Origin of the sequence: Bradyrhizobium sp. PMVTL-01 (genome assembly GCF_051861855.1) — a bacterium.
Taxonomy (GTDB): Bacteria; Pseudomonadota; Alphaproteobacteria; order Rhizobiales; family Xanthobacteraceae; genus Bradyrhizobium.
In genome coordinates, this window is sequence record NZ_CP193982.1 from 3,059,274 (window position 1) to 3,167,991 (window position 108,718).

The 108,718-nt window shown below is 64.9% G+C and carries 108 protein-coding genes and 1 pseudogene (2 of these 109 only partly in view); 51 read left to right on the forward strand and 58 right to left on the reverse strand.

The window, feature by feature from the left end:
- Positions 1-416: the start of an MraY family glycosyltransferase gene (locus tag ACRQ5Q_RS13970; protein WP_439369340.1), read on the reverse strand. The gene continues 595 nt to the left of window position 1, outside the view; the window shows 416 of its 1,011 coding nt (coding positions 1-416); its start codon is at positions 414-416; the stop codon falls past the left edge of the window.
- Complete coding sequence (locus tag ACRQ5Q_RS13975) at positions 413-1,372, reverse strand: lysylphosphatidylglycerol synthase transmembrane domain-containing protein (RefSeq protein ID WP_439369338.1); 960 nt, start codon at positions 1,370-1,372, stop codon at positions 413-415. Before ACRQ5Q_RS13975 ends, ACRQ5Q_RS13970 begins: the two co-directional genes overlap by 4 nt.
- 230 nt (positions 1,373-1,602) lie before the next feature.
- Here ACRQ5Q_RS13975 and ACRQ5Q_RS13980 point away from each other — a divergent pair, with 230 nt between their 5' ends.
- The 9 genes from ACRQ5Q_RS13980 to ACRQ5Q_RS14020 all read left to right on the forward strand — a co-directional run bounded on the left by ACRQ5Q_RS13980 (position 1,603) and on the right by ACRQ5Q_RS14020 (position 13,264).
- On the forward strand, positions 1,603-2,592 hold the full coding sequence (locus ACRQ5Q_RS13980; protein ID WP_439398383.1) for an SDR family NAD(P)-dependent oxidoreductase: 990 nt from the start codon (positions 1,603-1,605) through the stop codon (positions 2,590-2,592).
- Between the two features lie 7 nt (positions 2,593-2,599).
- Complete coding sequence (locus ACRQ5Q_RS13985; RefSeq protein ID WP_439369336.1) at positions 2,600-4,012, forward strand: mannose-1-phosphate guanylyltransferase/mannose-6-phosphate isomerase; 1,413 nt, start codon at positions 2,600-2,602, stop codon at positions 4,010-4,012.
- 183 nt (positions 4,013-4,195) lie between these two features.
- Positions 4,196-5,200: a Gfo/Idh/MocA family oxidoreductase gene (locus ACRQ5Q_RS13990; RefSeq protein ID WP_439369335.1), complete on the forward strand. Its 1,005-nt coding sequence runs from the start codon at positions 4,196-4,198 to the stop codon at positions 5,198-5,200.
- Between the two features lie 9 nt (positions 5,201-5,209).
- Positions 5,210-6,385: a DegT/DnrJ/EryC1/StrS family aminotransferase gene (locus tag ACRQ5Q_RS13995; protein ID WP_439398385.1), complete on the forward strand. Its 1,176-nt coding sequence runs from the start codon at positions 5,210-5,212 to the stop codon at positions 6,383-6,385.
- 196 nt (positions 6,386-6,581) lie between these two features.
- Positions 6,582-8,108, forward strand: a complete 1,527-nt coding sequence (murJ, locus tag ACRQ5Q_RS14000; RefSeq protein WP_439398387.1) for a murein biosynthesis integral membrane protein MurJ — start codon at positions 6,582-6,584, stop codon at positions 8,106-8,108.
- Positions 8,109-8,371: 263 nt separating this feature from the next.
- A complete protein-coding gene (locus tag ACRQ5Q_RS14005; RefSeq protein WP_439398389.1) occupies positions 8,372-8,647 on the forward strand; it encodes a DUF1127 domain-containing protein in 276 nt (91 codons plus the stop codon).
- Between the two features lie 215 nt (positions 8,648-8,862).
- Positions 8,863-11,172, forward strand: coding sequence for a xanthine dehydrogenase family protein molybdopterin-binding subunit (locus tag ACRQ5Q_RS14010; RefSeq protein WP_439398391.1), 2,310 nt, complete (start codon positions 8,863-8,865; stop codon positions 11,170-11,172).
- A gap of 126 nt (positions 11,173-11,298) precedes the next feature.
- Complete coding sequence (locus tag ACRQ5Q_RS14015) at positions 11,299-11,748, forward strand: cytochrome c (protein WP_439369330.1); 450 nt, start codon at positions 11,299-11,301, stop codon at positions 11,746-11,748.
- A 232-nt stretch (positions 11,749-11,980) separates the two neighbouring features.
- Complete coding sequence (locus tag ACRQ5Q_RS14020) at positions 11,981-13,264, forward strand: cystathionine gamma-synthase family protein (RefSeq protein ID WP_439398393.1); 1,284 nt, start codon at positions 11,981-11,983, stop codon at positions 13,262-13,264.
- An 86-nt stretch (positions 13,265-13,350) separates the two neighbouring features.
- Here ACRQ5Q_RS14020 and ACRQ5Q_RS14025 read toward each other — a convergent pair whose 3' ends face one another.
- Positions 13,351-13,770, reverse strand: coding sequence for a CHRD domain-containing protein (locus ACRQ5Q_RS14025; protein WP_439369327.1), 420 nt, complete (start codon positions 13,768-13,770; stop codon positions 13,351-13,353).
- 152 nt (positions 13,771-13,922) lie between these two features.
- Between ACRQ5Q_RS14025 and ACRQ5Q_RS14030 the strand changes: the two genes are divergently transcribed.
- A complete protein-coding gene (locus ACRQ5Q_RS14030; RefSeq protein ID WP_439369325.1) occupies positions 13,923-14,846 on the forward strand; it encodes a c-type cytochrome in 924 nt (307 codons plus the stop codon).
- Between the two features lie 104 nt (positions 14,847-14,950).
- Here the strand turns inward: ACRQ5Q_RS14030 and ACRQ5Q_RS14035 are convergent, their stop codons facing one another.
- Positions 14,951-15,196 (reverse strand): Lrp/AsnC ligand binding domain-containing protein, encoded by a 246-nt coding sequence (locus tag ACRQ5Q_RS14035; protein WP_018642903.1) that lies wholly within the window; start codon positions 15,194-15,196, stop codon positions 14,951-14,953.
- 203 nt (positions 15,197-15,399) lie between these two features.
- Here ACRQ5Q_RS14035 and thiD point away from each other — a divergent pair, with 203 nt between their 5' ends.
- The 4 genes from thiD to ACRQ5Q_RS14055 all read left to right on the forward strand — a co-directional run bounded on the left by thiD (position 15,400) and on the right by ACRQ5Q_RS14055 (position 19,353).
- Entirely contained in the window at positions 15,400-16,200 is an 801-nt protein-coding gene (thiD, locus tag ACRQ5Q_RS14040; RefSeq protein WP_439398395.1) for a bifunctional hydroxymethylpyrimidine kinase/phosphomethylpyrimidine kinase, read from the forward strand.
- 221 nt (positions 16,201-16,421) lie between these two features.
- Positions 16,422-17,234, forward strand: coding sequence for a UDP-2,3-diacylglucosamine diphosphatase (locus ACRQ5Q_RS14045; protein WP_439398397.1), 813 nt, complete (start codon positions 16,422-16,424; stop codon positions 17,232-17,234).
- A gap of 13 nt (positions 17,235-17,247) precedes the next feature.
- A complete protein-coding gene (locus tag ACRQ5Q_RS14050) occupies positions 17,248-18,306 on the forward strand; it encodes a glycosyltransferase family 4 protein (RefSeq protein WP_439369320.1) in 1,059 nt (352 codons plus the stop codon).
- 63 nt (positions 18,307-18,369) lie between these two features.
- The gene (locus ACRQ5Q_RS14055; protein ID WP_183240052.1) at positions 18,370-19,353 is read left to right on the forward strand and encodes a threonine/serine dehydratase; all 984 of its coding nucleotides are present in this window, start codon (positions 18,370-18,372) and stop codon (positions 19,351-19,353) included.
- 240 nt (positions 19,354-19,593) lie between these two features.
- Here the strand turns inward: ACRQ5Q_RS14055 and ACRQ5Q_RS14060 are convergent, their stop codons facing one another.
- Positions 19,594-21,375 (reverse strand): caspase family protein, encoded by a 1,782-nt coding sequence (locus ACRQ5Q_RS14060; protein WP_439398398.1) that lies wholly within the window; start codon positions 21,373-21,375, stop codon positions 19,594-19,596.
- A gap of 185 nt (positions 21,376-21,560) precedes the next feature.
- Here ACRQ5Q_RS14060 and ACRQ5Q_RS14065 point away from each other — a divergent pair, with 185 nt between their 5' ends.
- Complete coding sequence (locus ACRQ5Q_RS14065) at positions 21,561-22,001, forward strand: RbsD/FucU family protein (RefSeq protein ID WP_439398400.1); 441 nt, start codon at positions 21,561-21,563, stop codon at positions 21,999-22,001.
- A gap of 43 nt (positions 22,002-22,044) precedes the next feature.
- Here the strand turns inward: ACRQ5Q_RS14065 and ACRQ5Q_RS14070 are convergent, their stop codons facing one another.
- On the reverse strand, positions 22,045-23,733 hold the full coding sequence (locus tag ACRQ5Q_RS14070; protein WP_439398402.1) for a Na/Pi cotransporter family protein: 1,689 nt from the start codon (positions 23,731-23,733) through the stop codon (positions 22,045-22,047).
- A gap of 540 nt (positions 23,734-24,273) precedes the next feature.
- Between ACRQ5Q_RS14070 and ACRQ5Q_RS14075 the strand changes: the two genes are divergently transcribed.
- On the forward strand, positions 24,274-24,633 hold the full coding sequence (locus tag ACRQ5Q_RS14075; protein WP_439369315.1) for a hypothetical protein: 360 nt from the start codon (positions 24,274-24,276) through the stop codon (positions 24,631-24,633).
- 184 nt (positions 24,634-24,817) lie between these two features.
- Here ACRQ5Q_RS14075 and ACRQ5Q_RS14080 read toward each other — a convergent pair whose 3' ends face one another.
- On the reverse strand, positions 24,818-26,233 hold the full coding sequence (locus ACRQ5Q_RS14080) for a hypothetical protein (protein ID WP_439398404.1): 1,416 nt from the start codon (positions 26,231-26,233) through the stop codon (positions 24,818-24,820).
- Positions 26,234-26,308: 75 nt separating this feature from the next.
- Here ACRQ5Q_RS14080 and ACRQ5Q_RS14085 point away from each other — a divergent pair, with 75 nt between their 5' ends.
- Positions 26,309-27,505: an MFS transporter gene (locus ACRQ5Q_RS14085; protein ID WP_439398406.1), complete on the forward strand. Its 1,197-nt coding sequence runs from the start codon at positions 26,309-26,311 to the stop codon at positions 27,503-27,505.
- On the opposite strand, the gene dgcA is transcribed toward ACRQ5Q_RS14085, so the two are convergent.
- On the reverse strand, positions 27,475-28,470 hold the full coding sequence (gene dgcA / locus ACRQ5Q_RS14090) for an N-acetyl-D-Glu racemase DgcA (RefSeq protein WP_439398408.1): 996 nt from the start codon (positions 28,468-28,470) through the stop codon (positions 27,475-27,477). The genes ACRQ5Q_RS14085 and dgcA overlap by 31 nt on opposite strands.
- Before the next feature lie 143 nt (positions 28,471-28,613).
- Between dgcA and ACRQ5Q_RS14095 the strand changes: the two genes are divergently transcribed.
- The 3 genes from ACRQ5Q_RS14095 to ACRQ5Q_RS14105 are packed head-to-tail and all read left to right on the forward strand — an operon-like array spanning position 28,614 to position 31,409.
- Entirely contained in the window at positions 28,614-29,747 is a 1,134-nt protein-coding gene (locus ACRQ5Q_RS14095; protein WP_439369311.1) for an MlaE family ABC transporter permease, read from the forward strand.
- Between the two features lie 2 nt (positions 29,748-29,749).
- Complete coding sequence (locus ACRQ5Q_RS14100) at positions 29,750-30,520, forward strand: ABC transporter ATP-binding protein (protein ID WP_439369310.1); 771 nt, start codon at positions 29,750-29,752, stop codon at positions 30,518-30,520.
- 16 nt (positions 30,521-30,536) lie between these two features.
- Complete coding sequence (locus ACRQ5Q_RS14105; RefSeq protein WP_439369309.1) at positions 30,537-31,409, forward strand: MlaD family protein; 873 nt, start codon at positions 30,537-30,539, stop codon at positions 31,407-31,409.
- A 348-nt stretch (positions 31,410-31,757) separates the two neighbouring features.
- Here ACRQ5Q_RS14105 and ACRQ5Q_RS14110 read toward each other — a convergent pair whose 3' ends face one another.
- Complete coding sequence (locus tag ACRQ5Q_RS14110; protein ID WP_439398409.1) at positions 31,758-37,541, reverse strand: negative regulator of septation ring formation; 5,784 nt, start codon at positions 37,539-37,541, stop codon at positions 31,758-31,760.
- A gap of 396 nt (positions 37,542-37,937) precedes the next feature.
- On the opposite strand from ACRQ5Q_RS14110, the gene ACRQ5Q_RS14115 reads away from it, so the two are divergent.
- Complete coding sequence (locus ACRQ5Q_RS14115) at positions 37,938-38,312, forward strand: Hpt domain-containing protein (RefSeq protein ID WP_439369307.1); 375 nt, start codon at positions 37,938-37,940, stop codon at positions 38,310-38,312.
- Positions 38,313-38,484: 172 nt separating this feature from the next.
- Positions 38,485-38,805: a 2Fe-2S iron-sulfur cluster-binding protein gene (locus tag ACRQ5Q_RS14120; RefSeq protein WP_018642875.1), complete on the forward strand. Its 321-nt coding sequence runs from the start codon at positions 38,485-38,487 to the stop codon at positions 38,803-38,805.
- Positions 38,806-38,818: 13 nt separating this feature from the next.
- Here the strand turns inward: ACRQ5Q_RS14120 and ACRQ5Q_RS14125 are convergent, their stop codons facing one another.
- Positions 38,819-39,289: an acyl-CoA thioesterase gene (locus ACRQ5Q_RS14125; RefSeq protein ID WP_439398411.1), complete on the reverse strand. Its 471-nt coding sequence runs from the start codon at positions 39,287-39,289 to the stop codon at positions 38,819-38,821.
- Between the two features lie 182 nt (positions 39,290-39,471).
- On the opposite strand from ACRQ5Q_RS14125, the gene ACRQ5Q_RS14130 reads away from it, so the two are divergent.
- The 3 genes from ACRQ5Q_RS14130 (at position 39,472) to ACRQ5Q_RS14140 (ending at position 42,067) form a co-directional block, all read left to right on the forward strand.
- Positions 39,472-40,500, forward strand: a complete 1,029-nt coding sequence (locus ACRQ5Q_RS14130) for an NAD(P)/FAD-dependent oxidoreductase (protein ID WP_439398413.1) — start codon at positions 39,472-39,474, stop codon at positions 40,498-40,500.
- A 170-nt stretch (positions 40,501-40,670) separates the two neighbouring features.
- Positions 40,671-41,270: a DUF2147 domain-containing protein gene (locus tag ACRQ5Q_RS14135; RefSeq protein ID WP_439398415.1), complete on the forward strand. Its 600-nt coding sequence runs from the start codon at positions 40,671-40,673 to the stop codon at positions 41,268-41,270.
- A 440-nt stretch (positions 41,271-41,710) separates the two neighbouring features.
- Positions 41,711-42,067: a hypothetical protein gene (locus tag ACRQ5Q_RS14140; protein WP_439369304.1), complete on the forward strand. Its 357-nt coding sequence runs from the start codon at positions 41,711-41,713 to the stop codon at positions 42,065-42,067.
- A 52-nt stretch (positions 42,068-42,119) separates the two neighbouring features.
- Here ACRQ5Q_RS14140 and ACRQ5Q_RS14145 read toward each other — a convergent pair whose 3' ends face one another.
- The 10 genes and pseudogenes from ACRQ5Q_RS14145 to ACRQ5Q_RS14190 form a co-directional block, all read right to left on the reverse strand.
- Positions 42,120-42,389 carry a hypothetical protein gene (locus ACRQ5Q_RS14145; RefSeq protein ID WP_439369302.1) on the reverse strand — a complete coding sequence of 90 codons (270 nt, stop codon included), beginning with the start codon at positions 42,387-42,389 and terminating at the stop codon, positions 42,120-42,122.
- Positions 42,390-42,531: 142 nt separating this feature from the next.
- Positions 42,532-42,702, reverse strand: a complete 171-nt coding sequence (locus ACRQ5Q_RS14150; RefSeq protein ID WP_439375646.1) for a hypothetical protein — start codon at positions 42,700-42,702, stop codon at positions 42,532-42,534.
- Between the two features lie 110 nt (positions 42,703-42,812).
- On the reverse strand, positions 42,813-44,354 hold the full coding sequence (garD, locus tag ACRQ5Q_RS14155; protein WP_439369301.1) for a galactarate dehydratase: 1,542 nt from the start codon (positions 44,352-44,354) through the stop codon (positions 42,813-42,815).
- 95 nt (positions 44,355-44,449) lie between these two features.
- The gene (locus ACRQ5Q_RS14160) at positions 44,450-45,898 is read right to left on the reverse strand and encodes an aldehyde dehydrogenase family protein (protein ID WP_439369300.1); all 1,449 of its coding nucleotides are present in this window, start codon (positions 45,896-45,898) and stop codon (positions 44,450-44,452) included.
- Positions 45,899-45,921: 23 nt separating this feature from the next.
- Positions 45,922-47,265: a glucarate dehydratase gene (gudD, locus tag ACRQ5Q_RS14165; RefSeq protein ID WP_439398417.1), complete on the reverse strand. Its 1,344-nt coding sequence runs from the start codon at positions 47,263-47,265 to the stop codon at positions 45,922-45,924.
- Positions 47,266-47,291: 26 nt separating this feature from the next.
- Complete coding sequence (gene kdgD / locus ACRQ5Q_RS14170; protein WP_439398419.1) at positions 47,292-48,236, reverse strand: 5-dehydro-4-deoxyglucarate dehydratase; 945 nt, start codon at positions 48,234-48,236, stop codon at positions 47,292-47,294.
- Between the two features lie 126 nt (positions 48,237-48,362).
- Entirely contained in the window at positions 48,363-49,268 is a 906-nt protein-coding gene (locus ACRQ5Q_RS14175; protein WP_439369295.1) for a LysR substrate-binding domain-containing protein, read from the reverse strand.
- Positions 49,269-49,390: 122 nt separating this feature from the next.
- Positions 49,391-49,561, reverse strand: a pseudogene (locus tag ACRQ5Q_RS14180) (MFS transporter); the annotation flags it as partial.
- A 289-nt stretch (positions 49,562-49,850) separates the two neighbouring features.
- On the reverse strand, positions 49,851-51,803 hold the full coding sequence (locus ACRQ5Q_RS14185) for a hypothetical protein (RefSeq protein ID WP_439369294.1): 1,953 nt from the start codon (positions 51,801-51,803) through the stop codon (positions 49,851-49,853).
- A gap of 86 nt (positions 51,804-51,889) precedes the next feature.
- Positions 51,890-52,972 carry a lysylphosphatidylglycerol synthase transmembrane domain-containing protein gene (locus tag ACRQ5Q_RS14190; RefSeq protein ID WP_439398421.1) on the reverse strand — a complete coding sequence of 361 codons (1,083 nt, stop codon included), beginning with the start codon at positions 52,970-52,972 and terminating at the stop codon, positions 51,890-51,892.
- 426 nt (positions 52,973-53,398) lie between these two features.
- On the opposite strand from ACRQ5Q_RS14190, the gene ACRQ5Q_RS14195 reads away from it, so the two are divergent.
- Positions 53,399-53,905 (forward strand): YciE/YciF ferroxidase family protein, encoded by a 507-nt coding sequence (locus tag ACRQ5Q_RS14195; protein WP_439369291.1) that lies wholly within the window; start codon positions 53,399-53,401, stop codon positions 53,903-53,905.
- A 254-nt stretch (positions 53,906-54,159) separates the two neighbouring features.
- Here ACRQ5Q_RS14195 and ACRQ5Q_RS14200 read toward each other — a convergent pair whose 3' ends face one another.
- Positions 54,160-54,594: a hypothetical protein gene (locus ACRQ5Q_RS14200; RefSeq protein WP_439398423.1), complete on the reverse strand. Its 435-nt coding sequence runs from the start codon at positions 54,592-54,594 to the stop codon at positions 54,160-54,162.
- A 64-nt stretch (positions 54,595-54,658) separates the two neighbouring features.
- On the opposite strand from ACRQ5Q_RS14200, the gene ACRQ5Q_RS14205 reads away from it, so the two are divergent.
- Positions 54,659-55,240: a hypothetical protein gene (locus tag ACRQ5Q_RS14205; protein WP_439369288.1), complete on the forward strand. Its 582-nt coding sequence runs from the start codon at positions 54,659-54,661 to the stop codon at positions 55,238-55,240.
- A gap of 13 nt (positions 55,241-55,253) precedes the next feature.
- On the opposite strand, the gene ACRQ5Q_RS14210 is transcribed toward ACRQ5Q_RS14205, so the two are convergent.
- Complete coding sequence (locus ACRQ5Q_RS14210; protein ID WP_439398425.1) at positions 55,254-56,597, reverse strand: PLP-dependent aminotransferase family protein; 1,344 nt, start codon at positions 56,595-56,597, stop codon at positions 55,254-55,256.
- Between the two features lie 186 nt (positions 56,598-56,783).
- Between ACRQ5Q_RS14210 and ACRQ5Q_RS14215 the strand changes: the two genes are divergently transcribed.
- Entirely contained in the window at positions 56,784-57,017 is a 234-nt protein-coding gene (locus ACRQ5Q_RS14215; protein ID WP_439398427.1) for a DUF1127 domain-containing protein, read from the forward strand.
- Positions 57,018-57,171: 154 nt separating this feature from the next.
- Here the strand turns inward: ACRQ5Q_RS14215 and ACRQ5Q_RS14220 are convergent, their stop codons facing one another.
- Complete coding sequence (locus tag ACRQ5Q_RS14220) at positions 57,172-57,597, reverse strand: universal stress protein (protein ID WP_018642845.1); 426 nt, start codon at positions 57,595-57,597, stop codon at positions 57,172-57,174.
- Between the two features lie 49 nt (positions 57,598-57,646).
- A complete protein-coding gene (locus tag ACRQ5Q_RS14225) occupies positions 57,647-58,183 on the reverse strand; it encodes a SixA phosphatase family protein (protein ID WP_439369285.1) in 537 nt (178 codons plus the stop codon).
- A 195-nt stretch (positions 58,184-58,378) separates the two neighbouring features.
- Between ACRQ5Q_RS14225 and ACRQ5Q_RS14230 the strand changes: the two genes are divergently transcribed.
- From ACRQ5Q_RS14230 to ACRQ5Q_RS14270, 9 genes are all read left to right on the forward strand, one after another.
- Positions 58,379-59,848 carry an NAD(P)/FAD-dependent oxidoreductase gene (locus ACRQ5Q_RS14230; RefSeq protein WP_439398429.1) on the forward strand — a complete coding sequence of 490 codons (1,470 nt, stop codon included), beginning with the start codon at positions 58,379-58,381 and terminating at the stop codon, positions 59,846-59,848.
- Between the two features lie 85 nt (positions 59,849-59,933).
- Entirely contained in the window at positions 59,934-60,446 is a 513-nt protein-coding gene (gene msrB / locus ACRQ5Q_RS14235) for a peptide-methionine (R)-S-oxide reductase MsrB (protein ID WP_439369283.1), read from the forward strand.
- Between the two features lie 239 nt (positions 60,447-60,685).
- On the forward strand, positions 60,686-62,953 hold the full coding sequence (locus ACRQ5Q_RS14240; RefSeq protein ID WP_439398430.1) for a flagellar hook-basal body complex protein: 2,268 nt from the start codon (positions 60,686-60,688) through the stop codon (positions 62,951-62,953).
- A gap of 34 nt (positions 62,954-62,987) precedes the next feature.
- Positions 62,988-64,871, forward strand: a complete 1,884-nt coding sequence (gene flgK / locus ACRQ5Q_RS14245; RefSeq protein ID WP_439398432.1) for a flagellar hook-associated protein FlgK — start codon at positions 62,988-62,990, stop codon at positions 64,869-64,871.
- Between the two features lie 20 nt (positions 64,872-64,891).
- Positions 64,892-66,775, forward strand: coding sequence for a flagellar protein (locus ACRQ5Q_RS14250; RefSeq protein ID WP_439398433.1), 1,884 nt, complete (start codon positions 64,892-64,894; stop codon positions 66,773-66,775).
- Between the two features lie 71 nt (positions 66,776-66,846).
- Complete coding sequence (locus tag ACRQ5Q_RS14255) at positions 66,847-67,629, forward strand: hypothetical protein (RefSeq protein WP_439369279.1); 783 nt, start codon at positions 66,847-66,849, stop codon at positions 67,627-67,629.
- A gap of 10 nt (positions 67,630-67,639) precedes the next feature.
- On the forward strand, positions 67,640-69,262 hold the full coding sequence (locus tag ACRQ5Q_RS14260; protein ID WP_439398435.1) for a hypothetical protein: 1,623 nt from the start codon (positions 67,640-67,642) through the stop codon (positions 69,260-69,262).
- 1 nt (position 69,263) lies between these two features.
- A complete protein-coding gene (locus tag ACRQ5Q_RS14265) occupies positions 69,264-70,517 on the forward strand; it encodes an ATP-grasp domain-containing protein (RefSeq protein ID WP_439398436.1) in 1,254 nt (417 codons plus the stop codon).
- Positions 70,514-72,010, forward strand: coding sequence for a pyridoxal phosphate-dependent decarboxylase family protein (locus ACRQ5Q_RS14270; protein WP_439398438.1), 1,497 nt, complete (start codon positions 70,514-70,516; stop codon positions 72,008-72,010). The genes ACRQ5Q_RS14265 and ACRQ5Q_RS14270 overlap by 4 nt, the downstream gene beginning before the upstream one ends.
- A gap of 71 nt (positions 72,011-72,081) precedes the next feature.
- On the opposite strand, the gene flbT is transcribed toward ACRQ5Q_RS14270, so the two are convergent.
- A complete protein-coding gene (gene flbT / locus ACRQ5Q_RS14275; protein ID WP_439369272.1) occupies positions 72,082-72,519 on the reverse strand; it encodes a flagellar biosynthesis repressor FlbT in 438 nt (145 codons plus the stop codon).
- A 322-nt stretch (positions 72,520-72,841) separates the two neighbouring features.
- Between flbT and ACRQ5Q_RS14280 the strand changes: the two genes are divergently transcribed.
- The 4 genes from ACRQ5Q_RS14280 to flaF all read left to right on the forward strand — a co-directional run bounded on the left by ACRQ5Q_RS14280 (position 72,842) and on the right by flaF (position 80,855).
- Positions 72,842-75,115, forward strand: a complete 2,274-nt coding sequence (locus tag ACRQ5Q_RS14280; protein WP_439369271.1) for a DUF1522 domain-containing protein — start codon at positions 72,842-72,844, stop codon at positions 75,113-75,115.
- 321 nt (positions 75,116-75,436) lie between these two features.
- Complete coding sequence (locus ACRQ5Q_RS14285; RefSeq protein ID WP_439398440.1) at positions 75,437-77,710, forward strand: DUF1522 domain-containing protein; 2,274 nt, start codon at positions 75,437-75,439, stop codon at positions 77,708-77,710.
- Positions 77,711-77,952: 242 nt separating this feature from the next.
- Positions 77,953-80,193 (forward strand): DUF1522 domain-containing protein, encoded by a 2,241-nt coding sequence (locus tag ACRQ5Q_RS14290; protein WP_439398442.1) that lies wholly within the window; start codon positions 77,953-77,955, stop codon positions 80,191-80,193.
- 293 nt (positions 80,194-80,486) lie between these two features.
- Entirely contained in the window at positions 80,487-80,855 is a 369-nt protein-coding gene (gene flaF, locus ACRQ5Q_RS14295; protein ID WP_018642830.1) for a flagellar biosynthesis regulator FlaF, read from the forward strand.
- Between the two features lie 133 nt (positions 80,856-80,988).
- On the opposite strand, the gene ACRQ5Q_RS14300 is transcribed toward flaF, so the two are convergent.
- From ACRQ5Q_RS14300 to ACRQ5Q_RS14315, 4 genes are all read right to left on the reverse strand, one after another.
- The gene (locus ACRQ5Q_RS14300; RefSeq protein ID WP_439369266.1) at positions 80,989-81,351 is read right to left on the reverse strand and encodes a hypothetical protein; all 363 of its coding nucleotides are present in this window, start codon (positions 81,349-81,351) and stop codon (positions 80,989-80,991) included.
- Between the two features lie 159 nt (positions 81,352-81,510).
- On the reverse strand, positions 81,511-82,008 hold the full coding sequence (locus ACRQ5Q_RS14305; RefSeq protein WP_439369265.1) for a hypothetical protein: 498 nt from the start codon (positions 82,006-82,008) through the stop codon (positions 81,511-81,513).
- A gap of 11 nt (positions 82,009-82,019) precedes the next feature.
- Positions 82,020-82,394 (reverse strand): flagellar assembly peptidoglycan hydrolase FlgJ, encoded by a 375-nt coding sequence (gene flgJ, locus ACRQ5Q_RS14310; protein WP_439369264.1) that lies wholly within the window; start codon positions 82,392-82,394, stop codon positions 82,020-82,022.
- Positions 82,394-83,518, reverse strand: a complete 1,125-nt coding sequence (locus ACRQ5Q_RS14315) for a flagellar basal body P-ring protein FlgI (protein WP_439369262.1) — start codon at positions 83,516-83,518, stop codon at positions 82,394-82,396. The genes flgJ and ACRQ5Q_RS14315 overlap by 1 nt, the downstream gene beginning before the upstream one ends.
- Before the next feature lie 280 nt (positions 83,519-83,798).
- On the opposite strand from ACRQ5Q_RS14315, the gene ACRQ5Q_RS14320 reads away from it, so the two are divergent.
- Positions 83,799-84,212, forward strand: a complete 414-nt coding sequence (locus ACRQ5Q_RS14320) for a flagellar assembly protein FliX (RefSeq protein ID WP_439398444.1) — start codon at positions 83,799-83,801, stop codon at positions 84,210-84,212.
- Positions 84,213-84,365: 153 nt separating this feature from the next.
- Here the strand turns inward: ACRQ5Q_RS14320 and ACRQ5Q_RS14325 are convergent, their stop codons facing one another.
- A complete protein-coding gene (locus tag ACRQ5Q_RS14325; protein ID WP_026311964.1) occupies positions 84,366-84,737 on the reverse strand; it encodes a winged helix-turn-helix transcriptional regulator in 372 nt (123 codons plus the stop codon).
- Positions 84,738-84,894: 157 nt separating this feature from the next.
- Here ACRQ5Q_RS14325 and ACRQ5Q_RS14330 point away from each other — a divergent pair, with 157 nt between their 5' ends.
- The 4 genes from ACRQ5Q_RS14330 to ACRQ5Q_RS14345 all read left to right on the forward strand — a co-directional run bounded on the left by ACRQ5Q_RS14330 (position 84,895) and on the right by ACRQ5Q_RS14345 (position 87,517).
- The gene (locus ACRQ5Q_RS14330; RefSeq protein ID WP_439398446.1) at positions 84,895-85,506 is read left to right on the forward strand and encodes an NAD(P)-dependent oxidoreductase; all 612 of its coding nucleotides are present in this window, start codon (positions 84,895-84,897) and stop codon (positions 85,504-85,506) included.
- Positions 85,507-85,722: 216 nt separating this feature from the next.
- Complete coding sequence (gene dksA / locus ACRQ5Q_RS14335) at positions 85,723-86,088, forward strand: RNA polymerase-binding protein DksA (protein ID WP_008554760.1); 366 nt, start codon at positions 85,723-85,725, stop codon at positions 86,086-86,088.
- Between the two features lie 387 nt (positions 86,089-86,475).
- Positions 86,476-86,655 carry a hypothetical protein gene (locus ACRQ5Q_RS14340; RefSeq protein WP_439369258.1) on the forward strand — a complete coding sequence of 60 codons (180 nt, stop codon included), beginning with the start codon at positions 86,476-86,478 and terminating at the stop codon, positions 86,653-86,655.
- Positions 86,656-86,737: 82 nt separating this feature from the next.
- Positions 86,738-87,517: a 2-keto-4-pentenoate hydratase gene (locus tag ACRQ5Q_RS14345; RefSeq protein WP_439369257.1), complete on the forward strand. Its 780-nt coding sequence runs from the start codon at positions 86,738-86,740 to the stop codon at positions 87,515-87,517.
- Positions 87,518-87,780: 263 nt separating this feature from the next.
- On the opposite strand, the gene flgH is transcribed toward ACRQ5Q_RS14345, so the two are convergent.
- The 4 genes from flgH to flgF are packed head-to-tail and all read right to left on the reverse strand — an operon-like array spanning position 87,781 to position 91,262.
- Positions 87,781-88,542, reverse strand: coding sequence for a flagellar basal body L-ring protein FlgH (gene flgH, locus ACRQ5Q_RS14350; protein ID WP_439369256.1), 762 nt, complete (start codon positions 88,540-88,542; stop codon positions 87,781-87,783).
- Positions 88,543-88,545: 3 nt separating this feature from the next.
- The gene (gene flgA, locus ACRQ5Q_RS14355; protein WP_439398448.1) at positions 88,546-89,685 is read right to left on the reverse strand and encodes a flagellar basal body P-ring formation chaperone FlgA; all 1,140 of its coding nucleotides are present in this window, start codon (positions 89,683-89,685) and stop codon (positions 88,546-88,548) included.
- 10 nt (positions 89,686-89,695) lie between these two features.
- Positions 89,696-90,484, reverse strand: a complete 789-nt coding sequence (flgG, locus tag ACRQ5Q_RS14360; RefSeq protein WP_439369253.1) for a flagellar basal-body rod protein FlgG — start codon at positions 90,482-90,484, stop codon at positions 89,696-89,698.
- Between the two features lie 16 nt (positions 90,485-90,500).
- Positions 90,501-91,262 carry a flagellar basal-body rod protein FlgF gene (flgF, locus tag ACRQ5Q_RS14365; protein WP_439369251.1) on the reverse strand — a complete coding sequence of 254 codons (762 nt, stop codon included), beginning with the start codon at positions 91,260-91,262 and terminating at the stop codon, positions 90,501-90,503.
- A gap of 385 nt (positions 91,263-91,647) precedes the next feature.
- Here flgF and fliL point away from each other — a divergent pair, with 385 nt between their 5' ends.
- From fliL to ACRQ5Q_RS14385, 4 genes are read left to right on the forward strand one after another with little or no spacing between them, the layout of a single operon-like run.
- Positions 91,648-92,148, forward strand: coding sequence for a flagellar basal body-associated protein FliL (gene fliL / locus ACRQ5Q_RS14370; RefSeq protein WP_211408776.1), 501 nt, complete (start codon positions 91,648-91,650; stop codon positions 92,146-92,148).
- 30 nt (positions 92,149-92,178) lie between these two features.
- Entirely contained in the window at positions 92,179-93,381 is a 1,203-nt protein-coding gene (gene fliM, locus ACRQ5Q_RS14375; protein ID WP_027560322.1) for a flagellar motor switch protein FliM, read from the forward strand.
- A complete protein-coding gene (locus tag ACRQ5Q_RS14380) occupies positions 93,378-93,824 on the forward strand; it encodes a DUF6468 domain-containing protein (RefSeq protein ID WP_439369250.1) in 447 nt (148 codons plus the stop codon). Before fliM ends, ACRQ5Q_RS14380 begins: the two co-directional genes overlap by 4 nt.
- Before the next feature lie 9 nt (positions 93,825-93,833).
- Positions 93,834-94,595: a MotE family protein gene (locus ACRQ5Q_RS14385; protein ID WP_439369248.1), complete on the forward strand. Its 762-nt coding sequence runs from the start codon at positions 93,834-93,836 to the stop codon at positions 94,593-94,595.
- 93 nt (positions 94,596-94,688) lie between these two features.
- Here the strand turns inward: ACRQ5Q_RS14385 and ACRQ5Q_RS14390 are convergent, their stop codons facing one another.
- The 23 genes from ACRQ5Q_RS14390 to ACRQ5Q_RS14500 form a co-directional block, all read right to left on the reverse strand.
- Positions 94,689-95,867, reverse strand: coding sequence for a tyrosine-type recombinase/integrase (locus tag ACRQ5Q_RS14390; protein ID WP_439398450.1), 1,179 nt, complete (start codon positions 95,865-95,867; stop codon positions 94,689-94,691).
- Between the two features lie 22 nt (positions 95,868-95,889).
- The gene (locus tag ACRQ5Q_RS14395; RefSeq protein WP_439398451.1) at positions 95,890-96,189 is read right to left on the reverse strand and encodes a hypothetical protein; all 300 of its coding nucleotides are present in this window, start codon (positions 96,187-96,189) and stop codon (positions 95,890-95,892) included.
- Positions 96,190-96,247: 58 nt separating this feature from the next.
- Positions 96,248-96,700, reverse strand: a complete 453-nt coding sequence (locus ACRQ5Q_RS14400) for a hypothetical protein (RefSeq protein WP_439398453.1) — start codon at positions 96,698-96,700, stop codon at positions 96,248-96,250.
- Positions 96,690-96,995, reverse strand: a complete 306-nt coding sequence (locus ACRQ5Q_RS14405) for a hypothetical protein (protein WP_439398455.1) — start codon at positions 96,993-96,995, stop codon at positions 96,690-96,692. Before ACRQ5Q_RS14405 ends, ACRQ5Q_RS14400 begins: the two co-directional genes overlap by 11 nt.
- Entirely contained in the window at positions 96,992-97,540 is a 549-nt protein-coding gene (locus ACRQ5Q_RS14410) for a twin-arginine translocation signal domain-containing protein (RefSeq protein WP_439398456.1), read from the reverse strand. Before ACRQ5Q_RS14410 ends, ACRQ5Q_RS14405 begins: the two co-directional genes overlap by 4 nt.
- On the reverse strand, positions 97,537-98,559 hold the full coding sequence (locus tag ACRQ5Q_RS14415; RefSeq protein WP_439398457.1) for a hypothetical protein: 1,023 nt from the start codon (positions 98,557-98,559) through the stop codon (positions 97,537-97,539). The genes ACRQ5Q_RS14410 and ACRQ5Q_RS14415 overlap by 4 nt, the downstream gene beginning before the upstream one ends.
- On the reverse strand, positions 98,556-99,074 hold the full coding sequence (locus tag ACRQ5Q_RS14420) for a DUF1643 domain-containing protein (protein WP_439398459.1): 519 nt from the start codon (positions 99,072-99,074) through the stop codon (positions 98,556-98,558). Before ACRQ5Q_RS14420 ends, ACRQ5Q_RS14415 begins: the two co-directional genes overlap by 4 nt.
- Before the next feature lie 4 nt (positions 99,075-99,078).
- Complete coding sequence (locus tag ACRQ5Q_RS14425; RefSeq protein WP_439398460.1) at positions 99,079-99,369, reverse strand: hypothetical protein; 291 nt, start codon at positions 99,367-99,369, stop codon at positions 99,079-99,081.
- Positions 99,370-99,608: 239 nt separating this feature from the next.
- Positions 99,609-99,785: a hypothetical protein gene (locus tag ACRQ5Q_RS14430; RefSeq protein ID WP_439398462.1), complete on the reverse strand. Its 177-nt coding sequence runs from the start codon at positions 99,783-99,785 to the stop codon at positions 99,609-99,611.
- A complete protein-coding gene (locus ACRQ5Q_RS14435; protein ID WP_439398463.1) occupies positions 99,782-100,483 on the reverse strand; it encodes a TerC family protein in 702 nt (233 codons plus the stop codon). The genes ACRQ5Q_RS14430 and ACRQ5Q_RS14435 overlap by 4 nt, the downstream gene beginning before the upstream one ends.
- A gap of 27 nt (positions 100,484-100,510) precedes the next feature.
- On the reverse strand, positions 100,511-100,966 hold the full coding sequence (locus ACRQ5Q_RS14440) for a tellurite resistance TerB family protein (RefSeq protein ID WP_439398465.1): 456 nt from the start codon (positions 100,964-100,966) through the stop codon (positions 100,511-100,513).
- A 137-nt stretch (positions 100,967-101,103) separates the two neighbouring features.
- Positions 101,104-101,496 (reverse strand): HNH endonuclease signature motif containing protein, encoded by a 393-nt coding sequence (locus ACRQ5Q_RS14445; RefSeq protein WP_439398467.1) that lies wholly within the window; start codon positions 101,494-101,496, stop codon positions 101,104-101,106.
- Positions 101,493-101,801: a hypothetical protein gene (locus ACRQ5Q_RS14450; protein WP_439398468.1), complete on the reverse strand. Its 309-nt coding sequence runs from the start codon at positions 101,799-101,801 to the stop codon at positions 101,493-101,495. The genes ACRQ5Q_RS14445 and ACRQ5Q_RS14450 overlap by 4 nt, the downstream gene beginning before the upstream one ends.
- Positions 101,798-102,178, reverse strand: a complete 381-nt coding sequence (locus ACRQ5Q_RS14455) for a recombination protein NinB (protein ID WP_439398470.1) — start codon at positions 102,176-102,178, stop codon at positions 101,798-101,800. The genes ACRQ5Q_RS14450 and ACRQ5Q_RS14455 overlap by 4 nt, the downstream gene beginning before the upstream one ends.
- Positions 102,175-102,483, reverse strand: coding sequence for a hypothetical protein (locus tag ACRQ5Q_RS14460; protein WP_439398472.1), 309 nt, complete (start codon positions 102,481-102,483; stop codon positions 102,175-102,177). The genes ACRQ5Q_RS14455 and ACRQ5Q_RS14460 overlap by 4 nt, the downstream gene beginning before the upstream one ends.
- A gap of 200 nt (positions 102,484-102,683) precedes the next feature.
- Complete coding sequence (locus ACRQ5Q_RS14465) at positions 102,684-102,875, reverse strand: hypothetical protein (RefSeq protein ID WP_439398474.1); 192 nt, start codon at positions 102,873-102,875, stop codon at positions 102,684-102,686.
- Positions 102,872-103,015: a hypothetical protein gene (locus ACRQ5Q_RS14470; RefSeq protein WP_439398476.1), complete on the reverse strand. Its 144-nt coding sequence runs from the start codon at positions 103,013-103,015 to the stop codon at positions 102,872-102,874. The genes ACRQ5Q_RS14465 and ACRQ5Q_RS14470 overlap by 4 nt, the downstream gene beginning before the upstream one ends.
- An 11-nt stretch (positions 103,016-103,026) precedes the next feature.
- Positions 103,027-103,371, reverse strand: a complete 345-nt coding sequence (locus tag ACRQ5Q_RS14475) for a hypothetical protein (RefSeq protein WP_439398478.1) — start codon at positions 103,369-103,371, stop codon at positions 103,027-103,029.
- Positions 103,368-103,817, reverse strand: coding sequence for a hypothetical protein (locus ACRQ5Q_RS14480; protein ID WP_439398480.1), 450 nt, complete (start codon positions 103,815-103,817; stop codon positions 103,368-103,370). Before ACRQ5Q_RS14480 ends, ACRQ5Q_RS14475 begins: the two co-directional genes overlap by 4 nt.
- Positions 103,814-104,329, reverse strand: coding sequence for a single-stranded DNA-binding protein (locus ACRQ5Q_RS14485; RefSeq protein ID WP_439398482.1), 516 nt, complete (start codon positions 104,327-104,329; stop codon positions 103,814-103,816). Before ACRQ5Q_RS14485 ends, ACRQ5Q_RS14480 begins: the two co-directional genes overlap by 4 nt.
- Positions 104,330-104,518: 189 nt before the next feature.
- Entirely contained in the window at positions 104,519-105,724 is a 1,206-nt protein-coding gene (locus tag ACRQ5Q_RS14490) for a hypothetical protein (protein ID WP_439398483.1), read from the reverse strand.
- 32 nt (positions 105,725-105,756) lie between these two features.
- Positions 105,757-106,779 (reverse strand): YqaJ viral recombinase family protein, encoded by a 1,023-nt coding sequence (locus tag ACRQ5Q_RS14495; protein ID WP_439398485.1) that lies wholly within the window; start codon positions 106,777-106,779, stop codon positions 105,757-105,759.
- Between the two features lie 396 nt (positions 106,780-107,175).
- Positions 107,176-107,790 carry a helix-turn-helix domain-containing protein gene (locus ACRQ5Q_RS14500; RefSeq protein ID WP_439398487.1) on the reverse strand — a complete coding sequence of 205 codons (615 nt, stop codon included), beginning with the start codon at positions 107,788-107,790 and terminating at the stop codon, positions 107,176-107,178.
- Positions 107,791-108,166: 376 nt separating this feature from the next.
- Here ACRQ5Q_RS14500 and ACRQ5Q_RS14505 point away from each other — a divergent pair, with 376 nt between their 5' ends.
- Complete coding sequence (locus ACRQ5Q_RS14505; RefSeq protein WP_439398489.1) at positions 108,167-108,430, forward strand: hypothetical protein; 264 nt, start codon at positions 108,167-108,169, stop codon at positions 108,428-108,430.
- A 20-nt stretch (positions 108,431-108,450) separates the two neighbouring features.
- On the opposite strand, the gene ACRQ5Q_RS14510 is transcribed toward ACRQ5Q_RS14505, so the two are convergent.
- A protein-coding gene (locus tag ACRQ5Q_RS14510; protein WP_439398490.1) for a hypothetical protein crosses the window boundary here: on the reverse strand, positions 108,451-108,718 show its 3' portion. 53 nt of this gene lie beyond the right edge of the window; 268 of the gene's 321 nt are visible here — the last part of the coding sequence; its start codon lies beyond the right edge, outside the window; the stop codon is at positions 108,451-108,453.

Here is a 108,718-nt window from a genome sequence, read left to right on the forward strand (position 1 = left end):
ATGAGGCCGCGCTCCAGCGCAAGAGGCATCGCCGGCACGATGCGCGCCGTTTCGGGCGCAGTGAACACGACGGCGCCGACGGCGGCGGCCTGCAGCACGAGCCGCACCAGCACGGGCAGTGACAGGATATCATCGGCGAACCCCACCAGTGCGATCACGATCGTCGCAATGACCAGCGCCGGCGGGATCGCGACGTTCGCCCAGGCAGCCCACACCGAGGTGACGAGAAGCGTCGCGCCGATCACCGCGATACCCGCACCCTGAGGCGTCGGGACGCGGTGCGAGGAGCGTGCATTCGGCCGCGCCAGCGCGTAGCGCTGGAGCAGGGGGCGGCTGGTCCAGGTGATGAGCGCCGATATCAGCGCGGCAATCGCCAGGGCAAGCAGCGCGGGCACGGCTTCGGTGGCAGGGCTCACTCCGGCACTCCGATCGGTGCCGAGCCTTGCGCGGCTTTCTCCGCGCTCAGGATCCAGACGAGGCCGCCGATCGCGCCGACCACGAAGTACACCGCGCCGAACAGCAGCGAGATGTTGACGCCCTCGTTGGCGGCAAGCCCGGCAAAGCCGAAGGCGAGGCCCATGGTGGCCTCGCGCACGCCCCAGCCCGCGATCGAGATCGGCATCATCGTGATCAGCATCACCGGGGGCACGAGCTGGAACACGTCGCCGAAGCCGACGGGAGCCGCAATCGACTGCACGACGCACCAGGCGATGACGACGGTGAGCACGTGTACGGCAAGCGACAGGATCGAGACGATCGGTCCGCGCGTACGGCTGAAGATCACGCGGTTCGCGATCACGGCGCAGGCGTGGATGTGATGCGTGGCCCACCAGGTTTTCAGCCAGCGCCATTTCAGCGCGCCGAACACCAGGAAGCCGAGGCCGCCGGCGAGCGCGGCGAGGTCGACCAGCAGCAGCGCCGAGCGCCCGTGCGGATCGGTGATGAGGGCGTAACTCCAGGGCAGGCTGGCGACGATGAGGATCGCGAGCGCAATCAGGCCGATGGCGCGATCGACGAAGATCGAGTAGGTGGCCGCGCGCCAGCCGGCGCCGGCGCGCGCGACCAGCCACAGCCGGACCGCATCGCCGCCGATCGCGGAGGGCAGGGTCTGGTTGAAGAACGAGCCGATCACGTTGTAGCGCATCGCGCGGGCGAGCTCGAGCGGCGCACCGCATGCGGCGCTGATCTCGCGCCAGCGCAGCGCGCCGACGAAGATCTGCAGGAACGTGATCGCGATCGCGAGGCCGATCCAGAACAGGCTGGTCACGGTGAAACGCGAAAACAGCTCGGACAGGTCGACCTTGCGCAGCGCCAGGTAGAGCAGCGCCGCGGAAATCAGGATCTTGGCCGCAGAAAGCAGGATTCGGCGCATCTCGCCCGCATGTACTGGGTTTGCGAAGACTGTGGCAACCCGACGCGAGGCGCCGAATTCGGGCGCTTTGGTATGGTTTTGGAGCCGATCTTGCAATAGCGCTGATAAGAGCAGTTATAACAGGCGGTCATGAACAGCCGCTATGACGGGCCGGACGGCACTTGCGAGCCCCGCGATACGGCAGCTAAAGAGGCGCAGAAAGGCCGGGGATCGGGTCCCTCGGGAACAGGATGACGGATCACGCGATTTTGGTCACGGGAGCCGCCGGATTCATCGGCTTTCACCTCGCCCGACAGCTTTTGGCCGAAGGCCGGCCGGTCGTGGGGCTCGACAATCTCAACAGCTATTACGACCCTGCGCTGAAACGGGCGCGGCTGGAACTGCTTGGCCGCGATTCCCGTTTCGCCTTCGTCGAGGCCGATCTCGCCGACCGCGCGGCCATCGCGGCGCTGTTTGCGCGCCACCGATTCACGCAGGTCGTGCACATGGCCGCCCAGGCCGGCGTGCGCTATTCGATCGACCAGCCGCAGGCTTACGCCGATTCCAATCTGATAGGCTTTCTCAACGTGCTGGAGGGCTGCCGCCACAACGGCTGCCGCCATCTCGTCTACGCCTCGTCATCCTCCGTCTACGGCGCCAACACGAAACTGCCATTTGCGGTCAAGGACCGCACCGACCATCCGGTGAGCTTCTACGCCGCGACCAAGAAGGCCAACGAGGTGATGGCGCAGTCCTACAGCCACCTCTACCGGCTGCCGGTCACCGCCTTGCGCTTCTTCACCATCTACGGTCCGTGGGGACGGCCGGATATGGCCATGTTCCTGTTTGTGAACGCCATCATGGAGGGCCGGCCGATCCGGCTCTTTAACCATGGCAGGATGCGCCGCGACTTCACCTATATTGACGACGTCAGCCGTGTCGTGTCCAAGCTGATCGATCGGGTGCCTGCGGATGATCCGGCTGCCGCAAATGCGCCGTCTAGGGTTTACAATGTCGGCAACCACCACCCCGAGGAGCTGATGCATGTGGTCGGACTCCTGGAGCAGGAGCTGGGTCGGACGGCGATCAAAGAATTGCTGCCGATGCAGCCGGGAGACGTCTTGGAAACGTTCGCGGATGTCGACGACCTGATGCGCGACACCGGCTTTGCGCCGTCAACGCCGATCGCGCAGGGGGTCCGTAATTTTGTCACCTGGTATCGGGACTACTTCAAGGTTTGAGATGACGATGGACAAACGCATTATCCCCCTGATCATGTGCGGCGGTGCCGGCACGCGGTTGTGGCCCGCCTCGCGCGAGGTGCGCCCGAAACAGTTCCTGCCGCTGTTCGGCGCCCGCTCGACCTTCCAGGACACGCTGCTGCGCGTCTCCGATGCATCGTTGTTCGATCGCCCGATCGTCATCACCAATGCGGCCTATCGCTTCATGGTGCTGGAGCAGCTCGCCGAGATCGGCATCGAGGCCGACGTGATCCTCGAGCCGATGCGGCGCGACTCCGGCCCCGCGATCGCCGCGGGCGCCGTCTTCGCGCAGAACCGCACCAGTGAAGCGATCGTGCTCGCGCTCGCCGCCGATCACGTCGTGCAGGACAATGCCGCTTTCGTCGCGGCGTGCCGCGAGGGCCTCACCGCCGCGAGCGTCGGGCGCATCGTCACCTTCGGTGTCAAGCCGGAGCGGCCGGCGACCGAATACGGCTATATCAGCCCGGGCGAGGTGATCTCCGGCCAGGTGCATGCGGTCGTCCGCTTCGTCGAGAAGCCTGATGCCGTGACGGCCGCCGACTACGTCAATTCGGGCTATCTCTGGAACAGCGGCAACTTCATGTTCCCGGCCAGCCTCCTGCTCGATGAATACCGCAAGGTCGATGCGGCCAGCGTCGAGGCGATCTCCAACGCGGTCAACAATGCCGGCCGCGATCTCGGCTTCGTGACGCTGGAGCCCGAGGCCTTCGGTGCGGCCAAGGCGATCTCGATCGACTACGCCGTGATGGAGAAGACCTCGCGCGCCGCCGTGGTGCCGGTGTCCTGCGGCTGGTCCGATGTCGGCTCCTGGCATGCGGTGTGGGAGCTGTCCGAGAAGGACGCGCAGGGCAACGCGGCGCATGGCACCGCGGTGTTCGAGGATTCCCGCAACTGCAACGTCACCTCCGATTCCGCGCTGGTCGCGCTCGAAGGCGTCGATGATCTCGTCGTGGTCGCGACTGCGGACGCGGTGCTGGTCTCGCGCCAGAAGGATGCCAACGGCCTGAAGCGTCTGGTGACCAAGCTCAAGACGGTCGCGCCGAAGGTCACCGAGGAGCATCTCAAGGTGCACCGTCCGTGGGGCAGCTATCAGTCCGTCGACAACGGCGCACGCCACCAGGTCAAGCGCATCGTGGTGAAGCCGGGCGGACGGCTGTCGCTGCAGAAGCACCACCATCGTGCCGAGCACTGGATCGTGGTCCGCGGCGCGGCCCGGGTCACCGTCAACGAGACCGTGAAGACCGTGCACGAGAACGAGTCGATCTACATCCCCATGGGCGCGGTCCATCGCCTTGAAAACCCCGGTAAAATCATGCTGGAGCTGATCGAGGTCCAGACCGGCTCCTATCTCGGGGAGGACGACATCATCCGGATTGAAGACGACTATCAAAGGTCGTAACCAGCAGGCTCCGAATCACGCGGCCCGGGCCGAAAGAGCGGTATCTTTCGCCGCTTAAGACCCGGGAAACGTGTAACTTTTTGAATCAAATCGTGTCCGGACCGTCAGGCCGGCATTCGCCACAAATATGGCGCCCGTGCTAGAAGCGGCGTGGGGATTTGCGTTGAATCGGGGTTTGCTCAGATGAGTTCCAAAGTGTCTGCACCGGCAAAGGCCGGCTTGCGCGTCGGCGTGATTGGCGCGGGCGTCATGGGCAGCAACCATGCGCGCGTGCTCAGCGGCCTGCCCGGCGTCAGCCTCGTTGGCGTGGTCGATCCGTCGCCAGCCCATCGCACGCGCGCGACGGAACTCGCCGATTGCGCGAGCTTCGAGACGCTCGACCAGCTCTTCGCCGCCGGGGTCGATGCCGTCACCATCGCGGCACCCACGCACCTGCATCACGAGGTCGCGCTCGCCTGCATCGCCAAGAACATCCATGTCTTGGTCGAGAAGCCGATCGCGTCCACGGTGGAAGAGGGGCGTGAGATCGTCGCCGCCGCGCAAAAGGCCGGCGTGACGCTGATGGTCGGCCATGTCGAGCGCTTCAATCCGGCGGTCGCCGCCGTCAAGCAGGCGATCGCGGGCGAAGACATTCTCTCCATCGCGATCACGCGCGTCGGTCCGTTCCCGCCGCGCATGTCCAACGTCGGCGTCGTCATCGACCTTGCCGTGCACGACATCGACCTGATCCGCTGGTTCACCGAATCCGACATCGTCGAGGTGCAGCCGCAATTGTCGAGCGCGGTCGCCGAGCGCGAGGACATCGCACTCCTGCAGTTCCGCACCGCCAATGGCGTGCTCGCCCACATCAACACCAACTGGCTGACGCCGTTCAAGGCGCGCAGCGTCACGGTCGCGACCCGCGGCAAATATGTGATGGGCGATCTGCTGACGCGCCAGGTCACCGAATGCTTCGGCTTCAAGCCGGACGGCAGCTATTCGATGCGGCATCTGCCAGTCGGACATGACGAGCCGCTCCGCGCCGAGCTGATCGCGTTCCTCAAAGCGGTGCGCAACGGCGAGACGCCGGCGGTCACGGGCGATGAGGGCGTTGCCAGCCTCGAGATCGCGACGCAGTGCCTGGAGACGCCCTCGCGTCCCGCCGCGACGGCGCCCGCCCGCAAGGAGCCGCGCCTCGTCGCCGGCTGATCCCTTTCCATGTCGACTACTCAAGAAGGCGTCATGAACCAGCACTTACGTTCCGAACCCATCCCTTTCATCGACGTCGCCTCGCAGCGCCGCCGGCTAGGCGCCTCGCTCGATGCGGCCGTCAAGCGCGTGATGGACCATTGCCAGTTCGTCAACGGGCCCGAGGTTTTCGAGCTCGAGAAGCAGCTCGCGGCCTACTCAGGCGCCAAGCACGTGATCGGCTGCGCCAGCGGCACCGACGCGATCCTGATGGTGATGATGGCGAAGAATGTCGGGCCCGGCGATGCCGTGCTGTGTCCGTCCTTCACCTTCATCGCGACCGCCTCGCCGGTGGCGCGGACCGGTGCGACGCCTGTTTATGTCGACGTCGACGAAGCCACCTTCAACATGAGCCCGGAGTCGCTCAAGCGCGGCATAGCGACCGCCCGCAATGCCGGCCTGAAGCCGGTCGCGGTTATTCCGGTCGACCTGTTCGGCCAGCCCGCCGATCACGACGCCATTGCCGAGATCGCGAGGGCCGAGGGCCTGTTCGTGCTCGACGACGCCGCGCAAGGCTTTGGCGCGAGCTACAAGGGCCGCAAGCTAGGCACGCTGGCGCACGCCACGGCGACCAGCTTCTTCCCGGCCAAGCCGCTCGGCTGCTTCGGCGACGGCGGCGCGATCTTCACAGATGACGACGAGCTCGCCGCGACGCTGCGCAGCATCCGCGTGCACGGGCAGGGCGTCGACAAATACGACAACGTCCGTCTCGGCCTCACCGGCCGGCTCGACACCATGCAGGCCGCGGTCCTGATCGAGAAGCTGAAGATTTTTGACGACGAGATCGCCGCCCGCAACAGGGTTGCCGAACGTTACGCGCGAGGCTTGTCGAATGTCGTCAACGTGCCGCGCCTCGCCCCTGGCAACACTTCGGTCTGGGCGCAGTACACGATCCGTCTTCCTGAGGGCACCGACCGCGACGGCTTTGCCGCCGCGCTGAAGGCCCAGGGCGTGCCGACCGCGATCTATTACGGCAAGTCGATGCACCAGCAGACCGCCTACAAGCAGTATCCGGTCGCCGAAGGCGGCCTGCCGGGTTGCGAGAGCCTGTCGCAGGACGTGATCAGCCTGCCCATGCACGCCTACCTGACGGAAGCCGACCAGGAGCGAATCATCGCCGCCGTCCGCGGCGCGCTCGCGGGCTGAGTTCGCTGCGGCTTCTTCACCTCTCCCGCTTGCGGGAGAGGTCGCGCCGAAGGCGCGGGTGAGGGTTTCCTCCTCTTGGGGAGTCTTCGCTATCGAGACACCCTCTCCCGACCCTCCCCCCGCAAGCGGGGGAGGGAGCTGACTTCCGCCCCGGTTTGCACCTAGACCTATTCCTGACATGCTCTAGAACAGACGCATGCTCGGACGCATCTTCACGGTCGGTGGTTACACGCTGCTCTCGCGGCTCACGGGATTTGCCCGCGACATCATGCTCGCGGCGATCCTCGGCGCGGGCCCGGTGGCCGACGCCTTTTTCGTGGCGCTGCGGCTGCCCAATCATTTTCGCGCGATCTTTGCAGAGGGCGCCTTCAACGCCGCCTGGGTGCCGGCCTATGCGCATGTCCATGGCGAGAAGGGGGAGGCGGCCGCACACCTGTTCGCCGACCGCATCTTCACGCTGCTGCTGGCCTCGCAGGTGCTGCTGCTGATCGTCGCCTGGCTGTTCATGCCGCAGGCCATGAGCATTCTGGCGCCGGGCTTTTCCGAGGATGCCGAGCAGCGCAAGCTCGCGATCGAGCTGACCCGGATCACCTTTCCCTATCTGCTGCTGATCACGCTCGTGACGCTCTATGGCGGCATGCTCAACGTGATGCAGCGCTTTGCCAGCGCCGCCGCCGCCTCGATCTTTCTCAACGTCGCGATGATGATGACGTTGGCGGTTGCCGTCTGGTTTCCCACCGCGGGCCATGCCGCAGCCTGGGGCGTGCTGATTTCCGGCTTCATGCAATATTTCCTGCTCGCCGGCGATCTCGCCCGCCATGGCGGCCTGCCGCGCTTTGCGCCGCCCAAGCTCGACGAAGACGTCCGTGCTTTCTTCAAGGCGCTGGGACCTGCGACGCTGGGCTCGATGGGCACGCAGGTCGCGCTGTTTGCCGATACCATCATCGCGACCTTCCTGCCGGCCGGCGCGCTGTCGGCACTCTATTATGCCGATCGGCTCAACCAGCTTCCGATCGGCGTGATCGGCATCGCCATCGGCACGGTGCTGCTGCCGGAAATGTCGCGGCGCATCACCGCCAACGACCATGACGGCGCGATGAAGGCGCAGCGCCGCGCCTTCGACTTCACGCTGCTGTTCTCGGTGCCGTTCGTCGCGGCCTTCCTCACCGTGCCCGATGCGATCATGCGCGCGCTGTTCGCTCGCGGCGCGTTCTCCAAGGCCGATGCCGTTGCCGCAGGCAGCACGCTCGCAGCCTACGCCATCGGGCTCATCCCCTTCGTGCTGATCCGCAGCGCAGTTGCGACCTTCTATGCCCGCAAGGATACGGCGACGCCGGTGCGGGCGTCGCTGACAGGCATTGCCGTCAACGTCGCGCTGAAGGTCGCCTTGATGGGATCGCTGGCTCAGATCGGCCTCGCGCTGGCAACCGCCGTCGGCGTCTGGACCAATCTGTTGCTGGTGCTTTTCTTCGCCGTGCGGCGCGGCTTCCTCGTGCTCGACCGCGCCTGGCTGATGTCGCTCGCCAAATTCCTGCTGACCGGATTGATCCTCGCCGCAGCGTTCTGGCTGATTGCGCGCTTCAGTGGTTCTGCGTTGGGCTCGATGCACTTCCGGGACGAAGTGATGCTGGCCCTGCTCGGCGTCGGCGGCACGATCGTCTACGCGCTTGCGATCCTCGTCCTGTTCGGCCGCAGCTGGCTCGTGTCGCTTGTGCGCGGCTAGCCGCCGGAGCGCGTACTCGCCTCAAGGCTGCAGCGGGCCTCTGCACATCTCTTGATTTTGTACGATTGCCGTGCTACTGATGGCTCATGATCAAATCCGTACGCAACGTCAATCTCTGGGACATGACCCGCTTCGGCTGGGCCGTGGAAGGAGTCGCGCGCTAGGATTTCGACGACGACACCTTTTCCACCAGGCCCCGCCGGCATCGGACGGGGCCTTTTCATTGGCCACGCTCCCTGCCGGCACAACAGCAGGAGCATCCGATGCCACCACAATTGACGAACACCACGAGCGAGCCGGAGGTCGACTCTGCGCGGCTTCGCTTCGACTTTTCCATCGCCTCGAGCCTGCTCGGGCGATACTGGCGCGCGTTTCAGGGCTGGCGGCAGCGGCCGCGTGTCACCCTGCACCACCTGAGTGACAGGGAGCTGATGGATATCGGCCTGACGCGTGGCGAGATCGACTGCATCGCGCCCGAACGAGCTATCGAAAGGCTGCGAGATCGGACGACGGATCTATGGAGGCGCAGTGGGATGTAACTTTTTAAGGCGCGCGGCGTCGCGGCCGATCCTTCGAGACGCCCGCTTTTGGCGGGCTCATCAGGATGAGGTCGTGTTTCGCGGCGCAATCTTGGCGCCATGGGCGGGCGCGGCGCTTTCACCGCCTGCGCCCATGTGCCCGCCCAAACCCGTTTGCCTTGCCAGTTTTTCCACGGCAATATGCCGGCAAAACAACCATAGGACGGGTCAAGACAATGGCGGCTCCCATCAAGTTCGGCGTTGGCCAAAGCGTGCTGCGCAAGGAGGATGACGCGCTCATCCGCGGCAAGGGCCGCTATACCGACGATTACGCGCCGCAGGCCGCGCTCCGCTGCCTGGTGCTGCGCTCGCCGCACGCGCATGCCAAATACACCATCGATGCGAGCCGCGCCCGGACCTTGCCCGGCGTCGCGCTGATCCTGACCGCGGACGACGTCATGGATCTCGGCAATCTGCCCTGCCTGTTCAATCTCGAGACCGATCCGTTCACCGGCCCACCGTATCCGATCCTCGCCAAGGACGAAGTGCGTCAGGTCGGTGATTCCATCGCCTTCGTCGTTGCCGAGACCATCGATCAGGCCCGCGACGCGATCGAGGCGATCGAGGTCAAATGGTCGCCGCTGCCGGCGGTGACCGGCGTCGTCAACGCCGTGAAGAAGGGCGCGCCGCAAGTCTGGCCGGACAAGCCCGGCAACGTGCTGTTCGATGTCTCGATCGGCGACAAGGCGGCGACGGAAGCCGCCTTCGCCAGGGCGCATGCGGTGGCCGAAATCTCCATCGTCAATCCGCGCGTGGTCGCGAGCTTCATGGAGACGCGCGCGGCGGTCTGCGAATACGACGCCAAGCGCGACCATCTGACGCTGACGGTCGGCAGCCAGGGCAGCCACCGCCTGCGCGACATCCTGTGCCAGAACGTGCTCAACATTCCCACCGACAAGATGCGGGTGATCTGCCCCGACGTCGGCGGCGGCTTCGGCACGAAGCTGTTTCCGTACCGGGAATACGCCTTGATGGCGGTCGCGGCGCGCAAGCTGAAGAAGGCGGTGAAATGGGCGGCCGACCGCTCCGAGCATTTCATGGGCGATGCGCAGGGCCGCGACAACGTCACCACCGCGAAGATGGCGCTGGCCGAGGACGGCAAGTTCCTCGCGATGGACTGCGACCTCATGGGCGACATGGGCGCCTATCTGTCGACCTTCGGGCCCTACATCCCGCATGGCGGCGCCGGCATGCTGCCGGGCCTCTACGACATCCAGGCCTTCCACTGCCGGGTGCGCACCATCTTCACCCACAGTGTGCCGGTCGATGCCTATCGTGGCGCTGGCCGGCCCGAGGCGGCCTATGTCATCGAGCGCCTCGTGGATGCCTGCGCGCGAAAACTCGACATGACGCCGGACGCCATCCGCCGCAAGAATTTCATTCCGCCGAAGGCGCTGCCTTACAAGACCGCGACCGGCAAGGTCTACGATTCCGGCGACTTCGCCGCGCATTTGAAACGCGCGATGGAGATCGCGGAGTGGAAGGAATTTCCCAAGCGCGCCAAGGCGGCCAAGAAGGGCGGCCTGATCCGCGGCATCGGCCTGGCAAGCTATGTCGAGATTTGCGGCGTCATGGGTGAGGAGACGGCCAATGTCCGCCTCGATCCCAACGGCGACGTCACCGTCCTGATCGGCACACAGTCGAGCGGGCAGGGCCACCAGACCGCCTATGCACAGATCGTCGCCGAGCAGTTCGGCCTCGCGCCGGAGCGCGTCCACGTCCGCCAGGGCGACACCGACGAGATCGCGACGGGCCTCGGCACCGGCGGCTCGGCCTCGATTCCCTCGGGCGGCGTCAGCGTCGAGCGTGCCACGCGCGAGCTCGGCTCGAGGCTGAAAGAGATCGCGGCGCAGGCGCTGGAAGCCAGCGTCGGCGATCTCGAGATCACGGATGGCATCATCCGCATCGCCGGCACCGACCGCTCGATCTCCTTCGCCGATCTCGCCAAGCGGCCCGGCGTCGATCCGTCGAAGCTCAACGGCAGCGCGACCTTCGCCAGCGCCGACGGCACCTATCCGAACGGCACGCATCTGGCGGAGGTCGAGATCGATCCGGCCACCGGGATCATCAAGATCGTCAACTACGTGATCGTCGACGATTTCGGCAAGACGCTCAATCCGCTGCTGCTGGCGGGCCAGGTCCATGGCGGCGCCATGCAGGGCATCGGCCAGGCGCTGATGGAGCAGGTGGTCTATGGGGCGACCGACGGCCAGCTCATCACCGCCACCTACATGGACTACGCGCTGCCGCGGGCGGCTGATGGTCCCGCCTTCGTGTTCGAGACCCACAACATCCCCTGCAAGACCAATCCGCTGGGGGTGAAGGGGGCGGGCGAGGCCGGCGCGATCGGCTCCTGCCCGGCCGTCGTGAACGCCATCGTCGACGCCCTCTGGCGCGAATACAAGATCGACCACATCGACATGCCGGCAACGCCGGAGCGGGTGTGGATCGCCATCAGCGAGCACCATCGCCGCCACAGCCTCTAAACCCGAGCTTCGCGCGCCGGGAATAAACGCGCCGCGCGGGGTTCTAGCCATGATGGGGTACCGGCTTCCCGTGAAGCCGGTGCAGTCTCATTTCCTGAACGTCTCGAGAGCCGGAGAAACGGACCAATGAAACGGACGATGATTGTCGCGGGCGCCCTCCTGTTGGGCGCGGGCGCCGTAATGGCGCAACAGGAGATTGCCGTCCAGCAGGACAATCTGATGCGCTCGCAGGCAAAGAGCCTGTACTCGGTCATTCAGAAGATGACCAAGGGCGACATTCCCTACAACCAGAAGGCCGTCGACGAGGCGATTGCCAATCTGGAGGCGGACGTCGCCAAGATCGCCAAGACCTTCGAGGTCAATCCAAAGCAGGATGTCGTCAACGCGACCTATGGCGCTTCGCCGAAGGTCTGGCAAAACAAGGCCGATTTCGATTCGAAGATCCCGCCGGTGCAGAAGGCGATCGCCGACGTCAAGGGCAAGATCCACGATGTCGCGAGCCTGAAGGCTGCCTACACCGCAATCAACGATCGCTGCAACGATTGTCACGAAACCTATCGCTTGAAGTTGAAATAATAGAGCGATGAGGACTTCAGAAAGGGCGGTTGCGAAAGCAGCCGCCTTTTTGCATGGCCGGGAGTCGCAGCGCGGCAGAAATTCTGTGCGCAAGGCCTGACGGATCGCTCTGTGAGCAGCTATCTTTGTGCCAACGGCCGTGCGCTGACACGAGTCGACGCATCTCGCTCCCGACTGCTTCATGACGTCAGGAGTTCCAACGCGCGGCGAGCATCAGAACAGCGAGGCAGCCATGGCAAAACCGTTCCCGTCGAAGACCCATATCGGCAACCATATGCTGCATCCGGAAACCCTGATGCTGACCTATGGCTATGATCCGCAATTGTCGGAAGGCGCCATCAAGCCGCCGGTGTTCCTGACCTCGACCTTCGTGTTCAAGACCGCCGAAGACGGCCAGGACTTCTTCGATTACGTCGCCGGCCGGCGTGAGCCGCCAGAAGGCATGGGCGCGGGCCTCGTCTATTCGCGCTTCAACCACCCCAACAGCGAGATCGTCGAGGACAGGCTCGCGGTCTACGAGCGCACCGAGAGCTGTGCGCTGTTCTCCTCGGGCATGGCGGCGATCGCGACCACGATCCTCGCCTTCGTTCGGCCCGGCGACGTCATCCTGCACTCCCAGCCGCTCTATGGCGGCACGGAAACGCTGCTGACGAACACGCTGGCGCGCCTGTCGATCGGCGCGGTCGGCTTTGCCGACGGCATCGATGAGGCCTCCGTCAGGCAGGCCGCGGAGGAGGCGACGGGGAGGGGGCGGGTTTCGATGATCCTGATCGAGACCCCGGCCAATCCGACCAACGGCCTCGTCGACGTCGCGATGATCCGCCGCATCGCCGATTCCGTCGGCAAGGCCCAGGGACACACGCCGATCATCGCCTGCGACAACACGCTGCTCGGCCCGGTGTTTCAGCGGCCGATCGAGCACGGCGCGGACCTGTCGCTGTATTCGCTGACGAAGTATGTCGGCGGCCACTCCGACCTGATCGCGGGCGCCGCACTCGGATCCAAGGCGATCATGAAGGGCATCAAGGCGCTGCGCGGCGCCATCGGCACCCAGCTCGATCCGCATTCGTGCTGGATGATCAACCGCTCATTGGAGACGCTGAGCCTGCGCATGGAAAAGGCCGATGCGAATGCGCGCCTGGTCGCGAGCTATCTGCGCGACCACCCCAAGGTCGCCAGGGTTCATTATCTCGGTCATCACGAGCAGGCCTCGCCCTCGGGGCGGGTGTTCGCGAGACAATGCCTGGGCGCGGGATCGACCTTCTCGTTCGACATCGTCGGCGGCAAGGAGGCGGCCGTGAAATTCCTCAATGCGCTGCAGATCCTCAAGCTGGCGGTGAGCCTCGGCGGCACCGAGTCGCTCGCGAGCCTGCCCGCGACCATGACCCATTCCGGCGTTCCCGCCGACATCCGCCAAAAGATCGGCGTGCTCGATTCCACCATCCGGCTGTCGATCGGGATCGAGAACCCGTCGGATCTGATCGCGGACCTCGCGCAGGCGCTGAACGCGGCTTGAGCGCAAGGCAGGTCCTCGCCGGAATCGAAAAGGCCGGACGCTCCCTCCTTGCGTCCGGCCTTTCCGCGACGAAGGCGCGTTTTCGCTTACTTCGTCACCTGACCGCGGATCTCGCCGCCCGGGTTCGCCGCGGTGTGGATGTTGATGTAGTACTTGCCGCCGAGCAGGTCGGCGGCCTGCGCTTCGGTGAGCGTCGCTTCACCCTTGACCGGGCTCGAGCCCGCATTCGCGATCGGGACCGCGACGCCGGCGTTCTTGCCGGCCTCGGCCGGGCCGTGGAAGTGAGCGGCGGTGGCAGGACCGGACAGCCCGGAATAGCTGACCGTCCACGACAGCTTCTTGCTGGCGGCGTCATAGTCGAGCTCGGCCGTTCCGGTGGCGCTGCTGGTGGTGGCGGGCACTTCGGATTTGCCGTCCAGCGTCGCCTTCAGTTTCTCCGCGCTGGCCGGGGCGGCGAAGGCAACGGCAGCTCCGAGTGCCAGTGTGGCAAAAAGGGCTTTGGTCATGAGTCTCTCCCTGTTGACGCCTGATTGCTGTCAATCTCCAAACAGTACGTCATTCAGTTTATTCCCGCATTGCAGCCGGACCACCTAAAATATTCGTGGCTGGATCGGGCCCGGCATGACCCTTAAGTTCGCGCTGACGATGGAATGATTGAATGCTGCGACGAGCACTACTTGCCGCCCTGATCGCCGCCGTCGCGGCGTCCGGCCTCTATTGGTGGTTGTCCGCCCCGGCCGCGCTGGCCGTTCCGGCACCGACACGAAAGCCCGATCTCGCCAACGGGCAGGAGCTTTTCAATGCCGGCGGCTGCTCGTCATGTCATGCGGTGCCCAACCAGCCCGATCGCCTGCGACTCGGCGGCGGGCTGGCGCTCGGCTCGCCTTTCGGGACGTTCTACGTCCCCAATATTTCCCCCGATCCGACCGACGGGATCGGCCGATGGAGCGAGGCTGATTTCGTCAACGCCGTGATGCGCGGCATCTCGCCCGAGGGCACGCACTACTTCCCGGCATTTCCGTACACGTCCTATCATCTGGCAAGAATAGATGACGTCCGCGACCTCTTCGCCTATCTGAAGACGCTGCCGCCGGTAACGGGCAGAGTGCGCGACCACGCGCTGCCGTTTCCGTTCAACATCCGCCGCAATGTCGGCATCTGGAAACTGCTGTTCATGGACACCGGGCCGTTCGTCGCGGACGCTGCGCGCCCTCCGCAATGGAATCGCGGTGCCTATCTCGTGACCGGCTTCGGCCATTGCGCCGAATGCCACAGCCCGCGCAATCTGCTCGGCGGCATCGTCACGGCGCAGCGCTTCGCCGGCGGCCCCAATCCGGACGGGGAGGGCTGGGTGCCGAACATCACCCAGCAGGGCATCGGCAGCTGGAGCGAGAAGGACATCGCCGATTTCCTCGAGACCGGCGACATGCCCGAGGGCGACAGCGCCTCGGGTGCGATGCGGCCGGTGATCAAGAACCTGGCGCAGCTGACGGCGGAAGATCGCGCCGCAATGGCGGCTTATCTGAAGTCGCTGCCACCGGTGCAGGGTCCGACACCGCCCAAGAAGAAGGAGGGCGGCTAGCAGCGAGCTCTAAAGCGCGATGAGATGAATCGTCATCGCGCTTTAGGTTGTTGTTGGAGCATGATCTTTTCGGAAAACCGCTCCGCACTCTTCCGGATCATGCTCTAGCCCGTGCCGAACGCCTTGAAGGTGATGATGGTGAGGGTGTCCTGGATGCCCGGCAGCACCTGCACCTTCTCGTTGACGAAGTGGCCGATGTCGGTGTCCTTGTCGACGTAGAACTTCACCAGCAGATCGTATTGGCCGGCGGTCGAGTAGATCTCGGAGGCGATCTCGGCTTCGGCGAGCGCATTGGCGACCGTATAGGACTGGCCGAGCTTGCATTTGATCTGGACGAAAAAAGGAACCATTGCAGTCACTCCGAAAGCGCATCTGGCGCTAATAGGCCAAAACCGGGGTGGCTTGGCAAGCGAACTTGCCGGCCCCGGCCGGAGCCGCTTCCAGGACGGAAGCGGGGGCTCTCCGCCTGATTCGCCGGCCCGGCTTGCTGGCACGTCGGGAGCGCGCTAGGACAAGGCATGGCGATGTCCTCCTCAAACGAACGTATCCGGCGATGACGACGCCCGTTGCGCTCACCATCGCCGGCTCGGATTCCAGCGGCGGCGCCGGCATCCAGGCCGATCTGAAGACCTTTGCTTCGCTCGGCGTCTACGGTGCCTCCGTGATCGCGGCGGTGACGGCGCAGAACACGCGCGGCGTCAGCGGCATTCACGCCGTGCCGGCCGAGTTCGTCACCGCACAGATCGATGCGGTGTTCTCCGATCTCGACATCGGCGCGGTGAAGATCGGCATGGTCGGCCAGGCCGACAGCATCGATGCGATCGCGGCGGCGCTGTCGCGCTGGCAGCCGCGCCACATCGTGCTCGATCCCGTGATGGTGGCGACCTCGGGCGATCGCCTGCTGGCGTCCGAAGCCGTCGATGCCTTGCACACGAGACTGATACCACTGGCCTCGATGATCACGCCGAACCTGCCTGAGGCCGCGGCCCTTCTCGGTGAGCACATTGCGGCGAGCGAGGCCGAGATCGAAGCCCAGGGCCGCCGGCTGCTGGCGCTCGGCTGCCGTGCGGTCCTGATCAAGGGCGGGCACGGCGAGGGCGCCGAGAGCATCGACTATCTCGTCACGTCCGAGAGCACGACCACGCTTGCCGCGCCCCGCGTGGTCACCAGGAACACCCACGGCACCGGCTGCTCGCTGTCAGCGGCGATCGCGGCGGGGCTGGCCAAGGGCGAGGATCCGGAGCTTGCCGTGCGCACCGCCAAGACCTGGATCAGCGCCGCGATCGCTGCCGCCGACCGCTTCAGCGTCGGCCATGGCCACGGACCGATCCATCATTTTCACAAGTTTTACTGACGGTGCGCGTTCGCGCGGCGCAATTTGCTTCTCCAGTTAACCAATAAGGCAATGCGGTTCCGTGGTTTTGCGGGCACCGCCGGCGGCGCCATGTCGCCTGGTTGTCGCATGCGACTGATATTCGCGGGGGAGGGCGAGGCAGGCGTGATTCGTATTTTGAAGGTGCCTCAAGGGTTCAATCGGTCATCCCCCTGTCACGGGACATTGTTACAGGCTGGCGCATGGGAAGTTACGATGTCAGTGACGAGAGCCCGGAGCGGCGCTTTCGCACGTTGTTCATCTCCGACGTTCATCTCGGAGCCCGCGGTTCTCAGGCCGACCTTCTGCTCGACTTCCTGCGCTACCATGATGCCGACACGATCTATCTCGTCGGCGACATCGTCGACGGCTGGGCGCTGAAATCGAGCTGGCACTGGCCGCAATCGCATAACGACCTCGTCCAGAAGCTTTTGCGCAAGGCGCGCAAAGGCGCCAAGGTCATCTACATCCCCGGCAACCACGACGAGTTCCTGCGCAACTATTACGGCACGCATTTCGGCGGCATCGACGTGGTCGAGAACACCGTCCACACCGGCGTGGACGGCAAGCGCTATCTCGTCATCCACGGCGACATCTTCGACCTCGTGGTGCAGAACGCGCGCTGGCTCGCCCATCTCGGCGACAAGGCCTACGACTTCGCGATCCAGATGAATCGCTTCGTCAACTTCTTCCGTCGCATGTTCGGCGTGCCCTATTGGTCGCTGTCGCAATGGGCCAAGCAGAAGGTCAAGAACGCCGTCAACTATATCGGCGCGTTCGAGCAGGCGCTCGCCGCCGAAGCGCGGCGGCACGAGGCGGACGGCGTGATCTGCGGCCACATCCACTACGCCGTGATCCGCGACGAGGCCGGCATCCGCTACATGAACTGCGGCGACTGGGTCGAGAGCTGCACCGCCCTGGTCGAGCATGACGACGGCCATTTCGAAATCATCACCTGGGCGGACCAGTTGCAGAAGCCGGCGCAGGTCCCGCAGGTCGCGGCAAGAGCTGCATAGCAAGGGCCACTTGATGCGCATCCTGGTCGCGACCGACGCCTGGCACCCGCAAGTCAACGGTGTGGTTCGGACGCTGGCCAAGCTCGCTGATGGCGCCAAGGGGCTTGGCTTTCAAGGTCTTGGCGTCGAGTTCACGTTCCTGACGCCGCAATCGTTCCGCACCTTCGCAATGCCGAGCTATCGCGACGTGCGCCTCGCGATGCCGCGTCCGGCGCGGATCGCGCGACTGATCGAGGAGGCGCGGCCCGACAGCATCCACATCGCGACCGAAGGGCCGATCGGCCTGATGGTCCGCCGCTACTGCCGGCAGCGCAAGCTGCCGTTCACGACCAGCTTCCACACCCGTTTTCCCGAATATGTCCGCGCCCGCGTGCCGGTCCCGGGCTCGCTGATCTGGCGGGCGCTGCGCCGTTTTCATGCGCCCAGTAGCGCCGTGATGGCGGCAACGCCGGCGCTCGCGCGTGAGCTCGGCGAGCGCGGCTTCGACAATGTCGTGCTGTGGCCGCGCGGCGTCGACACCGGCCTGTTCCATCCGCGCGCCGTCGATCTCTGTCTGCCGGGTCCGGTGTTCCTGTCGGTCGGCCGCGTCGCGGTGGAGAAGAATCTCGAGGCGTTCCTCGACCTCGATCTGCCCGGCACCAAGGTGATCGTCGGCGACGGCCCGGCGCGCACGGCGCTCGAAGAGGCCTATCCCGATGCGATCTTCCTCGGTGAGAAGCACGGCGAGGAACTGGCCGATATCTATGCGGCAGCCGACGTGTTCGTGTTCCCCAGCAAGACCGACACGTTCGGCCTGGTCCTGCTGGAGGCGCTGGCCAGCGGCCTGCCGGTCGCGGCCTTCCCGGTGAAGGGCCCCCGCGATGTCATCGGCGATGCGCCGGTCGGCGCGCTCGATCACGATCTGCGCAATGCCTGCTTCGCCGCGCTCGGGGTGTCCCGGCAGGACTGCGTCGAATTCGCCGCCCACTACACCTGGGAGGCCTCGGCCCGGGTCTTCATCAGCAGCATCCTGGCGGTCGGGGCGGTGCTACCCGGCCGGAACGGCGCGGAACAGCCGCGCTTCGTGGCTTGAGAACCCAGAACCCTCGCGCGGAGGTGTCTTGCCGCGGGCTCGATGGCCGCGATACAGTTGGCCATGACCGAACAGCTCCTTCCGGTCGGCCCCGCCGACATCGATGCCGCAGCGCGCGTGATCGCGCCCTATGCCATCCGCACCCCGCTGTTGTCCTTTCCCGTGCTCAACGAGCGCGTCGGCGCCAAGGTGTTTTTGAAGCCGGAAATGCTCCAGCGCACCGGCTCCTTCAAGTTCCGCGGCGCCTTCAACAAGGTGTTCTCGATCCCGCAGGACAAGCGCGCCGGCGGCGTCGTCGCGTTCTCCTCCGGCAACCACGCCCAGGGTGTGGCGGCCGCGGCAAAAATCCTCGACATGCAGGCGACCATCGTGATGCCGGCGGACGCGCCGCTGTCGAAGCGCGAGCGCACCAAATCCTACGGCGCCGAGGTCGTGCTTTACGATCGGGACAAGGACGACCGCGAGGCGATCTCGCGCGGCATCGCCGAGAAGCGCGGCGCGACGCTGGTCAAACCCTATGACGATCCCTTTGTGATCGCGGGGCAGGGCACCGCCGGCCGCGAGATTGCGGAAGACATGGCAACGCTCGGCCTCAGCCCCGACATCGTGGTGGCGCCGGCCTCTGGTGGCGGCCTGATCGCGGGCGTTGCGACGGCCGTGAAGGCGCGCTATCCGCAAGCGGAGATCGTGGTGGCCGAGCCCGAGGCATTCGACGATCACGGCATCTCGCTGACCGCCGGTCATCGCGAGCCGCATCCGCCGGCCGGCCGCACCATCTGCGATGCGCTGATGGCCCTGATGCCGGGCGAGATGACCTTTGCGATCAACAGCAAGCTGCTCGCGCGCGGCGTCACGGCGTCGGACAAGGAAGTCGGCGCAGCCGTGGCATTCGCCTATCGTGAGCTGAAGCTGGTGGTCGAGCCGGGCGGGGCGGTGGGCCTTGCCGCACTGCTCGCGGGCCGCCTTGATGTGGCCGGCAAGAATGTCGTCATCGTGCTGTCGGGCGGCAATGTGGATGCCGACCTGTTCGCGGAGCTGGTGGCCTGAGAGCAGTTTATCTGTGTGGCCCATCCTTCGAGACGCCCGCTTCGGCGGGCTCCTCAGGATGAGGACGGCGTGTGTGGCGGCAGTTTCAACCGGCTCCGATACTCATTAGCCTCATCCTGAGCAGACCGCGAAGCGGTCGTCTCGAAGGACGAGGCGTGCGCACAGGCCCATGTCCATTCCCCGAAACGAAGACGGGTCAGAGGGTTTCCGCTCTGCCCCTTGTCGTTTCGCTTGCCGCGATCAATGCATGAAGCCTCGGTGGTTGTTGCCGCCGCCCATGCTCGGGGCCTGGTTCATCGATTGGCGGAACCTGTTGCCGCCGTTGCCGACCGTGCCATTGGTCGCGTTGAGCTGCGGACGGTTGTCCTGGTTCTTGACCTGCACGTTGTTCACCGAATTGTTGTTGAGCTTCACGATACCGGTGTTGCCGTTGTTGACGCGGATCGGGCTGTTCTGCGTCTGGACGGGCTTCGCGTCGACAGTCGTGCCGCCCTTGCCGACATTCACCGGCATGCCCACGATCTTGCGCGGGTTGCCGTTGGCGTTGCCGCCGTTCGGCTTGGTGTTGGTCGCCGGCAGCGTCACGATCTTGCCGGTCCCGCCAGTGTTGGTCGGCGCAGGCAGGGTGACGATCTTGCCCGGGATCTGCGACGGCGTGCCGTTCGGCTGGTTGTTGCCGGCCGGCAGGCTCCCGACCTGGCCGCCATTGCCGAGCTTGCCGATGACATTGCCTTCGATCGGCTTCTGCACGACCGGCAGGTTGCCATTGACCTGTGCGCCACCATTGCCCTGCTGCAGCGGCATGTATTTGGGCAGGCCGAGATTGCCCATCTTGAAGACGGGAGCAATGTTCTGCGGCGCCAGGAACTTGGTCGGCTGCATCAGCGGGATCTGCTTCGGCTGCGCCTCGAGCTTCAGCGCGACCTGCGCATAGGGGCTGTTGCCGTAGCTGTCATAGAAGCTCTTGTAGCCGAGCGGCGAGTTCGCCAACACCGCCTTGTGCCAGGCTTGCGAGATCAGGAGGTTATTGAGCAGCCAGCGGATGTGGTCGCACAGCGGGTCGTGCGGATACATCCGGATGAACTCCTGATAGTACTCCGGCCGGCCCTCGGACACGACGTAGTCGTAGGCCTGACGGGTCGAGCGGCTCGGCAAATTGGAGGCCATCTGCACCACGGGCGCATTCACCGGCGCACGGTTGGCGGCAACAGCGGTGTCACCGAAGAAGGTGAAATCGCTCGTGAGCGAGGAGCTCTCCCACGGGATCTGCGCGCCGCTGGTGCTCTGGTTCACCTGAAGGCGGACGCGCTTGAACAGCTGCTCGATCGGAACGTTGGGCTCGCGTGCGACGTTCAGAAAGGCCTGCGTGTAGGGGCTGTGGCCGCCCGTGCCGTCGAGCGCTTCGGCGCCCGGCGCGGTCGAGTAGCCGACGATCGAGCCGTTCGGCGCATCGACGATGGCGAGGCCGCGGCCGGCATCATTCACGTTCGGGAACGGGTTGTTGCGGCAGGCATCGAGGATGACGATGCGCATGCGGCTCGGGATCGTCTCCAGCGTCGACATCACGTCGACGAGGCGCACGGAGTTGTTGACGAGCTCGGTCGGGCTCGAGACCTTCGCGTCGACCGGAACGAGATAGTTCTCGCCGGCGAGCTGCACGCCGTGACCGGCGTAATAGACCATCGCCACCGTGTTCGGACCGCGCGCGGACACTTTGGCGGAGAAGTCCTGGACGACCCGGAGCATGTCGTTCTGGCCGAGGTCGGTCGCGGAGACCACCTCGAAGCCGGCGGAGTTCAGGAACTGCGCCATCGACTCGGCGTCATTGTCGGGATTGGCGAGCTGCGGCGCGTTCTGGTAGTTCGAATTGCCGATCACCAGCGCGACGCGCCGCTCCGGCCCTTGCAGGGCCGTGGGGGCGGGCTGGGCCGGGGCGACTTGCGCGGAAACAGGGCCGCAGGCGAAGCCGAACAGGCTTCCCACGAGGCTAGCCGTCATCAGGAAAGGTCTTAGGCGGAACATGGCGTGCTCCTTTCGCACTGATCTCGATGCAAGATTAGTTGCGAGGCAGACTGGCCGCGTTCGAGTTCGGGGTCCGTGATCCCTGTCACCATGGTGGCTGCGTGATCTGAATCACGCTCGGAACCTGCTATGGTGTGAATGGCCGGTTCGCCGGCGAAGAACATGCGCTGGGAAAGTGCCGTCACATGCTGAAATCGATCGATCCGATCCTCACGCCCGACCTGCTCTGGCTGCTCGCCTCGATGGGCCACGGCGACGACCTCGTTTTCGTCGACGCCAATCATCCCGCGACCCGCATCGCGCAGACCACGACGTCACAGCGCCTGATCCAGTTGCCGGGCATGAGCATGGAGGTTGCCATCCGCGCGATCATGTCGGTCTACCCGCTCGACGATTTCGATCCGGATCCGGTGCGCGTGATGATGCCGGTCGACGATCCCGATCGCGTGCCCGACGTGCAGCGCGCGGTGCTCGCGGAGATCGCGCGCGCTGCTGGCCGAACTGTCACTCCCGGCAAGCTCTCGCGTCCGGATTTCTATCGCGCGGCGGCCGCGGGGTTCGGCGTCGTGCAGGTCGGCGACAGCAGGGGCTATGGTTGCTTCCTGATCAGGAAGGGCGTGATCTGAATCGCGATGAGTGGGCGAACGCTCCTCGCGACATATCTCCGCGCTAGCCCCGCCCCACCAGATGAGCCGCCGAGCGCCAGGCGTGCTGCGACAGGGCTTCGAGGTTTCGCACCGCCTCGACACGAAGCAGGGCGGCGTCGGCGGTCAGGGTTCCATTGGCCACCGCACCGAGCGTCGCACTGCGATGGGTGCGCAGCATTTCGGCGAGCTGTGTCGTACAACGCTCGAGCTCGGCGATTGCCTCGTCGGGCGGGGCGGCGCGCGGACCGGCCATGGCGTCGCCGGCACGCGAGGCGGGTACGGAGTGCAGCGATCCGTCGGCGCGGGGCGGCGCCGCCATGCCGCGCGCAATCGCAGCCGCGCTTCGCATGACTTCGGCACATAGCTCTCCGGCGCGGATGTCCTCCGGCCCGCCTGCCACCGAAGCGAAATTGTTTCCTCCACTTGCGAGGTCCGTCAGCCGGGACGCGTGGTCGAGGGCGTGCAGCGTGCTCGTCAGACGCTGTTGCTCGTCGTCGGTCTCAGGCGGTCCAGCCACATCAGACAGGAATATTTGTGCCTGGCGCACGGCATCGGCCGCCTCCTCTACGGATACAGCGTCCTTCCCCAGGCGTATCGATCCAGCGCGGCCGGCCAGTTTCGCCTCGACCGAACTGCACACCGTCAAGAGCACGCGCGCGATCGTGCGCCGTACCGCTTCCACCGCCACGACCGGGGTCTCAAGCGCCGAAGGATCGAGACATCGCGTCAGCGGCGAGCCGCGCTCGGGCAGAATCCGTTCGACCAGTCGCGTGAACGGCTTGATCAGGGGCAGCAGGACCGCGACGCCGACGACGTTGAAGGCCGTGTGGTAGCCGGCCAACAGCGTGACGCCGTCGATCGTGTCAGCGGCGCGCAGCAGCATGGGCGTTACTATGGGAAAAGCCACCAACGCGATGAGTGCGGCAATCAGCTTGAAAAGAACGTAGGCGATGGCCAGCCGCTTCGCGGTCGGGCTGGCGCCGATCGCGGCCAGGGCGGAACTCGTCGCTGTTCCGATGTTCTGGCCGATGATCAGGGCGCAGGCCTGGTCCAACCCGATCGCGCCCGCGAAATAGGCGGACAGGGTCACCGCGATCGCGGCCGTCGACGATTGCATCAGCGCGGTCATCACCAATCCGATCACGATCAGTGCCAGCACGCCGAAGAGGCCCAACCACCATGACACCCCGGGACTGCCGAGGACCGCGGGCAGGTCCGCCGGGTGCAATCGTTCAGCCAGCCCGCCCATGCCCTGCTGCAGGGTCGTCAAGCCGAACAGCACAAGGCCGAAGCCAGCGAGCGCGGCGCCGACCCCGGAGATCCGTCCCCTGCCGAGAAGCTTGGTCAGCGCGCCGACGAAGATCATCGGCAGCGCCGCTGCCGTGAGCGAGACGCGGACGCCGATCAGCGCGACCAGCCAGCCGGTCCCGGTGGTGCCGATATTCGCGCCGAAGACGAGGCTCAACCCTTGCTGGAAGGTCAAGAGGCCGGCGCTGACGAGACCGATCGTCGTCATGGTCGTTGCGCTGGAGGACTGCACCAGCAGCGTGACCACAGCCCCCCAAAACGAGCCGAGCAGCGGCGTCGAGGCAGCCATGCCGAGCACCGTGCGTAGCGCAGAGCCGGCCAGCGTCTTCAGCCCCTCCGTCATCACGGTCATGCCGAGCAGGAAGAGACCTACCCCGCCGAGCGTCGAGATCGCCGTGGACATGTGTGCTCCTTCCGACAGGGCACCACGAATGGCGAAGCAGACAGTACAGCAACGGAGTGCTGATAGGTCGGATCAATTGTTGCACGATGGTCGGGCTCCCCGGGTTTCGGATGGGCGCGATCAGCCGCAGGGCTATCGCATATGGGTTTCACGAAGATTCCCCGCGGGCTTGCCCGGCCTCTCCCGCCTGCGGGAGAGGCCGACGGCCTCTCCCGCCTGCGGGAGAGGCCGACGCGCTCGCGGAGCGCGGCGGGTGAGGGCTCTCGCCACCCAGAGACGCCTTCCACAATTCAACAATCCCAACGCGGAGACACCCCCACCCCGCCGATGCCGCAGCACCGTGCACGCCATATGCCATACCCCTGCGATCAGCCAGGAGACGTCATCAGATCGGGCCAGCGGCCCGATCGCCGCAAGCCAACGCGTAACGATTCCGCGACAGTCGGCATGGCTGCGTGTGCGGGATATTGATCGAGGTGGCGAAACGCCTCTCACTCGAATTTGAGTGCCTTCTCGCATCCGCCTGTCTATGGTCGCTCCATGTCTCGCCTTGTGTGTCTATCCGTTGCTGTCATCCTGTCGCTGCTGCCGGCCGTCGCATCCGCTGAGCCCGCTCAAAAGCGTCCCAAGCCGGTCTGGAAGGGCTACGGCTTCCTGCCGGGCTATCGCCAGCCGCTGAGCAACAGCATTCCGCTCTACAAGCAGAAGGATGCCATGCGCCGCCTCGCGCGCAGTGAACGACGCCACTGGTACATCGACCCGGTGCCTCAGTATTACCGCTGGGACGGCGAGTGGCACTATTTCGGCCGCCCCGGCTTCGGCGGCGGCCGCTACAACGGCGGCAGTTTTGGCCCGTGCTGGACGCGCACGCCGATCGGGGCGGTGTGGAATTGCGGGTGAGCGACTGATCTCCGTCGTCGTGAGTACTCATCCATCACTGTCGCCCCGCGCAACGGCGGAGCCGTTGTCGCGGGAATTGATAGGCCTCATTGCGAGCGCAGCGAAGCAATCGAGAGTCTTTCCGCGGAGGGATTCTGGATTGCTTCGCTGCGCTCGCAATGACGACGTTGAGAGCGCGCGTTCCTTACGAGAAGAACGCGATCTTCTCGGCCTGGGTCATGCGGCGGATCGGGGCGAGGGGGTCGTTGGCGGGCGCGCGGGGTTTTTGCAGGATGCCGCTGGCGAGGATGGTGGCGCCGAGCGAGGGCTCGGACGAGGACAAGGGCGTGGGCATCGGCAGCGCTGCGCTCGGTGCCGCGGCGAGTGATGCGGTGGCTGCTATCGCCAGGGCCTGCTGCTCCATCACTTCGGCCGCGGCTTCCGCGATGGCGTCGGTGAGGCGCGCGAGCGAATCCATCGCGATCGGCGCGTCGGCTGCGGGCTGTTCCGCGACGGCTGCGACGGCCGGCTCAGGTGCGACCGGCTCCGGAATCTCGGCGGCAATTGGCGCCACGGCCTCCGCAGCCATCGGATCCGGACTTGCTGCGGCCATCTCGGGCGGCTCGATGATCTCGTCGAACTCCGGATCGGGTGCGGCCATCTCCAGCGCGATGGCCTCGAGGATGGCTTCGTCCTCGGCCTCCGCGGCGGCGTCGAGCGGGAACGCGTCGGTGACCTCCGCGACCGCGGTGGTCGCTGCGACCGGCTCTTCAAGAGCGACGCTTTCCGCGGCGTTTTCGAGTGCGGCATTGCCGGGCGCGATCTCGCTGTCGGCTGCGATCCCCGGCGCGACGGTCGCATCCATGGCCTGCTCGGCCATTGCGAATGCTTCCGCGCTGCCGGTTTCCTCTACCGCCGCTTCGGGCTCGGGAGTTGCTGCGACGTCCTGCGGCGTCTCCGTAAAAGCCACGGGAGCGTCGCTTGCCGTCGCTTCAGGCGCGACCTCAATGGGCGGCGCCTCTGCTACGGACGACGGCGCCTCCTGCGGCGGAGCCGGCGAGGAACGCTCTGCCTGTGGCGATGCGCCGCCCTCGGTCTGCTCGATCCGTTCCCTGAGCAGATCGAATGCGGCCTTGAGCTCGACGCGGGGATCGATGGTCGAAGTCTGTCCGTAGGCGGCCTCGATCGAGGCAAGCTGCGAATCAATGAGGTCGCAGATTCGACCGTCGGCGCCGATCTCGCGCCAGCGCCAGGAGATCTCCTTGATGATGCGCACGCCGCGCGGGATCGGCGAAAGGCTCGCCTCGAGCGTAGCGGGATCGAATGCTGCGAGCGCGATCGTCTCGGCCTCGCGGATGGCGCGGCGGATCTCGACCAGCGCCTCGGGCAGGCGGTCCTCGACGACGGGTTGTCGCTGTGCCGCAAGGGTTTCTTCGATTTTCGCGACCGCATCCAGCACCATGCGGGTGTCCGCATTGCGGTTGCGCTTGGCGTATTCGCCGAGGAACCAGCGGCCGCGCGCGGTCTCCATGAAGGCTTCGCGGATCGCGTCGTAGTCCTGCTCGTTCGGCTCGGCCGCACGGGCAGACATGGGCGAAAGGGCGAATGCTTCGTTGGCCATGACAATCTCGTCGCGCAAATCAGTGCGCGTTACACTAACGATCACCACGATATCGACCGAATCGCAATTGGTTTGATGCAGTCCGAATCACAAATCCCCACGCCAGCCGCCGTGAAGCGGCGATTCGCAGTGAGTCTGGCGCTGTTCTATTCGGCGCTGTTCGCGGTGACGGGCACGCAGCTGCCGTTCTTCCCGGTCTGGCTGAAGGCGATCGGCGTCGACGCGGCCTGGATCGGCCTCATCAATGCGCTGCCGGCGATCACGCGCTTCACCACGTTGCCGCAGCTCACCGCCTTTGCCGAGAAGCGCCATGCCATTCGCGCCGGCATGATGGTGTCGGTACTGGCGACCGCGATCGGCTTTGCGGTCGTGGGCTTGCAGCAGCAGCCGCTCGCCCTGTTCCTGATCTACGCGCTCACCTGCATGATGTGGACGCCGTCAACCCCGCTCACCGATGCCTATGCGCTTCGCGGTGTCGCGCGCTACGGGCTCGACTACGGACCCCTCAGGCTGTGGGGCTCGGCGGCGTTCGCCGCCAGCTCGCTCGCCTGCGGCTATCTCGTCGACGTCATCGCCGGCCGTGACCTGATCTGGGTGATCGTGGCCTGGGCGGCCGTTGCGGTGCTCGCCAGCCTGCTGCTGCAGCCGCTCGACGACGTCAGGCGCAAGAGCGTCGAGACGAGGGCCGACACCGCGCTGCTGCGCGATGCGGGCTTCTGGGCGCTGATCGCCTCGGCGGCGCTGATCCAAGGCAGCCACGTCGCCTATTACACCTTCTCAGCCATCAACTGGCAGCTTCACGGTCTCGGCGGACTGACGATCGCGGGACTGTGGACGCTGGGCGTGATCGCCGAGATCGTCGTGTTCGCGCTGTCGGCGCGCTTCCTGCTGCACCCGTCCACGATGATGGCGATCGGCGGCTTGAGCGCGGTGGTGCGCTGGATCGTCACCGCCAACGAGCCGCCGCTGGCGCTGCTCGCCATCGTGCAGCTCGGCCACGGTCTCACCTTCGGCATGACCATCGTCGGCACCATGAACCTCCTGGTGCAGCGCGTACCGTCGCATCAGCTCGCGCGGGGGCAGGGCTACTACGCCGCATGCAGCGGGCTCTTGGGTGCGACGACATCGATCGCGTCAGGCGCGATCTACGCCCGCATCGGCGATGGCCTGTACTATGTGATGGCGGCGATGGCCGCGGGCGGCGCGCTTCTGATCTGGTCGGCGCGGCACCGGCTCAACGCTCATCCCCAGAGTGAAGCGTCCGGCGGATAGACCAGGCTGCCGTCATAGCGCAGGCCGTGATCGCGGTCGCGTGCGAGCAGCAACGGGCCGTCGAGATCGACGAAGCGCGCCTGCGGCGTCACCAGCATGGCGGGGGCCATCGACAGCGAGGTCGCGACCATGCAGCCGATCATGATCTCGAAGCCGAGCGCCTGCGCGGCATCGGCCATCCCGAGCGCCTCGGTGAGGCCGCCGGTCTTGTCGAGCTTGATGTTCACCGCGTCGTAGCGCTCGCGCAAGGGCGCGAGCGAAGAGCGGTCATGCACGCTCTCGTCGGCGCACACCGCGAGCGGCCGCCTGATCCGTGCCAGCGCCTCGTCCTTGCCTGATGGCAGCGGCTGCTCGACCAGGGTGACGCCGGCGGCCGCGCAGGCGGCGAGATTGTGCGCCAGATTGGCCTCGGTCCAGGACTCGTTGGCATCGACGATCAGCTCGGACTCCGGTGCCGCCTTGCGCACGGCCGCGATGCGCTCCGGGTCGCCGTCGCCGCCGAGCTTGATCTTGAGCAGCGGCCGGTGCGCCGCCTTGGCGGTGGCCGCTGCCATGGCGTCGGGCGTGCCCAGCGAGATCGTGTAGGCCGTGGTGCGCTCGACGGGGGCCGGGCGGTCGAGCAGGCTCCAGGCCCGCTCGCCGGCCGCCTTGGCCTCCAGGTCGATCAGCGCGCAATCCAGCGCGTTGCGGGCGGCGCCCGGGGGCATGGCACCTTGCAGGGCCTGGCGGGTCAGGCCGCCGGCCACGGCGTCCTGCATGGCCTCAATGGCGGCAAGGGTCGCCTCGGGCGTCTCGCCGTAGCGAGGGTAGGGCACGCACTCGCCGTAGCCGATGAGGCCATTATGGCTCACTTCGGCCACAACGGTGACTGCCTCGGTCTTGGCGCCCCGGCTGATCGTGAAACTGCCGGCAATGGGAAAGCGCTCGATTCGCGCCTGAAGTGCCGGAACCTCGCTGGAAGTCATTTTGAACTCTGGCGAAATCTGAACCTGCTGGTTACCTGTAACAACTAACATGAACCACTTGGGGATACCTTCTCTGGGGAAGGGCGCGTGCGCAACTATCTGAATTCATCTGTTTCTTGCGCTCCGGCGCGGGAGCGGACATCTTGAACAGCGATCCCAAGCTGGAACGGATTGCGAAGGGCAACGCGCTGGCACTTTGCGCCACCGGGACCTGGACCGCGAGCTTCGCGCCGGTCCTGGAGCGGATGGTGGCGGATGCCGAGAAGCTCGCCGGCGGTCCGCAAAGCATCTTCATCGACGTCTCCGAGGTCGCCAAGCTCGACACGTTCGGCGCCTGGCTGATCGAACGGCTGCGCCGCAGCCTGACGCAAGGCGCGGTCGAGGCACAGATCGCGGGGCTTTCGGCGAATTATTCGAGCCTTGTCGACGAGGTGCGGCGGGTCCGGGCGACGCCCGTGGTCGAGACCTCGACGATCACCATCACCGGCATGCTGGAGCAGATCGGCCGCGCCGTGGCCGGCGTCGGCGGCACCGTGGCAGGCCTGATCGACATGCTCGGCGCGGTGCTGGCGGCCGGCTTTCGTGTGCTGATCCACCCGCGCGCGTTCCGCCTGACCTCGACCGTCCACCACATGGAGCAGGTCTGCTGGCGCGCGGTGCCGATCATCGTGCTGATCACCTTCCTGATCGGCTGCATCATCGCGCAGCAGGGCATTTTCCACTTCCGCCGCTTCGGCGCCGACATCTTCGTCGTCGACATGCTCGGCGTGCTGGTCTTGCGCGAGATCGGCGTGCTCCTGGTCGCGATCATGGTGGCCGGCCGCTCGGGCAGCGCCTACACCGCCGAGCTCGGCTCGATGAAGATGCGGGAAGAAATCGACGCGCTGCGCACGATGGGCTTCGATCCGATCGAGGTGCTGGTGCTGCCGCGCATGCTGGCCTTGGTGCTGGCGCTGCCGATCCTCGCCTTCCTCGGCGCGATGGCTGCGCTCTACGGCGGCGGCCTCGTCGCCTGGCTCTATGGCGGGGTCGATCCCGAAGCTTTTCTATTGCGCCTGCGCGATGCGATCTCGATCGACCATTTCATCGTCGGCATGGTGAAGGCGCCGGTCATGGCCGCGGTGATCGGTATCGTCGCCTGCGTCGAGGGGCTTGCGGTGCAGGGCAGCGCGGAATCGCTCGGGCAGCACACCACGGCGTCGGTGGTGAAGGGCATCTTCTTCGTCATCGTCATGGACGGCGTGTTCGCCATCTTCTTCGCCTCGATCGGAATGTGACGATGGCTGGCGAGATTCAAGATCCCATCATCCGCGTCCGCGACATCACCGTGCAGTTCGGCTCAACGCGCGTGCTCGACGGGCTCGACCTCGACGTCAAGCGCGGCGAGATCCTGGGCTTCGTCGGTCCTTCCGGCGCGGGCAAATCGGTGCTGACGCGCACCATCATCGGCCTCGTGCCGAAGGTCGCGGGCAGCATTGAGGTGTTCGGCGTCGATCTGGATTCCTCAAGCGCCTCGCAGCGACGCAATGTCGAGCGGCGCTGGGGCGTGCTGTTCCAGCAGGGCGCGCTGTTTTCCTCGCTGACCGTGCGGCAGAACATCCAGTTTCCGATGCGCGAGTATTTGCGCGTCTCGCAGCGGCTGATGGACGAGATCACCATGGCCAAGCTCGCCATGGTGGGGCTCAAGCCGGAAGTTGCCGAGCGTTTTCCATCGGAGCTCTCGGGTGGCATGATCAAGCGCGTCGCACTGGCGCGCGCGCTGTCGCTCGATCCGGACCTCGTGTTCCTGGACGAGCCGACCTCGGGTCTCGATCCGATCGGCGCGGGCGATTTCGACGAGCTGGTGCGGACGCTCCAGCGCACTTTGGGTCTGACCGTTTTCATGGTAACCCACGATCTCGACAGCCTTTACACCGCTTGCGACCGCATCGCCGTTTTAGGGAACGGTAAGATCATTGCGGCCGGGTCGATCGCCGACATGCAGGCCTCGCAGCATCCCTGGCTGAGGCAGTATTTCCATGGCAAGCGCGCCCGTGCGGTCATGAGTTGAGTAGCCGGAGCACCTGATGGAAACGCGGGCGAATTACGTCCTGATCGGATCGTTCACGCTGGCGGTGATCGCCGCTGCGATCGGCTTCGTGCTCTGGTTCCAGTCGCTGCACACCACCAAGCAGCGCAGCCCCTTGCGTGTCGTGTTCGAGGGCCCGGCAGCGGGCCTGCGCAACGGCGGCAGCGTCAACTTCAACGGTATCCGGGTGGGCGAGGTGGTCTCGGTCAAGCTCGACAACCCGCGGCGGGTTGTCGCACTTGCCATGATCGAGAACAACGCCCCGGTCCGCAAGGACACCCTGGTCGGCCTCGAATTCCAGGGCCTCACCGGCGTTGCCGCCATCTCGCTCAAGGGCGGCGAGGAGACGGCTCCGCCGCCGCCGCTGGACGAGGACGGCATCCCGACGCTGACGGCCGACCCCAACAAGCTGCAGGACGTCACCGAGGCGATCCGCGCCACCCTGCAGAACATCAACAAGATCGTCGCCGACAATCAGGAATCGGTGAAGAACTCGCTGAGGAATCTGGAGACCTTCACCAACTCGCTGGCGCGCAATTCCGAGAAGATCGACGGCGTGATGGCCAAGGTCGACGGCGTCATGCTCAAGGCCGACAACCTCATGCTCGGCCTCAACACGCTCGCCGGCGGCAAGGACGGTGGCGAGCTGTTCCAGGCGGTGAAGTCGATCCGCGAGCTCGCCGACGATTTCGACAAGCGCTCCGGCGCGCTGATGGCCGACGGCCGCCGCACCCTCGGCGACATCAGCCGCGCCGTGAACAATTTCGACCGCAACCCGACCCGCGTGCTGTTCGGAGCCAGCAACTCGTCGCAAGCCGCTCCGCCGCCCGAGCCGCCGAAGCCGGCGGCACCTGAGCGCAGGCGGCAGTAGCGTTCTCTTCCCTTGTCCCCTGTGGGAGACGAAGAGAAGCGAGCTGCAACGGCAACTCTCTCCGAGGCAGCGTCTGGATTGCTTCGTCGCTTCGCTCCTCGCAATGACGACATGGAGAGAGCGTGCGCTGCCTTCGTAGCCGGATGGAGCGCATCGCAATCCGGGGCCTCTCTCCGCCGTCATTGCGACCGAAGCGAAGCAATCCAGCTGTCTCTGCGGAGGCAATCTGGATTGCCTCGTCGCAAGGGCTCCTCGCAATGACGCTGGTCTTGGGGTGGTGACGCCGCTCCAAACAAACGGAGGCCGCGAGGCCTCCGTTTTCATTCGCTATTCGTTGATATCCGCCGCTTACCCCAGCCGGCCTGCCGCATGCGCGAGCAGGGTGTACACCAGGCCCGTCTCCGAGGTCAGGTGGCCGCGCAGCTCCTGCGGGCCGCGGCCGTCGCGGGCGACTTCGTCGAGCAGGCGCTCGAACTCGGCGACGTAGCGGTCGACCGTACCCTTGAAGTTGCGGTCGGCGCGGTATTTGCGGGCGACCTCGTCGAAGGCCTTCTGGCCGGCGGGCGTGTAGAGGCGCTTGGTGAAGGCCTTGTTCTCGCCGCGCTGATAGCGGTCCCACATCTCGGCGGCGAGGTTGCGGTCCATCAGCCGGCCGATGTCGAGCGACAGCGATTCCAGCGGATTGCCGCTGTTCTGCGGGGCCTGCGGCTGCGGTGCAGGGGCAGCAGCACGGCCACGGGAAGCCTCACGGCCGTTCGGAGCGCCCTGGTTGGCGTCCGTGCGGTTCAGGAGATCCGACAGCCAGCCGTCACGGCCCTGGTCGTTGTTGCCGGGCGCAACCGGCGGCGTCTCGGCGCGGCGCGAGGGCGCGGGCATGCCGATGTCTGGCGGCGGCAGCGTCGAGGCGCTGCCGGTGTCGCGCATGCGGGTCTCGGTCACCCGGCCGCCGACAGACGCCATGATCGGCTCTTCCTGACGCTGGACGGCGACGGAGGCGCGGCCGGTCGTGGTGACGTCGAGGCCGCGGCCGTGCTGGGCAACGATGCGGTTGAGCTCGGCGAGGGCCTCGATCTGGTCCACGATCACCTTGCGCATCTGCGCAGTGCTCTCGGCGGCCTCCTGCGGCATCTCCAGAACGCCGCGGCGCAGCTCGTTGCGGGTGGCTTCGAGCTCGTTGTGCATCTCGAGCGCCATCTGCTTCATGCTGGAGACGAGGTTGGTGAACTTCTCGGTCGACTGCTTGAACATCGCATCCGCCTCGTCCGTGGTCTGGCGGTAGATGTCGTGCATCGCCTCGATGGTCTGGCGGTGCTCCTCCTCGGACGCCGCGCGCACCGCCTCGAACTGGCGGGTGATCGCGGCCGAGCCTGCACCGGCGGTCTCGGCGACGACGCGGGCGATGTCGCGCGCACGCTCTTCGGCGGCGGCCAAGGACTCGTCGAGCAGGCCGGTGAAGCGCGACAGCCGCTGGTCGAGATCGGCCGTGCGCAGGTCGATCGTGGTGACGAGCGATTCCAGCGCCTGCTTGCGCTCGGCGAGCGAGGCGGTGGTGTTCTTGTTGCTCTGCTCCACGACCTGCGCGGCATCGACCAGCGCCTTGCCGTGCTTGTCGAACTGGGTCGACAGCTCGCCGAGATCCTGGAGCGCCTTCGTGGTCTTGCTGTTGAAGACGTTGAGCTGGTCTTCCAGGTTCTGCGTCGCCGCGCCGTTGCGCGAGGTGACATCGTTCATCGCCGAGACGAAGTCGGCAACGCGCGTCACCAGCGCCCGCTCGAGCGAGTTGAGGTTGTCGTGCGCACCGGTCAGCACCTCCTGGAGCAGGATGTTGCCTTCGCGCAGACGCTCGAAGAGGGCGACCGTATCGGTGCGCAGGATCTTGCTGGTCTCCTGCATCTCGGTGACGGCCGCGATGGAGACCTGGCGCGACTGGTCGATCGCGGAACGCGAGGCCTGCTCGAGGTCCTTGAGCGACTTGCCGACCGCGCTCGTGGCGATCTCGCTCGCCGCATTGATGGTGCGGGCGACTTCCGAGCCGTTGCCCATCATGGTCTGCGAGAACGCATGTCCGCGCGTCTCGATCGACTTCAGCGCGTCGGAGGTGACGCGATCGATGTCGAGCGTGAGCTGGCTGGTCTTGGAGCCGATCGCATCGACCAGCGCGCCGCGCTTGGCGTCGATCATGTTCGACAGGCGGTCGGCCTGCTGCTGCACATAGGTGACGATCTCGTCGGTCTTGCCAGTCATGGCCTGGCCGAAGCTGGAGCTGGCGGCGAGCACCGAGCGCTCGATGTCGGCCGAACTCGACTTGACCCGCGAGCTCGCCTCGTTGGAGGCGGAGATCAGCGCATTCTGGGCGTTGAGCGCGCTGCTCTGGATGTCATTGGTCGCGTTCGCGGCCGCCGCGCTCAGGGCGCGCTCGATCTCGGTCGAGATAGTGCGGATCTGGCTCGCGGCATCCGCCGAGGTCGAGGTCAGCGAGGTCTGCGCCTCACGCGCGCTGTTGAGGATGGTCGAGGCGGTGTCGGCGCCGACCGCGGTCAGCGTGCGCTCGATATCCGTGGTCAGCGACTTGATCTGGCTGGCCGCGTCGGTCGAGGCGGAGATCAGCGTGCCCTGGGCCTCGCGCACGCCGCTGGTCAGCGCCTCGATGGTGGCGCCGCCGGCGGTCGCCAGCGCGCGCTGCATCTCGGCCGCGAGCGAACGGACCTGGCCGGTTTGTTCTGCGGAGACAGCAAGAAGGGTGCTCTGGGCGTCGCGGGCGCTGGTGGTGATGGTCTCGGCGGTGGACTGTCCCGCCTGCGAGAGCGAACGATGCACCTCGGCCGCGAGCGACTTGACCTGGCTCGCCGCATCCGAGGACGCCGTGACCAGCGTGCTCTGGGCTTCGCGGGCACCGGTCATGATGGTCTCGGCCGTCGCGGTGCCCGCCATCGAGAGCGAGCGCTGCACGTCAGAGGACAGCGCCTTGATCTGGTTGGCGGTCTCGGTCGAGGCCGCGATCAGCGCGGTCTGCGCATCGCGGGCGCCGGCCGTGATCGATTCCGCCGTCGAGGCGCCGGCCATCGACAGCGAGCGCTGCACGTCGGCGGTGAGCGTCTTGACGTGGTTGGCCGCATCCGAGGACGCGGTGACGAGCGTGGTCTGCACCTCGCGGGCGCCGGCCAGGATCGAGGCTGCGGTGGCAGAACCGGCCGCCGACAGCGTGCGTTCGACGTCGGCCGCGAGCCCCTTGATCTGGCTGGACGCATCGCCCGAGGCCGCAACCAGGGTCGACTGCGCCTCGCGAGCGCTGGAGAGGATCGAGTTGGCGGCACCCGTGCCGACCGCGGTCAGCGCGTGTTCGACCTCGGTTGCGGTCATCTTGAGCTGGGCGTTGACGTCGGAGGAGACCGTCATCAGCGACTGCTGAGCGGTGCGCGCACCGGTCTGGATCGTCTCGCTGGTGTTGACGACGAGGTTGGTGAGCGAGCGCTCGGCGTCCTCGACGTGCGAGCGGATCGCGGTCGAGATCATCTCGGCGCGGGACATCATGTCCTCGCTGGCCCGGCGGCCGCTGCTCTCGATGCGGCCGGCGACGGCCTCGACGCGCGAGCCGAGCAGGTCCTCGAACTGCGCCACGCGCACGTCGATGTCGCTCGCGACCGAGCCGACCTTGGTCTCGATGGCCTGCTGGATGTCCTGGAAGCGCGCCGTGACCGTGTCGGTCAGGTGCGTGCTGCGGCCGTTGATCATCTCGGTGACGCCGGTGATGCGGCGGTCGACCGCCTCGATCGCCTGGGCGGTGCCGTCCGTGAGCGTCGAGGTCAGCAGCGTGAGGCGCGTGTCGATCGACTGCACGGCCTGCGAGGCGCCGTTGGTGACGGCGGTGGTGAGATAGGTGAGGCGGGAGTCGATGGATTCGAGCGCCTGCGTCGCGCCGCCCGTCAGCGTCGTCGTGAGGTGGGTCAGGCGGGAGTCGATGGATTCGAGCGCCTGCGTCGCGCCGCCCGTCAGTGTCGTCGTGAGGTGGGTCAGGCGGGAGTCGATCGACTGGATGCTCTGCGACGCGCCATCGGTCAGCGAGCTCGTGAGCTGGTTGAGGCGCGAATCGATCGTCTCGATGGCGTGCGAGGCGCCGTCGGTGAGCGACAATGTGAGGTGGGTGAGGCGCGAGTCGATCGACTGGATCGCCTGTGCGGCACCGTCGGTGAGCGACGCCGCGAGCGTGTTGAGACGGCCGTCGATGGTCTCGGTCATCGACTTCGCGCGGCTGTCGAACGACTGTTCGAGCGCGGCGACGCGGCCGACGAGCTGGTTGTCGAAGGTCTTGATGTGGCCTTCGATCGTGCCGTCGAGGCCGGCGATCTTGCCGTTCAGCGAGGCATCGAGATGGTTGACGCGTTCGCCGATCGTGGTCTCGAACTGCACCAGCCGCTGATCGAGCAGGGCCGTGATCTCGCCGCCGCTGGAGGTGAAACGGGTGTCGAAATTGTCGACGTAGGTCTTCAGCGACTCGTGGATGTCCTGGGTGCGCTGACCCATGCGCTCGACGATCTCGCCGCCGAAGGTCTTCACGGTGCGGTCGAACTCGGAGATGTGGCGGGTGATCAGCGCGCCCAGCGTGCCGGAGTCGCGGGCGAACTTCTCGACCAGCTCGGTGCCCTGGTTCTTCACCAGCTCGTCGAAGGCGCTCATCTGCAGCGACAGCGAGTCGTGCGCAGTCTCGGTCTGGCTCACGACCTTGGCGACGAGGGTGTTGACGGTGGCGTCGAGCGCCTCGCTCGCCTTGTCGCCGCTCGTCATGATCTGGTTGGCGAGGCGGCTGCCGGCGTCGTCGATCTTGGCGGAGATGTCGTTCGAGCGCAGCTCGAGCTCGAGCAGCAGCGAGTCCGACGAGTTCTTCAGGCTGTCGTGCACCTGCTCGGTGCGCTCGGAGATGCCGTCGACGATCGCGGCGGAGCGCTGCTCGAACTCGCCGGTGATGCGGTCGATGCGCTCGTTCAGCATCTCGTGGACGCGGTCGGCGAGGTCGACGAACTCGTCGTGGACGTGGCCGGTCTTGAAGTTGAGGCTGGTGGTCAGCCGCTCGCTGGCGTCGAGCACGGCGCGCGTGGTCTCGTTGCTGGCTTCCTCGAGGCGGTCGAGCAGGTCGCCGCCGCGCTCGCCGAGCGCCAGGATCATGTTGTCGCCGGCGTTGCTCAAGGCGCTGGTGATGTGGGCGCCGCGCTCTTCGAGCGCGCCGGTGATGGACTTGGCGACCTCGTCGACCCGCGAGGCGATCGCGTCCGAGATCAGCGCGATGTCGTGGCGCAGATCGATCTGCACGCCGGAGATGGCGCTGCGGACCTGCTCGGCCTGGCCGACCAGATTGTCGCGCTGATGCGCGATGTCCTGGAGCAGGGCGCGGATGCGCACTTCGTTGTCGGTATAGGCGCGCTCCAGCGCGGCGACCTCGTTGGCGACCAGCGTCTCGAGCTCGCCGGCGCGCGCAATGGCGCGCTCGATGCCGTCGCCCATCGCCGCGACCTCGCGGCGGATGGCCTGGCCGACGGTGACCACGGAATCGGAGGCCGAGCCTTCGGGCTCGGAGAAGCGGATCGCGACCTGCGCCATCGCCTGCGCGATCATGCGCATTTCCTGGCCGCGCCAGACGAGGCTCGCCAGGAAGTAGAACAGCATGATCGGCGCGAAGAACATCGCGATCAGGCCGGCGATGACGAGGACGCCGCCGCTCTGGCCCATGGCGGCCTGGATCGAGGGCAGGAAGCCGACCGTCAGCGCCGCGCAGGCGGCGAGCCAGACGCCGGCGAAGATGGTGGCGAAGGTGTAGACGCTACGGGCAGGGCGGCCCTTCTGAAGCGCCTGGAGCAACTGGCCGATGGTCTCGCGGTCGTCATTGGCAGCGCGGCGTACAGTGCGCGGCTCCTCGACCGGGTCGAACACGGTCGACCGTTCGTTGGCAGCGGGGTGCGGCTCGAAGCTTGGCTCGTCGAAGGCCGGGGGCGCCGGCGGCGGCACTGAAGGCGCCGTTTCATTGCGCATCGTGGCATTGCGGCTGGCGTCCGCGGCGGTATCGCTGATGTTCAGGGCTTCCTGGATTGCAGAAAGCGCAACTTCTGTGGGGTCTTTGACCTTCTTGGGGGTGTTCGCCATATTCAGTCCGAGCCCTCGTTACTTGTACACGCCCCCCGCGAGCCCTGCGCGCTACGCAAGCCCACCGACCGGATCATGCCGCTTATGCGGATCTCCGAGCCGTCCCCACCCGGACGGCTTGTCCGCCAATTTCCGCAACATCCTATTGGCAGAGCGTCGCGAATGAAATGCCCGCGATTAAGACAATCTTAATCATCGTTAACAGGATCGTGGCGTAACGCCTTAGTAATCAACAGATTTCCCCACGGAACTCGGTCGATTGCGGCAACTTTTTGTCAATAAGCGGGCGGATTTGCGTAAATCGGCGCAAACATTTCGTTAACCATTCTCGTGCTTGGGTGGGGCGTACCGTACCGCCGGACCGGCGGACCATCGCGCGCTGCCGGGGCCAGCATCATGACGCCTGAACTGCAACGGATGGACTGGATGCCCTCGCCCCCGCTTGCGCCCATCGACAGCCCGCTCGATCTCGACCACCTCTCCCGGATGACGCTCGGCGACGCCGAGCTGGAACAGGAAGTGCTCGCGATGTTCGCCGAGCAGGCCGTGCGCCTGCTCGCGGCGATGACGGCGCTGCCGGCCGAGGCCGGCGCGCTCGCGCACAAGCTCAAGGGTTCGGCCCGCGGCGTCGGCGCCTTTGCGGTGGCCAATGCAGCCGCCAGCCTCGAGACGGCGATCCGAACCGGTCACGACCGGCCGCATGCCCTGGCCGCGCTGAAAGAGGCGGTGGCCGAGGTCCGTGCCGCGATCGCGGCGATCCTGAAGCATTAGGCCGGCGTCCCCGCAAATATGGGACCTGCGCACTCGTCGTTTGATCGGCGCGTTTTCTGCGCGCGAGGCGGATCCACGCCGCTCGAAAACGCTATGGCGCCGGGCTAACCGACCCGTTATAGGACAGCCCGGACCCTCCTTCATTCCCAACATCGCGGCAGCACGAGCACACATGGCCAAGATTCACTTTGTCGACCACAAGGGCGAAACCCGCACGGTGGAAATCGAGAACGGCGCGACCGTGATGGAAGCCGCCATCCGCAACAGCATTCCCGGCATCGAAGCCGAATGCGGCGGCGCCTGTGCCTGCGCGACCTGCCATGTCTATGTCGACGAAGCCTGGCGCGAGAAGGTCGGCAGCCCGACGCCCATGGAAGAGGACATGCTCGATTTCGGCTTCGACGTGCGCCCGAACTCGCGCCTGTCCTGCCAGATCAAGGTCTCGGACGACCTCGACGGGCTGGTCGTGGCGACGCCGGAGCGTCAGGCCTGATCGTCCCTCGCTGTTACGAGCTGCTCGGCGGCGCGACCTCGATGCCGCCCTTGTGCCAGGGTCTGAACTTCTCGATCACCTCTTCGGTCAGCGGCGCGGGTCGCCGCGTCGCCTCGTCGAGGAGCACGCCGACGGAGGTCGCGGACGCAATGCACTTCCCGTTCGAAAACACGACCTGCTCGAAGGTCACGGACGTTCGTCCGAGCTTCACGACGCCGAGGCCGAGTTCGATCGTGCCCGGCCAGTGCAGCTCGGCGCGGAAATGCATGTCGAGCCGCACCATGATCCAGGCGAAGCCCGGCGGGGTCAGCCCGTATTCGGGAAGCTTCATCAGCGTGACACGGCCGGTCTCGAAATAGGTGGCGTACACCGCATTGTTGACGTGCTGGTTCGGGTCGAGGTCGCCGAAGCGGACATTGTCACTGAGGCGAAACGGAAAGTCCTCAAGGCGCGGCGTCGTGTCGAGGCGGGCTGGTGCGTTCACCGATTGATCTCCGTCATATCCATCCTCGTTACAGCCCAGTTATTTTGGCCCGGCAAGTGGGCGCGGCGCCGGGGCGATCCCGCTTTTATGCCTTCCCTGTTCCATCCCCGTTGGCTAGACAGGCAGGGTCACCTCTGCCCAACGGGCGCCGTCCAACCGATAACGACCGATAAAGAGACGACATGAGCGACGTGATCAAAACCGATGTGCTGATTATTGGCGCCGGCCCCTGCGGTCTGTTCGCCGCCTTCGAGCTCGGCCTTCTCGACATGAAGGCGCATTTCGTCGACATCCTCGACAAGGTCGGCGGCCAATGCGCCGAGCTGTATCCGGAAAAGCCGATCTACGACATTCCCGGCATTCCGCAGGTCTCCGGGCAGGGGCTCACCGACGCGCTGATGGAGCAGATCAAGCCGTTCCATCCGACCTTCCATCTCGGCGAGATGATCGAGACGGTGGAGAAGATAGGCGACCCCGCGTTTCGCTGCACCACCGACGCCGGCAAGGTGTTCGAATGCAAGGTGGTGGTGATCGCGGCCGGCGGCGGCTCGTTCCAGCCCAAGCGCCCGCCGGTGCCTGGGATCGAGGCTTACGAGGGCACGTCCGTCCACTACGCCGTGCGCAAGATGGAGACGTTCCGCGACAAGAGCGTGCTCATCGTCGGCGGCGGCGATTCCGCGCTCGACTGGACGCTCAACCTGCATCCGCTCGCCAAGCGCATCACGCTTCTGCACCGGCGCGACGAATTTCGCGCAGCCCCCCACAGCGTCGAGCAGATGCGCGCGCTGGTTGCCGGCGGCAAGATGGATCTGCGGCTCGGCCAGGTCACCGCGCTTTCCGGTGCCGACGGCAAGCTCACGGGTGCGACCGTCAAGGGCAACGACAACAGCATCACGGAGGTCGCCTGCGACACCATGCTCCCGTTCTTCGGTCTGACCATGAAGCTCGGTCCGGTCGCGAACTGGGGCATTGCGCTGGAGAACAACCTCGTGCCGGTCGAGACCAGCGCATTCGAGACCAACGTGCCGGGCATCTTCGCCATCGGCGACATCAACACCTATCCCGGCAAGATCAAGCTGATCCTGTGCGGATTCCACGAGGGCGCGCTGATGTCGCAAAAGGCCCATCGTTATGTCTATCCGGAGAAGCGGCTCGTGTTCCAGTACACGACCTCCTCGTCCAGCCTGCAAAAGAAGCTCGGAGTCAACTGACGCGAGAGAGCGGGGCGGATCCCCCATGGTTCTGGTGCTGGAACCATTCGCGAAATCGCCGTAGTGTGCGGCCATTCCGGTCTTGGCTTAGGATAGTCTTGGCTTGACAAAGACTTGGCTTAGCAAGGCAATTGGCTCAGCAAGACGATTGGCTCAGCAAGGTGATGATAATGCGGACTCTCTTTTCCAGCTTTCGGCTGCTGCCCTTCCTCGCGCTCGTGGTGTCGGTCGCTGCGGTGAGCCCGTCTGCGGCGCAGACCGCGGAGCCGACGGCTGCCGGCCTTTGGCAGAAAGTCGAGGACGGCAAGACGGTCGGATGGTTCCTCTTCATCGACCACAGCGGCGTCTTTGAAGGCGTGATCGCCAAGACCTTCCCGCGGCCCGGCGACAATCCGAACGAGGTCTGCAGCAAGTGCACCGACGATCGCAAGAATGCGCCGGTGCTCGGCATCTCCTTCGTTCGCAACATGAAGCGCCAGGGATTGAATTACGAAGGCGGCAACGTGCTCAATCCGCGCGACGGCCAGATCTGGAAGGCCAACATGAAAGTCAGCCCCGATGGCCAGACCCTGACGCTGCGCGGCTATCTCGGCATCGCGCTGCTCGGCAAGGACGAGACCTGGACGCGCCTGCCCGACGCCAACATCGCCCAGGTCGATCCCGCCATCGTCGCGAAATATCTGCCGGCGCAGGCCGCCGCAACCAAGCCGGCCCCCACGCCCGCAGCCAAGAAGGGCGGCGCGATGATGGCGCCGGGGCCTAAGCAGTAGGTTGTTTCGGCATTCTCGCGCCCCGGCCTGACCGGGGGCATCCAGTACGCCGCGCCCTCTTCGTAGCCTTACACTGTCCCTGGAATACTGGATCGCCCGATCAAGTCGGGCGATGAGAGTCGAGTGTGCGGCTCGTCCGTGCCTCGATCTTGCTGCCTACGAGACCATAATAGGCCTGCGATCCCAGGCTCGGGACATAATGCCCCGGCGCCAGATCGGGCCCTGAATCGCCGGAGTGAAGTTCGTGCATTTCCGCCTTGCCCGGAATCGGCGAGACCCGGGCAGTAGTTCTCCGGAATGCGGGCTGGCGCCGGATTTGCATGGCTGTCGCAAAGCTGCTGGGGGAGCGAGTCGCCGTCTCACCGCCTGCCGCCATGTGCGGAAGGCGAACGGCGGCGCCTGTCCCTCGCGGCGCTGACTTCGATCCGCGAGAAGACGCCATGACACTTGCAAGACCGTGTGCGGTGATGCTGCTCGGCCTGACCGCGCTTTTGGCGACATCGGCGCAGGCGCGCGACGACGGGCGCTACGCCAACTCGCCGCTCAAACCCTGGTTCGAGAGCCTGCACAGCGAGTACGGGCAGTGCTGCTCGGATGCCGACGGCTACGTGGTCGCTGATGTCGATTGGGAATCCGACCAAGGCCGCTACCGCGTCCATCTCGACGGCGAATGGGTCGTCGTGCCGGAAGGAGCCGTGATCACCGAGCCGAACAAGATCGGCCGCACCATGGTGTGGAAGCACTATGTCGACGGCCACCCGCGCGTGCGCTGCTTCATGCCGGGCAGCATGACCTGAAAACGCTCGCAGCGCCCGCATCGGGTGCGGGCGCCGCAAGCAATGCGAAGGTTTAGCGCGACTCGCTGTCCGAATTGGCGCTGGCAAGCCGCTTGACGCGCGGCGACAGCACCGAGACCTGCGCAGGCGAGGCGGGCATGCCGGCGACGATCATCGCGGGCGCGGTCGACTGCTCCTCGACGCCGGCGCTGCCGAGCACCTGCACCTGCGTCGACGAGATCGGAAACGACTTCACTTCGTAAGAGGGAAGCTCGCCGGCGAACGCGGCAGCGGAGCTGGCAATCATTGCACTGACAATGGCAATCATCGAGAGAACGCGCATTTGGAAAATCTCCGTGAAAGATGTCAATCGGAGGTTTGGTCGCGATGATGCCGGGGCAGGTTCGCTCGTTTGCGAGGATTCCTGTTACCGTCGGCCCGGATATTGGTTGCTTGGGGCGAGAGGACGAAACGGGGAAGAAGTTTTACGCGCCAATGTTTCCGGATGGTTTCGTGCGGGAAGCCGATGCGCCTCGCTCAGTGCTCCAGCAGTTCGAGCTGCGGAGCTGGCCGCCGCGGCAGTCTCGGGAAACGCGCATCGTCGTGCCGCGGCCGGGCTCGGAGGCGATGACGGGCTCGCCGCCGTTTGCGGCCATGATCTCGCGGACGATCGACAAGCCGAGGCCGGCGCCGTCGGCTGCGCCGTGACGCGTTTCTTCGCGAACCGGTATCCACTTCGCTCGAAAACGCTTTATCTAGGTCTTATCTAGGTCACCGGCGCCGGATTGAACAGCGTCAGGTCGTTGTGGATGCCCCAGCGGTCCGACCAGGGCTTGGTGCGGCCGGAGGCGACGTCGAGGATCAGGCGGAACAGGTCCCAGCCGCATTCCTCGATGGTCTTCTCGCCGGTGGCGATGCTGCCTGAATCGAAGTCGATCAGGTCCTTCCAGCGCCGCGCGAGCTCGCTGCGGGTCGCGACCTTGATCACGGGCGCGGCCGCGAGGCCGTAAGGCGTGCCGCGGCCGGTGGTAAACACCTGCAAGGTCATGCCGGAGGCGAGCTGGAGCGTGCCGCAGATGAAGTCGCTTGCCGGCGTCGCCGCGAAAAGCATGCCCTTCCGCGTCGCCTTCTCGCCGGGCGAGAGCACGCCGGTGATGGCGCTCGAGCCGGACTTGACGATCGAGCCGAGCGACTTCTCGACGATGTTGGCGAGGCCGCCCTTCTTGTTGCCGGGCGTGGTGTTGGCGCTGCGGTCGGCGCCGCCGCGCGCGAGATAGGAATCGTACCAAGCCATCTCGCGCACCAGCGCGCGGCCGACGTCCTCGTTGATGGCGCGCCGGGTGAGGAGCTGGATCGCGTCGCGCACTTCGGTCACTTCCGAGAACATCACGGTGGCGCCGGCGCGGACCAGGAGGTCCGCGGCAAAGCCGACGGCGGGGTTGGCGGTGACGCCGGAGAAGGCGTCGCTGCCGCCGCATTGCAGGCCGATGACGAGATCGGAGGCGGGGCAGGTCTCGCGCTTGCGGGTGTTGAGAATTTTCAGGCGCGCCTCGGCCTGAGTCATGATCGCATCGACGATCGCGCCAAAGCCGTCGAAGGCCTCGTCCTGCATGCGGACGATGGCGTCATTCACGCCTTCGGGCACGAGCCGCTCGGGCGCGAGCTTTTCGCAGCCGAGGCCAACGACGAGAATCTCGCCGCCGAAGTTCGGATTCAGCGCGAGGTTTTGCAGCGTGCGGATCGGCACGACGGCGTCGGGTGCGGTGATGGCGACGCCGCAGCCATAGGCATGCGTCAGCGGCACTACGTCGTCGACATTCGGATATTTCGGCAGCAGCTCGGCGCGGATGCGCTTGACCGCATATTCCATCGTGCCCTTGACGCATTGCACGGAGGAGGAGATGCCGAGGATGTTCTTGGTGCCGACCGAACCGTCCGGATTGCGATAGCCCTCGAAGGTGAAACCTTCGAGCGGCGGCAGCGGTGCGGGGACGGCGGTCGAGATTTCCAGCTTGTCGAGGGCAGGGGCCTCCGGCATGCGGATGCGGGCTTCATCGACCCATTCGCCGGCCAGGATCGGCGAGAGCGCGTAGCCGATGATCTCGCCGTAGCGGATGATCGGTGCGTCTTGCGCGATGTCGACCAGCGCGGTCTTGTGTCCCTGCGGCACGAAGGCGCGCAGCGTCAGGCCGCAGGCAAAGCGGGAGCCGGCGGGAAGCCCGAAATCATTGACCACGATCGCGACATTGTCGCGCTCGTTGAGCTTGATGTAGCGGGGCTGCTCTTTCGCTGCGACGTCCTGGTCCATCTGCGCTTGCCTCAAGAACGGAAGAAGCCGTGTTTTCGTTCACCTCTCCCGGAGGGGAGAGGTGGGCACCTGCGCCGCGGCACGAACATCGCTCGTCAGCCCGGATACGTATAGGCCGTCTTCACGGTGGTGTAGAACTCGCGTGCATAGGAGCCCTGCTCGCGGGCGCCGTAGCTCGAGCCCTTCCGGCCGCCGAACGGCACGTGATAGTCGACGCCGGCGGTCGGCAAATTGACCATCACCATGCCGGACTCGCTGTTGCGCTTGTAGTGCGAGGCGTATTTCAGGCTGGTGGTGCAGATGCCGGAGGCGAGGCCGAACTCCGTGTCGTTGGAGATGGCGAGGGCTTCCTCGTAGTTCTTGGCGCGGATGACCGCGGCGACCGGGCCAAAGATCTCCTCACGCGCGATGCGCATGTTGTTGTTGGCGTCGGTGAACAGCGCGGGCTGCAAATAGTGACCGGGGTTCTCGCGCTTGAGCAGCTCGCCGCCGAAGGCAAGCTTGGCGCCCTCGTCCTGGCCGATCTTGATGTAGCGCAGGTCCTGGTCGAGCTGGCTCTGGTCGACCACGGGGCCGATATGCACGCCGGCCTTGAGCGCGTCGTCGACTGACAGGCCTTTCAGCCGCTCGGCCATCGCCGCGACGAAGCGATCATGGATGCCTTCGGTGACAATCAGGCGGGAGGAGGCGGTGCAGCGCTGGCCGGTCGAGAAATAGGCGCCGTTGACGGCGACCTCGACGGCGGTCTTGAGGTCGGCGTCGTCGAGCACGACCAGCGGATTCTTGCCGCCCATCTCGAGCTGGAACTTCTTCATCGGGTTCGACAGCACGCAGGCCTGCGCGATCTTGCGGCCGGTCTGCACCGAGCCGGTGAAGGAGATCGCCGCGACATCAGGATGGTCGAGCAAGGTCTGGCCGACGACGGAGCCGGAGCCGACGACGAGGTTGAACACGCCAGCGGGAATGCCGGAGCGGGTGATGATTTCGGCGAGCGCATGTCCCGAGCCCGGCACGAGCTCAGCGGGCTTGAACACCACGGTGTTGCCGTAGCAGAGCGCAGGCGCGATCTTCCAGGCGGGGATCGCGATCGGGAAATTCCAGGGCGTGATCATGCCGACGACGCCGACCGGCTCACGGGTCAGCTCGACGTCGAGGCCGGGACGCACCGAGGCGCCCTTCTCGCCGAGCAGGCGCAGCGCTTCGCCGGCGAAGAACGCGAAGATCTGGCCGGCGCGGGCGACCTCGCCGATGCCTTCCGGCAGCGTCTTGCCTTCCTCGCGGGCGAGCAGGCGGCCGAGCTCTTCCTTGCGGGCGAGGATTTCCGTCGAGACCTTGTTCAGCGCGTCGTAGCGCACCTGCGGGGTCGACTGTGCCCAGGCGGGGAAGGCGGCCTTGGCGGCGGCGATCGCCTTCTCGGTCTGCGCCTTGTCGGCCTTGGCGTATTCGCCGACGAGATCGTTGGTGTTGGAGGGGTTGATGTTCTTGGTGACGCCGGAACCGTCGACCCATTCACCGCCAATGAAGTTTTTCAGGATCGCTGTCATCTTTTTCCTCCAGGGGAACGTTTTTAACGCACGAGGCAGGGACGCTTGTCGTCGAAGGTCCAGCCGGGGATCAGGTCCTGCATGGCCATAGCGTCATCCCGGGCGCCGAGTCCATGCTTCTTGTAGAGCTCATGCGCGGCCTCGATGGCGGCGCGGTCGATCTCGATGCCGAGGCCCGGCCTGTCAGGCACGGCGATCTTGCCGCCCCTGATCTGGAGCGGCTCTCTGGTCAGCGCCTGGCCGTCCTGCCAGATCCAGTGGGTGTCGATCGCGGTGACCTTGCCGGGGGCGGCTGCGCCGACATGGGTGAACATGGCGAGCGAGATGTCGAAATGGTTGTTGGAGTGCGAGCCCCAGGTCAGGCCGTTGTCACGGCAGGTCTGGGCCACGCGCACCGAGCCTTGCATGGTCCAGAAATGGGGATCGGCGAGGGGGATGTCCACCGCGCCCAGGCGCAGCGCATGGGAGAGCTGCCGCCAGTCGGTGGCGATCATGTTGGTCGCGGTCGGCAGCCCCGTGGCACGCCGGAACTCGGCCATGATCTCGCGGCCGGAGAAGCCGGCCTCGGCGCCGCAGGGATCCTCGGCATAGGCGAGGATGCCGTGCATGCCCTTGCAGAGGCTGATCGCTTCATCGAGCGACCAGGCGCCGTTCGGGTCCAGCGTGACGCGTGCATTGGGGAAGCGCTTGGCGATCGCGGTGACGGCCTCGATCTCCTGCTCGCCCCGGAGCACGCCGCCCTTGAGCTTGAAGTCAGCGAAGCCGTAATGGTCGTGGGTGGCTTCCGCGAGCCGCACCACGGTCTCGGGCGTCATGGCTTCCTGGTGGCGGAGGTTGAACCATTCCGCCGTGCCGGTCTCGCCCTTGATGTAGTCGAGCTTGCTCTTGCTGATATCGCCGACGAAGAAGAGATAGCCGAGCGTCTCGACGCTCTTGCGCTGCTGGCCTTCGCCGAGCAGGGCGGCGACCGGCAGGCCCAGATGCTGGCCGAGCAGATCGAGCAGCGCGGATTCGATCGCCGTGACCGCGTGGATCATGACGCGAAGATCAAACGTCTGCTTGCCGCGGCCCCCGGCATCGCGGTCGGCGAAGGCGGTGCGGACGTCGGCGAGAATGTTGTTCATCGCGCCCACGGTCTTGCCGATGACGAGATCGCGCGCGTCCTGCAGCGTCTGCCAGATCTTCTGCCCGCCCGGCACCTCGCCGACGCCGGTGTGGCCGGCATTGTCGGTGAGGATGACGACGTTGCGGGTGAAGAACGGCGCATGCGCGCCGCTGAGGTTGAGGAGCATGCTGTCGCGGCCCGCGACCGGGATCACCTGCATCGCTGTGACGACCGGTGCGCCAGAAATCTCGGTCCGGGCCATCGCACAATCCTCCCTGTCGTGTTCGGCTATTCTGCAGCCTGTTGTGACGATCGTGCGGCCGGCAGCTTCTTCACCAGCGCCGTCAGCTCGGCGATTTCCTGCTCGGTGAGGTCGGTGAGCGGCGGACGGACAGGGCCGGAATCGCGGCCGATCACCTTCATGCCCGCCTTGATGATCGAGACCGCATAGCCCTTCTTGCGGTTGCGGATCGCGATCAGCGGCAGGATGAAATCCTTCAGCCCGGCGTGGATCGCCGCATGGTCGCGCTTGCGCACGGCGGCATAGAAGTTGGTGGCGAATTCCGGCACGAAGTTGAACACGGCCGAGGAATAGGTCGTCACGCCCATGTCGAGATAGGGCAGCGCGAAGGTTTCCGCGGTCGGCAGGCCGCCGACATAGGTGAAGCGGTCGCCGAGCTTGGTGTAGACGCGGGTCATCAGCTCGATGTCGCCGATGCCGTCCTTGTAGCCGACGAGGTTCGGGCAGCGCTCGGCAAGCCGCGCGAGCGTGTCGGGCTGGAGGATGGCGTTGTCGCGGTTGTAGACGACGACGCCGATCTTCACGGCGGCGCAGACCGCCTCGACATGGGCGGCAAGGCCCTCCTGCTCGGAATGCGTGAGATAGGGCGGCAGCAGCAGGAGGCCGTCGGCCCCGGCCTTTTCAGCGGCAATCGCGATCTCGCGGGCGATCGCGGTGCCGTAGCCGGTGCCGGCGAGCACGGGCACGCGGCCCTTGGTCTCGTCGACGGCGACCTTCACGACTTGCGGAACCTCGGTCGGGGTCAGCGAGAAGAACTCGCCGGTGCCGCCGGCGGCGAATAGACCTGCGACGTCATGGCCGCACAGCCAGTCCATGTTGGCGCGGTAAGTCGCCTCGTCGAAGAAGTAGTCCGCCTTGAACGGCGTGACGGGGAAGGACAGGAGGCCCGATCCGATCTTCCGGGCCATTTCCTGCGGGGTCATCTTGCTCATGGGCGCGGCTCCCTTATCGCGTGTTGTGGAGGACGCAAGAAGGCTGCGCGTCCATGCGCCGTGGTTTAGGCAACCGTTCGATGCGCGTCCAACCCAAAGCCTATATCGACCGATGCGCAATGAGCATCAATCTTCCCCCACCTCCGCGGAGGACAATTCACCGGCGATTTTGACCAGCGCGGAGAGCAGCGGATTCTCGTCCTCGCGGCGCCAGACCATGAACAGCTCGACCGGCACGCGGTTGCGCAGCTTGAGCGGCCGCAGCCGGACATCGGAGATCTTGAGGCCCGCCGCCGCCGCCGGCACGATGGCAAGGCCGAGGCCGGCGCGGACCATGGCGAGGATCGAGTGGATCTGGCTGAGATGCTGGACATAGCGCGGCAGCACGTCGGCGCGGGTGAATTGCGCCACCAGCAGATCGTGGAAGTAGCGGCTCTCATACGGCGAATACATCACGAAGGGCTGGTCGTCGAAGTCCTTGATGGTGATGCTGTCGGCATTGGCCAGCGGATGCTTCTTCGGGATCGCGGCGAGCAGCGGCTCGGCCACGACGCGGCGGCTGGTCAGTTCGGGCCGCGCGATCGGCGGCCGAAGCAGGCCGGCGTCGATCTGGCCGGAGGTCAGCGCCTCGAACTGGTCGCCGGACACCATCTCCTTCAGCGAGAAGTCCACCTCGGGCAGCCTGGCGCGGCAGGCGGCGATTAGCTCGGGCAGGAAGCCGTAGGCGGCTGCCGCGGTGAAGCCGATCTTCAGCGAGCCGGTCTTGCCGAGCGCGATGCGGCGGGCGACCTGCGAGGCGCTTTCGGCAAGCTTCAGGATGCGCCTCGCCTCCGGCAGGAAGCTGCGTCCCGCCGGCGTCAGGCGCACCGAGCGGCTGGTGCGCTCCAGCAACGGGGCGTCGATGATGTGCTCGAGCACCTGGATCTGCCGGGACAGCGGCGGCTGGGTCATGTTCAGCCGCGCGGCGGCGCGGCCGAAATGCAATTCCTCCGCCACCGTGACGAAACAGCGGAGCTGGTTGAGGTCGAACATCGATACATGCCTTAGATGGATAAGGCGTTTCCCCGGCACTTCTAGCATCGATCATCCTCAAAACAAAGACGGCGGCCGTGAAGCCGCCGTTGAGTTGCCTGGTCAAGCTCCCATGGGAGCCCTCAGGAGGAACGTTTGAGCGTCACCCGCTCGATCTTTCCGACGATGACGAGATAGGCGAAGGCGGTCACCAGCGCGTTGAGGCCGACGAACACCAGTGCGCCGTTGAACGAGCCGGTCGCAGCCAGGATGTAGCCGATCACGATCGTGGTGATGGTCGAGGAGAGGTTGCCGGACACCAGTGCGCTCATCACGCCCCTCCTTAGAACTCGAAATGTTTCCTGAAGGCGAGTCCTAGAGGCGCGTGCGGCAAGGTGTCCAAGTTCAAGGCAGTATCGATCGATGCCGTTTTTGGATTGATGGAACGGCAGGTGAGCGGAACGATCGTGAGGGTGGACGAGAGGCCAGCCCCAAGCTCGTCATTGCAAGCGCAGCGAATCCAGAATCTTTTCGCGGAGGGACTCTGATTGCTTCGCTGCGCTCGCAATGACGGCGGGGCGGGCTAGGATGTCGCCGCGTAGCCTACTGCTGCGCGCTAGGCAGCAGTTGCGGCAGAAATCCGCGCGTCACGTTGGGCGGCACGGCATCTAGGCCGAGCACCGCGCTTGCAGCTGGCAGTGCCGCGTCCGCCATGGCGGCGTGGCCTTCGGCGCTTGGATGCACGGCGCCGCCATAGACGGCGGAGAGCACGCCCCAGGTGGCGTCGTGGATGTCGGTCGGCTGGCTCGCCGCCGGCAGCCCTTGCGGATAGGTCATCGCGGCGAAATAGCTGTCATTGGCGTCGCGGATCCAGCGCGCGCGCGGCAGGTAGGCGCGGTACTCCGAGGCGCCGCGGCCGCACAGCATCGGCTGGCTCGCCGCGCTCACGATGTCAGGGTTGAAGCTCTGGCCGTTCTCGGCAAAACAGCTGCGGTCGAATTCGGGGTCGTTGCCGGAATGGGCGCAGAAGCCGTGGTCGGCGAACGCGGCCTGATGCGTGTCGACGAAGGTCATGCGGTCGGCCTCGGGATCGCGGCACAGCGCACCGCGCGTGCAGGTGGCCAGCCCCTTCAGCTGCGGCAAGAACTCGGTGTCGACGAAGGTCGAGACACGGGCAAGGCGCTGCGGATCGGCGTTGAAGGACGGATGGATGTCGAAGCCGGCGCGACCGCCGCGGCAGGGCACGCCGCCATCGGCGAGCGCGGGATTGGCGTAGGAGACATAGACCACATGCGAGAGGTCGCCGCCGACCAGCGGCTTCAGCGCCTCGCGCAGCTTGACGAAATTCTGCGGCAGCTCGCGCGTCAGCGCGTCGCGGGAATCCTCGACGCTGGCCATCACGCCGGAGCGGCGGAACAGCGCGCGCTCGGTGGCGGTGTCGACGATGACGTCGGCGACGAGGCCGGAGAAATACACGTCGTTGGCGCCGACCGACAGCAGCACGAGATCGAGCGTGCGGTCCGGCTGCCGCTTCTTGGCCGCGGTGAGCGCTTCGCGCAGCTCGGCGACCTGTGCGTTCACGCTGGTGCTGCACACGCCGGTCTTGCCCGGCGGGCATTCTCGGGCGCGCTGCGAGCCCAGGAGCCCGTCGCCGATGCTGGCGCCGGTGCAGGCGAGCGGCAGATAGGTCACGGCGATGTGGGTGTAGCGCACAGCGAGCGCCAGTGCGGTGCGGGCCTGGTAGCTGTAGAGCGAGCGATGGCAGGGCGCATTGAACCACAACGCGCTGTAGTGCTGCCAGTTGGCGAGTGTGTCCGGCGCCTCGCAGGCGCGGCCGCCCTTGTAGCCGGCGCGACTCGGCCGGTAGTACTGCGCACCGGCGGTGCCGAGATAGGAGCGGAAGCAAAAACCTTCGTCCGACAGGGCCAGCGGGCGGTCCGGATTGCCTTCGCCGGAGGCGATGCTGTCTCCTAAGCCGGCGACGAAGACGTCGCGGACCTGGATCTCGGTCTGGACGCGCTGGGTCGGGTCGGCACCGGCGGAGACATCGACGGTCGCAACCGTCTGCTTGCCGTAGCGGACACGCAGATTGACCGGCTCGGCACAGTCGAAGGTCGAGGCCTGCGGGCCGTCGCCGTCGTCGAACGACCAGGCACAGGTGGCCCCGACCGGCACCGCGCCGACGAGACGTACCGTCACCGGATGGTCGACCGGCGTGATGTAGTTCTCTTTGACGTTGTCGCGGGTGCAGGGCTGGTTGACCCGGCCCTGCAGATCGATGCAGAGCCGGTTGACCATGTTGCGGGCCCAGCCGCGCCCCTCGCTCTGCAGCTCCAGCGATTGCTCGGCGGCGAGAATGCTGCGGTTACGCGCATTCTCGACATGGAGCAGGAAGTCGCGCTCCTCGCGGAACAGGCGGAAGCGGTTGCGCACCTCCCAGGAAATCTGCATGGCGCCGGCATTTTGCGCCGCCGCGCGCGGAAGCGGCAAGGCGGTCAGAATTCCGGCAAGCAGCAGGACGCTGGCGGAAAGTGTGCGAAGGGCTACAGGGATCATGGCCCGCGTTTTCAACGGCAAAGTTGAGGCGGAAATAAGAGAGGATTGCCTCTCCGCGGGCAACCCCTCTGGGTCCAGATCGCAGCTTACCGTTTATTGGCCTGCCGCAGCAGCCGTTCGCGCTCCATCGGCGTCACCTGCTTGGGCAGATTGGCCTGGGCGCAGGCCTCCGCCAGCCGCCGCCGCTCCTGCCAGGGCTCGACCACGTTCATCCAGAGCTCGCGCGTGCCCATGATGGAGATGGCGAGCCCGAACGGGATCACGAAATAAAGCAGGCGGAACACCAGCAGCGTCGCCAGGAGCTGCTCGCGGCCGAATTCAGGCAGCGCCACCAGCATGGCGGCGTCGAACACGCCGATCGAGCCGGGCGCGTGGCTGGCGAAGCCGAGCAGCGTCGCCAGGATGAACACCACGGCGAGCGAGAGGAAGTCGATCGGCGGATTGGTCGGCATCAGCAGATACATCGCCGTGGCGCAGAAGCCGAGATCGACCACGCCGATCACGATCTGCACCAGCGTCAGCGGCGCCGAGGGCAGTACCACCTTCCAGCCCTTCTGGCCGAGCTCGCGCCGCTTCTCGCCCATGCAGAGCCAGACCAGATAGGCGCCGATCGAAGCGAGGCCACCGAGCGCGACCAGCCGGTTGAGCGACGACGGGAGCTGGTCCATCGAGGACGCGGCATCCGGATGGATGGCCATGCCGATCGAGAGCACGAAGATGTTACCTAGCCAGAAGGTCAGGCCCGACAGGAAGCAGATTTTCGCGACGTCGATCGCGTTCAGCCCATAGTCCGAATAGATCCGGAAGCGGATCGCACCACCGGTGAACACCGTGGCGCCGATGTTGTGGCCGATTGAATAGGACGTGAAGCTGGAGAGCGCTGCGATGCGATAAGGAACGTGCTTCTTGCCGATCGTTCGCAGTGCAAAAAAGTCGTAGAAGGTCAGCGTACAGAACGCGAAGAAGACGCAGATCGCCGCCAGCCCGATGCTGCCGCGGGGAATCTCGGTTAACGCGGTCAGGATCACACCGGTATCGATGCCCTTGAGGGTCCGCACCAGCGTTGTGATCGCGAAGGCGATGATGAAGACGCTCGCGGCAATTCCGAGGCGCCGCCAGCCAATCCATCTCTTGAAGCCGCGTTTCAGCGCGGGCAGCAGTCCGTGCATTCATCCTCCCGGCGGGGGGCAAGACCGACCCGGCCGGGCATTGGCCAGTCGGGCGCGATCGTTGCCGAAGGCAGTGTCGATCGCTGGATATGATCCAGCTCATTTAAGGCAAAAACGGTGACTTGTGCAGCCCTTGACAAGGACAGGTTCTGCGCCAGAGCAGCTACTTTTGTCATATGCGGTTCACATCGGGCGCGCGTTAAGCATATGAGTCGGCAGATCGGCCCGGAACGTACGTTCGCATGCCGCCACGATCTCTTATCGTGCCGCCGCCTGCATTGTTCCAGCTCAAGCGATGCACGTTTTTTACGGAACGTCGATGCCGGGCGCTCGTTAGGTCCCGATCAGCAATCGAACACGGCGGAATAAGCGGCTTTCGTGCAAGCCGGTGTCGCCGTGTTCCCGAAACCCGAGAGGATTGGAACGATGGGACTGTTCACAAAGGACATCAAGACCATGAACGATCTGTTCGTGCACCAGCTCCAGGACATCTACTACGCCGAGCAGCAGCTCACCAAGGCGCTGCCGAAAATGGCCAGCAAGGCCACCGATCCGCAGCTGAAACAGGGCTTTTTGACGCACCTCGAAGAAACCAAGCAACATGTCACGCGGCTCGAGGAAGTGTTCAGGATGCATGGCGTCGCCGTGAAGGCAGTCGACTGCCCGGCGATCGACGGCATCATCGAGGAGGCCGATGAGACCGCCGGCGAAGTCGCGGACAAAGCGGTGCTCGACGCCGCGCTGATCAACGCGGCGCAGGCCGCCGAACATTACGAAATCGCACGCTACGGCAGCCTGATCGCCTGGGCCAAGCAACTCGGCCGCACCGACTGCGCCAGCCTGCTCGCCAAGACGCTGGAGGAGGAGAAGGCGACCGACAAGAAGCTGACGACGCTTGCCGAGAGCAAGGTGAATTTGCGCGCGGCGAGTTAACGACGTTTAGCTGACGAGCGCCGCGCGGTGGTCCGCGCGGCGCGCTGTTTCACCCTTGATCCGCTGTCATGCCCCGCGAAGGCATCCAGTACTCATATTTCGTTTGCACAATTTCCGTCGCCGAGTACTCGATCGCCCGATCAGCATGCGCGTGGGCACCATCGAATATGAATCTCTGGACGACGGAGCCGGCGCGCGGCGTGCCGGCTCGCGTCTTGCGGCGTCCCGCGGCTGCGCGCCTCGGCGTAAAGGGGTTAGCCCCGGCGCAACGCGAAGTGCGCGCCGCAAAACGCCATCACGGCGCCGAGGCACAATGCGGCAAGCCCGGACAGCACGCCGGAGACGGTCGGGATCGGGCTCGGCGCCGAGGCGACCTGGCCGGCACCGGCAAGCAGGAGCACGCCGACCGCGATCAGGAATTGCCGCATGCGCTGCGGGATCTGGCCCGAGACGGCGCTCTGCATCAGGCTAGCGGTGAAATACCCGCCTGAGAAGCCGACAGTTGCGATCAGCCACCAGGCCATCGCCGCGCCGGCCGGCATGAACTCATGCGTGTCGGAGCGCCAGAGGCCGCCGAGGTCGAGCCCGTAGCGGGCGCCCAGCATGTGCACCGCGAGCGCGAGCAGCACGCCGGAGATCATTGCGGCGCCTAGAATCAGGTGACGCGGAAAAAAAGTCGTCTCTGCCATGCCTCGCTTGTAGGATGGGCGGGGGCGATCGCGCAAGCGGATCGCGGACGGGATTGATTTCGAGATGCAGGTTTCCGAAGCCGGGGCGGCCACGAGCTACGCCTACAAGGCGTCGCTGATCGGCTCGGCGCATCGCTTCGAGTTGACCGAGGAGGGGCTGTCCTGGCACATCGGCGGCCGTTCGGGCCTGTGGCGCTATGACGAGATCGTGGCGATCCGGCTGTCGTTCCGCCCGGTGTCGATGCAGCAGCACCGCTTTCGCGCCGATGTCAGCCACAGCGGCGGCGGCCGCATCGCCATCCTGTCGACGAGCTGGCAGACCGCGGCCCTGATGGCGCCGCAGGACAATGGCTTTCGCGATTTTCTCATCGAGCTGCATGCGCGGATGGCGAAAGCGGGCAGCCGCGCCGAATTGACCGCAGGTCTCGGTCGCAAGAGCTATGCGGCGGTGCTGGCGTTCCTGGCGATGCTCGCCGTGGCGATGGCGGGCCTTCTGATCCGCGCGCTCATGATCGGGGAATTCGCCGGCGTGCTGTTCATCCTCGGCTTCGCGGCGCTGTTCGCCTGGCAGGTCGGCGGCTTCGTGCGGCGCAACCAGCCGCAGAGCTACAGTTTCGATCGCGTGCCGAAAGCCTTGCTGCCTTAGTTCTGGCGGTCGGCTACTCCGTCGAGTCGAAATCCTCTTCCTTGGTGCCGAGCAGCGACACGATCGTGCGCAGGCCGGAATCGAGTTGCTCCGGGGTGGGCGGGGCTAGCGCGAGCCGCACCGCGTTCGGTGCATGGCCATGCGCGATCGCGAAGGTCGACGAGGGCGTCAGAGCGATGCCGCGCCTTGCTGCTGCGGCGACGAATGTCTGCGAGCGCCAGTGCGGCGGCAGCGTCAGCCACAAATGATATGCGCGTGTGTCGGCTGCGACCTGGTAGCCGGCGAGCAATCTTGCCGCGGTCTGCTGACGGCGCGAGGCATCGATGCGTTTCAGCCGCGTCAGCTCGGCGACGGTGCCGTCGGCCATCAGCCGCTGGCCGGACGCGAGCGCGTGGCCCGAGGCGATCCAGCCGCCGGTGCGGACCGCACTCATCACGCTCTCGCGCAAGTGAGGTGGTGTGACGAGGATGCCGAGCGCGAGCCCCGGCGCGACCTTCTTGGAAAGGCTGTCGATCACGATGCAGCGGTCCGGCCCGAGCGCGGCCAGCGGCGTGTCGTCGGCAAGGAAGCCGTAGACGGCGTCCTCCATGATGGTGAGATCGAGCTTCTCGGCGACGCGCATGATGTCGGCACGCCGCGTCGCGTTCATGGTGACGCCGAGCGGGTTCTGGATGATGGGCTGCAGATACAGTGCCGACAGATGCGCCTCGCGATGCGCCTTCTGGATCGCGTCGGGCCGCGCGCCGAATTCGTCCATCGGGATCGGCACCAGCGTGATGCCGAGCCGCGCGGCGATGCTCTTGATGTAGGGATAGGTCAGCGCCTCGACGCCGCAGCGTCCGCCGGTGGGGACAAGCGCGGCGAGCGCGGCCGCGAGCGATTGCTTGCCGTTGGCGGTGAAGACGATCTGCTCGGCCTGCGGCGTGAAGTCCTTGCGCGCGAGATAGGCCGCGGCCGCGTTGCGCGCGCTCTTGGTACCGGTGCTGGTCGAGGCCCGTAGCGCGGATTCGAGCGCGTCGACGCGCTCGAGGCGCGCAAGGCTCTTGGCGATCATCGCCCATTGCTGCGGCAATAACGGATAATTGACCTCGAAATTGATCCGCGCATCTGCCGGCTCGCGGATCGTCTCGACTTCGCGCCTGACGTCGCCGGAGATGAAGGTGCCGCGGCCGACCTCGCCGACCACGAGGCCGCGGCGGAGCAATTCAGTATAAACACGGCTCGCGGTCGAGACTGCGATGCCGCGATCATAGGCAAAATTGCGCTGCGGCGGCAGCCGGTCGCCGGGCCTTAACGTGCCGTTAGAGATATCCGCGGCAATGGCATCGGCAAGCTTCACGTACTCGAACTTGGACATTATTGCACCGAGAGCAATGTTTCACTTGCTCCGAGGAGTGTACTGGAGCATTTAAGTTCCATCAAGTTCCGCGATTGAGCCGAGGGGAGCGAGAGCAATCCGAGGGCAGATGAGGTGCAGGCGCCGACCGCGTCCGCGCCAACGGCACGTGCTTCGCCGCGCGGGACGATACGCCGGAGAAGAAACATGACCACGATCTCGCAAACTGCCGGGCGGAGTTTACGCCCATCCTCGATCGGATTTTTTGCAACGCTCGCCACCGCCGCCTACGCGCTGTTCGACCGCCTGGAGCGCCGCTCCGCCATCAAGACCCTGAACGAGCTCGACGACCGCGCCCTGCGCGACATCGGCATCAATCGCAGCCAGATCGAGGACGCCGTCTACGGGCAGTTCAAGGCCGAGCTGTCGCGGTATCTGTGAGCTGACTGTCACCACGCCCGGCAGATCCGGGCAGGGTGACGCACAACCTCTCCGCGTCGTCATTGCGAGCGCAGCGAAGCAATCCAGAGTCTTTCCGCGGATGCATTTCTGGATTGTTTCGCTCCGCTCGCAATGACGGAGCCCGGTGCACCCCTCAGTGCCTGACCACCAGCACCGAGCACTTGGCATAGCGCACGACGTGCCCGGCGTTGGAGCCCAGGAAATAGGTGCGCATCGCCGGCCGGTGCGAGGTCATCACGATCAGGTCGGCCTTCATGTGCACGGCTTCTTCCAGGATCTCGTGGTAGATCCCGCCCTGGCGCACCACGCTGGAGATGCGAGCAGGCTCGATGCCGGATTCGCGTGCGACGATGGCGAGCGCCTCCTCAGAGGTCTGGCGCTGCTGCTCGTCGAAATCGGCCGGGACGTATTCGGCCAGCATCACCGGCGTCATCGGCAGCACGTTGAGCAGGCGCACCGTGCCGCTCCAGGTCTGCGACAGCGTTGCCGCGGTCGCGATCGCCGGCTTGGCGAGATCCGTGTCGGCGAGGTCGATGGGCACGAGGATGGACTTGAACATCTGCGCCTCCAGTCTTCCGGTCAGGACGTCTTGCCGGCACGTCGCGCGATCAGCCCGATCGAAGCAGCTTGGGGCTGACGAACAGCACCAGCTTGCCGCGGCGGTAGGCCACGTCCCCCCAATCCTTGACGTCAAAGTCGAAGATCGCAAGCCCCGCCGTGGGCAGGTTGTGGGCGAGCGCCTTGGCACCGGCGTGATCGCCGCCGCCGATCAGCATCAGGGCGATCTCGTGCATGCCGGGATTGTGGCCGACCAGCAGCAACCGCTTCGGATCGGCGGGAATCGTTGCGGTGCGAATGGATTCCAGGATCTGCGCGGGATCGGCGCCGTAGAGTTCGGGCAGGACCTCGACCTGCGGCGCCGCGACGCGGTCCTTCATCGTCGTCCAGGCGATCTCCCAGGTCTGCCGTGCCCGGACGGCATGCGACACCAGCACGGTATCGGGGAAGGGCGGATGGCTGGCGATCCAGTCGCCCATCTGGGCGGCATCCTTGTGGCCGCGGTCGTCGAGGCGGCGATCCTGGTCACGGCCGCTTGGCGCGTCAGTCTCGGTCTTGGCGTGACGCAGCAGCATCAAACGGCGCATGGCATTCTCGAATCGTTCCACGTCCTGGATAATCTACAGGCGCCGGTTGAGGACAAGGTGACAGGCGCCCGGTTGCACCGTTAAAGCGCGATGAAGTCAGAACAAATCGTCATCGCGATTTAAGTTGTTGTTTTCAGCATGATCTTTTCGGAAAACCGCTGCACACTTTTCCGGATCATGCTCTAAGAAAACGACATGAGCGAGACTTTCACAAGCGTGTCCCAGGACGAAGCCGGCTTCCGCGAGCGCACACGGCTCTCATTCGAACTCGACGCCGACATCTGCGTGATCGGAGCCGGGCTTGCGGGGCTCTCCATCGCGCTGGAGGCGGCCCGGCTCGGGGCCAGCGTCGTCGTGCTCGAGGGCCGTCATGTCGGCTGGAATGCCTCCGGCAACCAGCTCGGCACCGTGATGCCGGGCTTTGCGCTGCCGCTCACAGAGCTGATCGAGCGCATCGGTCTCGAGGACGCGCGCGAATTGTGGGCGCTCTCGAAGGAGGGGGCCGAATTCGTTCGCGCCAACGCCACCGAGGAGAACATACCGGGGATTGCCCCGAGCGACGGCGTGCTGGAGGTCTCCAACGTCGATGCCGGCGACCGCCTGATCAGCCGGCTGCAGATGCTGAACGAGGATTTCGACACCGAGGTCGAGGGCTGGCAGGTCGATCGCGTCAGCGAGGCGCTGAAGACCGAGCGTTACTTCCACGGCGTGCATTACCCCAGGGCGTTCCAGGTCGACGGCCGCAAATATGTGCACGGCCTAGCGGCACTGGCGCGGCGGGCAGGCGCCCGCATCTTCGAGGACACGCCGGTCGTCAGCATCGATCATTCCGGCATCCGCAAGCGCATCGTCACGCCATCGGCGCGGTTGCGCGCCACCCACATCGTGCTGGCCGGCAACATCCATCTCGGCGCGCCCTTGCGGCGCCTGTCGGAGACGCTGCTGCCGGTCTGGCGCTATGCAGGCATCACCGCGCCGCTCGGCGAGCTCCTGCACGAGATCATCGCCTTCAAGGGATCGGTGATGGACTCCGACGGCGTCGACCATTTTCGCATCGTCGATGGCGACCGCCTGATGTGGGAGAGCCCGGAGACCACCTGGGCCGTGCGACCGCAGCGTTTTGCAGGCAGCATCAAGCGGCGCATCCGCACGATCTTTCCCCAGCTTGGCAACGTCGAGATCACCGAGACGTTCGGCGGCGCGACCGGCCAGACCGTGCACGGCATGCCGCAGATCGGCCAGTTGCGCAAAGGCCTGTGGGTGGCGAGCGGGTTCGGCCGCCAGGGCATGAACACCTCGGCGATGGCCGGACAGCTGATCGTGCGCAGCATTTTGTGGGGCGATGAACGCTGGAAGCTGTTCTCGCCGTTCGAGCTGGTCTGGGCTGGCGGGGCGACCGGCCGTGTTGCCGGCCAATTGGTCGGCATCTGGGGCAGGGCAAGTTCCGCCGCCGCGGGCTCGCTGGCCCGCTACCGCGAACGTGCCAGGGTCAAGGACAGGAAGCGCGAGGCCCGTCTGGCCGAAGCCAACCGGGCCGCCGGCACCGGACCGCGCCGTCCGCCGCCGGGGATGCGGCCGCGGCCAGCGCCGGCGCCGGAACATGCGGCCCAAGACGTGAAACGGGCTGCGGAACCGGCTGTCCAGGACGAGGGCGTCTCGCAATAAGTTGAGAAATCCTCCGCCCGAAGTGTAACGTCGGCCATTAGAGCCCGTATCTCAGGGCGTGGACTCCCCGCGCACGGAGAATGATATGTTTGACCGCCGCATCCTGCTGACGACTGTGGCCGGCCTGTTCGGCCTTTCGGCCTTCCGCTGGCTGAGAGGATCACCTGCCGAGGCTGGCGAGAAGGCCGCGGAAACGTTCGAGATCACCAAGACCGAGGCCGAATGGCGTGCCCAGCTCACGCCGCAGCAATATGAGATCCTGCGCAATCACGGCACGGAGCGGCCGGGCTCCAGCCCGCTCCTGAAGGAGCATCGCAAGGGCATCTTCGCCTGCGCCGGCTGCGACCTGCCGCTGTTCTCGTCCGAGACCAAGTTCGAGAGCGGCACGGGCTGGCCGAGCTTCTACCAGCCGATCGAGGGCAATGTCGGCAAGACCGAGGACCGCACCTACGGCATGGTGCGCACCGAGGTGCATTGCCGGCGCTGCGGCGGCCATCTCGGCCACGTCTTCGACGACGGTCCAAAGCCGACCGGATTGCGCTACTGCATCGACGGTTTCGGGCTGGTTTTCCACCCGGCTGCGGCGTCGGCGACGTAAGGGCCTTTTATTTGACGCGTTTTCTTCACGCGAATCGGTGCCCACTTCGCTCGAAAACGCTTTGGGATCCCGGCAATTGTTGCCGGCCCGGCAATTGTGCCCCGGTCATCTGACCGGGGCGTTTCTATTTAAGTCATTGATTTGCTGAAGATACCCGCATTGGCATGGCCCTTGCGACTGTCTCTTCCGACTGCGGCCATGGTCGACCGGCCGCCGGGATCGGATTTGGAGACAAAGTTATGGGTATCTTCGATGCAATGAACACCTCGGTGGGTGGCCTGCAGGCGCAGTCTTATGCGCTGCAGAACATTTCCGGCAACATCGCGAACTCCTCCACCACCGGTTACAAGGGCATCGGCACCAGCTTCGTCGATCTCATTCCCGACGCCTCGGTCCCGAGCAAGCAGGTCGCGGGCGGCGTGACGGCCAACGCGAAGGCGACCATCACCACGCAGGGCACGATCTCGTCCTCCACCGTCGCTACCAACATGGCGATCACCGGAGACGGCTTCTTCTCGATCCAGAAGTCGACCGGCGTTGTCGACAACTTGCCGCAGTTCAGCGGCGTAACCCTTTACACACGGCGCGGCGACTTCCAGCTCAATGCCAACGGCAACCTGGTCAACGGCGCCGGTTACTATCTGATGGGCACCACGGTCGATCCCAAGACCGGCAACCCGACCGGCAACGTGGCGACGGTCCTGAAATTCCAGAACAACTTCATCCCGGCGCAGGCGACGACCTCGATCCAGTACGCCGCGAACCTGCCGAGCGTGCCGAACACGGCGGCGAGCTCGACCGCGGCCAGCGGCACGCTGCTGGCGGCCGGCGGCCTGAACCCGTCCGATTTCGCCTCCAACCCGCTGATCGTCGGCACGCCCCCGCCGCCCTATACGAATGCGACGATCTCGGGTGCGGCGGCCACCGGCAATCTGCGCTCGGCCTATACGGCAACGACAGCGACCGGCTCGGTGGCGCTGCTGGACAGCGCTTCGGCGGCGGCAACCGGCGCGACGTCGCTCGATTCCGCCGTGTCCCCGCATCTGAACACCAGCCTTCTCACCAACCTGGCCGGCAAGACGTTGACGGTCAACGGCCAGACCATCAACTTCGACGCCACCGTTTCCGGCGCCTCGACGGTCGGCAGCACGACCACGATCGGCCTGCTCTCGCCGACCGGCGCAAAGATGTCGGACATCCTGAATGCGATCACCCTGGGCGCCGGCGGCGCCCCCGCCACCGCGACAATGACGGCCGGCGGCAACATCCAGATCACGACCAACACCACGGCCGACATCACGATCGGCGGCACCGCGGCAAGCTTGCTCGGCGTCAGCAGCGTGACGCGCGGCGGCAACGTGCTGTCCACGCCCGCGATTACGAGCGCCACACAACTCGGCGGCACCGCCACAGCCGGCGGGCCGGAAGTCCTCTCGACGCCTTTCGTGGTCGGCAACACGATCCAGGTCAATGGCACGGCACCCGCCAACACGATCACCTTCGTGGCCTCCGGTGCTGTCGCTCCGAACCAGATCAACATCACCGACGACATCGCGACCTTGCTCCAGAGGATCGACACGCTCAGCGGTGCGAGCGGTTCTTCGATCAGCAACGGCGTGATCACCCTGAATACCGGTATCGCCAATCCCACCTTGACGGTGACGAGCAACAACAGCACCGCCTTCGCGGCGCTCGGCTTCACGTCATCCATCTCCAAGAACCGCGGCGGCGGCGGCACGGCCGGCACCGGCACCGTGATCGGCAACGACATCGCGACCTTCACCAAGGAATCGATCAGCGGCGGAGCGGTCACCGCCTACAACGCCGCGGGCACGCCGGTGAACCTGCAGCTGCGTTGGGCCAAGACCGACAGTGCCTCGCTGGGGACCGGCCATTCCGACACCTGGAACCTGTTCTACCAGACCGATCCGAATGCGACCGGCACGACGGTCGGCTGGGTCAATACCGGGCAGGCCTTCACCTTCGCCGCCGACGGCTCGCTGACCTCGCCGAGCGGCTCGGGCGTCACCATCAACAACGTCAGCGTCAGCGGCCAGCAGCTCGGCTCGGTCGCCTTCAACATCTCCTCGGGCGGGCTGACGCAATATGCCAGCACCAGCGGCGCGGTGACCATCAACACCATCACCCAGAACGGCTACGCCGCGGGTCAGCTCCGCTCGGTCGCCGTCAACAACAACGGCCTCGTGGTTGGCACCTTCTCCAACGGCCAGAACCTCGATCTCGCGCAGGTCTCGCTGTCGCACTTCAACGGCACCAACTACCTCAAGGCCCTCGACGGCGGCGCCTATGCCGCGACCGAGCAATCGGGACCTGCGATCGACGGCGCTTCGGGCACCATCAGCGGCTCGTCGCTGGAAGGCTCCAACACCGACATTGCCGATGAGTTCACCAAGCTGATCGTGACCCAGCAGGCCTATTCGGCCAACACGAAGGTGATCACGACGGCGAATTCGATGGTGCAGGACCTCCTGAACGTGTTGCGCTGATCGGCGCATGATGTAACCAAAGGCGGCTAGTGACATGGGTTTGAGTTCAGCCCTCGCCAGTGCGATGAGCGGTCTGCGTGCCAACCAGGCCGCGCTCTCGATCGTCTCCTCGAACGTCGCGAACTCGCAGACGCCGGGTTACGTCGTCCAGAAGGCGAACCAGATCGAGGTCACCACCGGCGACTTCGGCTCGACGGCAATGACGACCGGCGTCAGCCGGGAACTCGACACCTATGTGCTGAACCAGTTGCGCACCGAGACCGGTGGCAGCGGTTATGCCGACCAGATGGCCAATATTCTGAAGCAGCTTCAGAGTGTGTATGGCACGCCCGGCAATAACGGCACGCTCGAAAGCGCGCTGAACAAGTTCACCACCGCGCTGCAGGCGCTGTCGACGAGCTCGGGCGCATCGTCGGCACAGACTGTAGCGCTGGCCGCGGCGCAGGCGCTGGCGCAGCAGCTCAACGTCGCCACCAAGGGCATCCAGTCGCTGCGTTCCAACGTCGAGCAGGATCTCGGCACCTCGGCGCAGGCGGCCAACGCAGCGATGCAGAAGGTCGCCGACATCAACACCAAGCTCCAGGGCCTGTCGGCCAACGATCCTTCCGCTGCGACATTGATGGACCAGCGCGACCAGGCCATCAACACGCTGTCGAAATATGTCGACGTCCGCGTCACCACCGACGGTTCGAACCAGTCCAACATCTACACCACAACCGGCATCCAGCTCGTCGGCGCCGGGCTCGCCTCGCAATTCACCTTTGTCTCGGCCGGCGCGCTGTCGGCGACCTCGCTCTACAACAGCGATCCCGCCAAGTCCGGCGTCGGCGCATTCAACGTCAGGCTGCCGAACGGCTCGCAGATCGACGTCGTCGCCAACAATGTGGTTTCCTCAGGCCAGATCGCGGCCGACCTGAAGCTGCGCGACCAGACGCTGGTGCAGGCGCAGACCCAGATCGACCAGCTCGCCGCGACGATGTCGAGCGCGCTGTCGGACAAGACCACGGCCGGCAGCAAGGTCGCGGGCCCGCCCGCCGGGTTCGACCTGGACCTTGCCGGCGCGCTGCCGGGCAATACGGTCAACATCACCTATACCGACACCGCGACCAATACCCAGCGCCAGATCACGCTCGTCAACGTGACCGATCCGGCGGCGCTGCCGCTCCAGAACGCCACCAACGCCAACCCGATGCAGGTTGGCGTCAATTTTTCGGGCGGCATGGGTGCAATCGCCTCCGCGCTCAATACCGCGCTGTCAGGCTCGCACCTGACGTTCTCCGCGGCGCCGTCGCCGGCAACGGCCACGACGCTGCGGGTCACCGACGACAACAGCGGCCTTGCCAAGGTCAATTCGGCCTCGACCACCAAGACGATTTCGTCGCTGACTTCGGGCAGTCCGCAGCTGGCGGTGTTCACCGATGGCGGGCAGGCGCTCTACACCGGTACGATCACGGCATCGGGTTCGCAGATGACCGGTCTTGCCGGGCGCATCGCCGTGAACACGCAGCTGGCCAGCGATCCCACGCGGCTGTCGGTCTACAACACCTCGCCGGTGACGCCCGCCGGCGACACCACGCGTTCGGACTATCTCTATTCGCAGCTCACCAATGCGGTGTTCTCCTATTCGCCGGCGACCGGCCTCGGCTCGGCCAACCAGCCCTTCACCGGCAGCGTCTCGAACTACCTCCAGCAGTTCCTGAGCATCCAGGCCAACGCCTCGACCCAGGCCACGCAGCTCCAGCAGGGCCAGAGCGTCGTCGTCTCGACGCTCCAGGCCAAGTTCGACTCGACCTCCAGCGTCAATCTGGACTCGGAGATGTCGAACCTGATCCAGCTCCAGAACGCCTATGCCGCCAACGCCCACGTGATGTCGGTGGTGCAGAGCATGATGAACACGTTGATCCAGGCTCAAAGGTAACCGGTACAGGGCTCTGAAACATGTCGATCAGCAGCATCAACTACGCCTCGTCGGTTCTCGGCGCGCAGATCCGCAACATCAATCAGCAGCTGACCGACCTCTCGACGCAGCTCTCGACCGGCAAGCTGTCGCAGAACTATTCCGGCATGGGCACCAACGAGGGCTTTGCGATCGCCTCGCGCGCGCAGCTCTCCAACATCGCCGCCTATACCGACACGATCACCAACGTCAACGTCAACATCAACCTCGCCAACACCGCCCTGCAGTCGCTGACGACGATCCGCAACACGGTGCAGACCGGCTCGGCCAACACCGCGCAGGATCTGAATGTCAACGGTCAGACGATCGCGCAGAACACCGCCGCCGCGCAGTTCGGCTCGATGGTCGGCGTGCTCAACACGCAGTCGGGCAACCGCTATCTGTTCTCGGGAACGGCGGTCGACACGCAGTCCGTTGCGGACGCCGGCGACATCATCAACGGCACCACGACGCAGGCCGGCTTCAAAACCGTGATGGCGGAACGCCAGGCCGCCGACTTGGGGGCCAACGGCATGGGGCGCCTGGTGCAGACGCAGCCGACGCCGAGCTCGGTCCAGGTGTCGGAAGACGTTGCCGGCTCGCCGTTCGGGCTCAAGATCAAGGCGGTGTCTTCGACGCTGACGGGCGCGACCGTCACCGGCCCGAGCGGCTCGCCGGTGTCGTTCTCGGTCGATCTGAACGGAAACAATCCAAACAACGGCGACAAGCTGAGCATCCAGTTCACGCTGCCGGACGGCAGCACCGAGCAGATCGACCTGACCGCGTCCTCGGCGACGCCGACGCCGCTCGGCAGCTTTGCGATCGACGCGAGCGTCCCGGTCAACCCCAACAACACGGCGGCGAATCTGAACACGGCGCTGAACACGGCGATCAAGAAGCTCTCCAACACCTCGCTGGTCGCGGCGTCGGCCGTGACCGCCGGCGATAATTTCTTCAACACCGCAAGCTCCGCGATCGGCGCCCCCAAGACCAACCAGGCGGCTCCGTCCGCACCGATCAGCGGGGCGACGGCGCTGTCTGGCACCAGCCCCTCGGACTCGATTTCGCCGGGCTTCGTCGCCGGCGACACCATCACCGTCAACGGCACTACGCTCACCTTCGTCGGCTCGGGCGCGACCGGCAACCAGCTCAACGTCACCGACAGCATCCAGACCCTGCTGAGCAAGATCGACGCGATCACGGGGACGTCGAAGCCGTCGACGGTCCATGGCGGCGCGATCACGATCAACACCGACGATGCGGCGGGCCTGAACATCACGAGCTCGAACACGAGCGCGCTGGTCTCGCTCGGCTTCAGCGCGACACCGGTGACGGCCACGCAGCCGCCGCTGCGCGTCGGCTCATCGCCGGCGAGCTCGGCGACGACGCTGGTGAACGGCTCCGCCAACACCGTGAAATGGTACCTCGGCAATGACGGGCCCGGCTCGCCGCGCTCCACCGCGATGGCGCGGGTCGACGATGCCGTCACGGTGCAGTATGGCGCACAGGCGAACGAGGACGCGATCCGCCGCCAGTTGCAGGCGATCGCCGTTTTCGCGACCTTCTCGACCTCGCCGACCGGCCAGTACTCCGGCGGGCAGGTCTCGGCGCTGAGCCTGCGGGTGACGCAGGCGCTGACCCAGCAGCCCGGCCAGCAGCGCATCGAGGACATCCAGACCGACATCGCGATGGCCCAGAACACGATGAAGGACGCGACCACGCGCCAGACCCAGGCCAAGGCGCAGCTCCAGACCATCGTCGACCAGGCGGAATCGGCCTCGCCCGACCAGGTCGCGAGCGAGATCCTGGCGCTCCAGAATGCGCTTCAGGCGTCCTACCAGACCACCTCAAAACTCGCGCAGCTCTCGCTCGTCAAGTTCCTGTAAGGATGCGTTAAGACGCCGTTAACCATGCCTGTTTACCTGTTGGTGAGGATTTGAGCGGGGCGGAGCTGTCGATGTCTGACAAGATGCAGCTGGTGGTGGCGACGCCTTGCTTCGGCGGGCAGGTGTCGAGCATCTATGCGAGCTCGATCTTCGCGCTTCAGCGCGCCGTGCACGGCATGTCCAATCTCGAGCTCAAGGTGCACTTGCGCGACGGCGATGCACTGATCACGCGGGCGCGGGCCAATCTGGTTGCGATGTTCCTGGACGATCCCAAGGCGACGCATTTCCTCTTCGTCGACGCCGATATCGGCTTCAAGCCCGAGCAGGTGTTCCGGCTGATCGAATGCGGCGCCGACGTCGTTGCGGGCTGCTATCCCATCAAGCGGGTCAACTGGGACAAGGCGGCGCGTGCGATCCAGTCAGGTCGAGCCGACGTGCCGGCCGCCTCGCTCGACTACGTGCTGGAGATCGAGGATACCGACCGCATCGTGGTGGTCAATGGTTTTACCCGCGTGCGTTATGCCGGCACCGGCTTCCTGATGATCCGGCGTCACGTGCTGGAGGCGATGTGCCGCCATCCGGACTATGCGAACCTGCAGTTCTTCCGAGAGCATTCGCACGACACGTTGGCGGCGAGCCAGAACCGGTTCGCGCTGTTCGAATGCATGATTGATCCCGGGACCGGCACCTATCTCTCCGAGGACTTCGCCTTCTGCAAGCGCTGGACCGATATCGGCGGCGAGATCTGGGCCGACATCCAGAGCTCGCTCGACCATGTCGGGCCGTCGGTGTTCCACGGCGATATCGCCTCGCAATTCGCGCCGGCGCCTGCGGCGGCGGCCGACGCGGCCTGAGCGCTTCGGGATGAGCACCGGCGCATCCCGTCCGGCAGACATCGAACGGGCGTCCGACGCCAGCTCGCGCTATCGATTGCGCGATCTCTTCACGCCGCTCGACACGCTGCTGGTCTCGGGCGGCGATCCCCGGTTGACGCTCGATCTGGACGACCGCGTCAACGCCTATGGCTGTGCGCCATCGCCGGAGCCGGAGATCTGGAATTTCGCCTCGTCGACCGCGTCCACGATCTCGCAACGAGCCTATGACCGCGCCGCGCTGGCGCGCGAAGAGTTGATGCATAGATGCCTGTTCGAGGAGGTCGAAGTCGCCTTCGACGCACGTTGCGAGGGCATGCGCGAGGAGCTGCGCGGGCACCTCCAGCTTCCGCCGCACGTCGACATCGTGTTCTCGCCGTCGGGCACCGACTCCCAGCTCCACGCGTTGTTCCTGGCGCGCGTGGTGCTTGGCGCGCCGCCGGTGACGATCGTGGTCGGCGCCGACCAGACCGGCAGCGGCACGGCCCATACTGCGGGCGGGCGCCATTTCAGCTCGCTGACGGCGAGCGGCTTCGCGGTGCGCAAGGACGGCGAGGTGGCGGGGCTTGCCGGCGACAGCATTGCGGTGCCGCTGCTCGACCACGCCACGGCCGACATCGCGATGCGCGCCGATGCCGACGCTGCAGTAATGCGAGCAATTGAGAACAGCCTCGCGCCAGGCCGCTGCGTTCTTCTGCATATCATGGATTCGTCAAAACTCGGCTGGCGCGCGCCGAGTGCTGCCTGCCTCGATGAGATCGCGCGGCGCTGGCCGCGCAAGGTTCAGGTGGTCGTCGATGCCTGCCAGGCGCGACTCGGTCGCGGGCGACTGCGTTCTTATCTCGAGCGCGGTTACATGGTGCTGATGACCGGCTCGAAATTCTTCGGCGGTCCCGCCTTCAGCGGCGCGCTGCTGGTGCCGAAGGGCCTGGCGCGGTCGATCGATCGGATCGGCGCGATGGCGCCGGGCATCTTCGACTATGCCGGCCGCTGCGACTGGCCAACGGCCTGGACGGCGTTGCGCTCGCGCTTCGAGCGCCGGCCGAATTTCGGCCAATGGCTGCGCTGGGAGGCGGCGCTGTCGGAGATCGGCAACTACTATGCCGTGCCCGGCGCTTTCCGCGCCGGGGCGCTGGCCGAGCTCGCCTCCGGCATCGACAGCATGATCGCGCTGTCGCCGGCGCTTCAAGCCGTTCCGAATCCGTCCGGGCAGGCCGGCGTGGATGACGAGGAATTCGCAGCCGCCACGATCTTTCCGTTCACGCTGCTCCGCGGCGGCAAGCTAGTCCCCATCGCGGACACCAGCGCCGTGCATCGCGCTCTGGCGCGCGACATGAGCAACGACATCGGCGGCAGCGCGGCGGACCGGCAGGTCGCCGCACAACGCTGCCTGGTCGGTCAGCCGGTACGGCTCGAGCGGGCGGACGGCAAGCGAGGATTGCTGCGGCTGTGTGTCGGCGCGCGGCTCGTCACCGAAGCCTGGTCGGCGGACGCCGCGCAGTCGCAACGCAATTTGCAGCATATCCTCGATCGCGTCGCCGACGTGCTGGTGAAGATCGAGCTGCTGCTCGACGGTGCCACGGCTGTGCCGGGGAAGTTTGTGCTCGAGGCCTAAGATGCTGAATCCTGTTTCCGCGCCGAACGGCGCCGCCCCGCCAGCCTATTCCGACCGTATCGGCTTTGCGCAGCTGACGCGCCGGGCTTTCGAGGGCGGCAATCTGCATCCGTTGCGTGAGAAGCTTCTGGCGCGGATCGCGGAAGGAACCGCGGAGGCAGGCGAGGGCCTCGATCTGTCGCTGATCGCCCAGCTGCTCGGCGAGAAAGAGGCCGGCCTCGTGATCCAGACCGAGGTGCTCGCCTTTCATCAATTGTTTCGCACGCCCTGCGCGGCTGCCAAACCACGCATGCGTGTGCTTGCGCTCGCGGCCGATATCGACATGGGCGGCAATACCCCGATCGAGTTCCTGCTCGAAGGCTCCGACATCGAGCTGCTGACGCTCTACGTGGTGAAGGGCGTCGGCCTGCCCGAGACGTTGCCCGATCATGACGTGGCCATCGTGGTCGCCTCCGATTCCGCGGAATGCCGCGAGGCGCTCGCCGTCATGGAACAGGCCGCGCCGCGCTGGCCGCGGCCGCTGCTCAATCGTCCCGAGCTGATTGGCAATCTCGATCGCGACAAGCTGTATCGGTTGCTGGCTGATATCCCCGGTCTCGACATTCCCGTGACCGCCAACGCGACCCGTGCGCAATTGACGGCTCTCTCGGAGGGACGAATCGCTTGCGCGGAGATTACGGACGAATTGCACTTTCCAATGATCGTACGGCCGCGCGGCACGCACGCCGGCGTCGGGCTCGCGAAGGTCGACGATGCAGCTGCGCTGAAGGCCTATCTGGTCGAACGACAGGAGCAGGACTTTTTCGTCGCGCGTTTCGTCAACTACGCGAGCCCCGACGGGCTCTTTCGCAAGATCCGGCTCACCATAGTCGACGGCGAGCCCTATGCCTGTCACATGGCGATCGCCGATCGTTGGGACATCTGGTATCTCAACGCCTACATGGCGTTCAGCGAGGAGAAACGCGCTGAAGAGGCCGTCTTCATGCAGGACTTCGATCACGCCTTCGCGGCGCGCCACAGGAATGCGCTCGACGAGATGAGCCGGCGCGTCGGCCTCGACTATTTCATCGTCGACTGCGCCGAGAACCAGAAAGGCGAGCTGCTGGTGTTCGAGGCCGACAACACCGCCGTCGTGCACAACATGGATCCGCCCGCCGTGTTTCCATACAAGCCGCCGCAGATGCGCAAGATCTTTGCCGCGTTCACGGCGATGCTGTCGCGGCACGCCAAGGCGGGCGAGGGGAGCGCCGCATGAACGAGATCATCCGCAACACGCAAGGCTCCGTCACGTACACCTCGCTCGATCCGCAGGACTGGAGCGAATTCCGCGCGCTCGCCCATCGCATGCTCGACGAGGCGATCGACGGCATCGCCAACGTCCGCGCGCGCCCCGTCTGGCAGCCGATCCCCGACGGGGTCCGCGCGGCCATCAAGTCCGACGTGCCGCGCGAGGCAAGCGATCTCGCGGAGGTCTATCGCGAATTCGCCGAGCATGTCGCGCCCTATGCGACTGGCAACGTTCATCCCGGCTTCATGGGCTGGGTGCATGGCGGCGGCACGGCTGTCGGCATGGTTGCGGAGATGCTTGCCGCTGGGCTCAACGCCAATCTCGGCGGGCGCGACCACATGCCAGTCGAGGTCGAACGCCAGATCGTCGACTGGATACGCAGCCTGTTCGGCTTCCCGGAAGAAGCGAGCGGCATCTTCGTCACGGGCACGTCGATGGCCAATCTGATGGCGGTGCTGGTGGCGCGCGGCGCTACGCTCGGCACGCTGGCGCGGCAGCACGGCATCGGCAACGATGGTGCGCTGCTCACGGCCTACACGTCGCGGGCCGCGCATGGCTGTGTCCCGAGGGCGATGGACATCGCCGGGCTCGGCACCGATGCGCTGCGCAAGATCGACGTCGACGCCGATCATCGCATCGATGTCGCCGCGCTGCGCGCGCAGATCGCGGCCGATCGCGAGGTCGGCTTCAGGCCGTTCCTGGTGGTCGCATCCGCCGGCACGGTCGATGTCGGTGCGATCGACGATCTCAGGGCGGTCGCGGACCTGTGCCGCGAGGAAGGTCTCTGGTTTCACGTTGACGGCGCTTTTGGCGCGCTCGCAATTCTTTCTCCCGAGCTGGCGCCATTGCTCGCCGGCATCGAGTTCGCCGACTCCATTGCGCTCGACTTCCACAAATGGGGGCAGGTGCCCTATGACGCCGGCTTCCTGCTGGTGCGCGATGGCGAACGGCATCGACAGGCCTTCGCCCAGCCGGCGGCCTATCTGAGCCGCGAGGCGAGGGGGCTGGCGGCGGGTGCGGTCTGGCCGTGCGATCTCGGTCCCGATCTGTCGCGCGGCTTCCGGGCGCTGAAGGCCTGGTTCACGCTGAAGACGTTCGGCACCGACCGGCTGGGTGCGGTGATCGCACGAAGCTGCGCGCTCGCCAGATATCTGGAGGCGCGCGTGCTGGCCGAACCGCGGCTGGAATTGCTGGCGCCGGTGAATCTCAACATCGTCTGCTTCCGCTATCGCTCAGGCGATGCGGTCAATCGCGAGATCGTCGCCGACATCCAGGAGTCCGGCATCGCCGCGCCCTCGGGCACGACGCTGGACGGCAAGTTCGCGATCCGTGCCGCGATCGTCAATCACCGCACTGAGGAGACGGATATCGATGCGCTGGTTGCGGCCGTGGTCAAGTTCGGTGCGCAGCGCGGCGGCGGCGTGATCCAGGTCGAGGCGCCGCCAATCGCGGCGCAGTGACATCAAGATCGCTCAAGTCAAAACGCCCCGGACCTGGTCCGGGGCGTTTTGCTTTCAGATGCGCGAAGCGCTCAGGCGGCCGAGCTGACGTCGCTCTTGATATCGCTCTTCGGATGCGTGGCCTCGTACTGGTCGCGCAGCTTGTCTTCATAAGCGATTAGCTTGCGGGCCTCCTTGAGCGCCCGGTAGAGGTCGCCGCTCATGATGTTGTTGTTGATGCCCTCGATGATCGGCCAGGCGCTCGGCACTGCGGTGACGATGTCACGCACGAGGTTGAAATAGGTGCCGTGCTGGGTCTGCGGATCCGGCGAGATGTACATCAGCTGGACCGCCAGATAGACGAGCTTGGCGGGGGTGTCGGCGGTCTCCGGCGTCAGGATGTCGCGTTCGCGCAAGATCGGCACGTTCTCGCCGTCAATCAGAAGACGGGCGCGCTGGTCCGTGTTGGTGATCACGGAGTTACCGACGATGATGCGTTCGTGCGGTTTGAGCTCGACCTTGAGAGCCATGCCTGTTCTCCATCAACCCTTTTGTAACGAGCGGCGCGCGGCGCAGTGAATGACAACTGCCGGCCCTGATTTGGGTCCAATCCTTGCTGAATGTGGTTAACGGGTCGTAAAGATTTGCGCTCGCGTTGAAGAGTGTAAGGATGTCAATGGCTTGAGCGGTGCAAAGAGCTGCACTGCAAGCGTGCAAGAAGGCGCTTTGGGCGCGACGCGGACAAACCGGCGGTTTCATTTCACGGATTGTTAGAGGCTCGGAGGCACCGTCCGCCGGTCGTTTGATCAATCTCGGTCAGACAGGACGCGTAGCTACCAGAAAGGTAACAGTATGTCCGGTATCGTTCTCTCTGCGTCGGTTCGCCAGAACCTGCTCTCTCTCCAGTCCACCGCCGACCTCCTCGCCACCACGCAGTCGCGTCTGTCGACCGGCAAGAAGGTGAACTCGGCGCTGGATAACCCCACCAACTTCTTCACCGCCCAGTCGCTCGACAACCGCGCCAGCGACATCAACAATCTCCTCGACGGCATCGCCAACGGCGTGCAGGTGCTGCAGGCTGCCAACACCGGCATCACCTCGCTGCAGAAGCTGCTCGACTCGGCCAAGTCGATCGCCAATCAGGCGCTCCAGACCACGGTCGGCTATTCCACCAAGTCGAACGTCTCGACCACGATTGCCGGCGCGACGGCCTCCGACCTGCGCGGCACCACGACCTATTCGAGCACGAGCGCACTGACCAACGTGCTGTTCTCCGGCGCCGCCGGCGGTGCAACGGCCGCGACCGCCAGCACCACGCTGGGTGGCACGGTGGCAACCTTCCAGGCAGTCACCGCCGTCAACGACACCTCGGCTGCCGCGATCACGACGGCCACCAAGCTGTTCGATGCGGCCTCCGGCTTGACCACCGGCGCCAACACCAAGTTCACCGACGGCAGCACGCTGACGGTCAACGGCCACACCATCACCATCTCGGCGACTGCGGTCCCGGCGGCTGCGGCTGCGCCGGCAGGCTATGGTGTCACCGGCAACATCGCCACTGACGGCAATGGCAACTCGATTGTCTACACCGGCACCAGCACGACCACCACGTCCGCAACCGTCGGCGACCTCTTGAACGCGATCGATCTCGCCAGCGGTGCCCAGAATGCGGTCGTCGCCGCGGGCGCTGCGACGCTCAGCACGCCGGCCGGCAACACTGCGGCGGCGATTGCCGCCGGCAAGATCACCTTCACGACCTCGACCGGCGGCGATCTCAACATCACCGGCAAGGCCGACATGCTGAAGGCCCTCGGTCTGACGACCGCGACCGGCTCCGGCAACGCCACGGTCTCGGCGACCCGCACCACCACCTCGGCCTCGCTCGGCTCCTTGATCTCCGACGGCTCCACGCTGAACGTCGACGGCAAGACCATCACGTTCAAGAACGCGGTCGTTCCGGCGGCTGCCAACGTTCCGACCGGCTCCAGCATTGCCGGTACCGGCAGCAACGTGGTGACCGACGGCAACGGCAACTCGATCGTCTACCTGCAGGCGGCGACGGTTGCCGACGTGCTGACCGCGGTTGATCTCGCCACCGGCGTGCAGTCGGTGAAGTCCGTGAGTTCGGGCACGGCGACCTTGCAGACCGCCACCGGTGCGACGAACTCCTCGATCGTCGCCGGCGCGCTGCACATCTCGACGGGTGCGAACTCGGATCTGACGATCACCGGCACCGGCAATGCGCTGTCCTCGCTCGGCCTCACCGGCTCGACGGGTACGGGCACTTCGTTCACCGCGAGCCGCGCTGCGGCCTCCGGCGGCATCTCCGGCAAGACCCTGACCTTTACCTCCTTCAACGGCGGCACGGCGGTCAACGTCACGTTCGGCGACGGCACCGGCGGCACGGTCAAGACGCTCGATCAGCTCAACACGCAGCTTCAGGCTAACAATCTGACTGCCACGATCGATGCCAACGGCCTGCTCACCGTCTCGGCCACCAACGACTATGCCTCCTCCACGATCGGCTCGGCGAGTGCCGGCGGCACGATCGGCGGCACGATCACGTCGGCCTTGACGTGGTCGAACGCGACTGCGCCCGTTGCTGATGCTGTTGCCCAGGCGACTCGTTCCAACCTGGTCAATCAGTACAACAACATCATGACGCAGATCGACACCACTTCGCTGGACGCCTCGTTCAACGGTGTGAACCTGCTCAACGGCGACCAGCTCAAGCTGGTGTTCGACGAGACCGGCAAGTCGAGCCTGAACATCACCGGCGTGACCTTCAACTCGAAGGGTCTGGGTCTCGCCGCGCTGGCGCAGGGCACCGACTTCATCGACAACTCGGCGACCAACAAGGTGCTGGCCAAGCTGAACACCGCGTCGAGCACGCTGCGTTCGGAAGCCTCCACCCTGGGTTCGAACCTCTCGGTGGTGCAGGTGCGTCAGGACTTCAACAAGAACCTGATCAACGTGCTGCAGACCGGCTCGTCCAACCTGACGCTGGCCGACACCAACGAGGAAGCGGCCAACAGCCAGGCGCTGTCGACCCGACAGTCGATCGCGGTCTCCGCGCTGTCGCTGGCCAACCAGTCGCAGCAGAGCGTGCTCCAGCTGCTCCGCTAATAGTTGACGACATCGCAATCAAGTCATGGCGGCGGGGCTTCGGCCCCGCCGCTTTCTTTTTGCGTAACCGTTCGAGAGGTGGTCTGGCGGCTCTGAAAAAGTAACCGTCGGTTATGGTTAACGGGGAGCAAACGCCAAAAAAGTGAAGAGTTTCAGATCGATCGTCACCGATTTCGACGCGCTTGCGCAGCGTTATGGTGAACCGGCGCTTACGGCGCGCGAGCAGGTTTCACCCTTTGTTAGCCATGTCCCCTCAGGCTGTGCCCGTCACTCGATCCGAAGCGATCGAAAGAAGACGCGTAAACCAGAAGGGTAAGAGTTATGTCCGGTATCGTTCTCTCTGCGTCGGTTCGCCAGAACCTGCTCTCTCTCCAGTCCACCGCCGACCTCCTCGCCACCACGCAGTCGCGTCTGTCGACCGGCAAGAAGGTGAACACGGCGCTGGATAATCCCACCAACTTCTTCACGGCCCAGTCGCTCGACAACCGCGCCAGCGACATCAACAATCTCCTCGACGGCATCGCCAACGGCGTGCAGGTGCTGCAGGCCGCCAACACCGGCATCACCTCGCTGTCGAAGTTGCTCGATAGCGCCAAGTCGATCGCCAATCAGGCGCTCCAGACCACGGTCGGTTACTCGACCAAGTCGAACGTCTCCACCACGATCGCCGGCGCGACGGCCTCCGACCTGCGCGGCACCACGACCTATTCGAGCACCAGCGCGTTGTCGAACGTGCTGTTCTCCGGCGCCGCCGGCGGTGCAACGGCCGCGACCGCCAGCACCACGCTGGGTGGCACGGTGGCAACCTTCCAGGCAGTCACCGCCGTCAACGACACCTCGGCTGCCGCGATCACGACGGCCACCAAGCTGTTCGATGCGGCCTCCGGCTTGACCACCGGCGCCAACACCAAGTTCACCGACGGCAGCACGCTGACGGTCAACGGCCACACCATCACCATCTCGGCGACTGCGGTCCCGGCGGCTGCGGCTGCGCCGGCAGGCTATGGTGTCACCGGCAACATCGCCACTGACGGCAATGGCAACTCGATTGTCTACACCGGCACCAGCACGACCACCACGTCCGCAACCGTCGGCGACCTCTTGAACGCGATCGATCTCGCCAGCGGTGCCCAGAATGCGGTCGTCGCCGCGGGCGCTGCGACGCTCAGCACGCCGGCCGGCAACACTGCGGCGGCGATTGCCGCCGGCAAGATCACCTTCACGACCTCGACCGGCGGCGATCTCAACATCACCGGCAAGGCCGACATGCTGAAGGCCCTCGGTCTGACGACCGCGACCGGCTCCGGCAACGCCACGGTCTCGGCGACCCGCACCACCACCTCGGCCTCGCTCGGCACGTTGATCGCCGACGGCTCGACGCTGAACGTCGACGGCAAGACCATCACGTTCAAGAACGCGGTGGTTCCGGCGGCTGCCAACGTTCCGACCGGCTCCAGCATTGCCGGTACCGGCAGCAACGTGGTGACCGACGGCAACGGCAACTCGATCGTCTACCTGCAGGCGGCGACGGTTGCCGACGTGCTGACCGCGCTCGATCTCGCCACCGGCGTGCAGTCGGTGAAGTCCGTGAGTTCGGGCACGGCGACCTTGCAGACCGCCACCGGTGCGACGAACTCCTCGATCGTCGCCGGCGCGCTGCACATCTCGACGGGTGCGAACTCGGATCTGTCGATCACCGGTTCGGGGAATGCGCTGTCCGCGCTCGGCCTCACCGGCTCGACCGGTACGGGCACCGCCTTCACCGCGAGTCGTGCCGCAGCTCCCGGCAGCATCTCCGGCAAGACCCTGACCTTTACCTCCTTCAACGGCGGTACGGCGGTCAACGTCACATTCGGCGACGGCACCGGCGGTACGGTGAAGACTCTGGACCAGCTGAATGCCAAGCTGCAGGCCGACAATTTGGCCGCCACGATCGATGCCAACGGCCTGCTCACGGTCTCCGTCATCAACGATTACGCCTCATCGACGATCGGCTCGGTTGCCGCAGGCGGCGTGATCGGCGGTACGATCACGACCGCCTTGACCTGGACCAACGCGACGACGCCGACCGTCGACGCGGTCGCCCAAGCCACGCGTTCCAACCTGGTGGCGCAGTACAACAACATCATGTCGCAGATCGACACGACCTCGGTCGACTCGTCCTTCAACGGCGTGAACCTGCTCAACGGCGACCAGCTCAAGCTGGTGTTCGACGAGACCGGCAAGTCGAGCCTGAACATCACCGGCGTGACCTTCAACTCGAAGGGTCTGGGTCTCGCCGCGCTGGTGCAGGGCACCGACTTCATCGACAACTCGGCCACCAACAAAGTCCTGGCGAGCCTCAATGCTGCCTCGAGCACGTTGCGCTCGGAAGCCTCCACCCTGGGTTCGAACCTCTCGGTGGTGCAGGTGCGTCAGGACTTCAACAAGAACCTGATCAACGTGCTGCAGACCGGCTCGTCCAACCTGACGCTGGCGGATACCAACGAGGAAGCGGCCAACAGCCAGGCGCTGTCGACGCGCCAGTCGATTGCAGTCTCCGCGCTCTCGCTGGCCAACACATCTCAGCAGAGCGTGCTCCAGCTGCTCCGCTAATAAGCGGCTGAAATAACGACACAAAAGAGAGCGGCGGGGCTTCGGCCCCGCCGCTTTTTTGCGTTCCCTGGCGGCTCCGTAAATCCTGGGTTCCAGTGCGGGGAGGGCGCTAACCCGGCATTAACCCTTTCCCTTAAGTCGTCGTTAACCATACTTTAAAGGACAGCCCCTAAAACTCGACAAAAGCCCGCTTTCCAGATCGGCGAGCCCGATTCGTTTACGGTTCAAAAGGAAGACCGCCAATGTCCAACATCGTTCTCTCGGCGTCAGTTCGCCAGAACCTGTTGTCGCTGCAATCAACGGCCGACCTGCTCGCCACCACCCAGTCGCGTCTCTCGACCGGCAAGAAGGTGAACACGGCGCTGGACAATCCGACCAACTTCTTCACCGCGCAGGGGCTGGACAACCGGGCGAGCGACATCAGCAACCTGCTTGATGGCATCAACAACGGCGTCCAGGTGCTCCAGGCCGCCAACACCGGCATCACCTCGCTGCAAAAGCTGATCGACAGCGCCAAGTCGATCGCCAACCAGGCGCTCCAGACCACGGTCGGCTACTCGACCAAGTCGAACATCTCGACCACGATCCCCGGCGCGACGCCGGCGGATCTGCGCGGCACCACCAGCTATACCTATGCAACGGCGACCGGCAATGTCGTTACCAACGGCACCGCCGGCGGTACGACTCCGATCACCGGCGCGACCACGCTCGGTGGCATTTCGCAATCCCTGACCGGTAATGCCGCTCCCGACGGCGCCGGTAACGCGGCTAGTCTTGCGGCCAATCTCAAGTTGCTCGGTACGCCGAGCGCCACCACGATCGCGGCGAACGGTGCGCCGTCCGACGGCGATGTGCTGATTGTCGACGGCAAGACCATCACCTTCAGGGCGGGGGCCGCGCCTGCGGTCGCCAACGTTCCAGCCGGTTCCGGCAAGAACAACAACGTTGTGACCGACGGCAATGGCAACTCCACGGTTTACCTCGGAACAAACGCCGCTCCGGCTGCGACCGTCCAGGACGTGATGGACGCGATCGATCTTGCTAGCGGCGTGCAAACCGCGGCGATCACGGGCGGCACCGCAACGCTGTCGAACTCCTCGGGCGCCAACGCCGCCATCGCCGGCGGCCAGCTCACCCTCACCACCGGCACCGGCGCCGATCTCAGCATCACGGGCAAGGCCGACTTCCTCAAGGCGCTGGGCCTGACCACCGCGACCGGCTCCGGCAATGTCAACGTGACCAAGGCGCGTCTGACCGCCCCAGCTACGCTGGGCACGCTCGTTCAGGACGGCTCCACGCTCAACGTCGACGGCAAGACGGTCACGTTCAAGAACGCCGCCGTCCCTGCTGCCGCTCCGACGGGGTCGACCAAGATCGGCAACATCGTCACCGACAACAACGGCAACTCCATCGTCTATCTCCAGGGCGCAACCGTTCAGGATTCGCTCAACGCGGTCGACCTGGCCTCGGGCGCCGGCATCGTCAGCGCCGGCGCCGTGGTCGCGGCGAGCGGTTCGTCGCTGTCCTCGGTCGTCAATGGTGCGCTCAAGCTCAGTACCGGCACCACCGCCGATCTGTCGATCACCGGAACGGGCAACGCGCTGTCCGCGTTCGGGCTGACCGGTCCCACCGGCACGGGTACCGCCTTTACCGCAGGCCGCGCGCCGGGTCCCGGCAGCATTTCCGGCAAGACGCTGACCTTCACCTCCTTCAACGGCGGCAAGCCCGTCAACGTCACCTTCGGCGACGGCACCAACGGCACGGTCAAGACGCTCGACCAGCTCAACAACCAGCTTCAGGCCAACCACCTGACGGCGACGATCGACGCCAACGGCGTGCTCACGATCACCACCGTCAACGAATACGCCTCTTCGACGCTCGGCTCGGTGACTGCTGGCGGTGTCGTCGGCGGCACGATCACCAGCACGGTTGCCTTCACCACCGCGCAGCCGCCGATCCAGGATCCCGTGGCGCAGACGGCGCGCTCCAATCTGGTCAACCAGTTCAACAATATCCTGGCGCAGATCGACACCACATCGCAGGACGCCTCGTTCAACGGAGTCAACCTGCTCAACGGCGACACGCTGAAGCTGGTCTTCAACGAGACCGGCAGCTCGACGCTCAGCATCAACGGCGTGGTGTTCAACGCGGCCGGCCTCGGCCTCAGCAACCTCGTCAACGGCGTCGACTTCATCGACAATGGTGCCACGAACAAGGTGCTGGCGAGCCTGAATGCGGCCTCGAGCACGCTGCGCTCGGAAGGCTCGGCGCTCGGCTCGAACCTCTCGATCGTGCAGGTGCGCCAGGACTTCTCGAAGAACCTGATCAACGTGCTGCAAACCGGCTCGTCCAACCTGACGCTCGCCGACACCAACGAGGAAGCGGCCAACAGCCAGGCGCTCTCGACCCGCCAGTCGATCGCGGTCTCCGCGCTGTCGCTGGCCAACCAGTCGCAGCAGAGCGTGCTGCAGCTGCTGCGCTAGTTTCATAGCGCAAGATCACTGATGAGGATAGCGCGGCGGAGCTAACGCTCCGCTGTTCCTTTGAGGGAGATCGCTAAGACATTAGCTGAGATCGACGCGCATCATGTCAGGCGAGTTTACATCGCGCGTGCGTGCATCTAGCGTTTGCGCTGACGAAGAAACTCCGCGACCCGTAGTAGTCCGGAGGGCTTCCAAGCACACACGTAAGCAAATCTTAAGCGGTGCTGCCTAGGGTTGGGAAAGAAATCCTTAAGCGCTTTCAACGTGCTAGGTAAACTTCCAGGGTGTGATTGATGTCGAATTCCGCTGCCTCGGCCTATGCGCGTGTCGCAACGACCACCGCATCTCCTCGCGACATCGAGGCGCAGACTCTGCTCAAGGCCGCCAACAAGCTCCAGGATGCGGTGAACAATGCCGATCCGCTCAGTGAGCAGACGATGCAGGCGCTGATGTTCAATCGCAAGCTCTGGACGATCTTCCTGAGCGAAGCCATGCGCGACAGCAATCCGCAGCCGATCGACGTCCGGCAGAAGATCGCCAACATCAGTGTGTTCGTATTGAGCCAGACCGCGGCGCTGCAGATGAGCCCGCAGTTCGATCACTTCCGTCCGCTGATCGAGATCAACCGGAACATCGCTGCGGGTCTGTCCGGCCGTCCGTGATGAGATCCGTCACGGCCGACTTCGCGAGCGGCTCGCGGACAGCCTATTAGTCCGGCATCGGGATTTCGCAGGCAGCTTGGCTATGAAGCGCGCCGGTGCGCCCAACACCGTCACCTCGCTCGACACCTGATCGTCAGGCGCTGAGGTCCGTGTTCAGTGGACGCGCGGGCTTGGACTTCAAGTCCTCCGCATGAAAATAGGCGCGCCGGCGCAGCATCGCCTCGTCGGGGAATTGGTTCACCACCGCGTCGGTCTTGTCGTTGACGACCTGGAAAACGAACGATGCGGCTGCCTGGTCGAACACGACCTGCCGCGAGATGTTTTCGTTGTTGTTCGGCAAATCGTTGCGGACGGGCGCGCTGGTATCGCTCGCGGCGACCGTCTGGCTCACGGGCAAATCCGTTTGCACGGCTTCGTTCGCCGCCGAATTCGACGTCGTTACGATCTGCACGGGGGCCGGGATCCCCACCGGCCTGATGCTGAAATCTGTACTCATGGCAGCCTCCTGGTTGCCCTACGTGAGTCAAATCCCAACCCCTCTCAATGCGCAACCATGGAACACCAGGACTGAAGACCCGGTAAGGAAACGTGCCTAACCACGCGACGACAACGTCGCGCGGTTTTTCGTCAAATTGTAGTCAGCTTTTGCGTGCGCTCAGAGCGAGCGGCTGAGCGCGAGCGGGGTGATGTGGCGCGGGCCGGGAGCCGCGCGACGTCCGGCGGCAGTATAGGTATTCGGTACGTTGCGCTTCTGGATCTCGGCATTGACGCCGCGCACGACGCTTTCGGAGACCGCATGCGCGGTCGCGAGCACGGTGAGGTTGACCTGGAGCATCGCGCGGAATGCATCGTGGTGCCGATGCAGCGTCGAGAGCAGCTCGGGCGCGGATTTCGCGAGCTGGGCCTGGTTCGCCTTCAGCTGGCTTACAGCGCCAACGTAGTTTCGCGAGAGCTCCTGCTTCCTGCTCTCCAGCGTCATGGCCTCGCGGACGTTGCCGGCGCGCACCAGCTCGGTCTCGCGCTCGATCAGGCTGAGCAACGCGCTCATCGCATCCATCAGATCTTCCGCGAGCTTGCGCGCCTCGGCACTGCCGGGTGCGGTGTTCGGGCGCTGCGCTTGCATCGGCTGACGTGAGGCGTTGAACTGGTTCATCTCGTTGGACCTTATGCCGTACGGAGCGTGGCTTTCGCCTGCTGGATGATCAGGGTGCGATAGACGTCGCGGGCGACACCGACGCCACCGGCACTGGCGAAGTTCTTGGAATATTGCTCGGTCAGCATCGAGCGCCACACGCCGGTACCGGGCGTGCTGCCGAATGGACCATCGCCCTTCAGGCTAGAGGTCATCTGCGAGAACATGCTGTTGAGGAACATCGCTTCGAAGTCGGTGGCGGTCTTCTGCGCCTTGGCTTGTTGCTGCGGCGCGACCTTCTGCAGGGCCGCCGCGAGCTCGAAGTCGGGTCGGCCGTTGCGGCTCTCGACCGAGAAGGTCGGCGAGTACGTCGTGAGGTGCGGGGTATTGATCGTGCTCGTCTGCATCACATCACCTCGATGTCGGCTTCGATCGCCCCGGCAGCCTTGATCGCCTGGAGGATGCTGATCATGTCGCGGGGGCCGATGCCGAGGCCGTTGAGGCCATCGACGAGCTGCTGGAGCGAGACGCCGTCCTTGACCAGCGCCAGCTTCTTGCCGTCCTCGGTGACGCTGACGCTGCTGCGCGGTGCGACCACGGTGCGGCCGCGCGACAGCGGATTGGGCTGGCTCACCTGCGGGCTCTCGGAAATCGTGACGGTGAGGTTACCTTGCGCCACCGCGACGGTGGCGACGCGGACGTCGCGACCCATCACGATGATGCCGCTGCGCTCGTCGATGATGATCTTGGCGGCCAGATCAGGGTCGACCTGGAGCTGCTCGATCTCGGTGAGGAAGGCGACGACGTTGCCCTTGAACTCCGGCGGGATCGACAGCTGCACCGTTGAGGGATCGATCGGCTCGGCCGTCTTGACGCCGAGATAGTCGTTCACCGCCGCCGCGATGCGCTTGGCGGTGGTGAAGTCGGCGTTGCGCAGCGCGAGGCGCACGTTCGGCAGGCGATTGAGCGCAAACTCGATCTCGCGCTCGATGATGGCGCCGTTGGCGATGCGCCCCACCGTCGGGACGCCGCGAACGATCTTGGCCGCCTCACCCTCGGCCTGGAAGCCGGAGATCGCGAGCGAGCCCTGCGCCACCGCATAGACGTTGCCGTCGGCGCCGAGGAGGGGAGTGACAAGCAGGGTGCCGCCCTGCAGGTTCTTGGCATCGCCGAGCGCGGACACCGTGACGTCCATGCGCGTGCCCTGGGTGGCGAAGGCCGGCAGATTGCCTGTCACCATCACGGCAGCGACGTTGCCGGTGCGGATGGTGGCGCCGCGGATGTTGACGCCCATGCGCTCGAGCATCGCCTGCAGCGACTGCTTGGTGAAGGGGATGTTGTTGAGCGTGTCGCCGGTGCCGTTGAGGCCGACGACGAGGCCGTAGCCGATGAGCTGGTTCTGCCGCACGCCTTCGATATTGGCGAGGTCCTTGATGCGCGAGGTCGCAGCCGCCGAATTGACCGACAACGCCAGCGCCGACAGCGCGGCGCAGGCCGCCCCAACAATCCTCACCCAACGAACGGCTGGCATCCTCTGCTCCCCAAGGCTTCCAAAGAGCCTCCTCAAATCGAAGACCTGCACGACACTCCCATGACGAGCCGGTCCGGCGCTTTCCTTGCGAGCGCTGTGCCAACCTGGGCAGAGGGGTTAGATGATTGAATAGGTTGAATAAACCTGTTTCGACCGGTGTCAGCGGGCGTTCGCCTTCAGGAGCGAAACTGCCGCCCGTCGGCAGATTTTGCCGGGCCGTTTACGCAGCGTTAACCATAAAACGGCGAATGTGGCGCATCGATCACCCGGATTGCTTCCGATGCGCATCTACGGACCGAACGGCACCACGCTTGGAACGCCGGCCAGCCAGGCCAGACGGACCGGCGCGGGCTCCTTCGTGCTGCCCGACACTTCGTCGGCGCAGGAGACGCGGAGCGCCGCTGCACCGAAGGCCGCCGCCAACATCGACGCGCTGCTTGCGCTGCAAGGTGTCGAGGAGGATCCGGTCGAGCGCCGCAAGCGCTCGGTCGCCCGCGGCAGGACCGCGCTCGACGTGCTCGACGAGCTCAAGATGGGACTCTTGTCCGGCAATCTCGACGCCTCGACCGTGATGCGGCTGCGCGACGCCGCGGCGAACCTGAAATCGTCCTCGGGCGATCCCGGACTGGACTCCGTGCTCTCGGAGATCGAGCTGCGCGTCGAGGTCGAACTGGCGAAGGCGGGGCAGGCCTAGTCAAGCGGACTGTCCTCGCCCGGCTTGAGCGGGCGACCCAGTATTCCAGAGACAGTCGTTGTTGAACCAAGAGGCCGCGGCGTACCGGATGCCACGGTCAAGCCGGGGCACGACACCAACGTTGGGTTGGCAAGCTACGCTATCGCTTGTGCCTTACGCCGCCTCTTCCTTCAGTTGCGCGTCGTAGCGGCGCTGGGCGGCGAGCACGTCTTTCAGATTCTGTTCGGCCCAATCGCGCAGGGGATCGACGGCGGCGGCGAGCGTCAGCCCGAGCTGCGTGATCGAATACTCCACCGTCACAGGCACGGTCGCGATGGCGCGGCGCTTGATCAATCCGTCGCGTTCCAGCGACTTGAGAACCTGGCTCAGCATCTTCTGCGAAATACCTTCGATCGTGCGGCGCAACTGATTGAAGCGCATTGGCTCTTCGCGCAGCAGCAAGAGGATCAGCACCGCCCATTTGTCGCCGACGCGGTCGAGGATCTGGCGCGTGGGGCAATTCGCTGCATAGACGTCGGGCTTCATCTTGGGTCCTCGATCCATTCCAGCCGCCTGCGCGCGGCGATTTCGTTGCGGCGGTCACTTCAGCGTAATCAGGTAAGCACAAAGTGCTCTCTTAACACTAGCATTCTTTGCGATATCTAGTCACCACTAGTTACTAGAGGAGCAAAGGAGCCTTCCAATGAAAATCGCAGTCGCCGGCGCCTCGGGCCGGGCCGGATCGGAAATCACCAGGGAGCTGTCGCGCCGCGGCCATAGCGTCACCGCCATCGCCCGGAACCCGGAGAAGATCGCGGCCCTGCCGAACGTCACGCCGACCAAGGGTGACGTGCTCGACCAGCCGGGCTTGACCAAGCTGTGGGCCGGCCACGACGTCGCCGTGAGTTCCGTCCACTTCCTGGCCAGTGACCCGCAGAAGCTGCTCGGCGCTGCCAAGGCGTCCGGGGTGGGTCGTTACCTCGTCGTCGGCGGAGCCGGCAGCCTCGAAGTCGCCCCCGGCGTGAAGCTGGTCACAACTCCCGGTTTTCCGGCCCAATACAAGGCCGAGGCGGAGGCGGGTTCCGCCTTTCTGGATCTGCTGCGTCAGGAAAAGGACCTGAACTGGACCTTCATCTCGCCGTCGGCGCTGTTCATCGAGGGGGAACACACCGGCAAGTTCCGGCTTGGGACCGACCAGCTTCTCGCAGATGCGAACGGCAAGAGCTGGATCAGTTTCGCCGACTACGCCATTGCGCTGGTCGATGAGATCGAGAAGCCGTCCCATCTGAAGCAGCGTTTCACGGTCGGGTACTAGGCCTTCGGCCGCCCCCGGCCCCTTTGCGGATAAACCTTCCTGTGCAAGGGTTTGGGGGCGGTAACCGAGTGATTAAGGAAATATTGTCTGTCACGGGAGGCCGCTATATAACGCCCCGCTCAACGGACCCCGTTCCGTTTGCGAGTCGTTGCTTAGACAGATAGGCCGCCCTTGGAAAAGTTGAAAAACTACCGACCGACCGAAAAAGAGCCTTTCATGAACGACCGGCAGAAGGAGTACTTCCGTTTGAAGCTCCTTGCCTGGAAGGATGAGATCCTCAAAGAGTCCAAGCTCACCCTGCAAGCCCTGCAGGAGGAGAACGTCAACCACCCCGATCTCGCTGATCGGGCATCGTCCGAAACCGACCGCGCCATCGAACTCCGTGCCCGCGACCGCCAGCGCAAGTTGATCGCCAAGATCGACGCCGCGCTCCAGCGGATCGAGGACAACACCTACGGCTATTGCGAGGACACCGGCGAGCCAATCTCGTTGAAGCGGCTCGAAGCCCGGCCCATCGCAACGCTCTCGGTGGAAGCGCAGGAGCGCCACGAGAAACGCGAGAAGGTTTATCGCGACGAATAAGGTCCGAGCCGCAGAGATGCGGCTCTTTGTTTTTGGACGCGAGGCGCCATTTCGCGCCATGTCCGGCATTTTGCCTGTCGCTTGCCGCCGCCCGCATCAACGCGTGAGCGCAATCGCGAAAAGTGAATCGCGATCAATGAGCTAGAGTCGATTCCTCCGATCTCACGTGAGATCGGAGGAGAATCGACTTTCGCTTCAGGTGTGGGAAGGTATTGCGAGTCGCATCAACGAGATCGCCCCTGATGCTGAGCGGCTGATCGAGCTGCATCAAGCAGTGCTGCAATCAACCTCGCGCGACGCCACGAGGCGCGCATCCCCATAGCGCCTCGACCAGCTCAATATTTCGTTAACCGCCGGGTTCCGCGGCTCCAGGCGCCGGACTGGCTGGTGCGGCTGGCCGCGAGCCCGATTCGGCTGCTGCCCGCCGTCGTGCCGATGCTCGGGCGTGTCGGGCATTCCACCAGCGTCAAGGCGCGGTCGCTGCTCGGCTGGCAGGTGCGTAGCAACGAGGAGGCGATCCTTGCGACCGCCGAGAGCCTGGTCTGGCTTGGCCTTCTCAAGCCGTAAGGTCCGCCGCCCGCGCTTGTCAGGCCGGGGCGGGGATGCTGAAGTGCCGTCCTGGATTTGCATAGCGCGGGAGGCGGCGCCGATGGACAAGATTCTCGAAGCCGCAAAGGCGATCGCGCTGGCGCGCCGCAACCATGCGCCGCTTGCGGCCCTCGAGGTTCCGCCGGCCGACGAGGCCGAGGGCTACCAGGTCCAGCGCGCGTTGCACGATCTGCTGCTGCCCTATGTCGGGCCGCTCGTCGGCTACAAGATCGGCTGCACCAGCCAGGTGATGCAGGACTATATCGGCATTCCGCACCCGTGCGGGGGCGGCGTGTTCCAGAAGGGCATCCACGACAGCGGTGCGAAGCTCCAGGCCTCCAAATATGTCCGGGTCGGCGTCGAATGCGAGATCGCGGTGCGGCTCAAGCGCGACCTCGCCGCCGGCGAGGCGCCGTTCACGGCGGAATGGGTCGGCGAGGCGGTCGAGTCCTACCATCCTGCGATCGAGATCGTCGACGACCGCTACGTGAAGTGGGAGACGATTGGCGCGCCGACGCTGATCGCCGACGACTTCTTCGCCGCTGGCTGCGTGCTGGGTCCCTCGGTGCCGCGGTCGTCGGTGCCGGACCTGAAAGCGGTCAAGGGCCGCGCCATCGTCAACGGCGAGGAGGTCAGTAGCGGCACGGGCGCCGACGTGCTCGGCCATCCCCACAACGCACTCGCCTGGCTCGCCAATCACCTCGCCGCAGAAGGCAAGGGGCTGCATGCGGGACAGCTGGTTCTCACCGGGAGCCTGGTGAAGACGCTGTGGCTGAAGGCCGGCGACAAGGTGCGGATGGAGCTGGACGGGCTCGGTGTGGTGGAGGCGGAGTTCAAGTGAGCTCTCGCCACCGTCATTGCGAGGAGCTCTTGCGACGAAGCAATCTCGAGTCGTTCCGCGGAGGGATTCTGGATTGCTTCGCTGCGTTCGCAATGACGGAATGCAGGGCGCCGGTATCGCTACGATTGCGCGGGCCCGGCTCGCGGTGCGCATCTACGACAAAACACGTGCGGCCCTCGCCAGGGGAGCTAGCGAGGGCCGCGTAGTACACCGTCGTTCGCGCCTAGGTTCGCGAACACGATGTGGGAGCTCTTGAAGAAGCCTTAGAAGGGCAGCAGCACATCCATGACTTGCTGGCCGTAGCGCGGCTGCTGCACGTCCATGATCTGGCCGCGGCCGCCATAGGCGATACGGGCCTGCGCGATCTTGGTGGAATCGATGGTGTTATCGCTCTGGATGTCCTCGGGGCGGACGATGCCGGCCACGATCAGTTCGCGGATTTCGTAGTTGACGCGGATCTCCTGCTTGCCTTCGACCACGAGGTTGCCGTTCGGCAGCACCTGGGTGACGACTGCGGCGACGTTGGTCTGCAGGGCTTCAGTGCGGTTGACCGAGCCCTTGCCGTCGCTGGCGGCGGTGGAGTCGGCGGTGAGGATGCGGCCGGGCAGGATCTTGTGCGGTTGCGTGATGGTCTGCGCGCCGATGAAATCGGTAATGCCCGAATTTTCCGAGTTGGTCCGGCTGCGCTGGGTCTCGTTGGCGATGTTGGCCTTGTCGGTGATGTTCACGGTCACGGTGAGGAGATCGCCGATCTGGTGGGCGCGCTGGTCCTTGAAGAAAGCGCGACTGCCGTTACGCCACAGCGAGTTCGGATTGTAGGAGGCGACTTCCGGCTTCGGCATCGGCATCTGCACCGGCTTGTAGCCGGGCTGCGTCGTCGGATTGTCGATCGCGGACAATTTCGGTTGCTCGCCGATCTGCGACAGGCGATCGATCGAGGAGCAGCCGCCCAGCGCGCAAGAGGCCAGCAGCAGGGCAGAGATCGCGATGCGACGAAGACGGGAAGCCGAACTGAACGAGGACATGACTTACTCTGACTTGGCTGGAGCTTGCGAGACGCGGGCTTGCGGGATCTGGGCTTGTGCGATTTGGGCCGGCGACGCGGGGGCCTGGACCAGGCTGCGGACGAGGGCTGCAGTGTCGACGGGCGCGGGCGCTTCATCGCGCTTGAGCGAGGAGGTTTGCTCGACGGCCGGCGCCATCGGCGCGGACTGGCTGGCGCCCTGCACGGTGACCTGGCCGCGGCCGGTGACGACCCCGGTCAGCGTGCGCTTGGATTGCAGGTTGAGCACGGAAACGGTGTCGCCCTCGGCGCCGCTCTCGATCGCCTTGCCGCGCGTGGTGAGGTAGAGGCCGGGCACCTGGTAGATGATGGTGACGCTCTGGTCGCGCTGCACGAAGTCGGGCTTGACGATGTCGGCGACGCGGATCGGCGTGCCCGCCCGCATCGGCCGGCGCAGCTGCATGCCGATGGTGCGATCGCGCGAGGCGGCCTCGCCGGCGACCTCGGCCTTCGGCCGGCGCTCCAGCGAGATGTCCGAGGCTTTCAGCATGTCGGAGCGGTCGATGTCGCGCGTCAGCACGGCAACTTCCACGGTCTCGATCGCGGTGCCGGTGAAGCGCAGCCTGGTCGGCGTCGGGTTGTTGTCGTTGTTGATCTCGAATGCGATGTCGAAACGGCCGCTGCGCGCATCGTAGCGGGTGGCGACCGGCTGCAGCGCGCCGGTATTGGAGGCGTCCAGCCGCATGTCGGAGACGCCGCGGTCGAAGGTGACGGTGATGTTGGCGGCATCGCCAAGGCCGAAGCGTCGCTCGAGCGCGAAGGCCACCGCGTTTTCGAGGTCCCTGCTGGCGAGCGTGCGGGCGAGGCGGGTGACCTGGACTTCCCTGATGTCGCCGGTCATCACGCCGATCACCTGCTTGGCGCGCAGCACGCCCAGGATTTGGGCGACCGGCAACGCACCGGTGGTGCCGAGATCGGGCGAGCGGTAGACCGGGATCAGCGCGGCCGAGCCGGCATTGTCGATGAGGTCGCCGACCCGTACCACGTCCGAGGTCACGGTGACGTTCGCGCGCAGCGTCGGCGCGGCGATGCCGTCGTCGGCGGCCTGTGCCGGCAGGGCCAGCAACAGGAGCGCGGAGATCGTGGCGAATGTGGTCCGGCTCATCGTCATCACCTCAGCGGAACAGCGCCGTAGTCGATTGCATCATCTGGTCGGCGGCGCTGATGACCTTGGCGTTCATCTCGTAGGCGCGCTGGGCCGCGATCAGGTCGCTCATCTCCGAGACGACGTCCACATTGGCCTGCTCCAGGCTGCCTTGCGTGACCTTGCCGTAGCCTTCGGTGTTGGCGGTGCCGTCCTGCGGCGGGCCCGAGGACGGCGTCTCGGTGAACTGGTTGCTGCCGACCGGCTGCAGGCCGGCCTTGTTGATGAAGCGGGTCACGTTGATCGTGCCGATGATCGAGGAGGTCGACGAGCCCGGCAACGTGACCGAGACCTGGCCCTGCTCGTTCACGGTGATGCCCGAGGCGTTTTGCGGGATGGTGATGGTCGGCTGCACCGGGTTGCCCTGGGCGGTGACGACGCGACCCTGGTTGTCCATCTGGAAGGTGCCGTCGCGGGTGTACTGGAAGGTGCCGTCGGGCATCAGGATCTTGAAGAAGCCTTCGCCCGAGATCGCGAGGTCGAGGTCGTTGCCGGTCTGCGACAGCGTGCCCTGCGTCATGCTGCGCGGTGTGCCGACGGTCTTGACGCCGCCGCCGATGTCGACGCCGACAGGCAGGATGGTGCCCTGATCCGAGGCCTGCGCGCCGACGCGGCGCACGTGTTCGTAGATCAGGTCCTGGAACGCCGCGGTCTGCTTCTTGAAGCCCGTGGTGCGGAGGTTCGCGATGTTGTTGGAGATGACCTGGACGTTGAGTTCCTGGGCCGCCATTCCGGTCGCAGCGGTGTGGAGCGCTTGCATGTCAGTGATCCCCTAATCAGGCCGGAACGTCGGCGAGTTTCTCGATCGCCGATTTGTGGAGGTCGCTCTGCTGCTGCAGCAGATTGGCGATGGCGGTGTAGCTGCGCATGACTTCGACCATGCGGGTCATCTCGCCGACCGAGTTCACGTTCGACTTCTCGATGTAGCCTTGCTGCACGGTCGACTTGGTGTCGGCCTGCTGGTTCGCCGACCCCGCACTGTAGAGGTTGGTGCCGAGCTTGGTCAGCTTGGCCGGATCGTCGAAGGAGACCATGCGGATCTTGCCGCGGATCGAGTCAGTCTTGGCGGTGCCCTCGAGCACGGTGACGGTGCCATCGGGGGCGACGTTGATGTCGTGATCGGTCGGCTGGAAGGTGATCGGGCCGCCGGTGCCGAGCACGAGGTTGCCGTCGGAGGTGACGAGCTGGCCGGTGCTGTTGAGCGTGAACTTGCCGTCGCGGGTGTAGCGCTCGGCCCCGTTGGCCTGCACGGCGAAAAAGGCATTGCCGGTGATCGCCATGTCGAGCGGGTTGTTGGTCGGCTCCATTGGACCCTGGCCGACGTCGCGGAAGGTGCCGCGGTCCTGCACGTAGGAGACCCGGCGGTCGGAGCCGATGAAATTGTCCTCGCGCGCGTTCGAGTTGAGATACTCCTCGAACAGCGAATGGTCGGCCTTGAAGCCGTTGGTGTTGGCATTGGCGACGTTGTTGGCGATGACATCCATCTGCCGCTCCAACGTCATCTGCCGTGACAAGCCGATCAGAAGCGCGTTCTGCATCGGAAGATCTCCCCTGAGTGAGATCCGCCACCTCGCTCTCCCAAGCGCCTTGGCCGACCCCGTGAACGAGACTGCTGGGTTCTCCCAAACCCCTGCGGTCCCGGCCCTCTACCAGCGAAAGCCGTGCCAACCTGAAAATGTATGTAACTTCAGTTATTTGATGATTTTTCGAGGGTGCCGGAAGGCGGCAGGAAGGTTCTGTTAGCCATGTTTGCCCGGCAGATTTTTCCTAGCTGGGGCCCAATCGAAAGAAACCGTTAACCATTATTACCGTAGCGTTTGCGGGCAAGAGGAGCGCATTGCGCTGGGACATTCGTATCGCGTCAACGTCTGCCAGGGGGCTTCGCTCTTTCGATTCCTTAAGAGATGAGCGAGCCCGGCGACCATGGCAGAGAATGAAGCGGAAGGCGGCGCAGCCGCCGAGGGCGCCGAAGCCGCTCCCCCGAAGAACAAGCTCAAGCTCATCATCATGGCCGTCGGACTGCTCGCCGTCCTCGGCGGCGGTGCGGCGACCTGGTTCTTCTTCTTCCGTCACGGCGACGACGAGCACCATGCCGAGGTGGCCCCGCCGCCGAAGCCGCCCGCCTTCGTCGACGTGCCCGACATCATGGTCAACCTCGCCGGCGCGCCGGGCGAGCGCGTGCAATATCTGAAGCTGAAGATCGTGCTGGAGCTGAAGGAAGAGAAGCAGATCGAGGCGATCAAGCCGACCATGCCGCGTGTCACCGACATCTTCCAGACCTATGTCCGCGAGTTGCGCTCCTCCGACCTCAACGGCTCCGCCGGCATCTTCCGCCTCAAGGAGGAGCTGACCAAGCGCGTCAACGCGGCGGTCGCGCCGATCCAGGTCAGCGCGGTGCTGTTCAAGGAAGTCGTGATCCAGTGATGATGCTGCGGAAGGTAACGGGCTAGCGTCATGGCCGGCAACGAGCAAATGGACCAGGATGCGATTGCCGCCCAATGGGAGGCGTCGCTCGATTCCGAGGATCCCGCAGAGGCCGCGAAGGCCGCTGCCGAAAACGAATTGTCGGAGACCATGGCCCTGCAATGGGCGGCCATGGTCGAGGACGGCAGCCGCGATCTCGGCACCGGCAAGAATTCCGGCGAGCGGGTGCTGTCGCAGGAGGAGATCGACAACCTCCTCGGCTTCACCGTCGGCGACGTCACGCTCGACGACCACAGCGGCATCCGCGCGATCATCGATTCGGCGATGGTCTCCTACGAGCGTCTGCCGATGCTCGAAATCGTCTTCGACCGCCTCGTGCGGCTGTTGACGACGTCCTTGCGCAACTTCACCTCAGATAACGTCGAAGTCTCGCTTGACCGCATCACCTCGGTGCGCTTCGGCGACTACATGAACTCGATCCCGCTGCCCGCCGTGCTCTCGGTGTTCAAGGCCGAGGAGTGGGAAAACTTCGGCATGGCGACGGTCGATTCCAACCTGATCTACTCGATGATCGACGTGCTGCTCGGCGGCCGCCGCGGCACCAGCCAGCTCCGGATCGAGGGCCGGCCCTACACCACGATCGAGACCGAGTTGGTGAAGCGCCTGGTCGAGGTGGTGCTGGCCGATGCCGAGCAGGCGTTCCGGCCGCTGTCGCCCGTGACCTTCACGATCGACCGGCTGGAGACCAATCCGCGCTTCGCCGCGATCAGCCGTCCCGCCAACGCCGCGATCCTGGTGCGCCTGCGCATCGACATGGAAGACCGCGGCGGCAACATCGAGCTGCTGCTGCCTTATGCGACCATCGAACCGATCCGGGGCGTCCTGCTCCAGATGTTCATGGGCGAAAAGTTCGGCCGCGACCCGATCTGGGAGGGCCATTTCGCCACCGAGATTGTGCAGGCCGAGATCGCCGTCGACGCCGTGCTCTACGAGGCCGACATTCCGCTCAAGCAGCTGATGCGCCTGAAGGTCGGCGACACGCTGCCGCTCGACATGCGCGCCGACGCCAACGTGACCGTGCGCTGCGGCGACGTCACGCTGACCGAGGGGCGCATGGGCCGGGTCGGCGACCGCGTCGCGATCCGCGTGACGAAACCCCTGCGCAAGCCAAGTACGACACTTGCGATGTTCGAGAAGGTGGACGAGCAGAACAAGATGATGGAGGCCCCATGAACCACTCCCTGGGAATGGCGATCGAGACGCTGGTGGCTATCTTGCTGATGCTCACGATCGGCTACTGTATCCTGCTGAACAAGCGCCTGACGCGGCTGAAGGCGGACGAGCATTCGCTGAAGGCGGTGATCGCCGAGCTGATTACCGCGACCGAGATCGCCGAGCGCGCGATAGGCGGGCTGAAGCTCGCCGTGCGCGACGTCAACGAGAACCTCGGCAGCCAGCTCGCGGCCGCGAGCCAGATGTCGGACCAGCTCTACAAGCAGCTCGGCGAAGCCGACAACGTGGTCCGGCGCCTGTCCAAGATCGCGATCGCGGCGCGGCCTGTGACCAATTCGGAAACGGTATCCGCGCCCGTAGCCAAGCCGTCGTCGGCGAAGGCGGTGGCGGCTGCAGCTGAAGCCTTCTCGGAGCGCCGGCGGTCCAACGGCCTTGCCGCATAAAGCCATGGTATGAAGTCCTTTCGTAACATCCGCGTCATTCCGGTCGTCCTGGTCGCCGTCGCAGGTCTCGCCACGCTCAAGGTCGTGGGCCTCGTGATCAATGGCGGCTATGTGTTCGACTACCAGCCGAAGCAGACCAAGAAGTCCTGGGCGCAGGAGAACTTGAACTTCCCGACGGGCCGCGAGGACCCCGACATCACCGGCTCGACCCATGGCGCGCCGAAGGAGGCCCCGAAGCCCGCCGCGCCCGAGACCAAGTCCGAAGGCACCGTGGTCAAGGCGGAGGAGGGCCAGCCGCAGGTCTCGGCCGCCGAGCGCGCGATCCTCGAGCGGCTGCAGGCGCGCCGCCAGGAGATCGAGGCCCGCCAGCGCGAGATCGACATCCGCGAGAGCCTGCTCAAATCCGCCGAGAAGCGCATCGAGAACAAGGTCGAGGAGATGAAGGCGGTGGAAACCCGCATCACCGCGACGCAGGCCGAGCAGAAGGCCGCCGAGGCCCAGCGCATGAAGGGCCTCGTCACCATGTATGAGGGCATGAAGCCGAAGGACGCCGCGCGGGTGTTCGACCGGCTGGAGATGGGCGTGCTGATCGAGATCGCCTCGGCGATCGCTCCGCGAAAGATGTCGGACATCCTCGGACTGATGTCGCCCGAGGCCGCCGAGCGGCTCACGGTCGAGATGGCCCGACGTGCCAATGGCGGCGGCGATCAATCCGCCTCGGCCGGCGACCTGCCCAAGATCGACGGCAAGCCGACGCAAAAGCCGAATTGAGGGCTCATACTTAAGAAGTCCTTAAGCTAAGTGCTCGGTAAGCATCTGAAATCGTTGGATGCGATGCGCACGATGCGCCAGCGATGCGCCTGGTCATTTCTTCGCTCGATGCGCTGTTCGGGCTTCCGCGACTCGGCGATGCGCCTCGACCTTCGCCAGATCGTACACCTTGTCGGTGACCTCGGTCTCGGGTGTGTGCCCCATGACCTTCTTGACGTCGTCCAGCCGCGCGCCGGCCGCGCGCGCCTCGGTGGAACCTGACTTCCGGAGATCGCGCGTCCACGCCTTTGCGGGCAGCTGCGGGTGCTCCTTCTTGGCATCCTCGGCCTTGATGGTGCGCCAGATCTTCGCCCAGCGCTCGACGGTGTAGGGGCGCCCGGTCTCGGGGTTGATCACCAAGGGGCCTTGCCGGGCCTCCTGCGGTATCCACTCCAGCTCCTCCATCACCATGGGGCAGGCCCGAAGGTCGATGGCAATGGTCTCCCCGGACGTGTGCTCGGTCTTTGCCGGCGTCCACCGCAGGATCAGGCTCTCATCGACGTTCGCCCAGGTCGGGCCCAGCCACTTCTTGGTCAGATGGATAACGGTCGAAGGGCGTTTATCGCTGATCGGCACCCACTTACCCACAACGTCCCAGACGCGCACGGCGCCCTCGAACGCCAGAGCGTAGGCAAAGGCCGCTCGCTGATGTTGCAGCTCCGTGGCGCCGGCGCGCGCGGCGATGATCTGGTCGGCCGTCATCGCGATCTTGCGCGGCCGCAGGTGCGGCAGCTGACCCTTCAGCGAGTTGAGAACTTCCTTGAACTCGGTGCAGCCGGGCAGGCGCCTCATGATCCCGAAGGTGACGGCAGCCTTCACGACCGACAGCGCCATGTGGGCCTTGGCGAGCTGGGGCTCGCCGCCTTCTGTCGCGGGCGTGGCCCAGAACTCGAACCACGTCTTGACCTCGACGCCGTCGGTTATGTCGATGCGGCAACGGCCGATCTCCGGCTTGAGCATCCGCAGGTAGACGTCGTAAGGGACCTTCGAGGCGGGCTCGAGATTCACATAGGTGGACTTCGGGTCGCTCTGGTAGATGTCCAGCAGCGTTCCGAACGTGCCGTCGAAGGAAATCTTGGACTTCTTGGTGCCACTCGTCAGCCACTCGCGCATCTCGCTCTGGAGACGCTGGCAGCGCTGCCGGAGCCGGATCTCATTGCCGGCGAGCTCGGCGAGGTTCACGGTCTTGACGGGATATCCGGCTTTGACGGCGGCCTTCGTGGCTCGCCACATGGGACGCCCGTGCTTGTCGAACCTAAGACCTGGCGCTAACTCGTCGTCTGCCACTGTACGCCCCCAACGCGGCCGGCTGATGCGGCGCGGCTACTACATTCTCGGCATCGCCGACCTTGTATTCGAGATCGAAAAACCTCCGGACGGCGGGCGTATAGCGCCCGCCCATCAGGCCATCGATCTTAGGAAGCCCTCGCTTCTCCAGTAAAGGTGCAATTTGGTTCCATTCGGTCGTTCTCCCCGGACCCAACAGGGCACAGGCGAGGGCCTGCTCCGTTGGGAAGAGGGGCAGTTTGTCGAGCGGCTGAAAGCGATCCGCCATCGCTGGTCTCCTTGTATGTCCAGACGCACCTCCTGCGAAGAGGTGAGCCGGTCGATGGTCAGTCTGCGAGCGCCGCCTTCAGGCGCTCCAGCACTGGAGCGCTCGTCGAATTGCGTTCGATCGACTCGATCGTATCCTTGATGATGGAGCGCAGACGCTGGTTCTCCGCCTCGACTGCTTGCCTAATTTCCGCCGGCGTACGCGCACCATCACCCCGCTTCTGGACGTAGAACAGGTACGTCTCGAAGGGATGGTCGAGGGCATTGATGGAAATCTCGACATAGTTCTTGGCGCCGCTCTCGCGAAACCACGTCGTCATCATCCTGGCCATGCGCTCCACGGCCGCGCCGCCCAGCGCCATGTTGAAGCTACCGTCGTCGAGCCGCATACTCTTAAGGGCGGGGTCGGAGAGGTCGGCGATAATCTTCTGGTATTGCGCGATGATTTTGCGCGTCAGATCTGGCGTGAAGTCCGCGTCGTCGTCGGGTATCTGGGGCATTTCAAGCTGCATCGGCGACCCCTACATGCTCACGCTCGAAGGTAGCTTCAGCAGCCAGTAAGATCCGTTCCGCGCGCTGATGCACGATGGCGTAGTTCTCGTCACCGTGAGCCTGCACCTCGATAGGACCGCGCCGCAGGGTGACCCAGAATGTCCAGCCGATGATCTTGGCTTTGTTCTCTTCAGCCATCCGCTTCATTTTTTCCCACAGAGGCCCGATGTTGCCGTCGGCGCACGCTGCGGCTCCAACCAATCCGGTATCGCACCGGATGTTGCAGTTGATGTAGTGCTTGTCGAACTTACTCATGCGGAGGCTTCTCCAGTGATCGGAGCGCGGCCGAGCGAACCATCTCGCTCCACCACGCCGTTGATTGCGGTCCGGTTGCGCGTGGCTCCGAAGGTCCACGCAGTTAGATTGATCTTGTGTTTGGCAGCCCACGCCTCGATGGTCGCCGTGACCATCTTACCGAGATCGTCAGACTCCTCCGAGGTGCAGTCCAAGAACTCGCCTTCGCCGATCAGTTCCTCGTTGTTCATCTGAAGCATTTCCAAGACTTCAGATCCGTATACGTCCAGCGAAAAATCCTGCTGGATGCACTCCGCCACCATGGCCGGCTCGCCATAACCTAGGGCCTCCTTGAGGGCTTCCTCCTTAGTCTCGAACTCAGAAATGAAGGTCTCTCCGTCAAGGCTGACCCACCACATCCAAGGGTATTCGGCGTAGGGTGAGACGGCGGTTGCAGCAGCCTCGCCGATCACGAGGGTCGGTTCGGCCGATGACGCGGGTAGCGGAGTGATGGCGGCCGCCGCAATGGCGCCGCCGGCCTTGAGGAAGGTGCGTCGTGTGGTCATGCCACCTTCCTCTCGAAGCGGACATGCGTACCGTCCGGACAGACCATTTCAAGCTCGTGTGGCACGCGCCGGCACTCCGCCTCAGCTTCCGCGCGGGTGTATTTGCCGGCCGTGATCCTGTCGGACGTATAGCCGGAATATTGGGATCGATAGTAAGCGCCCTTGTCCCGCGCCCAGATCAGGAACGTCTCGTCCTTGCCGAACAGCACACGCTTCAGCACCTCGGCGCGCTGGAAGTGCATGCGCTGGACTGCGATCGCCAGCTCCTTTTCGAGGCTGTTGCGGCGTGTGCGCTCGTTCTGTTTGATCCTGAGATCGGTCGGCGGCGTGACATGCAGCGAATCGCAGCTTTCGTTGAAGAGCTGTCCGCCCGCGATCACCCACCACATACTGTTGAGATTGTAGTAAGTCACGCCGCGAGTTATTCGACCCTTGCGATCCGCGAGCCAGACGGTTTGGCCTTGCGTCAACAGTGCACCGTCATGCGACCTCCGGTTCGAGTCGTAGTCGCATTTCGGTCGACCAAGGGCCTTGTCCGTATTGCAGCTCTCGGCGTAGCCCTTCTCGATGCGCTGTATCGGGGTCAGATGACGTTCCGACTGGCGTTTCACCGTCACCGGCGCCAACGTCTCAAGCCAGCGCATGATGCGCTTGAACTCGAGCTCGACGCGCAGACGATCCATGTACGGCATCCGGCCCAGCTTGTCGAAATCGTAGCGCCTGCCGTTGCGGTTGTCCTGAGGCGACAATGTCGACCAAAACTCTACCTTTACGACACGTCCAGTGATCTCGATGACGCAGCGAAGAGACCCGCGCGCGCCCAGCCGGTGATCCTGGCTGATACTCCGATAGTGCTGATGCACTTTCCGGTCTCGTTTGATCGACCAGCCGCGAGACCGCATATTGCGGATCAGCGGAGCATAAATGTCCGACCGAAAAGAGGAGTCGCGTGCGTCATCCTGCCAAATACCGAGATGGCTATCGTGGATATTGATGGTGAGGGTTTTTCTGGCGGTCATGCCGCAACTCCTGTCCGGTTGGCGATCCACGGCACCTGCCACTCGATCAGCGGGGTGTCGTAGGCGAGCATCAGCGTGTGGCGCGGCTGGCCGTCGTCGGTGGTTCCGAAGCAGTGTAGCTTGCGGCCGACGCGGTCAGCGATCTTGACCACCTCTTTCCAACGGCCGCGATGCGCGGCCGGGACCTTGGCAAGGGGACCCCACGCAGCGACGACGATCTCGGCATCGCGCATGATCTGTTCGAGGTGCGCGTCGTTCTCGGGGCCGATCGGGTCGCGTGCAGTGCGCAGTACCTTCACGTCGGTTGAGCGGAACGCGAACTTGTTGCCCTTCAGGATACGGCTCCAGCCGAGCCGTTCGCCGAAGCCCATGTCCTTCTTGATCGTGGGGTCGTTCAAGGTGGCATCAGCCTTGGATGGGTTGACACCAAGGATTGCCACGACCGGACCTGGGCGCGACAAGTCGCGCTCCAGCCGATAGCGGAAGAGTCCGCACGAGGAGATGATGGCGCTCATGGCGTCAGCGCACGTCGATCGACGGATCGATGGCCGACGGCTTGAACGTCACGCGATAACGGTAGGCGCTCGCGGTGGCCGCATCGATCTGCTCGGAGAAATAGGTTACGTTGTCGGACAATCCGAGGAAGTGCTTCTTAAAGGAGCTGGGCCCGGTTTTGCAGATAACGGCCAGCTTCCGACCATCGGGCTGCTGCGAGCAAAACCCTTCAATAGTCAGAATGTACTCGCCGCTGATACCGTTGTAGAAAACGATCCGACGGTTGATCTCGAAATTGTCCGCCGCCTTGGACAAGTTCTCCGATGCGATCTGAGCGTCGTCGCAGCCGGCGAGCCAGGCCGAGAGGTACGAAACCGCGATCAGCGCGATGCATTTTTTTAGCATAGTTTTGGTCTCCTTGTGATCCCTCCTGCGAAGAGGGTCTTGCTAAGAGGTGTCGGCTGTGAACTTGACGTGTTAGATGGCCTTCCAGATCAGCCAGCCGAAGAATATAGCGACGGAAATCATGCCGCCGCCCATGATGACCGCGGTGCTCACGCCTTTGCCTCGTGGTGCGCCAGAATGATCACCATCATCAGGATGATCGGATTGATGGCGAAATGGACAACGAAGCTGGCCATGGTCGGCTGTGCCATGAAGGACGAGGCTCCCCATGACGCGAGCGCGGCGTAAGTGGACCACTTCTTGTGCGGCTTCCTCAGCACACTCATGATGAAGCCCTCGCGGCATCGTCGGCGGTGATGCGCCAGACCGCGCCTGTTGCCAGCGTCAGGCCAGCAGCAACCGCTGCGACCATCGTCGCCGCATTGGCCAGATGCGTGTAGGCGGCAAGAGCGGGGTCAGCCACCATGAGCTCGCCGGAGATCCAACCGAGCAGGGCGGCTCCGGCCCATACGAGGACCGGCAGGCGGTCGATCATGGCGACGATCAGCGAGGCACCGGCGACGATCAGCGGGATGCTCATCGCAAGACCCAGGACCAACAGCGTCATGTTGCCCTCAGCGGCTGCGGCCACCGCAATGACGTTGTCGAGGCTCATCGTGAGGTCGGCCATCAGGATGATGCCGACCGCCGCCATCAGGCCCGTGGCCTGCTTGACGTGGTCGCCCTCCTTCGGAGGGGCGAGCAGCTTCACGGCGACGAAGAAGAGGGCGGCGCCACCGGCCATCTTGAGGTACGGGGCGTCGAGCAGGGCGGCAGCAGCTCCGGTCAGAACCACCCGCAACAGGATGGCAGCACCGGCGCCGAAGATCATGCCGAGAAGGCGTTGGCGCGGCACGAGGCCGCGACACACCATGGCAATGACAAGCGCATTGTCCCCCGAGAGGAGGATATTGATCCAGACGATCTTGCTGAAGGACAGCCAGAAGATCGGCTGGGCGATCTCGGCTTGCAGTTGCTCAAACATGTGTCGCGGCTCCGCTATGGAACGTGCTTAGAAGTCGAACTTCTTGGGATCGACGTTGAGACGGCGGGCGATCTTCTCCATGATCGCCTTCTCCTCGTCGGAGACAGAGCCATCGGCGTTAGCGATGTCGGTGGCGACGAGGTAAACGTCCTCAGCCATCTGTGTCCCGTTCGGCATGGTCAGGATGGAATCGAGGCTGCGAGCCAGGGTCTGACGACCGGACGCATCCTTAGCGCTCTTGAACGCAGATTCGAGTGCGGCCTCGATGTCGTTGCGCTGATACAGGCTCGAAAGGGTGGCGTTGTTGGTGATCAGCTGGATCGCCTTCAGCTTCTCGGTGTCCTCGATCGAACCGTCGGCGTTGGCAACGAGGGCGGCAGATGCGCAGACCGCGTTGAGGAAGTTACGGTTCTGGCCGTATTCCTTGTTGATCTCGCGCGCACCGGACGTGAACGCCTTCTTAACAGCTCCGAAAAAACTCATAGTCTTGGTCTCCTTGATGCCATCCTGCGAAGATGGCGATTTGCTGATAGTCAGTTGTCGGTTGGACCCCGCAGCGGCCACCGATTATCGACGGATCTTCCGCCAATTCTTTTGAGGCTCGACATCGCCTGCCTATCTCAGAAGCCTCGCCATTTATCGATCGGGCTCGAAGCCCGTTTTTGCGGAGGGGCCTTGGCAAAGCCGCGGCTTTTCAGCTTCCGGTTCTTCGAGGGCTTCAAACCGAGATGCGCTGATCGCTTACGATAGACCTTCGCCTTCTCGGCTACGTCCTGGGCGGTCTTCTCCTTGTGGGGTTTGCCCCGCAGGATCGGCGCCATGTTGCTCTCGCGGTTTTCTCCGCCGTTGGTGAGTGCGATGACGTGATCGACATCCCAGCCATCGCCCGCACGGATTTTGATGCCGGACCAATGGCAGATGCCATTGTAGCGATCGAAGATCCGCAGACGGACGCGAGGCGGTGGCCTCGAATCGTCGGTCTTACCGATCCACTGCTCAACGCTTCGGCTCACCGGCGATCCTCCTTCACGCTGCAACCGCCGGAGACAAAGGCGAGGAAGCCGCCCTGATAGAGGTACTGGCCCATCGTGCGCGCTTGCCGAAACGCGGCGTACTTCGCCGCCGATGGCGTCGCCGCCTGCACGCTGTAGACGGCCGCAGCCGTGCGCACGTTGTAGAAGCGTACGTCGAGCGCGAGCTGCTTCAACCTCTTGCGTGCGGGGGCCGAGCGCTGTGGCGGAGCCGTTTCGACCGCCTGTGCCTCCTGCGCCTCTACGGGCGGAAGATCGAAGAGGGGGATCTGTTCGGCCGCGCTCATGCGATCTCCTTGAAGATCACGCCGTTCTGTGTGCCCCACGCCTCGATGAAGGCTATAAGTTCGCCGGCATCCTGCTTTCCCATCTTCGATGACTTCCCTTCGTAGGGGATGAACGTCGACCCATCGAGAGACGGCATCATCTCGACCTCTTGGCCGCAGGCGTGCATGAACAGGATTTGCCATTGCGAGGCGTCGTAAAAGCGGCCCTCGTGTTGCACTTGCTTCGCGACGTCAGCGCACATGGCCTTGATCTTTTTGCGCTGCGGATCGGTCAGGGGGTCGAGCCTCATCTCGACGATGGTGCCAACCTTGGCTGTAGCGATCATCTCGCACAAAAACGAGCGATCTCGATCGTCGCGAATGACGATGCCGCTCATGACAGCAACCTCCAACGCGCACCGTCATAAATCATCGAGCACCATGCGCCCGGCCTGAGGTCTCCGGCCGCAATGCGCTCTCCGTTCGCCTTGAATATCGGCATAGCCGGGTCGGCGCCAAAAGCTATGCTGCCGACCTGCGGCCACGGACTCTCCAGCCCGGGTGGCACGGCGATGATCTGGACCGGTGAGATGATCTCGCGGCGGGGTAGCTTCATCAGCCGGTCGGCACGGATGATCGCCGGCGCCGCTATGACGGCGCCGAGCCCCTGCAAGAATGCTCGCCGCTCAAGGATCAGGCTCATATCGTCACCTCGGTCTCATCGATCATCGAAGCATCTCATCCACCCCGCCTAGCATCTTCACGGCCAGGAAGTCGGCCGGCGCGGCCTCGAAGTCGCGCCGGGCGAAAGTTGCAGGGCGACACGCAGCACGCCGGCCTGTTCGTTGGACAAGCGCCTTCCGTTGATGGTGATGGCTGCTTCGGGAAGGCGGCTCATGGCGGCTAACTGGTGACCTTGTTGGCGAGAGCGCCTCTCACCTTGGAGGAGATGCGCTCGATGACATCGAACGGATCGAACTCGCCGGCACCGCTATCATCGTCTCCGGCATTGGACATCGCGCGGATGTCCTTGAGCGCATGTTCGAGCTCGTGGATGCGCTCGTAGGCAGCTGCCAGTTCTTCCTGATGGGTCATGCTGTTTCCTTTGCCTTGTGGGCGTTCCAGCACTTCGTGCAGAGCTGGAGCGCCACTTGGTCCCGGACGTCACGCGAGTAGTGCTTCGGCTCATCGTCGAGCACGACAGGCGTGGGGCAGGCGCGGCAGACGAACTTCATTGGCACGATCCTCAGAAGTCGATGGGGTCTTCGGGGTCGTAGGCCGGCGGAGGAAGATCCTTCTGCTCGGCCGTCGTGGTCGCGCGCCAGCGATAGGCGGAGTGGCCGGACGCGTTGGTCCCACGGCCGGATTTGGTCACGAGGCCCGCCGTCTTCAGCTCGGAGATGCGTGGCCTGATAGACAGGATGCTCTTGTTCAAGGCCTCCGCGACCTCATCGGCTGTCTTGCCGGGGTTGCCGCGGATGTAGCCGAGGGCTTCGTCGCGATCTCGCTTGGCTTGGCTCTCGATGTTGCGCGCGGCATCCTTGGAGGTGCCGTTTTCCTTGTAGCCGGGGGAGTTTGGATATGCGGTCACGATGATGCCTCTTGGTAGTGCCCGCCGAGATGAGGAAAGTGGGCGTGGATGCGATGGTGGCAACCGGCACAAAGCCATTTCACGTCGAGCGGTCGGCTGTAGTCGGTGTGGTGCGCGTGGACGTCCTTGTCGGACAGACAGACGCAGCACGGATGTTTAGTCAGATTGCCGTCGCGGATCGCGTTGTTGACGGCATTCTGGGCGCGATAAGCTTCTGGATGCTCAGATCGCCACCGCTTGGTATTTGCGGCCATCGCCGCGATGCGCTCCGGCCGTTTCGCTCGCTCGCGGTCGTATGCTTGCACGGCAGGATTCGTCTGCCTTCGCAGCTTCATGCGTTTCTTGTGGCAGTCCTTACAAATGTTCGCGCGGCCATCGGTGTTGCTGGGATGCTTGTAAAAGTCATCGAGGGGCTTAACAGCCGCACATTCGCTGCACGGCTTCATCCCCGCCACTCCGGACTAAAAGGGATATCGTCGTCCATATCGTTGCGGTAGCTGCCGCCGCCGGACGATTGCGAGCGGTTGCTGGTATTCCGCGAGCTGGCTCCAGAGCCGCCGCCGAAGTCACCACCGCCGCCGTCGCCACCACCGCCATTGCGGTTGCCGCCGCTGTCCAGCATCGTCAGTGTCGAGCCGAAGCCTTGGAGTACGACCTCGGTCGAGTATTTCTCGACGCCGGACTGATCCGTCCACTTGCGGGTCTGAAGCTCGCCCTCGATGTAGACTTTGGCGCCCTTCTTCAGATACTGCTCGGCGACCTTGGCAAGGCCCTCATTGAAGATGACGACGCGATGCCACTCTGTCTTTTCCTTACGCTCGCCGGTGTTCTTGTCGCGCCAGGTCTGCGACGTCGCGATGCTGAGGTTGGCGATCGGCCGCTCATCCCGGGTTCGGCGCACCTCGGGGTCCTTTCCGAGGTTGCCGATCAGCATCACCTTATTCAAACTACCAGCCACGTATTGGTCTCCTTGTGTGGTGTCGGGACCTGCGAAGTCCCGATGAATTAACGCACGCGTTGACGGCCTTGACCGCTGATGTCGACCCGCTCCCCTGACTTCAGGAGCGAAAGAGGTGAGTCCCGGAGGCCGCCTTTCGTTCTTGGAGCCGCGTGCTGCCCCTCAAGGTTCGCACCCACCTCCGATCGGTTATTTCTTCTGAGGCGCCGCCTTCTCCTTCAGCTTCGTCTCAAGGGCCTTGGCAGCGTCGGCCTGCACACCCGCGGCTTCCCGCATCGGCTTCTCGCGGAGCCAGCGCGCCTTGCGCTCTTCGCCGCTGGTGGCGCTCTCGATCCACGCATTCGCGTAGGCGATGTACTCGTCCTCGGTCTTTGGGGCGGGTGGCGCCGCGTCGGCAGCAGACGGGCCTTTCTCCTGCGTTGCGGCACCACCCGTCGCATCCTCGGCGCCGGAGCTGGCGTCCTGGCTGGAGGATTGCGAAGCTTGTGTCTGTTGGGTCTGATCGGTCGAGGCGTCCGTAACCTCACCGGTCTCGGCGTTGACGGTGTCACCGGTCTTGGCTTGCGCGACGAAGTCACCGAGCTTGGTGTCTTCCTTCGGCTGTTCGCGCGAGGGGAAGGTCTCTTCCGCCGTGGACATGCCATCCATGATGCCCTTCATCAGGGCGATCACGCGCGAGATGTCCGGAGCAGTCCAATCCTTCGTCGCTTTGCCGATGACGGCCTCGACGCGGTCGATGGTGATGCCGTGGTTCTCGATGCCGGCGACGGTGCGATCGCGATAGCCGACGAGGTTCTTGCCGATCTTCTCGACCAGCGAGTTCTTGGCCTGATCGAAGGCGAAGTCGGCGAAGGTCTGGAGCGAGTTGACGACCACGTTGCGGATGGCCTTGGAGGTGCCGATCTGCATCGCGATGTCGAGGCGTCGTGCGTCGGCGTCATCGCCGCGGCCACCCATCCGCGAACCACCCTTGGCCTGCTGGAACGGGCGCGTCATCTCGAAGCCGGTCTCGTAATCGACAAAGCGCGCATAGATCAGCCAGGAGCTGCCGAGGTCCTGCACGCGAACATCGACGGCGCAGTTGCCGTAGAGGCGAGCCAGATCGTTGGCGAGCTTGATCGAGGGGCCCTCGATATAGTCCGTGGTGCCCTTCTGGCGGTTTTTCACGGGGAAGCGATAGTACCAGTCGTCGCCCGCGGCAGCCGCGAGCGCCGCGAGTTTCTGGAGCACGCGCGTTTCGTCGCGATGCACTTGCACGTTCTGGGCGCCGACCTTGCGCTCTTCGAGGTACTGGGTCGGCACCGTAGCCGGTAGCGCCGGGCCTGATGCTGCGCTGGTGGCAGCAAACGCTTCCAGCGAGCTTAGACGGTCGTCACGATCGATAACTTGGTTCATGATCAAAAATATCCTTGGGGGTCTTGGTGGGGCTACTTGGCCTTGACTTCGCGCAGACTTCGGAACGCATATCCTTCGCGCATCTGCGGCTTGACGGTGGTGGTCTTTGCGGAGACCTTCCGGCCGCCAGCGATCAGGGCGAACGTGTTGTCGCCGATCTTGGCCATGATCTCGGTGGTGATCTCCTCGCGGCGATCCTTAGCGGCCTTCTCGACCTCGCCGAGCTTCTTGCGCTCATCCAGCAGCAGCGGCAGCTTGTTGTCGCCGGTAAGGTCGATCGTGCTGCCGTTGTCGGTGGGGTAGAGCTGCTTGACGACGTCGTGGTCCTTGCTGGGGTCGAGCGCCGGCTGAAGGCCGGCGTCGAACATGCGCCAGAACTCGTTGATGGCGCCGACGATCTTCGTCTCAGCCTCGGCATGGCGCTTCAACGGGATCAGGAACAGGTTCTCGCTGAAGGTGTCGATCACCCACGCGGCGACCACGGGATGGATTTCCTGCTTGAACGCGCGCTCGGCGAGCATGGTCTCGGCAAGGGTCTGGAGCTGATAGCCGAGCGGGACGATGGGAGCCGTCCCCTCGCGGTCGCCGCCGAGCCAATCGGCCACGAAGATCGGCTTCGCAACGACCTTGCCCTGGATCAGGACGAGGCCCTTGCGTTCCGGATCGATCGCCATGGCGTCGGGGGTGGCGCCAAAGCGCAAGGAGGGCGAGCGGAGGTAGACCTTGCCAGCTCGGATTTCCCACGAGGGGTTTTCTTCCTTGATCGTGGCCCAGAGGGAGGGCTCGAAGCGGCGACCGCGCCGCAACACGGGATTGTCCCCCTTGGGGGCGAGGTGGCCCTTTTTCTCGGCCCAAACCTCAAGAGGCGAGCGATAGCCGACGCCGCAGATGGACGCGACGTCGGAAGCGGTGATGTCGTTCTGGCGAAGCTTCAGCCAGTGTTCGCGGTCGGCGACCGGGTCAACCCGGTGCATCTCGACGTCGCCGATGGACAGCTTTTCGACAAGGCCGGCGGCGATCTCGCCGATCGACCGGAAGGTCTCGACTTGGTTCACTGGAACGCTCCCACCCGGGACCGAGGAGCTGGACGTCTGCGAAACGTCGGGGGTCAGCTCCTCGGCAACGGGTCGTTGTGTTGACGATGGGGTCTTGGTCTCGATGACCCTCCAAATGCACCACTCTGGTGCAATCGTCAAGGGGAGTTTGCAACTAATTTTGAAATTCTGGAGCAAGTCGCCACCCGAGGCAAGACTCGCACGCGCGCGCTCGCGCGTATTCCTCCCCAGAATCTATCTTCAAACAGAACGGGGGACCTAAAGGTCCCCCGTGTAACTACTAGTGAGTTCTAACAATTATTAGATTTTATAACTGCAATTACCGTGCCACGGACAAATGTCCCCGATGTCCCCGAGCAATGTCCCTAATGATTCGGCGCCCTGCGGGCGCCGATCTCACACGTTGCGAACGTTCTCAGGAGGTAGTTCCTCCTCTAATTGTTCCGGTGTTGGAAGATCGAACAGAGCGGGCTCGAAGCCAACGATTTCGGAAACCCACTCGATCTCTACATCTGTCAGCGGATCAAGATACCGCGAGTTCAAATGGTAGACGTGGCGCTTCGACGCCGGGGCAATGTGCCGCCACCAAGTGGTTCCGTCGGCGAGATGGATGATGAACTTCTCGTCCGGGCCCTGTCGCTCCAGGATATCCTTCGACATCGGCTCCATCGCTTCTTCGCGATAGACGAGCAGCCAACCACGCATCTTGCCCTGCTTAATGTCGAGTGCGACCGAGCCGGGTGGCAGGTGCGCGCCACCCGCAACGCGGCGTCCCGTTTGCTCGAACTGCACCTCGTCGTTGGCGGTAATGGAGCCTACGACCGGCAGCGCCTTCGCTGCCCAGCCATAGGCGTCGGCGGCATAGCTGAAGCCGAGAACTTCCTTTGGAACACCGAGCGCGCGTCCGATCAGCGCTGCGCGATCGGTGTCGAGCCAGGTGTCACGCTCCTCCAGTTTTCGAATCGTCTCGCGCGAGACGCCGACGATTTTGCCAACGTCCTCAAGCGACATTTTCGCGCGGCGCCGAAAGAATCGGATCGTGTTCGGAGGCGGCGCAGTGTTGAGCCTGCTCGTCGCAGTCCGACGCGACGGCCGTCCCGGTCGAAGAGAGCTCTTGCCGTCACTCTGCATAACGATTGAAACCCGAGATAATTCCACTGTCATTCTACAACGCCAGGTTCAATTGATCATAGGACAATTGTCACAGGCGATCCTTGTTGAGCCTAACCGGCGTTCCGAAAAGGCATCGTTTAAACGTTAAATCGATATCAAACCGAAACGAATGAGTCACCCGACCGCTCTGGTGACAAATAGCGCTTGACAATGCACCACACTGGTGCAATTCAGGTGCGGCGGGCCGAGCTATCCATCTAGGACATCCATACCCATGACGCTTCAGAAGTTTCTGGAGACGAAGTACCCAGACCTGAGCATCGGGCTGGCCTGCAAAGCATTCGCCGTAGAGCTTGGCACGAGCCGTCAGGTCATCGACCGCTATCGACGGTTCGAGCGCTACCCAATCCCGGAGATGATCGTGAAAATCGAGAATGCGAGTGGTGGGCTCGTCACTTCCGAAGACCATCTTCCGCCGCACCTTGCTGCGCAGCGCAAAGTCGCGTCGACCCGCCCCAAAAGGGCGGCGCGTCGCTGATGATGTTGATGCAGAAAAGCTCAGAGAATGCCGAGATCGCGCAGTATTTCTGCGTTGTAGCGGTTGATCACGCCGGAAAACTTGCTGATCAACTCCAGCATCGTGCCGACGCTCATTGCGAGCGCAATCTCTTTGCCGCTCTGCTCGCTTGTTACCGTCACCTCGATGGTGTCCAGAGCGACGTATCTCACTGCCGGATCTTTGTATGTGACAGGAATATGATTGTCGACTTCGATGTCGGCCAGTTTTGGGACGCCCATTCGTCTTGCTTTCTCTCGCGCGAGTTGG

Excerpts from the sequence above, each read along its gene's own strand:
- ACRQ5Q_RS13975 (WP_439369338.1), bottom strand. The coding sequence starts at position 1,372 with ATGCGCCGAATCCTGCTTTCTGCGGCCAAGATCCTGATTTCCGCGGCG.
- ACRQ5Q_RS13980 (WP_439398383.1), top strand. The coding sequence starts at position 1,603 with ATGACGGATCACGCGATTTTGGTCACGGGAGCCGCCGGATTCATCGGC.
- ACRQ5Q_RS13985 (WP_439369336.1), top strand. The coding sequence starts at position 2,600 with ATGGACAAACGCATTATCCCCCTGATCATGTGCGGCGGTGCCGGCACG.
- ACRQ5Q_RS13990 (WP_439369335.1), top strand. The coding sequence starts at position 4,196 with ATGAGTTCCAAAGTGTCTGCACCGGCAAAGGCCGGCTTGCGCGTCGGC.
- ACRQ5Q_RS13995 (WP_439398385.1), top strand. The coding sequence starts at position 5,210 with ATGTCGACTACTCAAGAAGGCGTCATGAACCAGCACTTACGTTCCGAA.
- murJ (WP_439398387.1), top strand. The coding sequence starts at position 6,582 with ATGCTCGGACGCATCTTCACGGTCGGTGGTTACACGCTGCTCTCGCGG.
- ACRQ5Q_RS14005 (WP_439398389.1), top strand. The coding sequence starts at position 8,372 with ATGCCACCACAATTGACGAACACCACGAGCGAGCCGGAGGTCGACTCT.
- ACRQ5Q_RS14010 (WP_439398391.1), top strand. The coding sequence starts at position 8,863 with ATGGCGGCTCCCATCAAGTTCGGCGTTGGCCAAAGCGTGCTGCGCAAG.
- ACRQ5Q_RS14015 (WP_439369330.1), top strand. The coding sequence starts at position 11,299 with ATGAAACGGACGATGATTGTCGCGGGCGCCCTCCTGTTGGGCGCGGGC.
- ACRQ5Q_RS14020 (WP_439398393.1), top strand. The coding sequence starts at position 11,981 with ATGGCAAAACCGTTCCCGTCGAAGACCCATATCGGCAACCATATGCTG.
- ACRQ5Q_RS14025 (WP_439369327.1), bottom strand. The coding sequence starts at position 13,770 with ATGACCAAAGCCCTTTTTGCCACACTGGCACTCGGAGCTGCCGTTGCC.
- ACRQ5Q_RS14030 (WP_439369325.1), top strand. The coding sequence starts at position 13,923 with ATGCTGCGACGAGCACTACTTGCCGCCCTGATCGCCGCCGTCGCGGCG.
- ACRQ5Q_RS14035 (WP_018642903.1), bottom strand. The coding sequence starts at position 15,196 with ATGGTTCCTTTTTTCGTCCAGATCAAATGCAAGCTCGGCCAGTCCTAT.
- thiD (WP_439398395.1), top strand. The coding sequence starts at position 15,400 with ATGACGACGCCCGTTGCGCTCACCATCGCCGGCTCGGATTCCAGCGGC.
- ACRQ5Q_RS14045 (WP_439398397.1), top strand. The coding sequence starts at position 16,422 with ATGGGAAGTTACGATGTCAGTGACGAGAGCCCGGAGCGGCGCTTTCGC.
- ACRQ5Q_RS14050 (WP_439369320.1), top strand. The coding sequence starts at position 17,248 with ATGCGCATCCTGGTCGCGACCGACGCCTGGCACCCGCAAGTCAACGGT.
- ACRQ5Q_RS14055 (WP_183240052.1), top strand. The coding sequence starts at position 18,370 with ATGACCGAACAGCTCCTTCCGGTCGGCCCCGCCGACATCGATGCCGCA.
- ACRQ5Q_RS14060 (WP_439398398.1), bottom strand. The coding sequence starts at position 21,375 with ATGTTCCGCCTAAGACCTTTCCTGATGACGGCTAGCCTCGTGGGAAGC.
- ACRQ5Q_RS14065 (WP_439398400.1), top strand. The coding sequence starts at position 21,561 with ATGCTGAAATCGATCGATCCGATCCTCACGCCCGACCTGCTCTGGCTG.
- ACRQ5Q_RS14070 (WP_439398402.1), bottom strand. The coding sequence starts at position 23,733 with ATGTCCACGGCGATCTCGACGCTCGGCGGGGTAGGTCTCTTCCTGCTC.
- ACRQ5Q_RS14075 (WP_439369315.1), top strand. The coding sequence starts at position 24,274 with ATGTCTCGCCTTGTGTGTCTATCCGTTGCTGTCATCCTGTCGCTGCTG.
- ACRQ5Q_RS14080 (WP_439398404.1), bottom strand. The coding sequence starts at position 26,233 with ATGGCCAACGAAGCATTCGCCCTTTCGCCCATGTCTGCCCGTGCGGCC.
- ACRQ5Q_RS14085 (WP_439398406.1), top strand. The coding sequence starts at position 26,309 with ATGCAGTCCGAATCACAAATCCCCACGCCAGCCGCCGTGAAGCGGCGA.
- dgcA (WP_439398408.1), bottom strand. The coding sequence starts at position 28,470 with ATGACTTCCAGCGAGGTTCCGGCACTTCAGGCGCGAATCGAGCGCTTT.
- ACRQ5Q_RS14100 (WP_439369310.1), top strand. The coding sequence starts at position 29,750 with ATGGCTGGCGAGATTCAAGATCCCATCATCCGCGTCCGCGACATCACC.
- ACRQ5Q_RS14105 (WP_439369309.1), top strand. The coding sequence starts at position 30,537 with ATGGAAACGCGGGCGAATTACGTCCTGATCGGATCGTTCACGCTGGCG.
- ACRQ5Q_RS14110 (WP_439398409.1), bottom strand. The coding sequence starts at position 37,541 with ATGGCGAACACCCCCAAGAAGGTCAAAGACCCCACAGAAGTTGCGCTT.
- ACRQ5Q_RS14115 (WP_439369307.1), top strand. The coding sequence starts at position 37,938 with ATGACGCCTGAACTGCAACGGATGGACTGGATGCCCTCGCCCCCGCTT.
- ACRQ5Q_RS14120 (WP_018642875.1), top strand. The coding sequence starts at position 38,485 with ATGGCCAAGATTCACTTTGTCGACCACAAGGGCGAAACCCGCACGGTG.
- ACRQ5Q_RS14130 (WP_439398413.1), top strand. The coding sequence starts at position 39,472 with ATGAGCGACGTGATCAAAACCGATGTGCTGATTATTGGCGCCGGCCCC.
- ACRQ5Q_RS14135 (WP_439398415.1), top strand. The coding sequence starts at position 40,671 with ATGCGGACTCTCTTTTCCAGCTTTCGGCTGCTGCCCTTCCTCGCGCTC.
- ACRQ5Q_RS14140 (WP_439369304.1), top strand. The coding sequence starts at position 41,711 with ATGACACTTGCAAGACCGTGTGCGGTGATGCTGCTCGGCCTGACCGCG.
- ACRQ5Q_RS14145 (WP_439369302.1), bottom strand. The coding sequence starts at position 42,389 with ATGCGCGTTCTCTCGATGATTGCCATTGTCAGTGCAATGATTGCCAGC.
- ACRQ5Q_RS14150 (WP_439375646.1), bottom strand. The coding sequence starts at position 42,702 with ATGGCCGCAAACGGCGGCGAGCCCGTCATCGCCTCCGAGCCCGGCCGC.
- garD (WP_439369301.1), bottom strand. The coding sequence starts at position 44,354 with ATGGACCAGGACGTCGCAGCGAAAGAGCAGCCCCGCTACATCAAGCTC.
- ACRQ5Q_RS14160 (WP_439369300.1), bottom strand. The coding sequence starts at position 45,898 with ATGACAGCGATCCTGAAAAACTTCATTGGCGGTGAATGGGTCGACGGT.
- gudD (WP_439398417.1), bottom strand. The coding sequence starts at position 47,265 with ATGGCCCGGACCGAGATTTCTGGCGCACCGGTCGTCACAGCGATGCAG.
- kdgD (WP_439398419.1), bottom strand. The coding sequence starts at position 48,236 with ATGAGCAAGATGACCCCGCAGGAAATGGCCCGGAAGATCGGATCGGGC.
- ACRQ5Q_RS14175 (WP_439369295.1), bottom strand. The coding sequence starts at position 49,268 with ATGTTCGACCTCAACCAGCTCCGCTGTTTCGTCACGGTGGCGGAGGAA.
- ACRQ5Q_RS14185 (WP_439369294.1), bottom strand. The coding sequence starts at position 51,803 with ATGATCCCTGTAGCCCTTCGCACACTTTCCGCCAGCGTCCTGCTGCTT.
- ACRQ5Q_RS14190 (WP_439398421.1), bottom strand. The coding sequence starts at position 52,972 with ATGCACGGACTGCTGCCCGCGCTGAAACGCGGCTTCAAGAGATGGATT.
- ACRQ5Q_RS14195 (WP_439369291.1), top strand. The coding sequence starts at position 53,399 with ATGGGACTGTTCACAAAGGACATCAAGACCATGAACGATCTGTTCGTG.
- ACRQ5Q_RS14200 (WP_439398423.1), bottom strand. The coding sequence starts at position 54,594 with ATGGCAGAGACGACTTTTTTTCCGCGTCACCTGATTCTAGGCGCCGCA.
- ACRQ5Q_RS14205 (WP_439369288.1), top strand. The coding sequence starts at position 54,659 with ATGCAGGTTTCCGAAGCCGGGGCGGCCACGAGCTACGCCTACAAGGCG.
- ACRQ5Q_RS14210 (WP_439398425.1), bottom strand. The coding sequence starts at position 56,597 with ATGTCCAAGTTCGAGTACGTGAAGCTTGCCGATGCCATTGCCGCGGAT.
- ACRQ5Q_RS14215 (WP_439398427.1), top strand. The coding sequence starts at position 56,784 with ATGACCACGATCTCGCAAACTGCCGGGCGGAGTTTACGCCCATCCTCG.
- ACRQ5Q_RS14220 (WP_018642845.1), bottom strand. The coding sequence starts at position 57,597 with ATGTTCAAGTCCATCCTCGTGCCCATCGACCTCGCCGACACGGATCTC.
- ACRQ5Q_RS14225 (WP_439369285.1), bottom strand. The coding sequence starts at position 58,183 with ATGCGCCGTTTGATGCTGCTGCGTCACGCCAAGACCGAGACTGACGCG.
- ACRQ5Q_RS14230 (WP_439398429.1), top strand. The coding sequence starts at position 58,379 with ATGAGCGAGACTTTCACAAGCGTGTCCCAGGACGAAGCCGGCTTCCGC.
- msrB (WP_439369283.1), top strand. The coding sequence starts at position 59,934 with ATGTTTGACCGCCGCATCCTGCTGACGACTGTGGCCGGCCTGTTCGGC.
- ACRQ5Q_RS14240 (WP_439398430.1), top strand. The coding sequence starts at position 60,686 with ATGGGTATCTTCGATGCAATGAACACCTCGGTGGGTGGCCTGCAGGCG.
- flgK (WP_439398432.1), top strand. The coding sequence starts at position 62,988 with ATGGGTTTGAGTTCAGCCCTCGCCAGTGCGATGAGCGGTCTGCGTGCC.
- ACRQ5Q_RS14250 (WP_439398433.1), top strand. The coding sequence starts at position 64,892 with ATGTCGATCAGCAGCATCAACTACGCCTCGTCGGTTCTCGGCGCGCAG.
- ACRQ5Q_RS14255 (WP_439369279.1), top strand. The coding sequence starts at position 66,847 with ATGTCTGACAAGATGCAGCTGGTGGTGGCGACGCCTTGCTTCGGCGGG.
- ACRQ5Q_RS14260 (WP_439398435.1), top strand. The coding sequence starts at position 67,640 with ATGAGCACCGGCGCATCCCGTCCGGCAGACATCGAACGGGCGTCCGAC.
- ACRQ5Q_RS14265 (WP_439398436.1), top strand. The coding sequence starts at position 69,264 with ATGCTGAATCCTGTTTCCGCGCCGAACGGCGCCGCCCCGCCAGCCTAT.
- ACRQ5Q_RS14270 (WP_439398438.1), top strand. The coding sequence starts at position 70,514 with ATGAACGAGATCATCCGCAACACGCAAGGCTCCGTCACGTACACCTCG.
- flbT (WP_439369272.1), bottom strand. The coding sequence starts at position 72,519 with ATGGCTCTCAAGGTCGAGCTCAAACCGCACGAACGCATCATCGTCGGT.
- ACRQ5Q_RS14280 (WP_439369271.1), top strand. The coding sequence starts at position 72,842 with ATGTCCGGTATCGTTCTCTCTGCGTCGGTTCGCCAGAACCTGCTCTCT.
- ACRQ5Q_RS14285 (WP_439398440.1), top strand. The coding sequence starts at position 75,437 with ATGTCCGGTATCGTTCTCTCTGCGTCGGTTCGCCAGAACCTGCTCTCT.
- ACRQ5Q_RS14290 (WP_439398442.1), top strand. The coding sequence starts at position 77,953 with ATGTCCAACATCGTTCTCTCGGCGTCAGTTCGCCAGAACCTGTTGTCG.
- flaF (WP_018642830.1), top strand. The coding sequence starts at position 80,487 with ATGTCGAATTCCGCTGCCTCGGCCTATGCGCGTGTCGCAACGACCACC.
- ACRQ5Q_RS14300 (WP_439369266.1), bottom strand. The coding sequence starts at position 81,351 with ATGAGTACAGATTTCAGCATCAGGCCGGTGGGGATCCCGGCCCCCGTG.
- ACRQ5Q_RS14305 (WP_439369265.1), bottom strand. The coding sequence starts at position 82,008 with ATGAACCAGTTCAACGCCTCACGTCAGCCGATGCAAGCGCAGCGCCCG.
- flgJ (WP_439369264.1), bottom strand. The coding sequence starts at position 82,394 with ATGCAGACGAGCACGATCAATACCCCGCACCTCACGACGTACTCGCCG.
- ACRQ5Q_RS14315 (WP_439369262.1), bottom strand. The coding sequence starts at position 83,518 with ATGCCAGCCGTTCGTTGGGTGAGGATTGTTGGGGCGGCCTGCGCCGCG.
- ACRQ5Q_RS14320 (WP_439398444.1), top strand. The coding sequence starts at position 83,799 with ATGCGCATCTACGGACCGAACGGCACCACGCTTGGAACGCCGGCCAGC.
- ACRQ5Q_RS14325 (WP_026311964.1), bottom strand. The coding sequence starts at position 84,737 with ATGAAGCCCGACGTCTATGCAGCGAATTGCCCCACGCGCCAGATCCTC.
- ACRQ5Q_RS14330 (WP_439398446.1), top strand. The coding sequence starts at position 84,895 with ATGAAAATCGCAGTCGCCGGCGCCTCGGGCCGGGCCGGATCGGAAATC.
- dksA (WP_008554760.1), top strand. The coding sequence starts at position 85,723 with ATGAACGACCGGCAGAAGGAGTACTTCCGTTTGAAGCTCCTTGCCTGG.
- ACRQ5Q_RS14345 (WP_439369257.1), top strand. The coding sequence starts at position 86,738 with ATGGACAAGATTCTCGAAGCCGCAAAGGCGATCGCGCTGGCGCGCCGC.
- flgH (WP_439369256.1), bottom strand. The coding sequence starts at position 88,542 with ATGTCCTCGTTCAGTTCGGCTTCCCGTCTTCGTCGCATCGCGATCTCT.
- flgA (WP_439398448.1), bottom strand. The coding sequence starts at position 89,685 with ATGAGCCGGACCACATTCGCCACGATCTCCGCGCTCCTGTTGCTGGCC.
- flgG (WP_439369253.1), bottom strand. The coding sequence starts at position 90,484 with ATGCAAGCGCTCCACACCGCTGCGACCGGAATGGCGGCCCAGGAACTC.
- flgF (WP_439369251.1), bottom strand. The coding sequence starts at position 91,262 with ATGCAGAACGCGCTTCTGATCGGCTTGTCACGGCAGATGACGTTGGAG.
- fliL (WP_211408776.1), top strand. The coding sequence starts at position 91,648 with ATGGCAGAGAATGAAGCGGAAGGCGGCGCAGCCGCCGAGGGCGCCGAA.
- fliM (WP_027560322.1), top strand. The coding sequence starts at position 92,179 with ATGGCCGGCAACGAGCAAATGGACCAGGATGCGATTGCCGCCCAATGG.
- ACRQ5Q_RS14380 (WP_439369250.1), top strand. The coding sequence starts at position 93,378 with ATGAACCACTCCCTGGGAATGGCGATCGAGACGCTGGTGGCTATCTTG.
- ACRQ5Q_RS14385 (WP_439369248.1), top strand. The coding sequence starts at position 93,834 with ATGAAGTCCTTTCGTAACATCCGCGTCATTCCGGTCGTCCTGGTCGCC.
- ACRQ5Q_RS14390 (WP_439398450.1), bottom strand. The coding sequence starts at position 95,867 with ATGTGGCGAGCCACGAAGGCCGCCGTCAAAGCCGGATATCCCGTCAAG.
- ACRQ5Q_RS14395 (WP_439398451.1), bottom strand. The coding sequence starts at position 96,189 with ATGGCGGATCGCTTTCAGCCGCTCGACAAACTGCCCCTCTTCCCAACG.
- ACRQ5Q_RS14400 (WP_439398453.1), bottom strand. The coding sequence starts at position 96,700 with ATGCAGCTTGAAATGCCCCAGATACCCGACGACGACGCGGACTTCACG.
- ACRQ5Q_RS14405 (WP_439398455.1), bottom strand. The coding sequence starts at position 96,995 with ATGAGTAAGTTCGACAAGCACTACATCAACTGCAACATCCGGTGCGAT.
- ACRQ5Q_RS14410 (WP_439398456.1), bottom strand. The coding sequence starts at position 97,540 with ATGACCACACGACGCACCTTCCTCAAGGCCGGCGGCGCCATTGCGGCG.
- ACRQ5Q_RS14415 (WP_439398457.1), bottom strand. The coding sequence starts at position 98,559 with ATGACCGCCAGAAAAACCCTCACCATCAATATCCACGATAGCCATCTC.
- ACRQ5Q_RS14420 (WP_439398459.1), bottom strand. The coding sequence starts at position 99,074 with ATGAGCGCCATCATCTCCTCGTGCGGACTCTTCCGCTATCGGCTGGAG.
- ACRQ5Q_RS14430 (WP_439398462.1), bottom strand. The coding sequence starts at position 99,785 with ATGAGTGTGCTGAGGAAGCCGCACAAGAAGTGGTCCACTTACGCCGCG.
- ACRQ5Q_RS14435 (WP_439398463.1), bottom strand. The coding sequence starts at position 100,483 with ATGTTTGAGCAACTGCAAGCCGAGATCGCCCAGCCGATCTTCTGGCTG.
- ACRQ5Q_RS14440 (WP_439398465.1), bottom strand. The coding sequence starts at position 100,966 with ATGAGTTTTTTCGGAGCTGTTAAGAAGGCGTTCACGTCCGGTGCGCGC.
- ACRQ5Q_RS14450 (WP_439398468.1), bottom strand. The coding sequence starts at position 101,801 with ATGAGCGCGGCCGAACAGATCCCCCTCTTCGATCTTCCGCCCGTAGAG.
- ACRQ5Q_RS14455 (WP_439398470.1), bottom strand. The coding sequence starts at position 102,178 with ATGAGCGGCATCGTCATTCGCGACGATCGAGATCGCTCGTTTTTGTGC.
- ACRQ5Q_RS14460 (WP_439398472.1), bottom strand. The coding sequence starts at position 102,483 with ATGAGCCTGATCCTTGAGCGGCGAGCATTCTTGCAGGGGCTCGGCGCC.
- ACRQ5Q_RS14465 (WP_439398474.1), bottom strand. The coding sequence starts at position 102,875 with ATGACCCATCAGGAAGAACTGGCAGCTGCCTACGAGCGCATCCACGAG.
- ACRQ5Q_RS14470 (WP_439398476.1), bottom strand. The coding sequence starts at position 103,015 with ATGAAGTTCGTCTGCCGCGCCTGCCCCACGCCTGTCGTGCTCGACGAT.
- ACRQ5Q_RS14480 (WP_439398480.1), bottom strand. The coding sequence starts at position 103,817 with ATGAAGCCGTGCAGCGAATGTGCGGCTGTTAAGCCCCTCGATGACTTT.
- ACRQ5Q_RS14490 (WP_439398483.1), bottom strand. The coding sequence starts at position 105,724 with ATGAACCAAGTTATCGATCGTGACGACCGTCTAAGCTCGCTGGAAGCG.
- ACRQ5Q_RS14500 (WP_439398487.1), bottom strand. The coding sequence starts at position 107,790 with ATGTCGCTTGAGGACGTTGGCAAAATCGTCGGCGTCTCGCGCGAGACG.
- ACRQ5Q_RS14505 (WP_439398489.1), top strand. The coding sequence starts at position 108,167 with ATGACGCTTCAGAAGTTTCTGGAGACGAAGTACCCAGACCTGAGCATC.